This window comes from Dysgonomonas sp. PF1-14 (assembly GCF_029892965.1).
Classification (GTDB): domain Bacteria; phylum Bacteroidota; class Bacteroidia; order Bacteroidales; family Dysgonomonadaceae; genus Dysgonomonas.
This window is the reverse complement of the sequence record NZ_JARXWN010000011.1, coordinates 57,672-173,014: the sequence shown is the minus strand read 5'-3', so window position 1 is coordinate 173,014 and position 115,343 is coordinate 57,672. Positions and strand designations below refer to the sequence as shown.

At 40.6% G+C, this 115,343-nt stretch carries 76 protein-coding genes and 2 pseudogenes (2 of these 78 cut by a window edge); 42 read left to right on the top strand and 36 right to left on the bottom strand.

Going from position 1 to position 115,343, the window contains the following annotated elements:
* From M2448_RS13950 to M2448_RS13870, 17 genes and pseudogenes are all read left to right on the top strand, one after another.
* A protein-coding gene (locus M2448_RS13950) for a glycoside hydrolase family 95 protein (RefSeq protein ID WP_280646595.1) crosses the window boundary here: on the top strand, positions 1–1,267 show its 3' portion. The gene continues 1,163 nt to the left of window position 1, outside the view; 1,267 of the gene's 2,430 nt are visible here — the last part of the coding sequence; its start codon lies off the left edge, out of view; its stop codon occupies positions 1,265–1,267.
* 512 nt (positions 1,268–1,779) lie between these two features.
* Positions 1,780–4,956, top strand: a complete 3,177-nt coding sequence (locus M2448_RS13945; protein WP_280646594.1) for a TonB-dependent receptor — start codon at positions 1,780–1,782, stop codon at positions 4,954–4,956.
* Positions 4,957–4,967: 11 nt separating this feature from the next.
* Positions 4,968–6,848: a RagB/SusD family nutrient uptake outer membrane protein gene (locus M2448_RS13940; RefSeq protein WP_280646593.1), complete on the top strand. Its 1,881-nt coding sequence runs from the start codon at positions 4,968–4,970 to the stop codon at positions 6,846–6,848.
* Positions 6,849–6,888: 40 nt separating this feature from the next.
* Positions 6,889–9,921, top strand: a complete 3,033-nt coding sequence (locus M2448_RS13935; protein ID WP_280646592.1) for a SusC/RagA family TonB-linked outer membrane protein — start codon at positions 6,889–6,891, stop codon at positions 9,919–9,921.
* Positions 9,922–9,949: 28 nt separating this feature from the next.
* Positions 9,950–11,704: a RagB/SusD family nutrient uptake outer membrane protein gene (locus tag M2448_RS13930; protein WP_280646591.1), complete on the top strand. Its 1,755-nt coding sequence runs from the start codon at positions 9,950–9,952 to the stop codon at positions 11,702–11,704.
* A gap of 26 nt (positions 11,705–11,730) precedes the next feature.
* Positions 11,731–12,747 carry a DUF5627 domain-containing protein gene (locus tag M2448_RS13925; RefSeq protein WP_280646590.1) on the top strand — a complete coding sequence of 339 codons (1,017 nt, stop codon included), beginning with the start codon at positions 11,731–11,733 and terminating at the stop codon, positions 12,745–12,747.
* Between the two features lie 21 nt (positions 12,748–12,768).
* On the top strand, positions 12,769–14,982 hold the full coding sequence (locus M2448_RS13920) for an endo-1,4-beta-xylanase (RefSeq protein WP_280646589.1): 2,214 nt from the start codon (positions 12,769–12,771) through the stop codon (positions 14,980–14,982).
* Between the two features lie 124 nt (positions 14,983–15,106).
* Positions 15,107–16,837 (top strand): glycoside hydrolase family 43 protein, encoded by a 1,731-nt coding sequence (locus M2448_RS13915; RefSeq protein ID WP_280646588.1) that lies wholly within the window; start codon positions 15,107–15,109, stop codon positions 16,835–16,837.
* 57 nt (positions 16,838–16,894) lie between these two features.
* Positions 16,895–19,456 (top strand): glycoside hydrolase family 11 protein, encoded by a 2,562-nt coding sequence (locus M2448_RS13910; RefSeq protein WP_280646587.1) that lies wholly within the window; start codon positions 16,895–16,897, stop codon positions 19,454–19,456.
* A 23-nt stretch (positions 19,457–19,479) separates the two neighbouring features.
* Positions 19,480–20,895 carry an MFS transporter gene (locus M2448_RS13905; protein ID WP_280646586.1) on the top strand — a complete coding sequence of 472 codons (1,416 nt, stop codon included), beginning with the start codon at positions 19,480–19,482 and terminating at the stop codon, positions 20,893–20,895.
* Positions 20,896–20,924: 29 nt separating this feature from the next.
* The gene (locus tag M2448_RS13900) at positions 20,925–22,094 is read left to right on the top strand and encodes an endo-1,4-beta-xylanase (protein ID WP_280646585.1); all 1,170 of its coding nucleotides are present in this window, start codon (positions 20,925–20,927) and stop codon (positions 22,092–22,094) included.
* Between the two features lie 19 nt (positions 22,095–22,113).
* Positions 22,114–23,085, top strand: coding sequence for a glycoside hydrolase family 43 protein (locus tag M2448_RS13895; protein ID WP_280646584.1), 972 nt, complete (start codon positions 22,114–22,116; stop codon positions 23,083–23,085).
* Between the two features lie 108 nt (positions 23,086–23,193).
* Positions 23,194–24,831, top strand: coding sequence for a hypothetical protein (locus tag M2448_RS13890; RefSeq protein ID WP_280646583.1), 1,638 nt, complete (start codon positions 23,194–23,196; stop codon positions 24,829–24,831).
* Positions 24,832–25,129: 298 nt separating this feature from the next.
* Positions 25,130–27,076 carry a glycoside hydrolase family 97 protein gene (locus M2448_RS13885; RefSeq protein WP_280646582.1) on the top strand — a complete coding sequence of 649 codons (1,947 nt, stop codon included), beginning with the start codon at positions 25,130–25,132 and terminating at the stop codon, positions 27,074–27,076.
* A 76-nt stretch (positions 27,077–27,152) separates the two neighbouring features.
* Positions 27,153–27,959, top strand: a pseudogene (locus M2448_RS13880) (sialate O-acetylesterase); the annotation flags it as partial.
* 82 nt (positions 27,960–28,041) lie between these two features.
* On the top strand, positions 28,042–30,630 hold the full coding sequence (locus M2448_RS13875; RefSeq protein ID WP_280646580.1) for a TIM-barrel domain-containing protein: 2,589 nt from the start codon (positions 28,042–28,044) through the stop codon (positions 30,628–30,630).
* 41 nt (positions 30,631–30,671) lie between these two features.
* Positions 30,672–32,261, top strand: coding sequence for a glycoside hydrolase 43 family protein (locus tag M2448_RS13870; RefSeq protein ID WP_280646579.1), 1,590 nt, complete (start codon positions 30,672–30,674; stop codon positions 32,259–32,261).
* On the opposite strand, the gene M2448_RS13865 is transcribed toward M2448_RS13870, so the two are convergent.
* The 13 genes from M2448_RS13865 to proS all read right to left on the bottom strand — a co-directional run bounded on the left by M2448_RS13865 (position 32,236) and on the right by proS (position 52,835).
* On the bottom strand, positions 32,236–32,511 hold the full coding sequence (locus tag M2448_RS13865; RefSeq protein WP_280648028.1) for a hypothetical protein: 276 nt from the start codon (positions 32,509–32,511) through the stop codon (positions 32,236–32,238). The two genes, M2448_RS13870 and M2448_RS13865, sit on opposite strands and share 26 nt — an antisense overlap.
* A gap of 536 nt (positions 32,512–33,047) precedes the next feature.
* Positions 33,048–36,164: a glycoside hydrolase family 2 TIM barrel-domain containing protein gene (locus M2448_RS13860; RefSeq protein WP_280646578.1), complete on the bottom strand. Its 3,117-nt coding sequence runs from the start codon at positions 36,162–36,164 to the stop codon at positions 33,048–33,050.
* 228 nt (positions 36,165–36,392) lie between these two features.
* Positions 36,393–37,967 (bottom strand): RagB/SusD family nutrient uptake outer membrane protein, encoded by a 1,575-nt coding sequence (locus tag M2448_RS13855; RefSeq protein WP_280646577.1) that lies wholly within the window; start codon positions 37,965–37,967, stop codon positions 36,393–36,395.
* Positions 37,968–37,985: 18 nt separating this feature from the next.
* The gene (locus tag M2448_RS13850) at positions 37,986–41,294 is read right to left on the bottom strand and encodes a TonB-dependent receptor (RefSeq protein WP_280646576.1); all 3,309 of its coding nucleotides are present in this window, start codon (positions 41,292–41,294) and stop codon (positions 37,986–37,988) included.
* Positions 41,295–41,584: 290 nt separating this feature from the next.
* On the bottom strand, positions 41,585–42,742 hold the full coding sequence (locus M2448_RS13845) for a FecR family protein (protein ID WP_280646575.1): 1,158 nt from the start codon (positions 42,740–42,742) through the stop codon (positions 41,585–41,587).
* Between the two features lie 295 nt (positions 42,743–43,037).
* Complete coding sequence (locus tag M2448_RS13840) at positions 43,038–43,643, bottom strand: sigma-70 family RNA polymerase sigma factor (RefSeq protein ID WP_280646574.1); 606 nt, start codon at positions 43,641–43,643, stop codon at positions 43,038–43,040.
* 226 nt (positions 43,644–43,869) lie between these two features.
* Positions 43,870–45,432, bottom strand: coding sequence for a D-xylose transporter XylE (xylE, locus tag M2448_RS13835; RefSeq protein WP_280646573.1), 1,563 nt, complete (start codon positions 45,430–45,432; stop codon positions 43,870–43,872).
* A gap of 90 nt (positions 45,433–45,522) precedes the next feature.
* Entirely contained in the window at positions 45,523–46,851 is a 1,329-nt protein-coding gene (gene xylA / locus M2448_RS13830) for a xylose isomerase (protein WP_280646572.1), read from the bottom strand.
* Positions 46,852–46,913: 62 nt separating this feature from the next.
* A complete protein-coding gene (locus tag M2448_RS13825; protein ID WP_280646571.1) occupies positions 46,914–48,386 on the bottom strand; it encodes an FGGY family carbohydrate kinase in 1,473 nt (490 codons plus the stop codon).
* 98 nt (positions 48,387–48,484) lie between these two features.
* Positions 48,485–49,201 carry an NUDIX domain-containing protein gene (locus tag M2448_RS13820; RefSeq protein ID WP_280646570.1) on the bottom strand — a complete coding sequence of 239 codons (717 nt, stop codon included), beginning with the start codon at positions 49,199–49,201 and terminating at the stop codon, positions 48,485–48,487.
* 411 nt (positions 49,202–49,612) lie between these two features.
* A complete protein-coding gene (locus M2448_RS13815; protein WP_280646569.1) occupies positions 49,613–50,461 on the bottom strand; it encodes a patatin family protein in 849 nt (282 codons plus the stop codon).
* A 125-nt stretch (positions 50,462–50,586) separates the two neighbouring features.
* Positions 50,587–51,027 carry a DUF3836 domain-containing protein gene (locus M2448_RS13810; RefSeq protein ID WP_280646568.1) on the bottom strand — a complete coding sequence of 147 codons (441 nt, stop codon included), beginning with the start codon at positions 51,025–51,027 and terminating at the stop codon, positions 50,587–50,589.
* 326 nt (positions 51,028–51,353) lie between these two features.
* Positions 51,354–52,835, bottom strand: coding sequence for a proline--tRNA ligase (proS, locus tag M2448_RS13805; RefSeq protein ID WP_280646567.1), 1,482 nt, complete (start codon positions 52,833–52,835; stop codon positions 51,354–51,356).
* A gap of 1,330 nt (positions 52,836–54,165) precedes the next feature.
* Here proS and M2448_RS13800 point away from each other — a divergent pair.
* Positions 54,166–54,858 (top strand): YjjG family noncanonical pyrimidine nucleotidase, encoded by a 693-nt coding sequence (locus M2448_RS13800; RefSeq protein ID WP_280646566.1) that lies wholly within the window; start codon positions 54,166–54,168, stop codon positions 54,856–54,858.
* Here the strand turns inward: M2448_RS13800 and M2448_RS13795 are convergent.
* A complete protein-coding gene (locus tag M2448_RS13795) occupies positions 54,853–55,809 on the bottom strand; it encodes an acyltransferase (protein ID WP_280646565.1) in 957 nt (318 codons plus the stop codon). The two genes, M2448_RS13800 and M2448_RS13795, sit on opposite strands and share 6 nt — an antisense overlap.
* 183 nt (positions 55,810–55,992) lie before the next feature.
* On the opposite strand from M2448_RS13795, the gene M2448_RS13790 reads away from it, so the two are divergent.
* The 5 genes from M2448_RS13790 to thrA all read left to right on the top strand — a co-directional run bounded on the left by M2448_RS13790 (position 55,993) and on the right by thrA (position 62,645).
* Positions 55,993–56,868 (top strand): EamA family transporter, encoded by an 876-nt coding sequence (locus M2448_RS13790; RefSeq protein WP_280646564.1) that lies wholly within the window; start codon positions 55,993–55,995, stop codon positions 56,866–56,868.
* Between the two features lie 130 nt (positions 56,869–56,998).
* Entirely contained in the window at positions 56,999–57,817 is an 819-nt protein-coding gene (locus M2448_RS13785) for an SDR family oxidoreductase (protein WP_280646563.1), read from the top strand.
* Between the two features lie 126 nt (positions 57,818–57,943).
* On the top strand, positions 57,944–58,552 hold the full coding sequence (locus tag M2448_RS13780) for an L-threonylcarbamoyladenylate synthase (protein WP_280646562.1): 609 nt from the start codon (positions 57,944–57,946) through the stop codon (positions 58,550–58,552).
* An 89-nt stretch (positions 58,553–58,641) separates the two neighbouring features.
* Complete coding sequence (locus M2448_RS13775; protein WP_280646561.1) at positions 58,642–60,174, top strand: S41 family peptidase; 1,533 nt, start codon at positions 58,642–58,644, stop codon at positions 60,172–60,174.
* A gap of 17 nt (positions 60,175–60,191) precedes the next feature.
* Positions 60,192–62,645, top strand: coding sequence for a bifunctional aspartate kinase/homoserine dehydrogenase I (gene thrA, locus M2448_RS13770; RefSeq protein ID WP_280646560.1), 2,454 nt, complete (start codon positions 60,192–60,194; stop codon positions 62,643–62,645).
* Positions 62,646–62,887: 242 nt separating this feature from the next.
* Here the strand turns inward: thrA and M2448_RS13765 are convergent, their stop codons facing one another.
* Positions 62,888–63,616: a sulfite exporter TauE/SafE family protein gene (locus tag M2448_RS13765; RefSeq protein WP_280646559.1), complete on the bottom strand. Its 729-nt coding sequence runs from the start codon at positions 63,614–63,616 to the stop codon at positions 62,888–62,890.
* 178 nt (positions 63,617–63,794) lie between these two features.
* Between M2448_RS13765 and M2448_RS13760 the strand changes: the two genes are divergently transcribed.
* Positions 63,795–65,006, top strand: a complete 1,212-nt coding sequence (locus M2448_RS13760) for a cofactor-independent phosphoglycerate mutase (RefSeq protein WP_280646558.1) — start codon at positions 63,795–63,797, stop codon at positions 65,004–65,006.
* 54 nt (positions 65,007–65,060) lie between these two features.
* Here the strand turns inward: M2448_RS13760 and cdaA are convergent, their stop codons facing one another.
* The 5 genes from cdaA to M2448_RS13735 form a co-directional block, all read right to left on the bottom strand.
* Positions 65,061–65,855 carry a diadenylate cyclase CdaA gene (cdaA, locus tag M2448_RS13755; RefSeq protein ID WP_280646557.1) on the bottom strand — a complete coding sequence of 265 codons (795 nt, stop codon included), beginning with the start codon at positions 65,853–65,855 and terminating at the stop codon, positions 65,061–65,063.
* A gap of 71 nt (positions 65,856–65,926) precedes the next feature.
* Complete coding sequence (locus M2448_RS13750; protein ID WP_280646556.1) at positions 65,927–66,796, bottom strand: GNAT family N-acetyltransferase; 870 nt, start codon at positions 66,794–66,796, stop codon at positions 65,927–65,929.
* A 56-nt stretch (positions 66,797–66,852) separates the two neighbouring features.
* On the bottom strand, positions 66,853–67,752 hold the full coding sequence (locus tag M2448_RS13745) for a phosphatidylglycerol lysyltransferase domain-containing protein (RefSeq protein ID WP_280646555.1): 900 nt from the start codon (positions 67,750–67,752) through the stop codon (positions 66,853–66,855).
* A 563-nt stretch (positions 67,753–68,315) separates the two neighbouring features.
* Positions 68,316–68,813 (bottom strand): flavodoxin, encoded by a 498-nt coding sequence (locus tag M2448_RS13740; protein WP_280646554.1) that lies wholly within the window; start codon positions 68,811–68,813, stop codon positions 68,316–68,318.
* Between the two features lie 33 nt (positions 68,814–68,846).
* Complete coding sequence (locus tag M2448_RS13735) at positions 68,847–70,142, bottom strand: MATE family efflux transporter (protein ID WP_280646553.1); 1,296 nt, start codon at positions 70,140–70,142, stop codon at positions 68,847–68,849.
* Between the two features lie 128 nt (positions 70,143–70,270).
* Here M2448_RS13735 and ung point away from each other — a divergent pair, with 128 nt between their 5' ends.
* Positions 70,271–70,933, top strand: a complete 663-nt coding sequence (gene ung, locus M2448_RS13730; RefSeq protein WP_280646552.1) for a uracil-DNA glycosylase — start codon at positions 70,271–70,273, stop codon at positions 70,931–70,933.
* A 72-nt stretch (positions 70,934–71,005) separates the two neighbouring features.
* Here the strand turns inward: ung and M2448_RS13725 are convergent, their stop codons facing one another.
* From M2448_RS13725 to M2448_RS13715, 3 genes are all read right to left on the bottom strand, one after another.
* On the bottom strand, positions 71,006–72,025 hold the full coding sequence (locus M2448_RS13725) for a peptidoglycan DD-metalloendopeptidase family protein (protein WP_280646551.1): 1,020 nt from the start codon (positions 72,023–72,025) through the stop codon (positions 71,006–71,008).
* 8 nt (positions 72,026–72,033) lie between these two features.
* Positions 72,034–72,495: a nucleoside-diphosphate kinase gene (ndk, locus tag M2448_RS13720; RefSeq protein ID WP_280646550.1), complete on the bottom strand. Its 462-nt coding sequence runs from the start codon at positions 72,493–72,495 to the stop codon at positions 72,034–72,036.
* A 309-nt stretch (positions 72,496–72,804) separates the two neighbouring features.
* A complete protein-coding gene (locus tag M2448_RS13715) occupies positions 72,805–74,118 on the bottom strand; it encodes a solute carrier family 23 protein (RefSeq protein WP_280646549.1) in 1,314 nt (437 codons plus the stop codon).
* Between the two features lie 243 nt (positions 74,119–74,361).
* Between M2448_RS13715 and M2448_RS13710 the strand changes: the two genes are divergently transcribed.
* The 4 genes and pseudogenes from M2448_RS13710 to mazG all read left to right on the top strand — a co-directional run bounded on the left by M2448_RS13710 (position 74,362) and on the right by mazG (position 79,717).
* Positions 74,362–74,769 carry a hypothetical protein gene (locus tag M2448_RS13710; protein WP_280646548.1) on the top strand — a complete coding sequence of 136 codons (408 nt, stop codon included), beginning with the start codon at positions 74,362–74,364 and terminating at the stop codon, positions 74,767–74,769.
* Positions 74,770–75,277: 508 nt separating this feature from the next.
* Positions 75,278–75,490: pseudogene (locus M2448_RS13705) on the top strand (transposase); the annotation flags it as partial.
* 1,347 nt (positions 75,491–76,837) lie between these two features.
* Complete coding sequence (locus M2448_RS13700; RefSeq protein WP_280646547.1) at positions 76,838–78,874, top strand: cytochrome c biogenesis protein CcdA; 2,037 nt, start codon at positions 76,838–76,840, stop codon at positions 78,872–78,874.
* 60 nt (positions 78,875–78,934) lie between these two features.
* Positions 78,935–79,717 carry a nucleoside triphosphate pyrophosphohydrolase gene (gene mazG / locus M2448_RS13695; protein WP_280646546.1) on the top strand — a complete coding sequence of 261 codons (783 nt, stop codon included), beginning with the start codon at positions 78,935–78,937 and terminating at the stop codon, positions 79,715–79,717.
* Between the two features lie 81 nt (positions 79,718–79,798).
* Here mazG and M2448_RS13690 read toward each other — a convergent pair whose 3' ends face one another.
* Both M2448_RS13690 and M2448_RS13685 read right to left on the bottom strand, forming a co-directional pair.
* A complete protein-coding gene (locus M2448_RS13690; protein ID WP_280646545.1) occupies positions 79,799–80,911 on the bottom strand; it encodes a glycosyltransferase in 1,113 nt (370 codons plus the stop codon).
* A gap of 56 nt (positions 80,912–80,967) precedes the next feature.
* Positions 80,968–81,573, bottom strand: a complete 606-nt coding sequence (locus M2448_RS13685) for a hypothetical protein (protein ID WP_280646544.1) — start codon at positions 81,571–81,573, stop codon at positions 80,968–80,970.
* 251 nt (positions 81,574–81,824) lie between these two features.
* Between M2448_RS13685 and M2448_RS13680 the strand changes: the two genes are divergently transcribed.
* The 6 genes from M2448_RS13680 to M2448_RS13655 all read left to right on the top strand — a co-directional run bounded on the left by M2448_RS13680 (position 81,825) and on the right by M2448_RS13655 (position 90,214).
* Positions 81,825–84,023, top strand: a complete 2,199-nt coding sequence (locus M2448_RS13680) for a RelA/SpoT family protein (protein WP_280646543.1) — start codon at positions 81,825–81,827, stop codon at positions 84,021–84,023.
* 738 nt (positions 84,024–84,761) lie between these two features.
* Positions 84,762–86,750 (top strand): DNA primase, encoded by a 1,989-nt coding sequence (dnaG, locus tag M2448_RS13675; protein WP_280646542.1) that lies wholly within the window; start codon positions 84,762–84,764, stop codon positions 86,748–86,750.
* Positions 86,751–86,875: 125 nt separating this feature from the next.
* Positions 86,876–87,787, top strand: coding sequence for an ATP-binding cassette domain-containing protein (locus tag M2448_RS13670; RefSeq protein ID WP_280646541.1), 912 nt, complete (start codon positions 86,876–86,878; stop codon positions 87,785–87,787).
* Positions 87,784–89,103 carry an ABC transporter permease gene (locus M2448_RS13665; protein ID WP_280646540.1) on the top strand — a complete coding sequence of 440 codons (1,320 nt, stop codon included), beginning with the start codon at positions 87,784–87,786 and terminating at the stop codon, positions 89,101–89,103. The genes M2448_RS13670 and M2448_RS13665 overlap by 4 nt, the downstream gene beginning before the upstream one ends.
* A 152-nt stretch (positions 89,104–89,255) precedes the next feature.
* On the top strand, positions 89,256–89,720 hold the full coding sequence (locus tag M2448_RS13660; RefSeq protein WP_280646539.1) for an energy transducer TonB: 465 nt from the start codon (positions 89,256–89,258) through the stop codon (positions 89,718–89,720).
* 5 nt (positions 89,721–89,725) lie between these two features.
* Positions 89,726–90,214 carry a hypothetical protein gene (locus M2448_RS13655; protein ID WP_280646538.1) on the top strand — a complete coding sequence of 163 codons (489 nt, stop codon included), beginning with the start codon at positions 89,726–89,728 and terminating at the stop codon, positions 90,212–90,214.
* Positions 90,215–90,366: 152 nt separating this feature from the next.
* Here the strand turns inward: M2448_RS13655 and M2448_RS13650 are convergent, their stop codons facing one another.
* Both M2448_RS13650 and M2448_RS13645 read right to left on the bottom strand, forming a co-directional pair.
* A complete protein-coding gene (locus tag M2448_RS13650; RefSeq protein ID WP_280646537.1) occupies positions 90,367–91,479 on the bottom strand; it encodes a TlpA disulfide reductase family protein in 1,113 nt (370 codons plus the stop codon).
* Positions 91,480–91,572: 93 nt separating this feature from the next.
* Complete coding sequence (locus M2448_RS13645) at positions 91,573–92,685, bottom strand: TlpA disulfide reductase family protein (protein ID WP_280646536.1); 1,113 nt, start codon at positions 92,683–92,685, stop codon at positions 91,573–91,575.
* A 421-nt stretch (positions 92,686–93,106) separates the two neighbouring features.
* On the opposite strand from M2448_RS13645, the gene M2448_RS13640 reads away from it, so the two are divergent.
* The 3 genes from M2448_RS13640 (at position 93,107) to groL (ending at position 96,314) form a co-directional block, all read left to right on the top strand.
* Entirely contained in the window at positions 93,107–94,123 is a 1,017-nt protein-coding gene (locus M2448_RS13640; protein ID WP_280646535.1) for a L,D-transpeptidase, read from the top strand.
* Positions 94,124–94,298: 175 nt separating this feature from the next.
* Positions 94,299–94,568 (top strand): co-chaperone GroES, encoded by a 270-nt coding sequence (locus tag M2448_RS13635; protein ID WP_280646534.1) that lies wholly within the window; start codon positions 94,299–94,301, stop codon positions 94,566–94,568.
* 114 nt (positions 94,569–94,682) lie between these two features.
* Positions 94,683–96,314, top strand: coding sequence for a chaperonin GroEL (gene groL, locus M2448_RS13630; protein ID WP_280646533.1), 1,632 nt, complete (start codon positions 94,683–94,685; stop codon positions 96,312–96,314).
* 271 nt (positions 96,315–96,585) lie between these two features.
* Here groL and M2448_RS13625 read toward each other — a convergent pair whose 3' ends face one another.
* On the bottom strand, positions 96,586–100,920 hold the full coding sequence (locus M2448_RS13625; protein WP_280646532.1) for a hypothetical protein: 4,335 nt from the start codon (positions 100,918–100,920) through the stop codon (positions 96,586–96,588).
* Between the two features lie 59 nt (positions 100,921–100,979).
* Positions 100,980–101,621, bottom strand: coding sequence for a hypothetical protein (locus tag M2448_RS13620; RefSeq protein ID WP_280646531.1), 642 nt, complete (start codon positions 101,619–101,621; stop codon positions 100,980–100,982).
* 959 nt (positions 101,622–102,580) lie between these two features.
* Between M2448_RS13620 and M2448_RS13615 the strand changes: the two genes are divergently transcribed.
* Entirely contained in the window at positions 102,581–104,233 is a 1,653-nt protein-coding gene (locus tag M2448_RS13615) for an AarF/UbiB family protein (protein WP_280646530.1), read from the top strand.
* A 9-nt stretch (positions 104,234–104,242) separates the two neighbouring features.
* Here M2448_RS13615 and M2448_RS13610 read toward each other — a convergent pair whose 3' ends face one another.
* The 7 genes from M2448_RS13610 to M2448_RS13580 form a co-directional block, all read right to left on the bottom strand.
* Entirely contained in the window at positions 104,243–104,752 is a 510-nt protein-coding gene (locus M2448_RS13610; RefSeq protein WP_280646529.1) for a gliding motility lipoprotein GldH, read from the bottom strand.
* On the bottom strand, positions 104,718–106,229 hold the full coding sequence (gene ricT / locus M2448_RS13605) for a regulatory iron-sulfur-containing complex subunit RicT (RefSeq protein ID WP_280646528.1): 1,512 nt from the start codon (positions 106,227–106,229) through the stop codon (positions 104,718–104,720). The genes M2448_RS13610 and ricT overlap by 35 nt, the downstream gene beginning before the upstream one ends.
* 59 nt (positions 106,230–106,288) lie before the next feature.
* A complete protein-coding gene (gene holB, locus M2448_RS13600) occupies positions 106,289–107,416 on the bottom strand; it encodes a DNA polymerase III subunit delta' (RefSeq protein WP_280646527.1) in 1,128 nt (375 codons plus the stop codon).
* Between the two features lie 341 nt (positions 107,417–107,757).
* Positions 107,758–108,711 (bottom strand): methylenetetrahydrofolate reductase, encoded by a 954-nt coding sequence (locus M2448_RS13595; protein WP_280646526.1) that lies wholly within the window; start codon positions 108,709–108,711, stop codon positions 107,758–107,760.
* A gap of 22 nt (positions 108,712–108,733) precedes the next feature.
* Positions 108,734–110,077, bottom strand: coding sequence for an RIP metalloprotease RseP (rseP, locus tag M2448_RS13590; protein ID WP_280646525.1), 1,344 nt, complete (start codon positions 110,075–110,077; stop codon positions 108,734–108,736).
* Positions 110,078–110,095: 18 nt separating this feature from the next.
* Positions 110,096–111,244, bottom strand: coding sequence for a 1-deoxy-D-xylulose-5-phosphate reductoisomerase (locus M2448_RS13585; RefSeq protein WP_280646524.1), 1,149 nt, complete (start codon positions 111,242–111,244; stop codon positions 110,096–110,098).
* A 36-nt stretch (positions 111,245–111,280) separates the two neighbouring features.
* Positions 111,281–112,147, bottom strand: coding sequence for a M23 family metallopeptidase (locus M2448_RS13580; protein ID WP_280646523.1), 867 nt, complete (start codon positions 112,145–112,147; stop codon positions 111,281–111,283).
* A gap of 255 nt (positions 112,148–112,402) precedes the next feature.
* On the opposite strand from M2448_RS13580, the gene M2448_RS13575 reads away from it, so the two are divergent.
* The 3 genes from M2448_RS13575 to M2448_RS13565 all read left to right on the top strand — a co-directional run.
* Entirely contained in the window at positions 112,403–113,602 is a 1,200-nt protein-coding gene (locus M2448_RS13575) for an aminotransferase class I/II-fold pyridoxal phosphate-dependent enzyme (RefSeq protein ID WP_280646522.1), read from the top strand.
* Between the two features lie 100 nt (positions 113,603–113,702).
* The gene (locus M2448_RS13570; protein WP_280646521.1) at positions 113,703–114,371 is read left to right on the top strand and encodes a gliding motility-associated C-terminal domain-containing protein; all 669 of its coding nucleotides are present in this window, start codon (positions 113,703–113,705) and stop codon (positions 114,369–114,371) included.
* A 325-nt stretch (positions 114,372–114,696) separates the two neighbouring features.
* On the top strand, positions 114,697–115,343 hold the 5' portion of the coding sequence (locus tag M2448_RS13565; protein WP_280646520.1) for a hypothetical protein. It continues 121 nt past the right edge of the window; only the first 647 of its 768 coding nucleotides appear in the window; the start codon lies at positions 114,697–114,699; its stop codon lies beyond the right edge, outside the window.

Below are 115,343 nucleotides of genomic sequence, written 5' to 3'. Positions count from 1 at the left end.
CAATCTGTCCGAAACCCATTTCCCTCTATTCCAAATGTTGAAAGAACTGAGCGAAAGTGGTAAAGGAACAGCCAAGACTATGTATGGGGCTGATGGATGGGTAGCCCATCACAATACCGATATCTGGCGAATCACAGGAGTAGTAGATGGAGCTTACTGGGGAATGTGGCCGAATGGAGGAGCTTGGCTCTGCCAGCATTTATGGGAACATTATCTATTTACAGGAGATAAGGAGTTTCTTGCTGAATTTTATCCGGTAATGAAAGGTGCGTCCCAATTTTTCCTAAGCACTCTGGTGCCTCATCCAAAATACGGCTGGATGGTAACCTCTCCGTCTGTGTCTCCCGAGCATGGCCCATACGGAACCTCAATAACGGCCGGTTGTACTATGGACAATCAGATCGTTTACGATATTCTGACAAATACAATGAAGGCAAATGAGATACTGAACAAAGACAAGACATTCCGTCAGCAATTGCAAGACATGGTAAAGAAACTACCTCCTATGCAGGTAGGAAAGCATGGGCAGCTACAAGAATGGCTCGAAGACCTCGACAACCCAACAGATGAGCACAGGCATGTATCTCATCTATATGGTTTGTATCCAAGCAGCCAGATTTCACCGTATTCACACCCCGAACTTTTCGAAGCTGCCCGTAACTCGCTTACTTTTCGTGGCGACATGGCTACAGGTTGGTCTATTGGCTGGAAAGTGAATCTATGGGCGCGTTTATTCGATGGCAATCATGCTTATAAGATCATCAGCAATATGCTTACTCTGGCTGATAAAGATAATGAAGATGGAAGAACATATCCTAATATGTTTACTGCACACCCTCCATTCCAAATCGACGGTAACTTCGGGTTAACAGCAGGTGTGGCCGAGATGTTGCTGCAAAGTCATGACGGTGCCGTACACCTTCTGCCAGCATTGCCGGATAGATGGGCCGATGGTTCGGTCTCGGGGTTAGTTGCTCGCGGTGGTTTCGAAATTGCTATGAAATGGCAAAACGGAGAACTCCAGGAAACATCTGTCCACTCTAAAATTGGAGGAAATCTCCGTATCCGTTCCCATGTACCACTTACAGGCCATAATATTAAAAAGGCTGAGGGCAAAAACACAAATGTACTTTTAGAATCAGTACACATTGCCGATCCCATCGTTTCTGATGAAGCATTACTAAAAGGGATTGTCCTGAAAGAAACATATGAATATGACGTATCTACAGAGCCTGACAAAATTTATATATTCAAAAATTTAGATTAACAAACCAAACTTTTCAATACGATTAAGGGAGATGCCTGAGATAAATAGGCATCTCCTTTTGTTTTCTATGCTGTGAAGAATGAAAACATAAAGTTTTAACAACTTATTCCCGGCGTTAACTTATTGTATATAGCACAATTATGTTTGTGTATCTAATATTAGAAATAAAATATCTAAAATGGGAATAGCTTAATTTATGATTAATTTACATTTGTACTAAGAGGTCTAAACTAGCTTGTGGTTTCAAGAATAACCAGACTCAATTAACTATAAATCTCTTATGCAAAAGAAAAATTGTCTCTTATTTCTACTGTTTTTTTAAAGAGTAAATACTCTTTCTGTTTTGATGTTTAACCTTAAAATAAAAAATTATGAATAATTTCTACGACAACAGTTGATCTGTTTTTTAGATGGATTTGATCGAACTGAAAAATTACACAAGACTTCTCAGATAAATCCAGATTTCACCTCTCTAAAAAAATTAAAAACAAACAGTTTAACAAGTAAAAAGGATGAAGAAAAAAATAAAGAAGATGTATCAAACAATTTCCTCCGATAAAAACAGGAAGTTGTTTTTGATAGGATTTCTATTCTCATTATTAGTCCTGCCAGGGCCGGAAGTATTTGCTCAAAGCGGGCAAACGGTTACAGGTGTAGTGTTAGATGAGCAAAAAAATCCTATTGTAGGTGCTACAGTCGCTGTAAAAGGAAAAGCTCTAGGTACTTTTACCGAAGACGATGGTTCATTCTCTATTAAAGTCCCTACAGGAAGTCAAACTCTTGTAATCTCGTTTCTGGGAATGGGAACACAAGAGGTTTTGGTACAAAACAAGAATCATATTACTGTCACGCTTAAAGACGATAATATACAATTAACCGAAACTGTTATAGTCGGTTATGGCCAGCAGAAAAAAGCTAGTGTAGTAGGAGCTATTACACAAACTACAGGTAAAGTACTCGAACGCGCAGGAGGAGTTTCCAGTGTTGGTGCTGCTCTTACAGGAAATCTGCCGGGAGTTATTACAGAAGCCAGTACAGGTATGCCTGGAGAAGAAGATCCGCGCATCGTTATTCGAGGTAGAAGTTCATGGAATGGTAGCGATCCTCTGATATTGGTAGATGGAATAGAACGCCCTATGAACAGTGTAGACATTAGCTCAGTAGAGTCGATCTCAGTCTTGAAAGATGCATCGGCTACTGCTGTGTTTGGTGTTAAAGGTGCAAATGGGGTTATACTTATTACAACTAAAAGAGGAGTTGAAGGAAAAGCTTCAATCAGAGTAGGAGCAAATGCTACATTGAAAGCACCATCGAAGCTTCCGGGTAAATATGATGCTTATGACGCTTTGAGTATACGTAACTCTGTTATCGAATACGAACTGGGACTAAGACCGGATGCTTGGGCTAATATGACACCTGTAAGTATCATAAATAAATATCGTAATCCGGCAAATCTTGAAGAAAGCGAACGTTATCCGAATGTAGATTGGGCAGATGCATTATTTGAAGATTATGCTATGTCTTACAACGCTAATCTCAATGTAACAGGTGGTACGAGATTTGTTAAATATTATGCAGGAGTTGACTTTCTGCACGAGGGAGACCTCTTTAAACAATGGGATAATAACAGAGGATATAACACAGGGTACGGTTTCAACCGTTTGAACGTACGTAGTAACCTCGACTTCCAACTGACACGCACAACTGTCCTCAAAGTTAATCTATCCGGTTCTCATGGAGCAAAACGCAGCCCTTGGGGTGCATCCGGTAATGAGTACACAATGTGGCAGGGAGCATATAGTGTAGCTCCGGATGTTTTTCTTCCAAAGTATTCGGATGGCACATGGGGATATTATGAGCCTGCACCGGTCGCAGCAACCAACTCGGCTCAGAATCTTGCTATTGCAGGTAATATGTTGAAGACAACTACACGTATTAATACAGACTTTACACTGGATCAAGACTTGAGCATGTTAGTAAAAGGCCTTAATGTGAAAGGAACAATATCTTGGGACAATGTATTTGTCGAAACAGAAAGAGGAATTACCGACCTGAATAATGGAACTCAGGCAAAATGGATAAACCCGGAAACAGGCGAAGTACGCTGGAAAGAAAGTTATGATGGCGATAACCGGTTCGACTTCGACGAAGGTCGTAAATGGACAACGAGCCCGGGTGTAATGGAAAACTGGTCTACTCAACGTAAACTTTACTATCAACTTCAGCTTAACTATGGCATAAAACTAGGCAAACACGATATAACAGCAATGGGGCTTTTCTCTCGAGACGAACACGCAACAGGCAGCCAGATACCAAACTATCGTGAAGACTGGGTGTTCCGTGCTACATATGGCTTCAACGACAGGTATTTCTTCGATTACAGTGGAGCATATAACGGCTCTGAAAAGTTCAGCAAAGATCACCGTTTTGCATTCTTCTCATCAGGGGGTATCGGCTGGATGGTAAGCGAAGAAAAGTTTATGAAAGGGATAAAATTCCTGGACATGTTGAAACTGAAAGCATCATATGGTTCGATCGGTGATGATAATATCGGCCAACGCTGGCTCTATCTCACGCAGTGGGCTATTGGCGGTAGAGACGGATATAGAGGACAATCCTTAATGGGACCAAATATGGACGAATACAGTCCTTATACCTGGTACAGGGAAACTCAGATCGGCCGACCGGATGTTCACTGGGAGAAAGTTACAAAAACCAATTATGCAGCAGAATTCTCATTCCTTAATGGTTTGGTTTCCGGTGAATTGGACTTCTTTACAGATAAACGTACAGACATCTTAATCAATGGAAGCAATCAGGCTATACCTTCATATTTCGGGGCAACTCCTCCAACAGCAAATCTGGGTAGAGTGAAAACAAACGGATATGAATTGACATTGAAGCTGAATCATCAATTTAAAAATGGATTGCGACTATGGGGTAACTTCAATCTGACACATGCCAAAGACAAAGTTCTGTCTCAGGATGACCCTGAATTATTACCATACTATCAGAAAAAAGCAGGTAAACAGATTGGCCAGACAACGACTCACGTAGGTCATGGTTATTATAACTCTTGGGATGAAGTATATGGTAGTACAATACATGATAAAAATGACAATCAAAAATTGCCGGGCAACTACCATATTATAGATTACAACGGAGATGGAGTGATCGACACTTATGATGAAATACCATATGGTTATTCCTCGACTCCTCAAAACACATATAATGCAACTGTAGGCTTCGAATGGAAAGGATTTGCCGCATTCGTTCAGTTCTATGGGGTAAATAATGTGACTCGCCAGGTAGTGTTCGGCAGCTTTACCGGAGGACAGAATCTTGTATATGACGAAGGCTCATACTGGACTAAAGAGAATACCAATCCGGATGTTCCGATGCCACGCTGGCTTTCTACACCAAGTGAATATAGCAGAGGACACCGCTATATGTATGATGGGTCTTATATCCGCCTGAAAAATGCGGAAATATCTTATACTTTCGATTCAGGTTGGGTGAAAAAACTTGGTCTCCAATCATTGAGGCTTTATCTCAACGGTAACAACTTATGGGTATCGTCAAAAATGCCGGATGACCGCGAATCGAACTTTGCCGGTACAGGCTGGGCGTCACAAGGTGCTTATCCTACAGTGAAACGCTTCAATCTGGGTATTAACATTAATCTATAAAACTAGATAAAATGAAAAAATATATACAATCAATTCTGTGGGTAGGGATCATATCGCTGGCTTTTAGTTTCACAGCCTGCGACGACTATCTGGACAAGGAAGTCGACTCTTCAGTATCTCCCGAAGAAGCCTTTAAGAATTTTAACAATTTCCAGGGATATACAGAAGAACTCTACCATTGTATTCCCGATTTTGCCAAAGGATATTGGACAAATTCATTCAATTGGGGAGAAGACGAAATTACAACTACCAGCATCGACTACCATTTCATAAGCAAAATAGACAATGGTGACTTTTGGGGATGGCAATCCAGATATGATGGATGGAACTCGGGATGGCTGGACAGACGCAACTCTGAAGTGAACACAAATGCAGACCGTCTCAATAAAGCTCTATGGGCTTTCGGTTGGTATGGAATACGTAAAGCCAATATCGGACTCGAAAATCTGGATAAGCTTACTGAAGCAACTGATGAGGAAAAACGATTGATAAAAGGACAATTACTGTTTTTCAGAGGATGGTTCCATTTCCAATTTATGCAATATTTTGGAGGACTTCCTTATATCGACAAATCATTGTCTACAGAGAATAAATTAACACTGCCTCGTTTGAGCTATCAGGAAACGGCAGATCGTGCTGCACAGGATTTCCGCGAAGCTGCTGATTTGTTACCTATCGACTGGGACAATACTACTGCCGGAAAAAGAACGCTGGGTAAAAATCAGTTGCGTATCAATAAAATAATGGCATTAGGCTATCTGGGTAAAAACTACTTGTGGGCAGGCAGTCCATTAATGAACTCAGAGTCGACCGGAAATAAAACCTATAATCAGGAATATTGCAAAAAGGCTGCTACAGTATTCGCAGAATTGCTAACTCTTGTAGAAAGCGGGAAAACACAATATGCTCTAGTTGATTTCTCTAAATATTCTAATCTTTTCTACACAAACGGACAGAGTTGGAAAATGCCGGGTGAAACGGAAGCTATCTTCCGCGGGCCGTCATACGAACCGAACTCATCAAACTGGGGATTGTCTAAACAGTATCAGCCGGGTGGTATATTGGTAGATGAAAATGCAAAATTCGCACCTACAGCTAACTATGTGAACTACTATGGTATGGCTAACGGTTTGCCGCTTACCGATTCCGAAGCTGGATTCGATAAAGAACATCCTTGGCGTGGACGCGATCCTCGCTTCTATCATGACATAGTTTATGATGGAGTAAAATGTGTGGAAGGAACGATTAACCCTGCCGAAAATGAAAAAGATCGCTATGCAAATCTTTATACAGGAGGAAGTTATCGCGACATCAGATCTGGAAGCCGTACAGGTTATCTGCTTTATAAATTTATCCCGATAAGGGCGAATAAATATGACGATGGTTACGGTTGGGGTTCGAGCAATCATATACATATCAGTTGGATGCGTTTGGCAGACATATATCTGATGTATGCCGAAGCTGCTGCAAATGGTTACAACTCACCGCAAGGACAAGATGCAAATTTCGATAAGTCGGCTATCGATGCAGTTAATGTAATCCGTAAACGTGCCGGAGTAGATCCTGTGCATAGTAAATATTTAGGATCTGTGACTTCTTTCATGAAAGAGTTACAACGCGAACGTGCAGTAGAATTAGCTTATGAAGGACATCGTTTCAACGACCTACGCCGCTGGTTGCTATTGACAGAACAACCATACACACTGAAAACATCACAAGAGTTTGACAGAGCTCCCGGATTTAATGCGAATAAACCGGAAGATAATAGAGTCCTGAACTTTAAAGAAACAGTTATTCTTGAACGTCAGCTTTCATCAAAACATTATTGGTTGCCTCTCAAGAATGTGGATGTGCATATGTACTTGGAATTCCCTCAGAATCCGGGTTGGTAATATTTGAAAAAGGATTTATATAATTAAAAATTAGGAAGTAATGAACTATATAAAAATAGGAATAGCAATATGCATTATGCTTGCCTTTTTCACACTGAAGTCGGAAGCACAGACTTTGGGCAAGGTAAAAGTTGAAGCCGTAGTCTTAGGGGCGGATAATAAACCTTTGCCGGCAGCAGAAGTTATTTGTGAAGAAGAGGAGACAAGCATTGTTACCGATAACTTGGGTAAATTTTCATTAGATCTATACCCCAATTCATTGGTACTTATAAAAGCTCCGGGCTACAAGTCCAAATTTGTGGATGCTTCCCTCGCTCCAAAAGAAATTGTATTGGAAGCCGAAGATCTTGATTTTGTTCAGGTAGCTTTCCGTAAAGTAGAAAAGAAAGATCTGCTCGGAGGTATCTCAGTTGTAGATTTACCGGAGAAGATGGAAAAGAACTATACAACCTACAGTCTGGATGGTATGGAAGCTTATGTAGGTGGTTTTAACGGAAACCTGTGGGCTATGGGTGATTATTTATTGTTGATTGACGGTGTTCCCCGCGAAGCAACTAATGTATTACCCTCAGAAATAGAGCAGATAACGTTCCTGAAAGGGGCTTCTGCCGTAGCTTTATATGGCAGTCGTGCTGCTAAGGGAGCTATCTATATAAGTACTAAGAGAGGAAAAGCAAATACAAAGGATATAAATGTACGTGCTAATACCGGAATTCATGTACCTAAGAGTTATCCTGAATATCTGGGTTCGGCCGAATATATGACTCTGTATAATGAAGCTCGCAAAAATGACGGATTAGCGTCATTGTATAACGATGAAGCTATCTATCACCATGCTTCGGGATTAAATCCATATCGTTATCCGAACGTGAATTTTTATTCATCCGATTATGTTAGAAAAGTCTATAACCGTTCGGATGTAAATGCAGAGATAACAGGGGGAAATGAGCGTGCACGATTCTATACCAATGTAGGATTTGACTACACAAATTCCCTTCTGAACTTCGGAGAAGCGAAAGATGACAATACAAATCGTCTGAATATACGTGGTAATATCGACCTGAATATAAACAGCTTCATAAAAGGGAAAGTAGATGCTGCTGCGATATTTTACAATGCACGCGGTGCTCATGGCAATTACTGGGGACAAGCCGCGACATTGCGCCCTCATCGCCTTGCGCCATTTATACCGGTTGATATGATTGATTCGGAAGATGTTAACTCTCAGGGACTGATTAATAACACCAGTAACATTATCAATTTCGACGGACGCGATTATTTCTTGGGAGGTACACAGCTCGATCAGACAAATCCGTTTGCAGCTGTTGCAGCAGGAGGCTATAACAAGTACACCAGCAGACAGTTCTTTTTCAATACATCATTGGATATAGATATGGGAAGACTGCTTAAAGGTTTATCTTTTCATACACAGTTTGCTGTAGATTATTCGACCAACTACAATCAGGCTTATAATAATTCTTATGCAACTTTTGCCCCTAACTGGACAAATTTTGCAGGCTCGCAGACCGATATGATCGCCAGCTTAACCAAATATGGTGAAGACTCGAAAAGTGGTGTACAGAATATAAGCAACAGTACTTACAAACAAACAATTGCTTTTTCGGGACAATTTAATTACGAAACGGTACTGCAAGGCGACCACAAGATTTCTTCAATGCTGATTGCCAATGGATATCAGCAATCCCAGTCGGAAGTTTATCAGAAGGTAAACAATGTAAACCTTGCTCTCAATGTGGCATATAACTATAAGGATAAATACTATGCCGAATTTAGTGGGGCAGGCATACACTCAGGCAAGCTTGCCGAAGGTAACAGAATCGCATTCTCTCCGGCTATTTCGTTAGGGTGGAGATTGAAGAAAGAAGCATTCCTTGAAAATTCTTCAGTTGTCGACGATTTAAAATTAACAGCATCTGCCAGCATTTTAAATTCAGACCTCGACATTTCAGAATACTATCTGTATGAGACATATTATACTCAAATAAACGGAGCATGGTATAGTTGGCGGGATGGTACTCTCCAAAAAACGACCGATTCGCGGCGTGGTGGAAATAAAGACTTAGGCTTTATTAAAAGGAAAGAAATAAGCATAGGAGCAGAAGCTATCCTTTTCAATAAAATGCTTACTGTTAATACTTCTTTCTTTGCTAACAGAATGGAAGGATTGTTGGTTCAACCTTCAACCCAATACCCTATGTATTTTATGACCTACTGGCCTACTTCATCATTTATGCCGTATAAAAACTTCAATAACGACCAACGTATCGGATTTGACTTTAGTGCTACGCTGAATAAGCAAATTGGTGCGGTAGACTGGTCTCTTGGTGTTGCCGGAACAATAAATAAGACTAAAGCTGTAAAACGTGATGAAATGTTTGAAGACGACTATCAGAATCGTACAGGCAGACCATTAGACGCTCTGTGGGGACTGCAAAACGACGGATTCTTTACAGATGAAACTGATATAGCAGAATCTCCTTCCCATGCATTTGGAGAGGTTAAACCTGGAGATATCAAGTACGTTGATCAGAATGGTGATGGAATCATCGATACTAAAGACGAAATCTATCTGGGTCGTGCAGGCTGGAATGGAGCACCTTTTACCTTTGGCATTAACCTTACTGCCAAATGGAGAGACTTAACATTCTTTGTGTTAGGAACAGGGAATTTCGGTGCATATGCCTTCAAAAACAATTCTTACTACTGGGTACAGGGTGATGGAAAATACTCGGCAGTAGTACGCGATCGTTGGACAGAAGATACAAAAGACACCGCTACATACCCTCGCTTAACCAGCCTGACCAGCGACAATAATTTCCGGAATTCAGATTTCTGGTTGTACAAAACTGACCGATTCAATCTGGCAAAGGTACAGGTAACTTATGACCTGCCTAAGCATATTCTGGGTGATAGTTTTATCAGAGGGCTGTCCGTATATGTAAGCGGAGCTAATCTGCTGACTATAGCTAAAGAAAGAAAAGTTCTGGAATTGAATGTGGGAACAACTCCACAAACCCGATTCTATAATCTGGGAGTTAAGGCTGTATTTTAATAAAATAATGTCATAAAAAAATCAAGATATGAATAAATATTTATATATCCTTTTATTTGTCGCTGCATTGTTTACCAGTTGTGATGACTTGTTTTCGCCGGCAAATGAAAACATCAGAGATATAGATGCCGAAAATGATGATGCCGGTTTCATACAAGGTATTATTCTGAATGGATATACCCGTATACCAACCAATTCGTGGTCATTCAATGATGTAGCTACCGATGATGCTGTTACCAATGATAAGTATAACAACAATTATATGAAAATGGCAACAGGACAATGGACTGCAAATAACAACCCTATGGATCAATGGAGAAACTCCAAAGCTGCTATCCAATATCTGAATATTTTGTTGGCAGAATCCGACAAAGTGAAATGGGCAGATGACGAGACAGTAAGCCGCCTGTTCAATATGCGTATGAAAGGCGAAGCCTATGGCCTGCGTGCATTGTTTATGTATTACCTGTTGCAATCACATGGTGGATGGACTGCGGACGGTCAATTGCTGGGAGTTCCTATTATTTCTGAACCGGAAACTCCTGAATCGGACTTCAACCAACCTCGTGCGACATTCGATGCATGCATGAAACAAATCTATGCAGACCTTGATAAAGCCGAAGAACTACTTCCTCTCGATTATGAGAAAGTAAGTGAGATTCCGGCAAAATACGGAGATATTACGATGGATGACTATGAGCGGGTATTCTTTTATTACCCCCGATTGCGCATGACTGCGCGTATTGCCAAAGGAATACGAGCCAAAGCAGCTTTGCTAGCCGCAAGTCCGGCTTATGCATCAGGGACTACTACAACATGGGAAGATGCCGCCAAATATGCAGGAGAAGTTATAAACCTGAATGGTGGCCTAAGCTCTTTAGCTTCTGACGGATGGACATGGTATGCAAACCATTCCCAGATAAACAATCTACAGGCCGGGGTTAATCCTCCGGAGATTTTATGGAGAGGTGATTCTGGCAATTCTTTAGATTTGGAACAAGACAATTATCCACCATCTATTTACGGAAGAGGTCGCATCAATCCAACACAAAATCTGGTAGATGCATTCCCTATGGCAAACGGTTATCCGATAACTGATCTTGCAAATTCAGGATATGATAAAAATGATCCTTATGCAGGCCGCGATCCCCGCTTAGAAAAATATATCATAGTAAATGGCAGTAAAGCAGGCCCTTCGAGTAGTACTATATATACTGAAGAAAACAACACTATAGATGGGCTGAATGCCAATGAATCGGCTACACGCACAGGTTATTATATGCGGAAGCTGCTTAGAGAAGATGTAAACCTTAATCCGACATCTCAAAATCAGCAGAGACATTATAATCCTCGTATCCGTTACACCGAAATATTCCTGATATATGCAGAAGCTGCGAACGAGGCTTGGGGACCTACCAACAGCGGTTCTGTCGGATTCTCTGCTTACGATGTTGTCAAGGCTATCCGCTTGCGTGCAGGAGTAGGTAAAGATAGTGGAGATCCTTATCTGGAATCTATCAAAAATGATAAAGCAGCAATGCAAAAGCTTATCAGGAATGAGAGACGTCTCGAACTTTGTTTCGAAGGGTTCCGCTTCTGGGATCTGCGTCGCTGGGAAGCACCAATCAATGACGTAGCCAAAGGAATTCGCATATCCGGAGGTGCTTATGAGGAAATCTCCGTAGAGAACAGAGTATATAGGGATTATATGTATTATGGTCCGATACCTTATAGCGAGGTCCTGAAATGGGATGCTTTGGTACAAAACAAAGGATGGAAATAATTCTTTAATCTAAAAAATAAAAGAAAATGAAGAAATTGATTTTTATATTATTAGTTCTCACGACGTTATACTCTTGTGAAAATCAGGACTGGGAATTTGATGATTTCGATTATACAACTACATATTTTGCATATCAGTATCCTGTAAGGACAATAGTATTGGGTGAAGATATATTCGATACGTCTATGGATAACCAGCATAAATGCAAGATTATGGCAGCTATGGGAGGTGCGTATACCAATAATAATGATGTCATTATTGACTTTAAAGTCGATAATTCACTCGGAGAGAATCTGATATTCAAGGATAATAACGAGGAGATTATGGTTATGCCTTCAAACTACTACTCACTTGCTTCGAACCAGATAAAGATACCTAAAGGTGAAATATCAGGAGGAGTTGAAGTACAACTGGCCGATGCCTTTTTTGCCGATCCATTGAGCATAAAAAGGACTTATGTTATTCCGTTGGTAATGACAGGTGCTCAACGTGTAGATTCAATCCTGAGAGGAAGCTCAACTCTGAGCAATCCGAATAGACTGAATCCTGCTGACTGGAATGTTTCTCCTAAAGACTATACGCTGTACGCTGTTAAATTTATCAATACATGGCATGCAAATTATCTGCGTCGGGGAAAAGATATAATTAAAGGAAAAACTGATCCGTCATTCGACAAAACCATCATACGTCATAAGCAATTTGTAGAGAAAGACGAAGTATGCAATCTGCTTACCCGCTCGCTGAATATCGCAGAATTCCCTCTCGATATTCAGGACAAAAATGGCTACGATGTCGATTGTACACTTCTTCTTACATTTGATAATGCAGGAAAATGCACTATCACTTCCGAAGATTACCCAGTTACCGGAACCGGACAATTTGTCGAAAAAGGAGATAAGGATAGTTGGGGAGGAAAAGATCGTAACGTACTCTATTTGAGTTATGAAATAGATCTTAACGACATAAAATATACAACTACCGATACCCTTGTTGTACGCGACAGAGGAGTTTCATTGGAAACATACATACCGATATTGAAGTAATTACCTTAATATTTAGACAATATGAAACATTATAAGAAAATATTATTGGCCGTAACAGCATCATTGATGATGGCATCCTGTGCCGATAATGATATCTTCGATTATCAGGTTGACAGACCGGGAAGCCTTGATGTCTGGGAATATCTGAATCAATACGATGCATTGAAGACCTATGTAAACCGTTCCGAAAATCCGGACTTTAAGTTAGGAGCCGGAGCTAGTTTATCGGACTATATAAGCAGAGGAGTCGGATACAGATTGCTTAATGCCAATTTCGATGAAATAACCATGGGTTGGGAAATGAAGCATGGAGCTATCGTGCAGGGCGATGGCAGTCTGGCACTTGATAATATGAAAAAACTATTGCAGATAGCTAAAGAGTCCGGTATGTCTGTCTATGGGCATACTCTCTGCTGGCATGCTAATCAGAATGCATCTTATCTGAACGGGCTGATAGCTCCTATAAAAGGAGAGCCACGATGGGATGTAATTATGGAACAGAATTTTGAAACTGACGATGAATCAAATTATCAGTATAACAATAACGCTATAATGAGTTTTACGGCAGACGGAGAAGGAGCTTACGGAACTGGAAGAGCATTGAAAATAACAAACAGTGAAAACCGTCCTAACGACTGGGATTGTCAGCTCTATTTGAAATTCTCTCCCAAAACAGTAGCAGGCGACATATATGAACTTAGTATGGACGTGCGTGCCGATGCTCCTGCCACCTTCAGCGATCAGGCTCAGAGAGAACCAATGCAATATAAGCACTGGGTATTTTTCGGACCGGTCAGTGCTACCACTCAATGGCAGACCATCACTAGGCAGGTCACAATATCTCAAGATCAGGCAGAATGCGGAGCTATCGCTTTCAATCTGGGGTTGACCGGTACTAATTACTATTTTGACAATATTACCCTTAAAAAGTATGATGATGGTACAGGAGGAGGTTCTTCATTAGATCCTAGCATAATAAATAATGGAGACTTCGAAGCCGGAAGCATTGATGGTTGGGGATGTTGGGGTAGTAGTTCACCAACGATAGCAGTATCGGCAGCCGGAGAAGGCAATGGCGATACAGGATATGCTTTGGTTATAACAAACCCTACAGCTGTACAGGGTTGGCAAGCTCAGACTGCTTATGATTTTGCCACACCTTTGACAAAGGATTCTGATTACAAACTGAAATTTAATGTAAAAGGGACAGTCGCGGCTTCAATTACAGCCGGAATACAAAGTACATCTAATTATTCAGCTAATAGTTTTGGTCCTTTCAATATTACTACCGATTGGACGGAAGTAGAATTAGAAACTACTATTACAGAAAGTGACAGGAATCGCTTCCTTCTCGATATTGGCACCTATGTAGGATCTATATACATAGATAACATATCATTATGCCGGGTTAATCCGGAGGGAGGGAATGAGAGACCGGATGAAGAAAAACGTGAACTTATAGATAAGGCGCTCGAAACTTTCATTGCAGGAATGATGGAAGCCTGTGTTGGTTCTGTTAAAGCATGGGATGTAGTAAATGAACCTATGGATGATTGGCCGGATCCGTCAAAACTGAAAACCGGTATTGGTAAAGATAACCTTTCTGCAGATGAATTTTACTGGCAGGATTATCTGGGAGAATATTATGCTGCAAGAGCTATCGAATTGGCCCGTCATTATCACGAAAAGAGTGGCGGAAATCCGAATGAGTTGATTCTATTTATAAATGATTACGGATTAGAATCTCCGGATCAGAGAAAATGTAATGGCCTTATCGCATATATCGACAAGATAGAAAAAGATAAGGGCGTGAAAGTTGATGGTATCGGTACACAAATGCACGTGACCTGCAACGAAACATCGATGCAGGGAATCAGAGACATGTTTACCAATATGGCTGCAACCGGAAAACTGGTAAAAGTATCGGAACTGGATATGGGCTATAGAATACCGGGCACAACTGAGAACGTAAAAACCAGTGACCTGACCAGAGAGCAAGCAGAAGAAATGGGTGTGTTCTATGAAGAAATAGTGAAAGCATACTTCGAGCTTATCCCTGCCAATCAACGCTATGGAATCACTCACTGGAGCCCGCTGGATAGTCCGGAAAGTTCGTCATGGAGAGGTGGAGAGCCAATTGGCCTTTGGACACTCGGATATAACCGTAAACCTGCATACGGAGGATTTGCAAATGGTCTGGCTGGCAAAACAATTGCCACAGACACTAGTAAATAATTGTTTTAGGGTCAGTCCCCCCTACAAAAAGGGGGACTGTTTCCAAGCATTGGTTATTGAATCTGAGACTTTGCTAAAACCAGTAAAGTATTAGAGTTTTTTATAAAAAAAAAAATCATTTTTGATGAAAAGGACATGGATATTATTTGCTGCTATATTTACAGCAATAACGACTACACTATCAGTTTCTTGTACTAATGGCACAAATAGTCAGGAAGCTGGATCTGAATCGAAAGAAAAAACAGCACGATTCGATTACTACAAATACGAGGGAAAAGATGCATGGTTCGACAAAAAGATTGATCCTAAAAACCAATACAACAACCCTGTAGTAGCAGGTTTTTACCCCGACCCATCTATTTGTCGCAAAGGGGATACTTACTATCTTATCCACTCTTCATTTAGTTTCTTTCCGGGAGTTCCTATTTTTACCAGTAAAGACCTTGTCAATTGGGAACAGATAGGCCACGTTTTGGACAGGCCTTCACAGCTTAATGTAGAAAGTCAGGAAATCTCAGCGGGAATCTTTGCTCCGGCTATAGAATACAATCCCTATAATGATACTTTTTACATGATTACTACATTCTCTTGGGGAATCGGTAATTTTTATGTAAAAACAAAAGACCCGATGAAAGGATGGAGCGATCCTATCCTATTACCGGAAGTTCAAGGTATAGATCCGTCTTTCTATTTCGATGAAAACGGAAAAGGATATATCGTTCACAATGATGCTCCGGACGAAGGGAAAGCATTATATGAAGGACACAGGGTTATTAAGATATGGGAATTTGATGTGGAGAATGACAAAGTTGTTCCCAACTCGAGCAAAATTGTTGTTGACGGAGGTGTCGATATTTCTCAAAAACCAATATGGATAGAAGCTCCGCATCTTTACAAGATAAACGGATATTACTACCTGATGTGCGCAGAAGGAGGTACAGGAGGCTGGCATTCGGAAGTGATATTCCGCAGCAACAACCCGATGGGACCATTTAAACCGGCTGCACACAATCCAATCTTGACTCAGAGAGATCTGCCCGAAAACCGGGAAAATAAAATTACCTGTGCAGGACATGCTGACATGGTTCAGACTCCGGAAGGTGATTGGTGGGCAGTATTTCTGGCATCACGTCCTTATGAAGGAGGTCTGTTTAACACAGGTCGCGAGACATTCCTTCTTCCGGTTAAATGGGAAAACGAATTTCCAATCATTCTTCCAAAAGGTCAGCAGATTCCGACTGTAGCAGATAAGAAAGGTTTAACAGGCGAAGCTAAATACCTGACCGGCAATTTTGTTTACAATCAGGAGTTTAACGATGCTAAACTAGACTATTCCTGGATATTTATCCGCACTCCGAAACAAGATTTTTATACGATCAAAGACGGAAAGCTGAATATAACTCCATTAGCGATTAGTATAGAAGAGAAGAAATCGCCATCGGTAGTCCTACGTCGTCAACAGCATACAAACTTTGCTGCTGAAACACAATTGGAATATACTCCGAAAACATCAAATGATTTTGCAGGATTTACTCTATTTCAAAAAGAAGAAAATCAGTTCCTGTTTGGAAAAACAATCTTGGACGGAAAAGAATCTCTTGTTGTTTACCGTATGGAAAAAGATAAAAAAGTAATGGCTACTATTCCTATAGACAAGAAAGATCAGGCATCACCTGTAAAACTTAAAATAGAAGGAAAAGGGCGTTATTGTGACTTCCTGTATAGCTTCGACGGTGTCGACTGGAAAAAACTGGTATCTGATGCCGATGCTTCAAATCTGAGTACAGAGAAATCCGGAGGCTTTGTAGGGGTATGTATAGGATTATATGCTACTAGCAACCACGCAATGAAGTAAATATAATTGATAATTTCGGAGGGGTCACCCTCCGGAATTATTGATAAAATCAAATCCATGAAAAGCCATATGCAAAGACACAACAAGATATTAAAGCTTAGCTTAATAGCAATATTATTCTTGAGTTTCGCCTTACAATCGGAAGCAAAAGTAAGGTTGCCAAAATTGGTTTCTGACGGGATGATTCTCCAGCGCGACCAGCCAGTAAAAATATGGGGTTGGGCTGATGCCTCAGAAAACATAACTGTTACATTTCTTGGTAAAACATATAAGACCAAAGCCGACAAGACTGGTAATTGGTCGGTAACTTTACCTGCACAACAAGCAGGGGGTGGCACTTATGAAATACAAGTGAATAACATAACCATCAAAGACATCCTGTTCGGCGATATTTGGCTTTCTTCCGGACAATCTAATATGGAACTGCCCATCAGGCGCACACTAGACTTGTTTGCTGATGAAGTAAAAAATGCGAACAACCCGCATATCCGCTTTTTCAGAGTACCAATGCACTACAATTTCAACGAAGCAGAATCCGATTGTAAGAGCGGCGAATGGAAACCCGTTACTCCGGCAAATATCATGGAGTTTTCAGCGACAGCCTACTTCTTTGCAAAAGACCTGCATGATAAATATAAAGTTCCAATCGGTATTCTTAGTACAGCTATTGGGGGCACACCTGCCGAAGCTTGGATAAGTGCAGAAACACTAAAGAAATACCCTTCATTTGAAGCCGAAGCAAAAAGATGTGCAGATACGGGCTTTATAGAAGAAACACGCAAACAGGAACAAAAGAAAAACCATGAGTGGTATATGGGAATGCTACATGCAGATAAAGGTATCAGCAAATGGCATAAAGAAAACATTGACATATCCGGATGGAAAGATTATTACCTTCCCGGTATGTGGAAAGAAAAAGGAGTAGATATAAAAAGAGGTATCCTCTGGCTACGCAAAGAATTTAATGTATCAAAAGAAGATACAGGTAAGTCTGCAACCCTTCGCTTAGGCTATATCATCGATTCCGATTCAGCCTTTGTAAACGGAAAGTTTGTAGGCACAACAGGTTACCAATACCCTCCCCGCATATATAAAGTGCCTCAGGGAGTGCTGAAAGAAGGCAAGAATACTGTTGCTATTAGAATTGTTACTAACGAATGGGGAGGAATAAAAGAAGACAAACCCTATAAAATAATACTCGACAATAAAGAAATTGACCTGACAGGCATCTGGAAATACCGTGTAGGTGCAGAACTTCCCCCATCGCCGGCCGGCACAGCTTTCCAGTATAAACCGATGGGCTTGTACAATGGCATGATTGCACCCCTTACAAACTACAAAATAAAAGGAGTGATCTGGTATCAGGGAGAGTCTAACGCCGGAAGAGCAAAAGAATACACAAGATTGTTTCAGGATTTGATTCAAGACTGGAGAGCACAACGGAACGAACCGGAGTTGCCTTTCATATATGCACAACTTCCCGAACTAAATAAACCATCCAGATACCCGTCTGAAAGCGGTCTGGCTGAACTAAGAGAAGCTCAACGCTTGGCACTAAAGCTGCCATATACAGGTATGGCTGTAACACTCGGTTTAGGTGAGTGGAACGATATCCATCCGCAAAACAAGAAAGATGTCGGCCGTCTTTTGGCAATGGAAGCACAACGTGTGGCTTATGGAGATAAAGACATCGTTAGCACAGGCCCTCAGCTTGAAGGTGTAAAGATAGACGAGAATAGTATCGTCCTCACATTCGTGTCAGTCGGTTCAGGTCTGTACTCTAACGAAATACTTAATGGCTTCATGCTTGCAGGAGCTGACAAGAAATATGTGTGGGCTGATGCTGTAGTAATAGAACCGAATAAGGTAAAAGTCTGGAGTAACCGGATACAACAACCCCTATCAGTCCGATATGCGTGGGCTGACAACCCGCAGGGTGCAAATTTAAAAAATAAAGAAGGTCTGTTCGCTTCACCATTTCAGGCAGAATATTCCGACACCATTATAAGTAATAAATCCGGGATGCATGACGGCTTCGGCTACGAACTCTGGCATGATAAAGGAGATGTTAGCATGATTTTGAAGGAAGGTGGTGCATTTGAATGTAACTGGGATAATATCAACAATGCTTTGTTTCGTACAGGCAAAAAGTTTGACAGTACCAAAACCCATGACCAAATCGGCACTATTTTCCTCGATTATAGTTGCGATTATCAGCCGGATGGCAATTCATATCTATGTGTTTATGGCTGGTCGGTTGATCCGCTTGTAGAGTTTTATATCGTCGAGGCTTGGGGTAGTTGGCGTCCGCCCGGGGCTGAGCCTAAAGGTACTGTAGAGATTGGTGGCAGCATGTATGACATATACGAAACCACGCGTGTAGAACAGCCTTCCATAGAAGGTGACACCACTTTCCAGCAATATTGGAGCGTGCGCACCAATAAAAAAACGGAGGGAACTATTCCCGTTAGCGAACACTTTAAAGTCTGGGAAAAAATGGGTATGAAACTTGGAAAAATATATGAAGTAGCATTCTGTGTCGAAGGATATCAGAGTAAGGGTAAAGCCAATTTATATAAACACAGACTTACCGTTGGTGATACTGTAATTGGAAAATAATAATATAGCAAAAACAAAATACAATGGACTCAACATCACAAACAGCAACAGAATCAAAAGGTTTCTACAAACTGTCGGCAATACAGCGTATCGGTTTCGGTTCGGGCGATTTAGCCCAGAACCTTATTTATCAGACGGTATCGATGTATCTGCTTATATTCTACACCAATGTTTTCGGCATATCTGCCGCCGCCGCAGGAGTTATGTTCCTTATCGTGCGGATTGTAGATGTCATCTGGGATCCGATAGTCGGAGCATTTGTAGATAAACATAATCCTAAGCTAGGCAAATACCGCTCCTATCTCGTTTTGGGAGGTATCCCGCTTACAGGATTCGCTATCCTTTGTTTCTGGAATGGTTTCTCGGGTTCATTGGTTTATGCCTATATCACCTATGTGGGTTTGTCGATGTGCTATACGTTGATAAACGTTCCATACGGGGCACTCAATGCTTCGCTCACCCGCGACACAGACGAAATCACAAAACTTACGTCTACCCGAATGTTCCTTGCTAATCTGGGCGGTTTGGCTGTAGCTTATGGTATTCCAATTATCGTAAAGGCTCTTTCCCCCGATGGAAAGATCAATTCCCCTGAAGCCGGAAACGCGTGGTTCATTACTATGACGATCTATGCAATTGTAGGATTGGCTCTGCTTATTTTCTGCTATACCCAGACCAAAGAACGGGTAGTGATGGACGAAAAAGAAACCGAAGATGTAAAGGTATCCGACCTGTGGATGGAATTCAAACATAACCGTCCCCTGCGTATATTGGCATTCTTCTTTATCACTGCTTTTGCCATGATGGCAATAGGCAACTCGGCAGGGTCGTATTATATGATTTATAATGTGCAATCACCCGATATGCTGCCCTATTTTATGGCTCTAGGCTCTATCCCTGCATTTATCTTTATGCCGATGGTGCCAGCCATAAAACGCAAGATAGGCAAAAAGCGTATGTTCTATGTTTTCCTCTCCGTCGCTATTGCCGGAATGGCATTACTCTATGCAATCTCAGTGATACCGGCTCTCAAGACACAGGTCTGGCTGGTATTTGTAGCCCAGTTTATCAAGTCTACAGGTATAATTGTTGCTACTGGTTATATGTGGGCACTAGTTCCCGAAGTTATCTCTTACGGAGAACATACTACAGGAAAAAGAATCTCTGGTATTGTCAATGCCCTTACAGGTATTTTCTATAAAGCAGGTATGGCACTTGGTGGAGTTGTTCCCGGTCTGGTACTGGCTTTCGTGGGCTTCGACAAGGATAATCAGGTTACACAATCGGCCTTTGCCGAACAAGGCATCTTATGGCTGGTAGCTGTAATTCCGGCTATATTATTGGTCTTAGCTATGTTCATTATTTCCAGATATGAACTGGAGGATGATGTAATAGATAAAATAAATAAAGAAATTGAAGAAAGGCATATGAAAGGCTGATCTATAGATATAAATAACAAAATATAAACATGAAAAATCTAATTTATTTATCCCTTTTCTCTTTTTGCCTTATGGTAGCAATAGCCGGATGCTCACAGGCAAAAGCCGGCGATGAGAAGAAAGAACCTACTTTGACAGGTGCGTTAAATGGTAAGTTTTACATCGGGACAGCATTAAATCTGAACCAGATACATGGAAAAGATTCAGCTTCAATAGACATTGTAAAAAAACAATTTGATGCTATCGTTGCCGAGAACTGTATGAAAAGTATGTTCTTGCAACCTAAAGAAGGAGAGTTTTTCTTTGATGACGCTGATAAATTTGTTGAATTTGGGGAGAAAAACAACATGTTTATTACAGGGCACTGCCTGATATGGCATTCACAGGCTCCCGGATGGTTTTTCACAGACGACAAAGGGAAGAACGTATCACCGGAAATCCTTAAAGCTCGTATGAAAACCCATATAACGACAGTTGTATCCCGTTATAAAGGTCGCATAAAAGGTTGGGATGTAGTCAATGAAGCGATTATGGAAGACGGTTCTTACCGCAAGAGTAAGTTCTATGAAATACTGGGAGAAGAGTTTATACCTTTGGCTTTTCAGTATGCACATGAAGCTGATCCTGATACTGAATTGTATTACAACGACTATAATGAATGGCACGTCGGAAAACGTGAAACCATTGTTAAGATGGTGAAATCGTTAAAAGAAAGAGGGATACGTATCGACGGTGTAGGAATGCAGGGACATATTGCTATGGATGGTCCCAGTCTTGAAGAATATCAGGCAGCAGTAGATGCTTATGCTAATGCAGGAGTAAAAGCAATGATCACAGAATTCGAACTGAGCGCATTGCCTTCACCCCGTAAAAATGTAGGTGCTAATATCTCGGAGATTGAAACTTACCGCCAGGAAATGAATCCATATACAAATGGATTGCCGGACTCGGTAGCAACGGCATGGACGGAAAGGATGGCCAGCTTCTTCAAGCTGTTTCTGAAAAATAAAGAGAAGATCAGTCGAGTAACCTTATGGGGAGTAACTGATAAGGATTCCTGGAAAAATAATTTTCCTATGTATGGACGGACAGATTATCCTCTTTTATTTGACAGACAACACGAGGCAAAGCCAGTAGTACAGCAAATAATTGATCTGGCAAATAATATGGTAGAAACAGAGAATAGCAAAAAGAATTAACTTAAAAATATAAACATTCATGAAAAAATCAAGATATTTACTTCCAAAGGATTACATGGCCGACCCATCTGTTCACATATTCGATGGCAGGCTTTACATCTACCCTTCCCACGACTGGGAGAGCAGAGTACCTGAAAACGATAACGGAGACCATTTCAATATGAAAGACTACCACGTCCTTTCTTTAGATGACGTAGAAAACGGAGAAGTCACAGATCATGGGGTGGTATTGTCTGTAGAAGATATCCCTTGGGCTGGCCGCCAGTTATGGGATTGCGATGTCACTCACAAAAATGGTAAATATTATATGTACTTCCCTTTGAAAGACCGTAACGATATATTCCGTATCGGGGTTGCTATAAGCGATAAACCTTACGGGCCATTCATTCCCGAGAAGCATCCGATGCCGGGTAGCTATAGTATAGATACCTGCATATTTGAAGAAAACGGAGAATACTATATGTATTTTGGTGGCATTTGGGGTGGACAGCTTCAGCGCTACCGCAATAATAAAGCATTGGAATGTGCTGCTTTCCCTGCCGATAACGAGCCGGCTTTATGTGCAAAAATAGTCCGATTGAGCGATAATATGCTCGAATTTGCAGAAGAGCCGCGCGATGTGGTAATTCTGGATAAAGATGGGAAACCGTTGACACAGGGTGATACAGAAAAACGCTTTTTCGAAGCATCGTGGCTGCATAAATACAACGGTAAATACTATTTCTCATATTCCACAGGCGACACTCACAATATCTGTTATGCAATCGGTGACAATCCTTACGGACCATTCGTTTATCAGGGAGTGATACTTACCCCTGTAGTGGGCTGGACTACACACCATTCTATAGCTGAGTATAAAGGTAAATGGTATCTGTTTCATCACGACTGTGTCCCATCTGATGGCAAAACATGGCTTCGCAGCCTGAAAGTAACGGAATTGGAATATAACCCTGACGGAACGATTAAGACAATAGAAGGTTTAGATAAATAGATACTTACTTGGGTTTTAGGTAAAGGTTTCAGTTTTTTCAACAAGGGCGGAAACAGGTTCGCCCTTGTACTTATTATTGTTAATAATATTATGACTTTAAAACATACCATGAAAAAAATATTAAGCGTATTAACTCTTTTATCCTGCATGTTGATCAGTTGTAGCAGTGATGATGACAATAACTATGAAGTTGATTCTTTCTGCAAATTTACAGAATCGGACATTTCGGTGCCTAATGAATCGGGGCAGAAAGTTATAACTGCTGAATGGGCTTATTCTGAATGGGAGATAACAACCGCAGAAGATGGCTTTATTACAAATATAACTCCATCAAAAGGAGGTAAATCCGATTATAAGAACAAGACGAATATTACTATTAAATATTCAGCAAACCTGTTAGCGACCAGTCGTAGCCAGGATATTTTTATTACAGATAAAAAAAGAGGCAACCGAGAGAAAATTACAATAAAGCAAGGAGGTTCGGTTCCGGAAGAAATAACTGTAAATCCTCAGGTTCGCTATCAGCATGTGGTCGGCTTTGGAGGTATGTATAATCCTGTAATATGGCTCAGAGGTAATCTGATATCAGAAGAGGAGATCACTAAAATGTACAGCCCCGATGGCTTAGGGTATAATATACTCCGCCTGATGGTTTATCCAAACGAATCAGATTGGGCAGCAGACATTAAGGGTGCAAAACTGGCACAACAGTATGGAGCAACTATCTTTGCCTGTCCATGGGATTGTACAGATGCCTTATCGGAGACAATCATAGTGAATAACAAAGAATACAAGCATCTGAAAAAGGAAAATTATCAGGTCTACGCCGACCATCTGGTGAAGTATATCAACTACATGAAGAACAATGGAGTAAATATATACGCTATCTCTGTACAAAATGAGCCAGATATGGAATTTACATTCTGGTATCCGCAAGAGGTTGTAGACTTTGTAAAAGCATACGGAGACCAGATAAGAGCGACAGGGGTAAAACTTATGTCTCCCGAAGCCTGCGGCATGCAGTCGGAATATACAGATCCAATACTGAATGACGCTGAGGCTTTTGAAAAAACAGATATATTAGCAGGACATTTGTATCAGGGTTTTACCGATTTAACAAATGGCTATGTAAAGAACAGGCATGACTATATCTGCGGACTATATGATAAGAAACTAAAAAATTCCGGAAAAACATGGTGGATGACAGAACACCTGTTCAATGACGGAGAAAAAGAAACGAACCAATCCTTATGGAAATTCCGCCAATGGTCTTATAACCTGGAAACTCTGGGAAAAGAAATACACATGAGTATGGAAGGCTACTGTAGCGCATACGTTTACTGGTACCTGAAACGTTTCTATGGTATGATAGGTGATAATGACGACCGGAGCCTGAGTGAAAAAGGAGGTAAAACTCTCAAAAATGGCTATATAATGTCTCATTATGCTAAATATGTAAACGGGCGGCAGAGGATACAGGTGAGCAAGCTGGAAAACAACAGCGATATATTGATTACTGCATATTCAGGTCAGAACGATATAACTCTGGTTATCATTAATAATGGAAATACAACTGTAGGCGGACTGAAAATAAACATTCCGGTTGCAGCTAAGAGTTGCGGAGCAATAGAAACATATGAACATGAAAACATGGTGAAAAAAGATATCGCTTTTAGCTCTGATAAAAAATCTGCAACAGTAGCATTACCGGCAAAAAGTATCATTTCGGTTAAGTTTGATATATAGGCCGTTATTCATAAATTAGCAAAAACTTTATCTATAGGATAAATAATAAGCTGAAAATTGGCTATGGTAATGTGATAAATAAAAAAGACCTGTAATGTTTGTCAGGTTTTAGTTAAAATAGTTCTCACGCAAAGGCGCAAAGAAAAGCTCTTGTAACTCGTAACTGCCTGTAGGGCGAAGAAACAGCGTTCGGCGTTAGCCAATTGAAAATCGACGAAGCGAAGGCGAGTCAAATTTGTAACATTTGATTTAAAACTAATCTAACAGGTATTCTACAATAAACCAAATAAAAATCATTATGAGATTTCTTACATTATTAATTTTATCTTTTTGTTCTATAGCACCATTCCTCCCTATTTATTCGCAAGATGCCATAGTAATAAGTCCGGACAAACAACTGAGTTTAGAGTTATCCATTGAAGGTGGTAAATTACGATACACAGTAAATTATAAAGGAAAGGTAATGCTCGAAAAATCACCATTAGGATTACAAACAAATGAGGGTGATTTCAGTTCCGGTCTGTCATTTATTGAAAAGTCTGAAAATAAAACGAGTAGAGTCTATACACAAGATAAAATCAAACGTTCTCAGATAAATTACGAGGCAAATACATTAAAATATACATTTCAAAATACCGAAAAAAGACAAATGTCCATCCTTTTTCAGGTTAGTAACAATGATATTGCTTTCCGCTACGAACTTCCTGCATGGGGAGATCGTATGGCATGTGTGGTAGAAAAAGAGGCTACGGGCTATCGCTTCCCTTCGTATGCTACCGCCTTTCTGTCTTATATGATGGATCCAATGAAAGGTTTCGCCCGCACTTCTCCAAGCTATGAGTCGGGTTACCAGTCTGATGTACCGGTGAAAGATACCAAGTCAAATACCGGATATGTGTTTCCCGGACTTTTTCGTATAGGAGAGAATGGATGGATTTTACTATCCGAAACAGGGGTAAGAAGCTTGTACTGTAGTTCACATCTGAGTGCTTATAACGATGGCATATACACCGTTGAATATCCAAATCCGGGAGAGAATAATGGTTTCGGAAGTTCTGGTGCTCAGTTAAGCCTACCCGGAGCAACTCCTTGGCGGACAATCACTGTTGGCGAAAATTTAAAGCCGATAGTAGAAACCACCATTCCATTCGATGTTGTAGAGCCACTGTACGAACCATCGAAAAACTATAAATATGGAAAAGGGACATGGAGCTGGATTGTGTGGCAAGATGCAAGTATGAATTGGGACGATCAGGTGAAATATATCGATCTTGCCTCAGAAATGGGTTATGAATATATTTTGATCGATGCTTTGTGGGATGATAACATTGGTTATGACAAGATGAAGAAACTGATAGAATATGCAAATTCCAAGAATGTGGATGTATTCTTATGGTACAATTCCAATGGTAGTTTCAACGATGCTCCTCAAGGCCCTAGAAACAAGATGAACACATCTATAGCCCGAAAAAAAGAGATGAAATGGTTGAAAGAGGCCGGCGTTAAAGGATTGAAAGTAGATTTCTTCGGAGGTGATAAGCAGGAAACTATGCGCCTGTATGAGGATATCCTCTCCGATGCCAATGATTACGGACTGATGATTATTTTTCATGGATGTACCCTGCCTCGTGGTTGGGAGCGCATGTATCCGAATTATGTTGGAAGTGAAGCAGTATTGGCTTCCGAAATGTTGATCTTTTCGGAAGATGTGAGAAAGAATGAATCCTTCTTCGCATCTCTGCATCCGTTTATCCGCAATGCTGTAGGCTCTATGGAATTTGGTGGAGTTTTACTAAACAAATACCTGAACAAAGGAAATAAAGAAGGACAAGAACGTTTGACAACAGATGCCTTCCAATTGGCTACAGCTATACTGTTTCAGAATCCGGTACAGATGTTTGCCCTTACACCAAATAATATGACAGATGTTCCCAAGTTCGAAATAGACTTTATGCGTAAAGTACCTACTACGTGGGATGAGACCATTTTGATAGACGGTTATCCTGGCAAATATGCTGTCTTGGCTCGTCGCCATGCCGATAAGTGGTATATAGCAGGTGTAAATGCACAAAAAGAGCCTCTTCAACTTAAACTGAATGTTCCGATGCTGAAAGGGAAGAAAGTACAACTTATAGGTGATGATAAGAACAGAAATACTTATACTAAAGATATAAATATCGATAATAAGGGAATCACCGAAATTACATTACAACCTAATGGTGGATTTGTATTAAATGATCTATAATCTTATTTATTAAAACATTATGACAACAAAAATCTCTTCCACTATTTACGTTTTAATATTTTCCATCGTTTTTTCATTGGGAATCTTCTGCACAGGATGCTCTGAAAAAAAAGCAGAGGAAGAGTTACATATCTTCCTGTGCTTTGGACAATCGAACATGGAAGGAAATGCAAAAGCAGAAGCGCAGGACTCGATTGGTGTTGACGAACGTTTTATGGTTTTGCAGGCTGTTGATTGTGATTCAGCGCGGGTGAAGGGACAATGGCGTACAGCAATACCTCCGCTTGTACGTTGCCATACAGGCCTCTCTCCTGCCGATTATTTTGGACGGACAATGGTTGCAAATCTCCCTGAGAATATCAAAGTAGGGATAATCAATGTTTCTGTTGGCGGTTGCCGGATAGAGTTGTTCGATAAAGATAATTATGAGTCATATGTAGAAACTTCTCCGGACTGGTTGAAGAATATGGTAAAAGAATATGATGGCAATCCTTACCAGCGGTTAGTCGACTTGGCTAATCAGGCGCAGGCAGAAGGAGGAATCATAAAAGGAATATTATTGCATCAGGGTGAATCAAATTCAGGCGAACAGGACTGGCCTCAGAAAGTAAAGATCGTATATAACAATCTTCTGAAAGATATAAATCTTGAGGCGAACTCTATACCTTTACTGGCAGGCGAACTCGTTAACACAGACCAGAATGGAGCTTGTGCAGGGATGAATGAAATAATCAGGACATTGCCTGATGTTATACCAAATACATATGTTATCCCATCCGATAGCTGTAAGGGCATCGAAGACCGTCTGCATTTTAGCGCAGAAGGCTACAGAGAATTAGGCAAGCGTTATGCAAAACAGATGTTGTCCTTGTATAAAGTAGATAATACTAAATAAGTCTTAATCAGATAATAATATTGAATGTAAAGTCATGAAATCTATTTTTTATTTAATGATATTGGTTACAATGTCACTATCACTTTCATGTAACTCTGCTTATAACTATGATACAGGTAAGGGGATTACATTAGAATTAAGTGAAGGGAGTCTTTCCATCATTCCCTTAAACTCTTCCTCTGTCCGCGTTAAATACGCTAAGCCCGGAACTGCATTCCTGGAGGAATTGATTTACACAGAAGAATTACCTGTTCCTCCATATCAGGTAAAAGAAAGCTCGGATGAGATTGTGATGACGCTGGATAACATATCTGTCATATTCGATAAAAAAACGGAAGCACTTACATTCAAGGACAAAAATGGTCTTGTTATTTTACAGGAAAAAGCCGGAGGACGTCTGATTGAAAATACTACAATACAAGGAGAACCTACCTATAAAGCAGAACAATATTTCCTTTCCCCCGAAGACGAGTATTTGTATGGTACCGGACAATTTCAGGATGGTTATTTAAATATCAGAGGACTGACACGTCGTCTTACACAGGTAAATACCCAAATTTCTATACCTTTCATATTATCTAATAAAGGCTATGGCCTGTTGTGGAACAACTATGGCCTCACCGATTTCAATCCTGCTACTGATTTTGTAGAATTGAACCAGACCGCCGAAAAAGGAGAGACTGTGACTGTAGATGCTACAAGTACCACCGGAAACAAGAAGGAAACACGCAACATGAATACCTTTACTGCAAGCATGGATATTCCTTCTGCCGGACAATATTCATTATTGCTGGATGTAGGGCAGAAAATGGCGAGAAAGCATTTTCTTTCAATAGATGGCAAGAATGTCATCAATATAAATAATACATGGCTTCCACCTACAACGTCAGTTATTGTAGATTTGTCGGCAGGTAAACATAATATAGTTGTAGAAGGAGTAGACAATGATAAGCCTGTAATCTATTGGCGCCTCGTATCTGACGAAACAGTATTAAGTTCGCCTGTAGCACAGGCTCTGGATTATACTGTATTTGCAGGTACGGGAGACGAGGTCATTGCCAGTTATAGGGAATTGACAGGAGCAGCACCAATGATGCCACTATGGGCTTTAGGATATATCCATTGTCGGGAGCGTTACCATACACAAGACGAATTACTTGAAAATGCGCGGGAATTTCGCGAACGCGGATTACCTATTGATATGATTGTACAGGATTGGCAATATTGGGGTAAGCACGGTTGGAATGCGATGCGCTTTGACGAAGACCTCTACCCTGCCCCATCACAGATGGTAAACGAATTACATGACATGAATATCCGCCTGATGATATCAGTTTGGTCAAAAATAGATAAAAACTCGGAGGTTGGGAAACTAATGTCAGATAATGGCTACTATATTCCGGAAAGTGACTGGATTGATTTCTTTAATCCTGAAGCTGCTCAGTTTTATTGGAAAAACTTCAATGAAAAATTATTACAACCATACAAAATTGATGCCTGGTGGCAGGATGCTACCGAGCCGGAGAATGATGATTTACAGAATAAGCGGATAAATAATGGGCAGACTCCGGGTGAACTATTCCGTAATATTTATCCTCTCTATGTAAGCAAAACCATATACGAAGGATTACGCAAAGATGATCCTGAAAAACGTAGGGCAATGATATTTACTCGCAGTGGGTTTTCGGGCATGCAACGATATGCTGCTGCAACATGGTCAGGAGATGTTGGTCACGACTGGGAAACCCTGCGACGCCAAATTGCGGGAGGATTAGGGCAAATGGCTACAGGTCTGCCTTGGTGGACTTATGATGCAGGAGGCTTTTTCAGACCCGGTGACCAATACACCAACAAGGAATATCACGAGCAATTTATACGATGGCTACAGGCTGCAACTTTCTTCCCATTAATGCGTACTCATGGTTATATGAGTAATACAGAACTGTGGAGATATGGAAAAGATGTAGAGGACATAACTTCTCAGTACTTGAAGTTCCGTTATAGGATGTTACCTTATATATATTCTGTTTCGGCTAATGTTTCTTTTGACGGTTACACATTGATGCGCCCTTTGGTTATGGACTTCCCTTCCGATAAGAAAGCTTTGGAGCAACGCCATCAGTTTATGTTTGGTCCGTCATTACTTGTCGCCCCTGTTACAGAACCGGCAGTTAATAAATGGAATGTCTATCTACCGGAATACGAAGCCGGATGGTTCGATTTTTGGAATGGAAAAAAAATAAAGGGAGGACAAGTAATAGATACCGAAGTAGACATAAAAAAGACACCGCTATATGTAAAAGCCGGATCTATCATACCATTAGGCGATGAAAAGCAATATACATCAGAGAAGGCAGATGAGCCTTACGAAATCAGGATATATAGGGGGGCAGATGCCAGATTTACGATATATGAGGATGAAGGAGACAACTATAATTATGAAAAAGGTAAATTCAGTACTTTTAGCTTCATATGGAATGATGTTGAACAGAAGCTTGAAATAACAAAAAGAGAAGGGGAGTTTTCCGGAATGCAAAAAGATATGACATTTAATATCGTTATAGTTAAGCCTGAATCAGGAACAGGATTTACCAAGTCTTTGCCATCTAAGATTGTGAAATATTCGGGAGAGGCAATAGTAGTATTATGTAAAGAATAAGCCTTTAATTAATATCATTGATATAATATAAAACAATCATAATGAATACAATATTTAAAATACTCATAATCAGCATTTACATATGCTTGCCAGTGCATACATATGCACAGAAAGCACACAATCCGGTTATCTTCGCTGATGTGCCTGATATGTCGATGATAAGGGTAGGCGATACATATTATATGAGCAGCACCACGATGCACATGAATCCCGGTGTTCCTATCATGAGATCAAAAAACCTTATCGATTGGGAAATTGTCAGCTATGCTTATGAGACGTTGGGCGATATAGATGCTTTCAAATTGCTAAATGGTAAAAATGCTTATGGGGGTGGCACATGGGCAAGCAGTATCCGCTATCATAATGGTGTTTTCTATGTTTCCACTTTTTCTAACAACAGCAACCTCAACTATCTTTTCTATACGGATAATCCGGAAAAAACGCCATGGAAGAAAATATCATATCAACCTAAGATACACGACCATTCGCTTTTCTTCGATGATGATGGCAAAGCCTATATGATTAGCTGTGGCGGCAGGATCAGCATCAGAGAGATGAAAGAAGATTTAAACGGTATCAAGGAAGAAACTACGAGATTGCTTATTGAAAATGCCGATGCTATTACAGGAAAGGAAAGAGGGCTTCCCGCCGAAGGAGCCCAAATGTTCAAGGTAAATGGGAAATACTATATTTTCCTTATTTCGTGGCCGAAGAATAGTATGCGCACCGTTTTACTCTATCGAGCCGATAACATTATGGGACCATATGAAGGTAAAGTAGTCCTTGAGGACAAAGGTGTAGCCCAAGGTGGGTTCATTGATACTCCTGACGGGAAATGGTATGGTTATTTCTTTCGCGACTATGGTTCTGTAGGACGCATACCATACATTGTTCCGATGAAATGGGAAAATGGATGGCCTGTATTCGGTAATAATGGACGTGTCCCCGATGTTTTAGATATAGAAGCCAATCAGCCTTCTATTCCTCAGATTGTTGCGTCCGATGAATTTATCAGAAAATCGGGTGACCGGGATTTACCTTTAGTATGGCAATGGAATCACAATCCGGATAATAACCATTGGTCTGTAAAAGAACGCCCCGGCTACCTTCGCTTGAAAACATCCAGGTTAGACAAGAGTTTTACCCAGGCTAAGAATACATTAACGCAGCGTACATTCGGACCACAGTGTTCAGGAGAAATAGCAATAGACATAAACAAAATGAAAGACGGTGATTTTGCAGGATTGGGTCTTTTGCAAGAAAGGTATGGTGTTGTCGGCGTGAAAATGGAGAATGGTAAGAAATTCATTTTTGCCGGAAATGCTCAAAAGAGCAGTAAGGAGACAGAGAATTACGAAGAACTGGAAACTATTCCCCTAAAAGGCAAAAAGGTCTATTTCAAAGTCGAAGCTGATTTCAGAGATCTTACTGACAAAGCATATTTCTACTACAGCTTTGATGGAAAAAATTGGAAGCCTATAGGGACTCCACTGAAAATGGCATACACTCTATCCCACTTTATGGGTTACCGTTTTGCCTTATTCAATTATGCGACTAAACAAACCGGCGGATATGTAGACTTCGATTATTTCAGAGTCAAAAGTATCAAACATAAAGATGAACTGCAATAAACCTGTTCGTATGATAGACTGATGAATAAAGCCATTTTTTATGAGTAGCGCAAACAGTCTTATTATTCAGATAGATAGGATTTGGAGAAAAACTCCATACAGCAGTTTCTTCTACTTCGTCATATTTGGAATAAATCGTAATGGAAGTAATATTCAACGTAGAGAGGAAAAAGGAACTATTCTTATCCAAAAAGTCGTACATCATTGTATTCTTTCCCCAATCAATTATAGAAATCAGGCTTTCTTTCAATAATAGAAGATCCTCTTTTGATATTAATTTTCGCTCAAATTTAACAGTTACAAGTTACTAAATTTTCCTTTCTCTAGTATACTAGAACTCTATAATCTAGTGCACTAGTTTTTAGTCCACTGACTTGCTAGTTTAAAAGGCTCCGCCAATTGCGTCACAATTTCTCTTTTTTCTCTCGTAGGGGCAGACCTGTGTGCCTGCCCGCTTATATGATTTTCGGGTGAACACATGGATTCGCCCCTACGACATCACGACTGTTTTTTAACTAAAACCTGACAACTCTTACACATTTTACATCAAATTCAAAGATCACTATCATTGGCATATAAGCACATCACCTAATTAGCACATTGATATATTATAGATAAATCTATTCACTTTTCATCCTCTTATCGCAGAATCCTCTAATAAAGACAGAAGGACTGTGCCAACCGACACTAGATATGCTGCGGGGAAATGCCGTATCCACTCATCGTAAGCCGGGGGTGGCTCATAAGTTAGCCACCCCCTTCTCATTATAACTTCTCGATCTGTATCTATCTGATACGGCTTATCGTATAGCTGTATCTGTATTCTTTATCGTGAAAGCGATACTTATCCAGCGGCTTTGCACCCCATGAATCCCGTCCGGCAACACCACGTTGAAAGAGGTCGACACATAGTACAACCTCATTGCGTGGCATCACATCCGACCAATGCTGCTGCTTCTTGGTAGTTCCGGGATCTAAGTCTTCAGGACGAAGATTAGTGGCACTTACCGATAACGGTTGTGCCCCACTGACACGAATACCTTTTCCATCCTTGTTCTTCAAGGTAAGCCATCTTACATCTGTTTTGTTACCTGTCTCCTGTGGACGATAGTAAGCAAACGCCTGTTCTTCTACCTTACCCTGCCATATTCCCATAAAGGTGTCGGCATTGCGGTCTATATAGTTTTCGTGAGGGCCACGACCATACCACGTAAAGTCATTATAGCTTTTCGGCAAAGTCAGTGCCATACCAAAGCGCATTATCTCGGGCAGGTCGTCAGACAAGGCTTTGTAAGCAGCGTCTATAGTGAGGCTACCATCTTTGTTCACAGTATATGTCATCATTACTTTAGCCTCGATCCCCTGAAGTTTGCATTCATATTTAAACGAAATACCTCCGTTCTTCTCTTCATCGCCCAGATAGGTGTATTTGACGTGCATGTTAGCAACCGACCATAAGCGCATATTGTACTGATCCCACGATCCGAAATCGTTATCGGTAGGGGCACGCCAGAAGTTAAGATGCGGCAGATCGTTAAGTACATTCCTACCATCATCAGTATAACGTTCGAGTCCGCGCCGTTGGTTATTAACGGCAAATTCATAGACCAGTGTTCCCGATTTTACAACAACCTTATCGGCTGTCTTCGATATATCGAGTGAACCTGAACCATTATCAGTTATAAAATAGTTATTCGTTCCAAATGCAAACTCTTCACGTGCTACTTCAAAGTCTTTTTTCAGGAACGGAGTTTCTGCTTTATTATAGGCAAATACCTGTAGGTAATATTCCACCCCTGCCTGTTTTTTCATCTGTGGCAGATTCAGCTTCACATCTTTTTGTGATCCGGCAGGAGCCAGTACTGTGAAACTGCCTTTTCCTTCGGGCTCACCATTTCTGAGCAATACCCACATATACGAATAGTTATCATCAGTAAGGTCTGTAAACTGAAAATCGTTAACGACTGTGATAATTCCGTTATCCAGATCTTTGGCTTTGAACAGTATGTTCTGATATACTTTCTTCACTATATGTGTATGCGGCAAATAGTTCTGATCGGGACTTATAATTCCGTCCATACAGAAATTACCGTCATTTACCATATTGTAGCCGCCGAGATCACCTCCGTATGCCCAGAAAAAGCGTCCTTGATCGTCTTTTGCCGGATATCCATGATTGTACCACTCCCAGATGAAACCGCCCTGCATATTCTTACTGCTGCGCATCACATCCCAGTATTCCTGAAAGTTCCCCATACTGTTTCCCATAGCGTGTGCGTATTCGCACATGATGTATGGGCGCCCCAGATCTGTCTTTGCATTGGCTACCATTGATTCCCACGACGGATACATCGGAGCCAGAATATCGGTATTGCGAGCACTGTTCATTATATCCCAACTATTGTATGCCTGTTCATATTGGGTAGGGCGACTCTTGTCGCGCTCCTTAGCCCAATCGTACATATCGAAGAAAGCTTTTCCGTTACTGGCCTCGTTACCCAGCGACCAGAAGATAACTGACGGATGATTCTTGTCTCTCTCTACAACACTCTTTATCCTGTCGAGATGGGCAGCAAGCCACTGAGGAAAGTTAGAAACATTCTCAGCCCCATAGCCCAATCCATGCGATTCCAGATTTGCTTCGTCTACAAGGTATATTCCATATTCGTCACACAATTTATACCACAACGGTGGCTGAGGATAATGTGATGTTCTTACGGCATTTATATTCAACTCTTTCATCAGTTGCAGGTTACGCATCATCACTTCGCGGTCTACTACCTGTCCGGTCTTATAGTTGTATTCGTGAAGGTTTACACCTTTGAAATATACTTTCTTACCATTAACGAACAGTTGTCCGTCATTGATCTCTATCTTGCGGAAACCTACTTTGTGCGAAGTAACTTCCACAATTTTGTTCTTGTCATCTTTGAGTGCGATCAACATTGTGTACAAGTTCGGCGTTTCGGCTGTCCACTTCAATGGGTTAGACACTGTCCCATTCAGAACAATATCCTGCACACCGTTAGCCGGAATATCCAACTTCTGTGATTTAGAGAACACGCTCTTATTACTTTTATCCAACAGACTGACTTCTACCAACTGTGTTTTATTATTTCCTGTGTAATTCTTCAACTGTATGTCGACACTGAACAATCCGTTTTTATAGTTCTTATCCAAATCGGGATGTGCAAAGAAATCAGCTATACGCGTTTGAGCTGTACTGTATAGATATACACTCCTGTTGATACCACCCAGCCGCCACATATCCTGATCTTCGAGATAAGAGCCGTCTCCGTATTTATAGACCTGACATGCCAGTACATTCTTTCCTTTACGTATATACTTCGTAATATCGAACTCTGCCGGACTTTTGGCATTTTCGGTATAGCCTACCTTTTGCCCGTTCACCCAGACATACATTGCAGTAGTACCTCCATCGAAGTGGATGAAGACTTTGCGTCCATCCCAGTCGGCAGGTATATCGAAGTCTCTGCGGTAAGAACCTACCGGATTGTTTTCATTATCTACATAAGGCGGATTGACAGGAAAAGGATAAACAACATTTGTATAGAAAGGAATCCCGAATCCGTTAAATTCCCAGTTGCCCGGCACAGGCATATCCGCCCATTTACCGGTATCATAGTTTTCTTTATAAAAATCCGCCGGAGTATCTGCCGGTTTCGAAACCCAATGAAATTTCCATACGCCGTCTAATGACTGATAATAAGGTGAGGATGAGTAATTGTCATCTACAGCCAGTTCGTGATTGGGATACGGTATAGAAGTAGCTCGCGTATTCTCTTTATTAACGGCGAAAATCTCAGGATTCTCCCATTCAGGAGTCTGGGCAAGTAGCCCCGCACCGAAAAGTAACGAGCAAACAAGTAGTGAATACTTCATGATATTCTTTTTTGAATTAATTATAAAGGTTCTTAAAAAACGGGTCACAAACAACTGTGAACAAGAGTTCTAAGATAGCAAGAAAAGTTAATATAGCCAATGTTTTTCGGGCTGCAATTAACAATTATCTACGGTTAATCCATAAAAGAGATAAGTCCGCCATCTCAAAAGATAGTCGGACTTATCATAGAGGCCTAATACTCTATTTAACAAACATCTATATCAGTATCAATATCCAGGATTGTTTGGCAACAGGTTAGGATTCTTATCTATTGCAGTCTGAGGTATCGGGAATAAGTTATGTTTATCTTCAAATTTTCTTGATTCAACAAAGAAGTTTGCTCCATCCAGATTTACTTTATGGTCACCGTTCGGATATGTTTCGTCCAAAACTGTTCCCTGCCTGCAACCTAAGGCATCACCATTCATCACATCCTTTGCAATGCCCCAACGCACTATATCGAATCTCCTTAATCCCTCAAAAGCAAATTCGACACGGCGTTCGCGACGAATGAGTTCACGAAGTTTAGTCTGATTTGCATATTTCGTACGGTCTACAGCTGGCATTCCTGCTCTTGTACGCACTTTGTCTATAGCGTTATACATATCGTTATCTATCTGGTTCAGCTCTATCTTGGCTTCAGCCAATGACAGCAATACTTCAGCATAACGGAACATAAAAATGGTGCGGCTTGCATCCCATATATCATCGAATTCTTCACCGTTACCAAAATATTTACGGAAGTTATATCCAGTAGAAGTCGCATTGTTAGCACTCTTCGGATAGTCTGGGCTACTCTCCTCAACCGATCTGTAAACAATATTGTTCCAGTTCTGACCGGGATAAACAATAGTTGCTCTCAGACGCGGATCTCTATTGACATACGGATTTTTTTCATCATATTCGCCTGCTGCTTTAGCTTCTTCGATGGTTTTTCCATCCGCCATTTCATAGGCATCTACAAGCGATTGCAATGGAATAACAGAAGACCATCCGCCCGAGCTATTCGGATAAAATGCGCCCACAGAATTACCCAGATCGCCTTTAACATGCTGATAAGCATATATAACCTCATCTGTATCTTTGTTTTCCATGCGGAAAAGGTCTTCATAGCCGATAAGTGTACGTTCTCTGACCTGCCGGGCTGCACTGATAGCTTCGCTATACATTCCTTTGAACAGGTACATACGCGTAAGGAGAGCATAACCGGCATCTCTTGGAATCCGTCCTGTTTCAGGATTTTCGAGCAAGTCTAGAGTCAGTTCTTTGAGTTCGTTAACAATAAATTCCTCGACGGTTGCTCTCGGGTCTCTCGGCACTTTCGATTCGTCCGGAGTATTGAATGTCTGTGTTACCAAAGGGGTATCGCCATAGTACTGAGTCAAAAGGAAATAGCGGTAAGCTCTGAGAAAACGCACTTCGGCAACATAGCTTTTCTTCAGCCCATCGGTTGTAAATTCTACATTATCTATATTTTCCAAAAACTCGTTGCATCTGCGTATTGTTATGTACTCAAACACTTTCATTTTTCCCGGATTTCCCGGAGTCATCGTTCCGTTACCCAGTTCCATGTAGCCTTCATGCGAATGGTTATTGTAAGCATTATCAGTAGCACAATCTCTGTACCACAGCGCCCAGCTATCTTCAAAGCCGCGGTAACAGCCTGTCAGCGCTAGTTTGGCATCGGCTTCTGTTTTCCAGAATGTAGAAGGAGACAGGGCATCGCTTGGATTCCGGTCGAGAAAATCGGAACATGAAGTAAGTATAAGTGTCGAAATAAGTAAATATATATATTTTTTCATATAATAATCCTCCTTTAATTAGAATGTAACGTTAACACCGAAAGTATTTACCATAACCTGTGGATAATGGCTACCTCTTCCTACAGGAGCCTCAGGATCCCATCCTTTGAGGAAGCTTGTAAAGGTCAGCAAATTTTGTCCGCTATAGTAAATCCGGGCTTTGGTAATGCCTATTTTCTTAGTTATATCCATCGGTATAGTATATCCTACCTGTAGATTTTTCAAACGCAGATAGTTCGCATTCTGAACCCAGTATGATGAATATAATGCAGGAGAACTCGGTGCACTTGTACCTCTGGCACTGACACGAGGGACGCTTGTATTGGTATTCTCCGGAGTCCATCGGTCCCTCCAGTAAGTAGTTGGTTTACCAACGTCTCCTCTTATCTCTCCGATAGGTTCTGAGTTCAGATACCCATCGACTCCGGCTGCACCCTGGAAGAAGGCTAGAATATCAAAACCTCTGTATTCGGCTCCCAGATTGAAACCAAATGAATATTTCGGTTCCGAATTTCCTATTATGACCCTGTCTTCGGCATCTACTTTCCCGTCTTTATTTACATCTACATATTTTAGGTCACCAGGTTTCAGATTGTTCCTTATTGTCACATTCGGCCCATTATCTATCTCCTCTTGAGACTGATACAATCCATCAGCCAGATATCCGTACAGGCTCTTATACGAACTTCCAACCATTTTTATATAGTTGCCGTCGTCACCGAATATCACGTCCTGTCCGGCCAGTTCCAGTATTTTATTTTTGTTATACGAGAAGTTTCCTCCGAATGCGAATGATACCTGATCGATCTTTTTGTTGTAAGTCACCCCTACTTCAAAACCTTTATTAGACATTTTACCTACATTATCATAGAATTTCTCTAAAGCGAATGTCTCAGGACTAGGCACTTCCATAATGATATCAGTAGTCAGGCGGTCATAATAATCGAATGTAATATTCAGGTCGTTAATTATTCCCAGATCGAGGCCGATGCCCCACGAACGCGATTTTTCCCATTGCAGATTCGGATTTTTTGCATATTGGGTAGCACCACCCTGAACAATACCTCCATTAAACGGATAACCCATACCTTTCAATGTTATGGTCGGCACGGTAGGGTAATAGTCGCCGGCAATTGCGGCCTGATTACCGAGTTTACCCCACGACCCTCTCAGTTTCAGATTAGAGATCGTACCTCTCAGCGATTCCATAAAATCTTCTTCAGAAATTCTCCAACCGGCACTGAACGAAGGGAAAAGTCCCCAGCGGTTTCCTTCAGCGAAACGGGATGATCCATCGTAGCGGAAGTTGGCTTCTAGCAGATATCTGCCCATAAAGTCATAATTGGCACGTCCAAACCATGACAACATCGCTAATTCGCGGGTATATCCTTCATTTTTCATTCCGGCTTCACTACCTGCATTCATATCTCTGAGGTCGTTGCTCGGGAAGTTCTGACGATATGCTTTTATTTCTTTGAGGTGATAGTATTCGGAATGGAATCCGGCCATCAATGCCAAATTGTGTTTCTGTCCAAAGGTTTTGTCATAATTCAGCAACAGGTCGGTAGAAACAGTTTCGTCCGAATTATCTTTCTGATTCATCTTATTCGGTCCGTGATATTTGTTAGGATTGTATTGGATATCTTTTATAAATTCGAGTTCGTCCTGCGTATATGTCTTATACGACAAGATACCCTTAATAAACAGATTATCTACAATGTTATACTTCAACGATCCTATCCCTAAAAAGTAAGCTCTTTTTTTATCTATTGTCTGATCGAGGTCTATCCATGCTATCGGGTTACCATCACCGATAGTTCCATAGTCGCCATTCGATTTGCGATATGGTATCCAAGGAGATATAAGGTTAACCTGTCTGAAAATCTGGTCAACACCACCTCCTACATACGAATTGGTCGGTTCTTGCAAATCCATGCGCGTATATGACAGGTTTACTCCGAAATCTAACTTTGAAGTAACTTTTATATCCAGATTGGTACGCACATTGTATTGCTTTTTACTGGTGTGCTTAATAACACCCGCCTGATCGAGATAGCTGAGGGAAGCCATATACCTGATACGTTCTGTTCCTCCGCTGAAATTCACGTTATGACTAGTCTGGAAACCTGAGCCTTGATAAAGCAGATCTTGCCAGTCGGTATTAGGATAGTTATCCGGATCGGAACCGTTGCGCAATAGTTCTATCTGATCGGCTGTCCATCGTGGAGCATTGTTCGGATTGTCATTTTTCAATGCTTCGTTGTAAAGCTCGGCATATTCGGCAGAACTCATATAATCCGGTAATCTGGTAGGCGACTGCCATCCGAAGTTTCCGGCATAGTTAACAACTGTTTTTCCTACTTTGCCCCTTTTGGTAGTCACCAGAATAACGCCATTAGCGGCTTTCGATCCATAAATAGCCGAGCTGCCGGCATCTTTAAGTACAGATATGGATTCAATATCATTGGCATCTATATTGTCCATCGTAGCTTCTACCCCATCTACTATTACCATCGGGTTGACTCCGGCATTGAGTGTACCGGCACCCCTTATTCTAATAGTACCTTTATCATGTCCGGGCAATCCACTACTCTGTACTACCGAAACTCCGGGCAGCAATCCCGCCAACCCCGCCGACACGTTACTCATAGGTCTGTCGGCAAGCAACTTACTATCCACTGTGGCTACAGATCCGGTCAGGTTTACTTTCTTCTGTACCCCATAGCCGACAACAACAACATCGTCAAGCTCCGTAGATTCTTCTTCCAGTACGACCTGCATATCGGAGGCAGCTTTCAATTCCTTATTTTGAAAACCGATATAGCTAATGACTAGTGTAGCATTGGGGTTTACCCTGATGGAGAATTGGCCATCTACATCAGTCATCGTGCCATTAGTCGTACCTTTTTCTACCACTGATACTCCAGCCAGGGGAACCCCCGAAGCATCGGCAATCTTACCGGATGCCAGCAACGCTCGTTGCTGTTCGTCCTTTACACCTCGTGTTTCGACTTTTTCCGGTCTCTTCCTATTCTCTACTATAACAATTTGGTTTCCATTGATGTGATAAGTCAGATCTAAAGGAGGTAATACCTTGTTGAGAACACCTTCTACAGTCTCATTTTTAGTGTCTACCGAGACTGTTTTATTCTCTACAACTCCTTTTTTATACAAAATTACATAATCAGAGTTTTTTTCTATTTCGGTAAATAATTTTTCTATCTTGATATTCGAGAATTTCAAGGATAGCATTGCCTGCGAATACGTATCCACAGCCGATATTGTACTACCAAAACCCAGAATGAATAATATAAGATATACTTTCATAACTTTTAGGGAAAAACTTTTTTTAGGTTTTTCTAATTTAGTTTTAGACTTTTTTCTCATACATTTGAATTGTTTTGATTAACATTGGTTTTTGTTTTTTAAAATGACTCTAAAGCGTGTAATAGGCCAATATTGCACGCTTTTCTTTTTTAGAAATAAGGTTTTCTTTTCATAACATTCTTTTTAATTTATAAAACACTGTTTAAAACAGTATTCCCTAAACTCTTAAAACGGAATAGAACACGTTCTATCTAACACTTCCTATATTCTCTACAATTATCTACAGATAATTATTTAATTACGATAACACTACCTTCTTTTGTATAATTCATTTCGGTAGACAATGACAGGTTATATAATACTGTTTCTATGGTCTCTTGCAGATCTAATTTTCCTTTGTATTTTTCTAATGCGAATCTATTATCATAGCGGATGTCTATTCCGTAATGACGCGACAGCCTGTCGAAAATGATATCGAGCGATTCTCCGTTGAGTTTCATCACATCATCCTTCCAGCAGATATACGTATAGGTATCTACATGCTTTATATTGTGAATACCCTCTTTAGTGAAGAATCCCTGATCGGGTTCCAATTTACCCTTCGAAGTACTGGTAACAACTTCAACTGAGCCTTCTACCAAGACTACCGAATTGGTAGCATCGGCGCTATAGGCATTCACATTGAAGCGTGTTCCCAGCACCTGTACCGAAAATCCGTTGGTATGTACAATAAAGGGTTTAGCAGCGTCTTTAGCTACATCGAGGAATATTTCGCCATCAACTATAATTTCTCTGCTTTTCTTACTGAATGTTTTCGGATAAACCAGTTTTGTTCCTGAATTTACCCACGCGGTAGTTCCATCACTAAAACGGATAGTTGTACGCCTGCCTTTAGGCACAACCACAGTCAAGAATTCTGATCCGATGCGTGACGACTCCATCTTGGTATCATTTCCGACAATAAGATTACCTTCTTCTGTCTGAGTGATTGTTTCGTTATTATCTATGTTGGCTTGTTCTTTTCCGGCAATAATCTGTATTTCGCTTACATTCGTGTCAGTTCCTTCTATCAGAGATTGCAGGCGGTCTTTATCTGATATGCTCACCGGATTGAAGTATAGCCCGAAGGCAATAGCAGCACAGGAAGCTACGGAAGCTACGGCCGTCCACAGATAGAACCGTTTGTTCTTTCTCTCCTGTTTTCGTCCGGCAATGGCGCCTCTTAGTTTTATATAATCGCCTTCTATTTGGGATTCGGAGACATCTGGCATTTCTATTTTCAGATATTGCAATAACGCAATTGCATCATCTATCAACTTTTCCTTGTCGGGATAAAGCTGAAGTAATTCTTTCATTTCATCCGGATCGTTCCTCTCCGATAATTCTACAAAATCATTATCGAAGATGAAATCCTCTATTTTGTTGTATTTTTGATATGAGTACTTCATAAAAGATTATCTATTTTATAACATCTTTTATAACAATACAAAGGCAGCTCGATTTTGTAATCAGATATTTTCGAAATTTTTTAATGTATTTTCGAAAACTTCATTTAATAACTGTTTAAATTTGACCGAAAATATTTCATATAGCTGTTTCTGATTATTCTTCGGCTCTTGTTTTTATTCTTTCTTCTCTATTTTCTACTTTTCATTCTTGGGTTAGCCCGCTAAACCTGCGAATAAAAAGAAAAAAATATATTTGAAATAATATAAAATAAAAGTACCAATCAAATTTAAACAGTTACTTACAGTAGTAAACAATGAGTATAAGGAAAATACCAAGATCGTAATCAGAGCTATTTTTCCTTATTTTACTAAATGCCCTGTAAGTAAGGTTGCGGGCGGCCTGCTCCGAGAGATTCATAACTCTGGATATTTCTTCATAATCCATCTGGTGCAGGAATCGCAGATAAATTATTTCTTTCTGACGTACAGTCAGCTGTGACAAGACTTTTGTTACAAGAGTATTAATTCGATCTTGTTCTTCTTTTTGTTCAACTCGATTCTCATCGACAGTAAAATTAAGTTCGAAACTCTCGATCTTCTCCAACCCCGAATATTTTTTATTTGCCTTTATCGTATTTATACATGCATTACGCATCGACGCCAGTAGAAATGGTTTTATGGTGGCGAAATTTTTTATCAGATCGGGTTTTGTATATAATTTTACGAATAAGTCCTGAATAATGTCTCTTACCAACTCCTCCGTTATCTGAAAACTCAGCCCATAGGAATATAGCATTTTGTAACTTAGTTTGTACAGATCGGAAAAGGCGTTATCATCACCATCCGTGAACATTACCCACAGGTTATTGTACTTTTCGTTATCAATCAAAAATCTAGACATCTGAATATCTATAGTCCTTTTTAACCTTCGCAAAGATAATAATAAATTCCTGTTTCGAGCCGATATTCTATTACGCATTACCTGTTAAAGGTACTTCAAGACGTATTGCAATTGAATGACAACCATTAAACAAGAATGACCGATAAATATATTTTATCGGTCACTCTTTTTATCTATAAACTCCTTCTTATTGTTTATTGCAACAATTTCAGAGACAGTACATATGTCATTTTTTCTTCCAGAGTTTCTCCATATCTTCCAATGTCTTACCTTTTGTTTCAGGGAGACGTTTCCAAACGAACACTGCTGCAAGGATAGCCAATACACCGTAAACCCAGTATGAGAATCCGTGATTGAACATACCAACCAATGTATCATTTTTGTCCATGATAGGGAATGTCCATGAGATAAGGAAATTGGACACCCACTGCGCGGCAACGGCTATAGACATCACGCTAGAACGTACCGAGTTAGGAAATATCTCGGCTAACATTACCCAACATACAGGGCCCCACGACATAGCGAATCCGGCCGTATAGGTAAGCATGAATACGAGTTTAAGCCCTCCCGGAAGACCTTGCGAGAATGATGTACCCAGTCCGAGCATAGATACTGCCATCACTAAAGCCCCTGTTATAAGCAAGGGTTTACGCCCGAATTTATCGACGGTCATAATAGCCAGTACGGTGAATGACAGATTGATAATACCTACAATAATCGTTTGCAGTAATGCAGAGTCTGTTCCCGACCCCATGCTCTTAAAGATTTCGGGTGCATAGTACAACACTACGTTTATACCTACAAACTGCTGGAATGCCGACAGTAAAACTCCTGTGATAATGATAAGGAATCCGTAAGATTTTATCGGAACATACAGTGCGATTAGAAAACTCACGATCATAGCTATCTCCAGCGCGCTGGATACTCCTGCCAGTGAAAGGGAAATAATACCTACAACAAACAGGATGAGCCATGTCATCATAAAGCGATAATATGGTTTCAGCGACACCGGTTCTTCACTATCGAAGCTATGCCTGATATCGTTAATTTCTTGTTTGGCCATAGCGCTGCCTACCAGTTTGTTGAGTATGCCCTCGGCCTGTGCCACACGCCCTTTCATTACCAGCCATCTAGGTGTTTCAGGAGCCATAAACAACAGCAGGAAGAATATCAGGGAAGGGATTCCCAGAGAGGCAAACATCCATCTCCAGCCGGTAGTATGCAACCACTCGGTATCTCCCTGTTTTGCTATAAAGTAGTTTACAAAGTACACAACCAGCATACCGAAGATAATGGCAAACTGATTGAGTCCTACAAGACTTCCCCGCTTATCGGGTGGCGCTATTTCTGCTATATACATAGGCGATACCATAGAGGCAATACCTACTCCTATTCCGCCGATTATTCTGTAGAATACAAAGTGATAAACAAAAGAGTGATCGCTTTCGCTCGGCATACGGAAACCTATTTCCGGCCATGCAGAACCGACGGCAGCCAACAGGAAAAGTATCGCTGCTGCAAACAAGGCTTTTTTGCGCCCGAATGTCTGACTTACCCAGCCGGCCATAGCTGCACCGAATATACATCCTATCAGAGCACTGCTTATCACAAACCCTTCCATTGCGTTAGCTTCGTTAAGCGGCAATCCCATCGGTTCGATGAAGAAATGCCTTAAAGACTCCACCGTTCCGGAAATTACTGCTGTATCGTATCCGAAGAGCAGCCCTCCCAATGTCGCAATCAGGGTTAATTTAATGGTATATGATTTACTTGCTTCGTTGTTATTCATTGGTAAAGGTTCTTTTAAAGTTATGAGTTATAAATTATGAATCATGAATGTATTAAATCATAACCCATAATTCATAACTCATAATTATTTTTAGATATACATATTCACAATAGCTTCGTAAAGCTCTTGTTTACCGCTTATCTGTTTTGGTTCGCCCACTTTGTGTGCGATTGTACGCAAATCTTCAAGAGTCAGTTTACCATCTTCAAATGCTTTACCATCGCCACCGTCGAATGATGCATAACGTGTCTGACGCATTTTCTTATAATCAGAGTTTTCAAGAATATCAGCAGCTACTAACAAACCGCGGGCAAATACATCCATACCCGAGATATGAGCGATGAACAAATCATCCATATCTGTTGAGTTACGACGAATTTTAGCATCGAAGTTTACTCCTCCGTTACCCACTCCTCCGGCAGGAAGCATTACAAGCCATGCATGAGCGAAGTCATAGATATCAAGAGGGAACTGGTCTGTATCCCATCCGTTCTGATAGTCACCACGATTAGCATCGATGCTACCCAGCATACCAGCATCTACTGCTGCTTGCAGCTCATGTTCGAATGTATGTCCGGCAAGAGTAGCATGGTTTACTTCTATATTTACTTTGAAGTCTTTATCCAAACCATAATTGCGAAGGAAACCGATTACAGTTTCAGTATCATAATCATACTGATGCTTAGTTGGTTCCATTGGTTTAGGCTCGATAAGGAATGTTCCTGTAAAACCATTTTTGCGTGCATAGTCGCGAGCCATAGAAAGGAATTGAGCCAAATGGTCTTTTTCGCGTTTCATATCTGTGTTCAAAAGGCTCATATAGCCTTCGCGTCCTCCCCAGAATACATAGTTAGAACCACCTAGAGCGATAGTTGCATCGATGGCGTTCTTCACCTGAGTACCTGCACAAGCCACAACATTGAAATCAGGGTTTGTAGAAGCTCCGTTCATATAACGTTCGTGACTAAATACATTGGCTGTACCCCAAAGAAGTTTCACGCCAGAAGCTGCTTGTTTTTCTTTAGCATAGTCAACTATTGCTTGCAGGTTTTTTTCATATTCTACCCAATTGCTACCTGAATCAACCAAATCCACATCGTGGAAGCAATAGAACGGAATGCCCATTTTTGTCATAAATTCAAATGCAGCATCCATTTTATATTTAGCCTGGCTGATAGCATCGTTGCCTATTTTCCATGGATGATGTATCGTACTTCCTCCGAACGGATCGCCTCCTTCAGCGCATAGCGTATGCCAGTATGCCATAGAAAAACGCATCCAGTCTTTCATTGTTTTACCCATTACCACACGATTCTCGTCATAGAAACGATAAGCCATCGGGTTTTTACTTTCTTTTCCTTCAAATTTGATTTTTCCTATTCCCGGAAAAAATTCTTTTGTTCCTTTTAAAATTTCCATGATTCTAATAATTTTTTAGATTGATTTATACAATTGATTATTTTGTCTCTTATTATTTATTTTTACAGTAAATTTCTCCATTGCCTATAAGCTTCTCTGTACTCTGCTTTTTTGCCATGTTCAGGTTCTATTACTGCCAGTTTCTCTAATGAAGCAAAGGCTTCTTGAGGAGTAGCATAAAGCCCTATACCTATCCCAGCTCCTTTAGCTGCACCTGCGGCACCATCAGTATTGTACAGTTCGATGGTTACATCACTTACGCTTGCCAGAGTCTGTGCGAAAATCGGACTAAGGAACATATTGGCATAACCAGCCTTTACAGTATTGATATTCATTCCCATCTCGCGCATGATCTCCATCCCGTATTCGTAGGAGAATACAATACCTTCCTGTGCAGCACGCAGGATATCTTTTTTGTCATGTATATTAAAATTGATACCATGCATGGAACAATTCACATCCTTGTTACCTAGCACGCGCTCTGCTCCGTTACCGAACGGAATGATACTGATCCCTTTAGAGCCGACAGGCGACTGTGCCGCCAGATTGTTCATATCGCTGTACGACAGGCCTTCGAGTGCCAGATTGCGTTTAAGCCACGAATTAAGGATTCCCGTACCATTGATACAGAGAAGTACTCCGAGACGTACCAGTTCGGGGGTATAATTGACGTGAGCAAAAGTATTTACACGAGATAATTTATCATAATTCAACTGATCCAGAACACCATACACAACTCCCGAAGTTCCGGCTGTAGAGGCTATTTCTCCCGGCTCGAATACATTGAGTGATAAAGCATTATTCGGCTGATCTCCGGCACGGTACGAAACAGGCGTACCTTCTTTCAGACCAAGCTCTTTCGCCGCTTCTGACGAGACATAGCCCTGTATGCCGAATATCGGTTTAATCTCAGGAAAGAAACTTTTCGGTATGCCGTAGTAATTCAATACATCTTCCGACAGGGTGTTGGTCTTGAAGTCCCAGAAAATACCTTCCGACATGCCTTCTATGGTAACTACTATATCTCCGGTCAGTTTCATGCCGATATAGTCGCCCGGAAGCATGAGTTTATCTATCTTATCATATACATGTGGCTCGTTTTCTTTTACCCATGCCAGTTTGGAAGCGGTAAAGTTGCCCGGTGAATTTAGTAAATGGCTTAGGCATTTTTCTTCGCCTATAGCCTGAAATGCTTTCTCGCCATAAGGCACAGCGCGGCTATCACACCAGATGATGGAATCGCGCAGCACATTCTTATCTTTATCTACCAGTACCAGACCGTGCATCTGCCAAGTAATACCGATTGCCTGTATATCTTCTCCTTTTGCTCCCGACTTCTGCATCACAGACTGGTGAGCCAGTTTAAGGTTTGTCCACCAATCGGCAGGGTCTTGTTCTGCCCAACCAGATTTTACGGCTTTTATGGCCATCTCTTCTTTCGGAAAAAAGTCTGAGGCTACTATCTTCCCTGTATCGGCATGCACCAGACATACCTTAACTGACGAACTACCTATATCGTACCCTAATAAATACATACTTTTTTGAATTATAAATTATAAATTATGAGTTATAAGTTTTAAATTATGAATTATGAGGTTCACTTATAATTTACAACTCATAATCCATAATTTCCTTAAATACTTGTTTTCAGTTTATTATAAGCTTTCTTATCGAACTTATAATAGCGTGCTGCCCTGTGCGACACATCCTTTTGCTTTTCTTCCAGTGCAATAACATACGACATGGCGGCAACTTTTTTATGGAAATTGCGGATATCTATCGACTTGTTATAGATAGCTTCATAAAGCTTATGCAACTGGCTGATCGTAAATTTTTGTGGCAATAATTCGAACACAATAGAAGGACTGTGTTCTATCCATCTGCGAATTTCTATCAATGATTCTTTCACAATCTGGTTATGATCGAAAGGCAATTGTGGAACATCGTCAATCGGACACCATTCAGTCTGTTTGTATTTCGATATATTATTCAATTTCCTGTCTACTTTACACAACGACAAATAGGCAACAGTTATCAGCCTGTTAATATTTGGCTGGTAAGCCACATCAAGCCACTTTACATCTCCCGGATCGTTAGCCCTGTCAGGTGATGCAAAGCAGCGAAACTGTTTCAGCGACATCCTCCTTATTCCTGTAAGTTCGAACAGCACTCTGTGAGCGGCATCGTCCACATCTTCTTCATTATATATAAGGCTACCAGGTAGTTTCAGGTCCTTCAACCCCTTTCGGTCAACATTCCTTTGTACCAACAGAATATTGAGCTTATCATCTTCGAAACCAAAGACAACACAGTCAACTGATACATAGGTATGGATAAAACTCGTTTTCATGGTATAATGCTATAGGTACTTATTGTAATTAGTACAAATATAAAATTTCATTTCGACAAGCAAAAGCATTTGAGAAATATATTTATGTTAAATAATTGTATAACAATATATTACATATAGTACTATTTACAATATGAATGCAGCTCCATATTGTAAATACGACATCAAGCATTCCGCATAAACAAAGGGATTAGAAAGAAACAAATTAACACACCGCAGAACAAGGTAGTATGTTAATTTTTACAATAAGCTTTGGCTATAAATCGAATAGATTTTTTAGTTCACTGATACCTGTATTATTGAGTGACGCGGCTTACCGGCATTGTGCAGCCTCGTCTGCCGATATAAAACCTCAGTTACGGTAAGTGTGAGATGGGGACATGGTCTTTATGCGCATCACTGTTTCTGTAACTATCTGAAGAATGCCCCTTTAATCATTTGTCCGCATTCATATCCTTGTTGATAAAGATCGGTAAGCTTATCCACATCTTTTTCTATACGATCGACAATAATTGGCTCTTGCGGACGAATCACAAATATATCACCCTCAGCCTCGAGCTTCTCCACCAATTCCAGTTGGGCATTATATACACTGTTGCGGTGACTGAGAGCATCACGCATGGCCGGATATTTCCTGTAGATGAAACCCGGAATTTTCACATCTTTACTTTCTTTTCTATATCCCTCGTTGCGGGTAAGCACCACAACATTTTTCTTATATCCCTGCTCCATAGCCCGCACAACGGGAATAGAATCACAAATCCCTCCATCGAGCATTGGTACATCGTCTACATAAGTTACAGGGCAGAGGATAGGCAGACTGCTCGAAGCTTTTACAATATCTATCACCCTGTCTTTATTGCTCCTTTCTTCAAAATATTCAGCTTTACCCGTCAGACAGTTTGATGTAACCATCTCAAAACGGTTGGGATTAGAAAAATAAGCGTCATAATCATAAGGTATAATGTTCTCGGGAAATTCATGGAACAAGAGGTCGAAATCCATGATATTACGTTTTCTGATATAATGCTTTATCCCGATATATTTATACTTCTCCAACAGGTCTATATTGCTGTATTTAGCCCTTCCTCTTTGATGGGACATATACGACAGCCCGTTGCATGCACCTGCCGAAACACCTATCGTATATGGAAAACGAATACCGTTGTCCATAAAGTAATCGAGTACACCACAGGTAAATACCCCCCGCATACCGCCACCTTCGAGTACCAAACCTATATCTGCCAGATTTTGCTCCATATCATTTATCTTAACCGATCGAGATGTAAAAATACATATATTTTTTAATTAATATAAAAGGAAAAGTCCTGCTGCCCTTTCGGACAGACAGAACTTTCAAATCAATATATAGAATGATGTACTGCTTACTTTGTCTGAGCCATCAAGTTAGTACGGGTATTATTTACCTTGAAGCTTTTCATTGCAAGAGCTTTTCCGTTATTATCATAAACCGGATAAAAATGCTCTGATCTATCCGACCATGTTCTGGTCTTTTTATCCCAAAGTGTATAAGTGAAGCTGGCTCCTCCCAACGTATTATAGTCGTATTCATACTTTTTGGCACTAACCCATCCGCCCCGATCATTCCATTTATATACAACTTTCATTTTCAGGTCTCCTGCAACATCAAAGTAATAAAGAGCCTTGTGCAGAGGAGTTGAATTATCCTCTTCGAAAGAGATAACTTCTTTTACACTTCCCGACTCGGTAGCTGTTGTATTACTCAGCACTTTTACCGGATCACTTGCATAGGCATTTACGATAAGTAGAGATGCCATTAATACTGATATAATTATTGATTTCATAACTGGCTGTTTTTAATGTAATTATTAATTCCCTTTTTCTAAAAATCGAACTAGAAGCGCTTTCTATTAAATATGACGGGAATAATTCAGAATAGTTACAAAAAATCCAAGATATTTTCAATTCCGCAAAACAAACAACACATAAAACATTATATTACAACACATTAACCTACACCACAAACAGAATAAGAAAATTGATTGTATAAACACCAAAGCCGGAAGTTGAACCGGACAGTAGCTTGTAATATCTCATGATGGTTAAGGCCTTAAAGACAGAAGAGACATCTGGCATAGCCAAACATCTCTTCTTGTATGTTTCTTTAATATTAATATGCCCGTGCAAAAATAACGCGTTGGGCAGATGGTTTACCTGTTACCATGCACTTGCCGGGAGTCTTGTCTCCTTCAAGCGGAATACAACGGATCGTGGCTTTTGTTTCGGCTTTTACCTTTTCTTCCGTTTCGGGAGTTCCATCCCAGTGAGCAAGGATAAATCCGCCTTCTTCAATCTTTACTTTAAATTCATCGTATGAATCTACAATAATAGTGTGCTGCACTCTATGATCAAATGCTTTCTGATAGATATTCGTCTGAATCTCATCCAACAGCTTTTTGATATATATATCCAGATTATCACACGAAACGGTTTCTTTGGTCAATGTATCGCGGCGGGCTACCTCTACAGTATTGTTCTCCATATCGCGTGCTCCGATAGCGATACGCACCGGAACACCTTTCAGTTCGTACTCAGAAAATTTCCAGCCCGGCTTTTTATTGTCGGCATTATCATATTTCACACTTATACCAAGTGCTTTGAATGCTTTCACCATTCCTTCTACCTTTTCATTTATTGCAGCCAGTTGCTCGTCTCCTTTATAGATAGGGACGATCACTACTTGGAAAGGAGCCAGTTTAGGCGGCAGTACAAGTCCGTTATCATCCGAATGCGCCATAATCAATGCCCCGATCAGGCGGGTAGACAGCCCCCATGATGTAGCCCATACATAATCCATCTTGCCTTCCTTATCGGCAAATTTCACATCGAATGCCTTAGCAAAGTTTTGCCCTAAGAAATGAGAAGTACCCGATTGGAGGGCTTTTCCGTCCTGCATCATACCTTCGATGGTATAAGTTTCTACCGCTCCGGCAAATCGCTCTGATGCTGTTTTCACCCCTTTAACCACAGGCATAGCCATATGCTCTTCGGCAAATGTGGCATATACATCCAGCATCTTACGTGCCTCTTCTTCTGCCTCATCTCTAGTTGCATGAGCGGTATGACCTTCCTGCCACAGAAATTCCGCTGTACGCAGGAACAGGCGCGTGCGCATTTCCCAGCGAACTACGTTAGCCCATTGATTGACCAGAATAGGCAGATCGCGATACGACTGAATCCAGTTGCGGTATGTATTCCATATAATGGTTTCGGAGGTAGGACGAACGATTAGTTCTTCCTCCAGCTTTGCCTCCGGATCTACAATGACACCTTTCCCATCCGGATCATTTTTTAAACGATAGTGTGTTACAACAGCACATTCTTTAGCAAAGCCCTCCACATGGTCTGCTTCCTTGCTCAAGAAGGATTTGGGAATAAAAAGCGGAAAGTAAGCATTCACATGTCCTGTCTCTTTAAACATATCGTCCAGTTGACGCTGCATTTTTTCCCAGATAGCATATCCATAAGGTTTTATAACCATACATCCACGCACTGCCGAATTTTCGGCCATATCTGCTTTAAGTACCAGATCCTGATACCATTGATTGTAATCCTGACTTCTCGACGTCAGTTCTTTCAGTTCTTTTGCCATACTTTCGTTTATCTATAATGATCAATACAGATGGTTATACATTCATTGAAGCGCAAAGGTAACATTTTTTCAGTTAGCAGTTAACTGTTGCAAGTCAACAATTATCAAAAAGAGAATCATCTGTTATCAGAGAAAAGGTAACAAAGGTTACACATCTGCATTATTTTTTATCTCTGTTCCTTTCTCGCCTCTCTGTCACGCTGACCGCAGGGAAGAATCTCTTCACATATTACCCCGTATTATTAACTAAAAACTGACAACCAACGGTCACAGGAGCGAAGCGTATGTAAAGCAGACAAGTTTATCAGTTTTTAGCCCACTGGCTTACTCGTTTTAAAAGGCTCCGCCAATTGCGTCACAATTTCTTTTTTTCTCTCGTAGGGGCAGACCGGTGTGTCTGTTCGCTTATATAATTTTCAGGCGAACACATGGATTCGCCCCTACGACATCACGACTGATATTTTAACTAAAACCTTACAAAGATTACACTTCTTCATCAATTAGTTCCAATTCATTTTCAGCTTTTAACTTCTATATTCTATAGATAAAATACCAGAAAAAGAATAACATCAGGCTTTATATATAATGCCTGTGTGTATTTGATATTGTATTGAAGAAAGGTTGAATTACATTGAGCATAACTACTATCTATTTCTGGTTTTTAAAATATGGCTCATGTCTAACGCGCACTCCTGTGCTTGTTTTTCATTTTACATACGCTTTGCTCCTGTGACCGTTGATTGGCATTGCCCAAAACGAAACAAAAGGCTAGTGCTCCGCTCCTCAGCGACCTGTCAACGGCTTGCCGGCTGAAGGGGACAAACGGGCTATCGCCCCATCCCCTTCTACGCCGCCTGCACCGGACAGGTGCCCGCTTGCGGAGCTAATGCACAGAGTCGCGATGCGCTGACAAGGCAGGGTAATCGTCTCCAAATCATGCGTCAGCTCGCGCCGTTAGCTTTATGGACGGGGTACCCGTAGGGAGAGAAAGGCGTGAAACGAAAACGTGTTTGAGCTTATTAACAGATTCGTATTGCACAAAGCTATGAGCGAGTTTTTTCGTTTAGCCTTTGAGCCCTTTTACGGGTCGTCCTATGAAGCGGGGCGCTAAAGACTTTTTGATTCCTTTTGGGGCTTAGGCTAAAAGGAATGCAAGCAATCTGTGATTGCGCGCAGTAGAAAATAATAGAACATATAACTTCAACTACTGATTCGCATATACAATAAAAGCACAAGGTATTCAGATATATCATCACCACACCTTTAAGGATAAAGGTTAACTCAAAAATATTATTTTATATCTTTGCTTTCTAAAAATCATACGAGCTATATGAAATATACTGATATCTTACTCGATCTGGACGATACGCTTATCGACACTGTAGAGAATACCCGCCTGACGCTGATAGAAATATATGACGACTACGGGCTGGGCAATTACTTTCCGTCCTTCGATGACTTCTATGCTGTTTATAAGGCTAATGTAACTCAATTGTGGACATTGTACAGCAGCGGAAAAATTTCGAAAAAGACTTTGCAGTACGAACGTTTTGTCGCCCCCCTCACTCCCGTAGAAAGTATCAGCACAGAACAGGCACTTGCCATGAACGATGATTTCATAGCACGCATCATGCTGAAAAAAACACTGATAGATGGCGCTAAGGAGTTTTTAGATTATCTGTATCCAAAATATAAAATACACATCTTGTCTAACGGATTTACCGAAATGCAGTTCAAAAAGATTACCAGCGCAGGACTAGACGGATATTTTGATAAGGTAATCCTCTCTGATAAGGTCGGTGTAAACAAACCCCATCCCGATATTTTTAGTTTTGCGCTGAACGAAACAGGCAAAACGAATAAGGAAGTAATCATGATTGGTGATAATCTGCATACTGATATCAGTGGAGCCCGAAACAGTAATATAGATCAGATATGGTTCAACCCACAGAATCAGCACTCGTCTGAATTCACCCCTACATACACTATCACCAGATTGGCCGAAATAGAGAATATCTTATAAAAAGATTCTGAATCGTTTATTAAGTTCAAGAATAACAGCCGACATCAGTACGGACAGAAAGAAATAGATAGGGAACATAACTATCTCTGCTTTATACGGAGATCCGGTTATTATAAATATTGCCAGAATATGAACGAAATAAATGGATGAAACCATCTTCGACATATAGCCATCACCTCCTACTTCGTATTTTGAATACTTCAGCACTGTAAGGAATAGAAGAGGACAAAGAAATGGAACAACAAAGTAGATCTCGTCCTTAGCCGGATTCACCTCATTCAGCTTAAAGTAGTATACGAAAGTAGATTCTACCAGCAGAAGTACCATCAGTACCGCAGCCAGCACCACCATTCCCGTACTTTTAAAGAAAGCCTTTTCTTCCAGATTGTTTTTCTTTATATAATAACCCGCAAACATGAACGGGAATCCCATGAACAAGAATGTACGGACAATAGTAGGATACATATATATATGTACATCGAGAAGATAGATCTTCTGAATCACATACCCGATAAGGAATAAGACATAAGCTGTTATAAGCATTACTTTCATATTGCACTTATGCGTCAGATAGATAAGAAGTGCTGCCCCTATCAGACTGGCAATATACCAGAGATGATAGTATCCGGTAAAGAGATTTATAAGTATCAGCTTCTTCCCTCCTCCGGTCATATACCAGACAAACGGGAAATAGATGACTGTCCATGTAACATAGATTATCAGGAGCCGCGACAGATATTTCTTCACCTTAGCTTTATCATGCGCAATATCGGCAAAATAATAACCATTGACTATAAGAAACAATGGGACAGTTACACGTGCAAAACCGTCAGAAAAAAACCAACCAAACAGTCCATAGTCCGATATATCACTGTGTCCGCTTATAATAAGCATTATCAGAGCCAGTTTGGTATAATCGAGGGTAATATTTCTGCCTGCAGTGTGTGCCATCTAAAAAGTGCAATTATAAAATGGAAAATCTATATTAAAACTCGTGTTACGCGCACAAAGATAAAACATTAATCAGTTTATTGAAAGAAAAACAAATAAACCATAAATTTATTTTCATCTGTTTGCCATGATACAAATCAGGCAGATTAACGTACATTTGTACGCTTTTATTTCCATGCTATTATGAACAAAACAAAAGGTATTGCCCTAGCCCTGATCTCGTCCGGTACATTCGGACTTATTGCCCTCTTCTCAATCCCGCTGCTGAAAGTGGGTATGCATGCTCCATCTATTTTGTTTTACAGGTGCGTATTTGCCACCGTTGTATTGGGAGTAATATGCCTTGTCAGGAAAAAGGAGTTCCGCATATCGCCAAAAGCGGCTACACTTCTTTTCTTTCTTGGTATGCTATATACCATAACTGCTATGGGCTTGATCTATTCATACAATTTTATTTCCAGCGGAGTTTCCACTACTATTCATTTTCTCTATCCGGTGTCGGTAGCCTGTATGATGATCATTTTCTATAAAGAAAAATTGTCACGCAACCTGCTTTTTGCAGCCGTTCTGTCTTTAACGGGAGTAGCATTACTTTGTTGGAGCGATACAGGTTTCATCAGTACTAAGGGGCTTTTGGCTGTGCTGATGACAGTCTTCACCTATTCCGTTTATATCGTAGAGTTGAATAAACCCGAATTGAAAAAGTTGGAACCTGAGATAATCACATTCTATGTGATGCTTTTCGGAGGATTTATATTCTCTGTATTTTCCTATTCTACAACAGGTATAGAGCTAATTCCCGATACGAGCTCACTTCTCAATCTTATCGGTCTGGCTTTGTTTGCAACTGTATTGTCCAACCTCACCCTTGTAGCCGCCGTTAAGCATGCAGGTTCTACCATTACATCCATACTCGGCTCCCTGGAACCTGTTGTGGCTACAATGATAGGAGTATTTCATTTCAGTGAGCCGTTCGGATGGAATAGCCTGATCGGATTACTATTGATTATCGGGGCGGTTACACTGGTTATTCTTACCAATAAGGAGCAGGCGAAGTAGGCGTTTATATAATTTTTAAACTGATTTTATATTAACTATTGCACATTTTTACTATTTTTGTGCGATAAATTAATTATAAACAGCTATCGCATATATTAAGTAGCTAATAAATCATTAAACGAATATAAAGATGAGTAACAATTTATTAAAAGGCAAGAGAGGTATTGTTTTCGGTGCGCTGAATGACAAATCTATTGCCTGGAAGGTAGCGGAAAAAGCGGTGGAACAAGGAGCAACTATCACCTTGTCGAATACACCTGTTGCCGTAAGAATGGGCGAAACAAACGCTTTAGGAGAAAAGTTGAATGCTAAGATTATAGCTGCCGATGCTACAAATCTCGAAGATCTGGAGAAAGTATTTGTAGAATCGATGGAAGCTCTTGGCGGAAAAATTGACTTTGTACTTCATTCTATCGGTATGTCTCCGAACCTGCGAAAAGGCAGACAATACGACGACCTTGACTATGGATTGTTAGATAAGACATTAGATATTTCTGCTGTTTCATTCCACAAGATGATGCAGGTTGCTAAAAAACTGGATGCTATTGCAGAAGGCGGTTCTGTTCTTGCACTTACACACATTGCAGCACAACGTACATTTACAGGATACAACGATATGGCAGATGCTAAAGCGCTGCTTGAATCGTTTGGCCGCAGTTTCGGTTACATCTATGGCCGCGACAAGAAAGTACGCGTGAATACAATCTCTCAATCGCCTACACTTACTACTGCCGGACAAGGTATCGGTGGTATGGACGCATTCTTCGACTTTGCTGAGAAGATGTCTCCTCTGGGCAATGCTAGTGCAGAGTCTTGTGCAGACTACTGTATCGTCATGTTCTCAGACCTGACGCGTATGGTAACCATGCAAAACCTGTTCCACGATGGAGGTTTCTCAACGATGGGGCTGACTCAGGCTATTGTAGAAGATTATATCGAAAAGAAATAAGCAAACAACAATATTTTGAAGAACGGCTCATAAATAACAAATTATGAGCCGTTTTCTCATATAAATCTACTACTTTTGGGTTCAGGTACTGTTATTATGCGTACCTCATTGTTATACCCGGTAAATATGCTTATAAAGTTATACGAAGAAAACCCAAACCAGAAAGAAATAGACAAGATAGTCTCTGTCCTACAAGACGGCGGACTGATTATCTATCCTACCGATACGGTATATGCCATCGGTTGCGACGCGCTCAATGTGCGGGCTGTGGAGGAGATATGTAAGATGAAGAATATCAATCCGGCAAAAAGCAATCTCTCCATTATTTGCTACGATCTGAGTAATATCAGTGAATATGCACGAGTGGATAATGCAACTTTTAAGCTGATGAAGAAAAATTTGCCGGGAGCCTTTACGTTTATATTGAATACTACGTCCTCTCTTCCAAAGATATACAAGAATAAGAAGACCGTAGGTATACGTGTGCCTGACAATAATATTATCAGGCAGCTGGTACATGAACTGGGAAATCCTATTCTTACCACATCAATAAAAGATGATGATGAGGTTGTAGAATATACCACAGATCCCGAACTGATATACGAAAAGTATCAGGACATGATAGATGTTGTCATTGACGGTGGTTATGGAGGAATAGAAGGCTCTACAGTGGTCGATTGTACGGGAGATGAACCGGAGATTATACGACAAGGTAGTGGAGAATTAATTTTGTAGAAGCGTATTAAATCAATATATTTGCAATCTTCTTTCCGGGAGGGTGAATTGCAATCAAAATAACAAAATTGCTAATTAAATAAAACCTTATGAAAGCAAAACTTACATTTCTGTTAATATTTACTTTTGCTTTATTATCGTTCAACGCTTGTAAGGACAGCAAAGATGACGATGATTTGGGCAAGGAAATGACTGATGATGAATATACAAACAGATGGATATATAATAAGATGAAAAGCCTCTATCTGTGGAATACCGATCTGCCGGCGTCTCCAGACTTCACGCAGGAATCCAAGCCTTTCTTCCGAAGTATTCTTTTCAGATATGGCAATGTAAATGGAGACCGCTTCTCGTGGATAGAAGAAGACAAGTCGAAAGAAACAAAATCCCTGTTTGCCGAACCTAATCTGGGATTCGAATATATCCCGATGTCGTACTTTGCTACAGGCGTAGAGAAAGAGAGCTCCTCTCTCGGCTTCTTTGTAGTGTATGTGCATAAAGGTTCAGATGCAGAATCGAAAGAACTGAAAAGAGGACAGGTAATTTACAAGGTTAATGGTACTGATGTAGATTACGATAATTATAAAGACATATTCGATGGTAAAACCTCTCTTACTTTGTCGGTGTACGACAATGACGGAGCGAAGACAACTTTAAGAACAATACAGGCATCAGAAAAAAAGAAATCACCTGTATTCATCAGCAAAGTTATCCCGAATACAAAAATAGGATATCTCATGTATAATGGCTTCGAAAGAGGGCCTGATGAAGAAGATGAAAATAATTTTGAATACGACATCCAACTGATGCAAAGCATCCAAAGTTTGTATAGTCAGGGAATTACTGATCTTGTACTCGACTTGCGTTACAATCCGGGAGGATATCTTACTTCGGCTATCGACTTGGCAAGTGCCCTATATCCCGGCAGGACAGGTAAGATTTTTGCAAGAGAAAAGTATAATAAGCACTTCGAAGATTCATTATTAGCAAAATATAACAATGACAAGTCTATTTTTGATGACTATTTTCTTGAAAAAGCATATAATACAGATGTAACGATTCCTAAATCGAAGCTTACCCGTTTGTACATCATTGCTGCCGAATATTCTGCCTCTGCGAGTGAGTTGGTGCTACACAATCTGAGACCCTACATGACAGTATATCATATTGGAGAAACCACAGTAGGGAAAGATAAGGCTTCTATGACTGTAGATTCGAAAGATAGCCGGATAAAATGGCAAATACAGCCGCTTATATCCCGACTGTCGGATGTGGACGGCAACGGAAATTATATAAATGGTCTGACCCCTGATAAAAGAGTCTCGGAATGGGCAGAAGGTTATACGATGCAAAGGGCAATTTATTCAGATGGTAGCGAAACAGAAATACCTTCATTGTCGATGTGGATAGGTGGGCTTGCCGAACTAGGAGAGCCTTCAGAGCCGTTGCTTGCCGAAGCTATCTATCATATACAAACAGGTAGCTTCAGACCAAATGTCAAATCAACGACCCTTCCGTCGAAAACATCGGTGCGGGTGCCGCGCATACAACATAATAACGAATCACGTCAGCGGATAATTATAGACGCAGATAGATTCTCGGATTCAAGAAAGAATAAATAAAAACAGATAATATACTGATGAAAGTAATGAAATTTGGCGGAACATCCGTAGGTTCCGCTGCTAATATTGCGAATGTAAAAAAGATTGTAAGCAGGGAAGAAGGCCCCATAGTTATAGTTGTTTCAGCTTTCAAAAGTATAACGGATAAATTGTTACTCACCTCAGAACTTGCTGCTATAGGGGATTACTCCTACGAACGCGAGTTCAGGGAAATTGTAGAACAACACACGACTGTTATCAGTAAGCTCGATATTCCGGAAGAGCAACGTCCAAAACTTGAGGCGGAAGTTAATCAGTTGCTTGAAGAATTGAGCAATATTTTTAAAGGAGTATTCTTAATAAATGATCTTTCCCCTAAAACTTCGGATAAAATAGTCAGTTACGGAGAACGCTTGTCTTCTCTGATTATCAGCTATGCCTTTTCCGATTATGAGTTACTCGATGCCACAAAACTGGTCAAGACAGATTCGGCTTTCGGTAAGCATACACCTGATATTGAGTTATCCGGTAAGCTCATTCAAAATGCATTCGAAATATCATCGAAGAGAATTTTGGTAGCCGGATTCATCTCTACATGCAAAACCACAGGCGAGATAACAAATCTGGGACGTGGCGGTTCCGACTATACTGCTGCTATATTTGCTTCGGCACTCAATGCCAATATACTCGAAATATGGTCGGATGTTGACGGGTTCATGTCTGCCGACCCGAAGGTAATAAATGGAGCACATGTAATCGAAAATCTGTCGTTTACAGAAGCCACCGAACTTTGCAACTTTGGAGCAAAGATTATCTATCCACCGACAATATTCCCTGTTTATCACAAAAATATACCCATCAGGATAAAGAATACCTTTAAGCCCGATGCATCCGGCACATATATTTCGCATGATGGGGGCAACGGGGAACAGAACAGGAAGAATAAGGCAATGATAAAGGGGATATCTTCCATTTCCGATTCGTGCCTCATTACTGTTCAGGGACTTGGCATGGTAGGTATTATCGGAGTCAATTTCCGCATATTCCGCGCACTGGCAAAAAACGGTATCAGTGTATTCCTTGTATCACAAGCCTCGTCAGAAAACAGTACATCGATAGGTGTGCGTTCTGTCGACGCAGAACTAGCTGTGCACGTACTCGAAGAAGAGTTTGAAAAAGAAATTGCTCTGGGTAGTATAAACCGCGTTCTGCTCGAAACAGATTTGGCAACTGTAGCTATTGTTGGCGAGAACATGAAATATACACCCGGTATTGCCGGAAAGCTTTTCGAAACACTGGGCAAGAGTGGCATCAGTGTCATCGCTTGCGCGCAGGGAGCTTCGGAGGTAAATATCTCATTCGTTATCAAGAATAAATATCTGCGCAAAGCGCTGAACTCTATACACGATTCATTCTTCCTGTCCGACTACAAAGTACAGAACCTGTTCATTGTGGGTATCGGCACAGTAGGCGGCAACCTGATAGAACAGATCAGGCACCAGCAACCTAAATTGATGGAGCAATACGGACTAAAACTGAATGTTGTAGGTATTGCACGTGGAAGTAAAGCGCTGTTTTGCAGGGAAGGGATCAGCCTTGACAACTACAGGCAGGAACTTGAAGAAAAGGGCATCCCCAGCAATCCCGAAATACTCAGGGATGGCATCATAAATATGAATATATTCAACGCTGTATTTGTAGATTGTACAGCCAGTGATAAGGTAGCGCAGATATATGGTGACCTGATGTCGAATAATATTTCGGTGGTTACAGCCAATAAAGTGGCAGCGTCATCCGCTTACGATAATTACATCAGTCTGAAAAACACAGCACGTGAACGTAATATCAAGTTTCTTTTCGAAACGAATGTAGGAGCCGGACTGCCGATTATAAACACAATGAACTCGCTTGTCAATTCGGGAGACCGTATCGTAAAGATAGAGGCTGTATTGTCGGGCACTCTCAATTTCATCTTCAATGCCATAAGTAAAGAAGTACCGTTCAGCAAGGCTATCTATCTGGCCAAAGAGCATGGATATTCCGAGCCCGACCCGCGTATCGACCTTAGCGGGATGGATGTTGTGCGCAAGCTTGTTATCCTTACGCGTGAGGCAGGATACAGGGTAGAGCAGTCCGATGTAAAGAAAAACCTCTTTATTCCGGCCAAGTATTTCGATGGCACAATAGAAGAATTCTGGGCTGATATCCGTCAGATGGATGCTGAGTTCGAAGCTAGAAGGAAAGAACTGGAAAGTGAGCATAAACACCTCCGTTTTGTTGCAAAATACGAAGATGGAAAGTGCGAAGTAGGGCTACAAGAGGTAGGACAAAACCATCCGTTCTACGAGCTGGAGGGTAGTAACAATATCATACAGATCACTACAGAACGCTATAATGAATATCCGATGATAATAAAAGGATACGGAGCAGGAGCAAGTGTTACGGCTGCCGGAGTGTTCTCCGATATTATCAGTATTGCAAATGTGAGGTAAAGCCCCTGTATTCATTTTCCGGCTTATGTTGAAGCCATCTCACCAGAAAGTGAAGATGGTTTCAGTAACTGTTTAAATTTGATTGGCAATCTTATTTTGTGTTATTTCAAATATATTTTCTTCTTTTTATTCGCAGGTTTAGCGGGCTAAACCAAGAGTGAAAAGTAGAAAATAGAGAAGAAAGAATAATCTGAAACAGTTATATGAAATATTTTCGGTCAAATTTAAACAGTTACTCAGTATTACCCTACAAATGAACCTGCAATAAAAGCAAGACCGATTAAGATCAGCCCTCCATAAACATACTTATAGAAAGAGTTTCCACTTAGCTTTTTGTTCAGATACCGCCCTAGAAAGATAGCCGGAAATATGACCACTAAAGAGTAGGCAAAATTATGAAAGACTTCGGTCGTAACCATTCCTTTATAGATATATCCTACTAATCCCAGTAAGTTTGCAGCCAGAAAATAAGCCTGTAAAGTTGCACGAAAATACTGTGCATCCCACTTTCTCATATTGCCGTAGACAACAAGAGGAGGTCCGTTTGCACCATAAGCCCCTCCAAAGACACCTGATAAAAAACCACAGATAAAAAGCCAGAACTTGTTATCCTCCTTGAGTGTAAGCACATTTTTGGCAAACAATGAATAGAGTGAATACAATATTATTAAAATACCGAGCCCAGTTTTGACATATAGCTCATTACCATAAAAAAGAATCAGTAAGCCGAATGGAATACCCGGCATGGCAAATAATATAAGCCATTTTGCACTTGAAAGGTGTATCTGTTTATAATCCTGGATAACCACAGTCAGAGCAACAGTTATCGACATTAGTACCGTCAGAGGAACGGCAACTTCTATCGGGAGTAAAAAGCTAAGGAGAGGAACGGCAATTAAGGCCTCCCCAAAACCAAATGTGGAACGGAATGTTGTTGCAATAAAAGCAATAAGTAGTATGTAAATAATCATTGTTATGCTTTACATCGGTCTGTATCTCAATCTCTGCTAAGGTACGAAAAAATAGGAAATATCTCTTCCTGACAGAAGTGTCAATTTGCATACCAGCGACTATTGAACATTACCAAAAGTTGTTTTTTAAATATATTATAACGAATTTTGTGCTTCAAAACGAATTAATACTGTAAAAATGAAAACAATTATAATTCTGGCCGATGGCGCTGCTGATGAGCCGATAGCCGCACTCGGAAATAAAACGCCACTGCAAGCTGCAAAAAAACCATATATAGATATGCTCGCCGCCAAAGGGAAAAGCGGAGAACTGGACACAATACCTCCGGGCTTTAAACCGGGCAGCGAGATTGCCAATCTTTCCGTACTTGGTTACGATGTACCGAAAGTATTTGAAGGGCGTGGTTCGCTTGAAGCAGCCAGTATGGGAATAGATATATTGCCCGGTGAGATGGCTATGCGCTGCAACCTTATCTGTATAGAAGATGGCAAGATAAAGAACCATTCGGCAGGACATATATCAAGCGAAGAGGCTGCCGAGCTGATCTGCTTCCTCGATAAAGAACTAAACGATGGAAAGGCAAGCTTCTATCCGGGAGTATCGTACCGCCATTTACTGAAACTAAAAGGTGGAAATAAGCACCTCGATTGTACAGCACCTCATGATGTTACAGGTACACCGTTCAAAGATGTACTTATAAAAGCGGAAGTACCCCAAGCACAGGAAACAGCCGACTATCTGAACAGCCTGATACTCAAATCGCAGGAATTACTGAAAGACCATCCTGTGAACCTCAAACGTATAGCCGAAGGTAAAGATCCGGCAAATAGTATATGGCCTTGGTCGCCGGGCTATCGCCCACAAATGCAGACTTTGCAGGAACTGTTCGGTATAAAGAGCGGCTCTGTTATCTCAGCTGTCGATCTGATAATGGGTATCGGTGTTTATGCCGGTCTCAAACTAATTCATGTAGAAGGAGCAACCGGACTATGGAATACCAACTATGAAGGAAAAGCGCAGGCAGCAATAGATGCGCTGAAAAATGACGACTTTGTATATCTTCATATCGAGGCTAGCGACGAAGCAGGACATGAGGGTGACTATGAGTTGAAAACAAGGACAATAGAGGATCTCGATAGTCGTGTAGTAAAAACGATATACGAAGCTACTAAGGATTGGGACGAAGCTGTAACGATTGCTATTCTGCCTGATCATCCGACCCCATGCGCTATAAAGACACATACTAACAAACCGATTCCGTTTCTGATCTATCGTTCGAATGGACAAGCCGATGATGTAAAAGTCTATGATGAGTTCGAATCACCTAAAGGAGCTTACGGACTGATACGTGGTAAAGAGTTTATGGAAACACTGTTCGGTGAAAAATAGAAAGCATATAGAAATGTAAGGGGCTTGATTCTGGGAATCAAGCCTCTTACTGTTTTATGATTTGGCTTTCCCTTTTTTCTTTTTCCGCATAGTGCCTATCAGCAACTCCTGTAGCTTTTCGGGAGTAATGTTGGCTTCTATCTTACCTTCACTGGCAAATGATATCTTTCCTCTTTCTTCCGAGATAACAATCACTTTGGCATCCGTCTCCTGAGAGATTCCCAGAGCAGCCCTGTGGCGTAATCCGAAAGCTTTTGGTATATCCTGATTCTGTGATACAGGAAGGATGCATCCGGCAGCTTTTATCTTATTTCCGGCAATGATCATCGCCCCATCATGCAGAGGAGTATTTTTGAAGAATATATTCTCTATCAGGCGGGTACTGATGTCTGCTTCAAGGATTTCCCCTGTTTCTTCATAATTGCCGAGCCTTATCTCTTGTTCTATAACAATCAGTGCTCCGGTATAGGTCTTAGCCAGATTCATACATGCCAGTACCAGCGATGTGACGACCGAATCGTTCAACTCACCCGAATCTTTCGACCTGAACAATCGTGTGAAGAACCGGAATGTCCTGTTTGAACCTAAGGAGATAAGGAAACGCCTGATTTCGTCCTGAAAAATGATAATGATAACGAACAACCCGATATTGACAAATTTATCGAGAATGGCACCCATTAGCCTCATTTGCAGCACCTGAGAAACGAGTATCCAGATAACAATAAAAGCCAGTACCCCGTTGAAGATAACGCCTGTACCCGATTTGGATACAATCCGGTATAACTGATACATCACTGTTGCTACCAACAGGATATCTATTATATCTTTTATTCCGAAATTTTCTAACATAAGGGCGAAACGGGATTATCAATTTCCAAAGATAACGGATTTCTTTTATTTTTTACCACTTAACGGGCTTCTTATTCCAGCATCAGGTTTATAATCGGGTGATGCGACTCAAAGAACGGGTGATATATTTCACCTGTCTCTTCCGGTCGGAATCCGAACAGAAGTTTACACAACAGACGTATATCCACCTCTATATCATAATCGCCGTCAGGGCTGAGAACAAGCTCTACACTCCCCTTGTCGATCACGTAAACAGATGCCTTTTGTAAAAAACTGTCGTTGACCTTTATTCTGAACTTTTGAGACAAGTTGGCTTTGGCATACATACTCAGTGCAGACCATACATCGATGATACGTGCCATAGCCGACAGGTTGGTCTTAGGCGGATATCCGTCCAGCCTGTACTCTTTCCTTATCGCCTCAAAGTCCTCCTCACTCTTTTGCACACAGAAATCTAACGGACGAAACATTGAGTCGAGCACCCTGTATCCTTCCTGCGGATCAGCGTATGTATCCATTATTTCTTTCAGCGGGATGAAATCGTCACCTTTTTCGAACACCTGTTCGTAGCCAAATTTTTCATAAAACCCATATAGCCAGTCTTCGGCAGGGATAAGGATTGCCAGCACAATACTTCGTTCTGCTATGATGCGGTGTGCCTCGTAGATCAGTTTTGCCATATAACCCCTTTGACGATGTTCCGGCAGTGTGCACAATCCTGCCAGATATGCAAAAGGAATCTCCTGCCCATAGAAAGTTATAGTGTACGGCAGCATCTGCAATGAAGCAACGGCTATGTCTCCTTCAAAATAGATGAGTGTATTTTCGTCCTTGTACTTGTAAGTAAAGAAAATATCAAGAAACTCCTCTGTATCTTCAAAGCAGGTCTTCCACATCTGGCGGACTATCGGGGCGGTATGTTCGTTGGCAAATCGTATCATAATCCGAAAATACAATTTTCCGGTGATTCCGTCTTTACGTTTTTGTTATTAAATACTTATTTAAGCGGAATTAATATAGCTTCTTCAAGTAAAATGTCCGGATAGTAAGACATTTTGGCTTTACGCAGATTTTCAAGTCCCATATCTTCCTCTCTGTTGATATATGTAAACTCTGATGCTTCGTGTTCTATAAACTGCTGATTGATAATCGTGTATGCACCGTTCACTTCTCCGAAAGCTTTTTCTACATGCACTACAAAAGAATCTCCAGTAAGTGGCTCGCCTATGGTGAATGCCACTATTCTGCCGTTTACCCTTACTGCACCTCCGCGTAGTTGCAGCGCATCGAAGTCGCGCAATAATATCTTAGTCGCTATATAATCGAAGCGTTGCGAAAAGTCGATCTTGGACACATTCACTTCCTCCCACTCATCCAGCATCTCGGCACATTCGTCCAACTCTTCGCGCGAAGTCAGTGGGAAATATTGCCAGTCGGGATTGTCCGCCTTGAAGCGATTGATATGGTTCCGCTTGCTTTGCAGCTTTTTCCCCGACAGTTTAATCAGCTTTTCAGAAAGATAAATGTACTCATCATTGTTCCTGTCCGGAATATAACGGAATTTATAAGGCACTTCTTTCTGTATTTTCTCCCACATACGTGTGGTAATTCCCTTCATCTGAAAAGGTATCTTATTCTCTTCCGCATCTTTTATTATCAGCTCGAAGGCATCTGCCAACGGCATTTTCCCGATAGGCATCATATAATAAAGCTGCCCGTCAGAGTCCTGAAAACGGAGAAATATAGTCCGGTGCTCTATGGCAAATACAGTTTTAAACTTGGCATTCCATGCATAGAGATTGGCAAAGCAGAAGTCGCATGCACGATATATATTGCCCGCAAAGCAAGCATCAATGTCTTTTTTGTCAGACAATGTAATTTGTTTAAAGTTGATCATAAAATGAATATAAAATTCTATCCATAAAACAAAGCCAGTACAAATATTGTTCCAAAATCATTTTATGGATATAACGTTCCAAAGCAAACATACAAAATATTTTAACTAAAACCTGATAAAACCCAGCTATCAATCGTTGATTTATTAAACCTTAAATTCTTTTAAATCTAATAATTACTCAAAGTATGCCAATCGGCATTTGAAACTGTATTTAGCAAACGCTCGATTCCCTGCTGTGCGTCCTTACAAAATTGCTTGCATTCCTTTTGCGGCAACAACAACCAAGCGGCACAGAGGCAAGGCGTATGTAAAAGCAAACAGGCAGAATGACTATTACATCACACTACCTGTCTAACTATCTAATAGAAGTATATACTTTTAGAGTCTGTTTAAATTTTATTCATTCAGATTTTTAGAGCCATTTTGGGAATAATTTATTCTTTTTTGAGGTGATAATAGCGGGCTATTTAAGCCGATAAAATGGATAAATTAAACCAAAAGAGCCTAAAAATGAATGAAAAAGAATCTGTAATAAAATATTTTGGTAAAATTTAAACAGACTCTTAATTCAAATATTTTTTCAGTTCCTGCACCCATGCAGCAATACGGGACTCGGTTTCGTTGTATTCATTATCTTCGTCCAGAGCTAAACCTACAAAACGGTCGTTAACAATAGCTTCCGAATCATCAAATGTATATCCGTCAGTTGATACAGAACCCACTATCTCTACTTTATTTTTCAACGCTTTATAGATAATATACATTCCTCCTGCAAAACTGGTAGAGAAAGAGGCACTGTCTCCCAAGCCAAAAATAGCCACTTTTTTACCGGAGAAATCCATTTTCTCGATTTTAGGCAATAGTATTTCCCAATCGTCCTGCAAATCGCCGACACCTGTTGTCGATGCGCCGAGGATCAGAAAATCATATGGTTTCAGGTCGTCGATGGTTACGCTTTCTGCATTGAACAAAGCAGCCTGATCGAACGATGCTTGAATTTTTTCCGCTACCGACTCTGTGGCTCCGGTAGATGAGCCGTAAACTATTGCAATTTTACTCATAACTATTTTTTAATTTATTTTACTAACTATCAATCATCTGGAACCACGCAAGATAGCAGGAGCCATAAAACTCTGAACTATCCCCCTTAATGCCAGATACATGATAAACGCAAACCACAGGATATTGTTCGCCGAAACATCTGAAAAGGCGAAATATATAAGAAAAAAAGCAGAGACCGCTATCAGCATCGAATTTCGCATCTGATGCGATGCTGTAGCCCCTACAAATACCCCGTCCCAGAGGAAAGCCGCAAAGCCGGCTACAGGGATCAGCAACACCCAAAACTGATACTGCTTTGCCAGTTCTATAATATTCTGCTTGTCAGTGAGTATAGCCAGTATCTGATCGAGAAACAGTGCATAGACAAGTGTAAACAAGGAGACAATAATAATACCCCATAAAAACAGTTTCTTTACCAGAAGCTTTAGTTGTCCCCTGTCATTTGCTCCGATAAACTTTCCGGTCAGCGCCTCTGCTGCATAAGCAAAGCCATCCATCATATACGAGAACAGGATAAACATCTGCATCAGGAGAGCATTTACCGCAAGTATATCTTTTCCCGATTTGGCCGAAGCAGACATAAAAAATGTAGTAACGGCAACCAAAGCCATTGTACGGATAAAAATATCGCTGTTGACTTTGAAAAAAGGTATATATGACCTTAGATTGCGCAACACCTCGAAATTGAAATATTGCTTCAAATAACCATATTTTACATTCCATATAAACAAAGATGCCAGAAAGCCCGAGTACTGTGCACAAAGCGTAGCTATAGCTACTCCGCCGATCTTCATGCCGAATCCATATACAAGTAGGAAACTCAGTCCGATATTCACTATATTAACTCCGATAGCTATAACCATCGGAATCTTTGCGTTCTGCATACCTACATACCAGCCGTTGAATGTGTACATTCCCAACACTGCCGGCGCAGCCCAGACATATATATAAAAATATTCCTGTGCGTATCCCCTCACAGACGGTCCTGCATCCAGAAAATAGAAACCGACAAGGGCTATGAAATATTGTAGCAGGATGATAAGAATACCCCCGATCATTGCCACAGTCAGCGAACGAAGTAGAATGTTTGTCTGTTCGGCAGTATTGTCAGCTCCATAAGCCTGTGCTGTAAATCCACTCGTACCCATCCGTAAGAACGAAAAGCTCCAGTATATAAAATTGAAAAGCATCGTAGCCAGAGCAATAGCCCCGATGTAGTCTTCCGAATCGAGATGCCCGACGATAAACATATCTACCATTCCCAATAGCGGAACGGTGATATTAGATATTATATTGGGAATTGCCAGACGGAATATACTTCTATTCATATCGTTTGCAAAATTACGATAGTAAAAGGAGAAGTACAAATGTTAAATAACAATCGCGGTTCTTTTCAAATTATTGTATCTTTATACGCTAATACCGGATATGAAATATGAAACAAAACGAATATACTATGGATGTAAAAATTGAGGAAAGCTGGAAAGAGCAGTTAAAAGGCGAGTTTGAAAAAGATTATTTCATAAAACTGACCGATTTTGTAAGAGACGAATACCGTACAAGAAAGACTTTTCCACCTGCAAAACTGATCTTCAACGCTTTTGAACATACTCCGTTCGATAAGGTAAAAGTTGTGATACTCGGACAAGACCCCTACCACAACGACGGACAGGCACATGGCCTGTGTTTTTCCGTTCCGGAAGGCATTCAGCCTCCCCCATCGCTTGTAAATATCTTTAAAGAGATAGACCGAGACTTGGGTATTCCCGTACCGCCATCGGGTGATCTTACCCGTTGGGCTAACCAAGGTGTGCTGCTACTAAATGCAACACTAACTGTAGAAGCACACAAAGCTGGCTCGCATCAGAAAAAAGGGTGGGAAGAGTTTACCGATGCAGCCATTCACAGGCTGGCAGACAATCGTGAAAATCTTGTTTTCATCTTGTGGGGATCGTATGCACAAAAGAAAGCATCATTTATCGACACTACCAGACATCTGGTATTAAAATCGGTGCATCCGTCACCATTATCGGCTTATAACGGATTTTTCGGCAACAATCACTTCAGTGAAACAAACAAGTATCTGCAATCAAAAGGGATTACTCCTATAGAGTGGTGAAAAAATAATAGCAAAAGAAAAAGCCTGGAAATTCGGAATTTCCAGGCTTTTATTATATTGTTCTATTATATCTTACGATGTTCTTATCGACTTACCTTCACGCAATATAGTTTTAGAACTTATGCCATTCAGTGAGCAAAGTTTGCTAACTGTTGTTTTGTATTTTCTGGCAATAGCTCCGAGTGTATCACCTTTCTTCACACGATGATATTTTACATTACCCGATGCATATTTATTTTTCACATTGGCTTTAGAACGTGTAGGTGATGATGCCAGTGTATTTATATTTACCCCTTTTGAGCTTCTGTCATAGCTTCTGGCTGTAACCAGATAAGTATCTTTATGGCAAACTTTATTATTAAAGTCTACAATAAATGAAGGGTTGATAGGATTTCCTAAAAAACGGAATTCGAGATGCAGATGCGATCCTGTAGAACGTCCTGTATTTCCTCCTAAGGCGATAGGTTCGCCCGATTTTACGACTTGATCTTCATCTACCAGAAATTTAGACAAGTGTCCATAAACTGTTTCCAATCCATTCGTATGGCGAAGTGTCAGATAATAGCCATATCCGCGGCGCTCGTATTGTTTTACGCGCACTTTTCCGTCAAATGCGGCATAGATAGTATCTCCCACCTGTACTTTCAGGTCGATACCGTAATGCATCCTGCGACGGCGGGGGCCGTAGTTCGAAGTCACATGTCCCATAGTAGGCATTGTGTAATTCGACAAATCTACCCAGAACGTATCTGGTGCATTTTCTATAGAGCGATATGCATTTACATATCTGTTGTTCCATATACCTCCATACAGATCGTCCGCAGGTATTTCGCCTTCAGCCAAGATACGTTCTTCCTGTATTTCTTTCAATAAGGAAAGGTCTCTCTTTATTTTTATACCATCTGCATATAGATTATTCGAATTGGAACGGCTATGGCGCTGCTTGTACTTTAGTTCTGCTCTCTCTGTATTAGATTCCTGATTTTTGCTGCTTTGGGCAAACCCGCTCATCGGTATTAAAAACATTGCCGCTAGTGGCAGGTATTTAAGCCTCTTGAAGCTATCGGTCAAAGTATGTTTTCTTCCTTGCATAATATAAGTTAAATCTCATCACTTGCGTACAAGTTGGCAAGTGTAGATAGTTTATAATCAAAAATTTCGTCGTCTCTAAAAAATCTTTTCAATTCTATTTTAGCCGATTCGGTTGAATCTGACGCATGAACGATATTCTCCTGTGTACTTACCGAAAAATCGCCACGTATAGTACCTGCTGCTGCATCGCGTCCGTTAGTAACACCTATCAGTGCACGTACAACCTTAGCAGCATCTATTCCCTCCCAGCATTGCACTATGACGGGGCATACCTGCATAGAGTCTTTCACACGCTGAAAAAACGGCCTGTCTTTAAGATGTGCGTAATGTTCACTCAAGATAGTGTCGTTCAATAGTACCATTTTCATTCCGGCTAACCGTAAACCTTTTTTTTCAAAGCGAGAAACAACCTCTCCGACAAGCGCCCGTTGGACACAAGATGGCTTCAGAATAACGAGGGTTTTCTCCATAATTTTTTGCTTTTAATAAATAAGATTTAGTATATATAACCGTCAAATATAGAACTTATTTCATTGTTCCGCAAAATTATAAACGTCAAAAAAGGACAATTTAACAGCAAACCGGATATGTTTTAAAGCACGTTTTAGAATAAATATCCCGAAAACAGAAGGATAAGAGCCATGCCCTCAACCTTTTCGATTAACTATTTATAACAGGCTCCACTCCTGTGTTTTTTAACGTTCACTATCTCGGAAGGCTCATCTGAAAACAAAAAAGTATGAGTCTCTCTCATACTTTTTCATATCATTCTTTAGATGTTACTCTTTGAACATTTCATCAAAATCAACGACTTGTTTTCCGGGCAATACCTGATTGAGGACAACTCCGATAATAGATGCCAAGGCCATACCTTCGAGTGAAAACACTTTACCTATATGAATAGCAGCACCTCCAATACCGATTACCAGTATAACGGATGAAATAATGAGATTACGCTTACGGCTGAAATCTACTTTATTTTCGACCAGCATGCGTAGTCCGCTGGATGCAATAATACCAAACAGCAATATGGATACCCCCCCCATTACAGGAGAAGGAATGGTGGTGAGTAAAGCAGCTATTTTTCCACAGAAGCCAAAAAGTATAGCAAAGATAGCTGCACCTACAAAGAGGTATATACTGAATGCGCGGGTAATAGCCAGCACACCGATATTCTCACCGTATGTAGTATTCGGAGGGCCTCCGATAGTAGCTGCGATCATAGTAGCAACTCCATCACCAAGCATAGAACGGTCGAGACCGGGATCTTTGATCAGGTCTTTCCCCACCACTTTACTCAATACCAACTGATGACCGATATGTTCGGCAATAGGGACTATCGCAACAGGCACCATCAACAAAAACACACGCCATGTAAAGGTTGGTATATAATCGACAAATGGTATAGTGAACGGCGGCAGTTGTATCCAATTAGCGTCTATTACAGGTTGCAGATCTACAATACCGAGGCATATAGAAAATATATATCCGCCGATGATGCCAACTAATACCGGTATAACACTTAAGAAGCCTCGTGTAAAGATTGCTGTCAGGATAGTTATGGTCAGTGTCACCAGGCCTACCAGCACATAAGTAAGATCGTATTCTCCGGCCGGATTGTTTGTAGCCATCCGTATAGCTGTTGCTGACAACCCCAGTCCGATCACCATTATCACAGGCCCTACTACCACAGGCGGCAATAGCTTCATCAGCCATTTTGTACCCGACTTGGCTATGATCAGCGCCACTATTGCATAGGTAACTCCGACAAGAAAGCTGCCGACAAGAAAACTACCGACACCGACACCCGATGCAGGGTCAAGTTCGAGCCCCTTTACTGCAATGATGGGATTTATAAAAGCGAATGAAGAACCCAGATATGAAGGTACTTTACCTTTAGTTATGGCAATAAACACAAGTGTACCTATACCACTGGAAACAAGAGCTACCGCCGGACTCATACCCGTAAGGGCAGGGACTAGTACCGTAGCCCCAAACATAGCGAAGAGGTGCTGGATACTTAAAAGAAGCCATTGTGCCGGTTTAGGTTTTTCCTGGATACCCAGAACTATCTTTTTTTCGTCATTCTTCATATCAAATTCATGTAATTAGTTAAGTTAAAGCCGAAAAAGAATATGTCCGGCAAAATTCCGATACAAAAATAGTATTTATTGAAAAACATACAATATTATTCCTCTCTCAAAGAGGCTTCCAATTCCACAGCACAACATAAACAATTCATTATAAACAGAATAACACACTTCGAATTTTAATTTTAAACATAGTAAATATTCTTTTGCAATAATTATACTTACACACTCCAATTTTTACCGAGAATGAAAAAACAAAGTGAGGCAAGCGAATGTTTTATACCAGAATTGAAACAATTCACAAACGCTAAAATTAAAAAGATTACGATTATGAAAAAGATTATTCTATCAGGTGTTGTAGCAGTTGCTCTTTTCGCCTCTGCAAATATTATGGCTCAGGATGCTCTCACTAAAACCAAGCAAAGTGTAAAAACAGAAACAAAAAAAGTGGATGCTAAACTTGGCGAAGCAAAACACGATGCAAGCCTTCATATAAAAGATGCTAAAAAATCAGCCGACTCTGATGTAAAAGGCATCAAACAAAAGGCTGACAACAAACTGAGCGAGGAAAAAAAAGAAACAAAAGCCGATGTAAAAAAAGCGGAAAAGAGAGTCAAGGCTGACGTACAAAATGTAAAACAAAAACTGAAATAAGAGTAAAGACAGATAAGAAGAAGACATGTAGTGAACAGAAGCGATCCTGAGAAGAAGATGACCCCGAAAGTCATCTTTTTTTGTTTGATGAATATAACCTGTGTAAGGGGTTATAATATTATCGTGAATTTATTTGTCAATTAACTTTTATTTCGTTAATTCGCACCCAAAACTTATTTATCAAAAACCTACCATTTAAAGATGAACTCTACAAACTCACTCTTTCCTGTCGAAATACAGGATTATACAATACAAACTCATTGGATAAAGAGACATACAAGGTCTAAAATGATATATCTTAACCCGTGGTGCATTTAGCTAAGAACCTGTTTAAATTTTACCAAAACATTTTGTTATCGTTCTTTTTTCGTTCATTTTCAGTCTCTTTTTGTCCGATTTTCCCCTTTCTTCAGCTTGAATAGCCCGCTATTCGCGCTTCAGATAAGAAAAAATCATTCCAAAAATAGTTCTGAAAACCTAAACGAATAAAATTTAAACAGGCTCTAAACCTCAGACTTATATTTTTAGAAAGTCAAGAAAGCGAATCGAAACTTTATTCTCACAATTATGCGACCAATATATGATTCGAAGAAATTATGCTAAGTCATTTGATGGGTTCAAGAATAGGATACTATCTAAAACAATGGCTCTGATCGTCATACAACTCATTAATAAATTAAACAACCGAAATATTAATAACCTAAAAACCGAAATCGCTTAAATGCACCATGGGTTAATGAGTCTTATAATAATTAAGATATATAGATTTTTTTGGAGGCTAAAATTTCTGGTCTCCATTCTACTTTTATTCATTTTATTTTATCTATTTCCAGCATTAATACTAATACCTGTAAATATTTTCTCTAATGCATCTCAGCTTATTACTCCATCTATTTTAGAAAAGCTTTCTTTTTGGAGAACTTGTATAATATCACCATTCATAGAAACACTCCTATTTCAATTCTCATTGTATATATTATTAAGAAAAATATTCGAAATAAAGTCTGTCTTTTTAATAATAATACTCTCTAGTATTATATTTAGTTTGTTTCACTATTTTAGTATAGCCTATATATTATATACTTTCTGTGCCGGAATAATCTTAAATTTCACATATATTTTCAGTATCAAAAAACTAAAAAATACATATTTTGCCTTCCTTATTGTTTGGGGAATACATATTTTTAAAAACCTGATTGCATTTTTCGTTAATACAATGTTATGAAAAATTACATCTTAAAGAACTGTCTACTATATACTGTGGTCGGTATTATTGTCTTTATTCTGAAATATTATATTTTTCAGAACAGAAATATTCAGGAGATTCTGATAAGTATTGTAGTTATAAATGCAATTCTATTAGTTTGGGATTTACTAAACTATAAAAGAAAAAGAAAAACGTAAGGCTGTCTTATCACAAGACAGCCTTTTTGGATGTATTAAAAAAGTAATTGTTATTTAGAGCCTGTTTAAATTTTACCAAAATATTTTATTATAGATTCTTTTTCATTCATTTTTAGGCTCTTTTGGTTTAATTTATCCCTTTTATCGGCTTAAATAGCCCGCTATTATCACCTCAAAAAAGAATAAATTATTCCCAAAATGGCTCTAAAAATCTGAATGAATAAAATTTAAACAGACTCTTAGTCTTCTTTCTCCCTCTATTTCTCCGATTGTTCTTTTACAGCTTTTTCATAACTTTCGTATTGTTTCAGCTTCTCCAGATTGCCGGCGGCTTCCGGCGATTCTCGTTCTTTGAAAACCGCTCATTTTCGAATAAACATAATGTCATTTATTTTTGTTCATATAAAACAAATAGAACTTCTAAAAATACACGATAAGAAAATTATATGGTCTAATAATAAAGCCCTGACAGGTTTCAATAAAATTCAGTTTTCACAAATGACAGAAAGCAAGAAAGAGGGATATAGATTATAACTATCACCATTAGACAGTTATAAAGAATCAATAATAGAAAAATAGAACTGTCATTTTGATATTATAGGCGCTTTTTTCTTATATTTGTCGGTTCAGTCCAATATAGTAGCATTCTTAAAAAATATTATACATGAAGAGATTATTATTACTGATCATATCCTTAATTACCATAATCGGTGCTTACTCGCAGGAACCGGCCAAATGGACGATAAAACTGGAAGATAAAGGCAATGGAGAAATCGAACTTGTTACAAATTTCAAGATAGATCCTACATGGCATCTCTATGATATACATATACCCGAAGGCGGTCCTATGCCCACGAGTTTATCTGTAGACAAACTGAAAGGAGCTACTAAAGTCGGCACATTCAAACCAGTCAACTCCAAGCTTAAGAAAAGCTATGACGAGATATTCCAAATGCAGGTAGGTTATTACGAAGGACAAGCAACCTTCGTTCAGCGCTTCAAGGTAACCGACAAAGCAGCCTTTGTACTCGAAGGTGACCTACGCTCGCAGGTATGTAGCGAAGTCGACGGACAATGTATCCCTATTAAGATAGACTATAGCTATACAGCAAAAGACCTGCCCGCAACATTGGTTGTTGCCACAGGAGAAACAGATAAACCAACAGAGGAAAAACCTGAAATAAATGCATCAGACAGTATCAGTACCGACTCTTTATCTCAGGCTGTTCCGGCTCCGGTAGCAGCCAATGATTTATGGGCACCTGTAGTAGATGAATTAAAAGCATATGGAGCTGCGGGAGACTTGTCACAAGAATCGTTATTAGGTATCTTGTTCTGGGGATTCATCGGTGGGCTCATTGCTTTGGTTACTCCTTGTGTGTGGCCAATAATTCCTATGACTGTCAGCTTTTTTCTGAAGAGAAATAAGAAAAGTAAGGCAAAAGCAGTGAAAGACGCTTTGACATATGGTATAGCTATAATAATAATATATCTGACTCTTGGCTTGCTTATCACATTGCTGTTCGGAGCAAGTGCGCTGAATGATTTATCTACAAATAAGATATTCAACCTATTTCTATTTGCCCTGCTTATCGTCTTTGCTGCTTCATTTTTCGGAGCATTTGAAATTGTATTACCATCATCATGGACAAATAAAATAGATAGCAAAGCTGATTCTACAACCGGCTTTATAAGCATATTCTTCATGGCATTTACTCTGGCCTTAGTCTCGTTTTCATGCACAGGGCCTATCATTGGCACACTGCTCGTAGAAACAGCAACATCCGGAGAAATTTTAGGTCCGGCAATAGGAATGTTCGGTTTCGCCTTAGCATTATCCATACCTTTTACTCTTTTCGCCATATTCCCTTCCTGGCTCAACAATATGCCAAAATCCGGAGGATGGCTCAACTCGGTAAAAGTCGTACTTGGATTTTTAGAACTGGCACTAGCCCTAAAATTCCTGTCAGTTGCTGACATGACTAATAAATGGGGAATCTTAGACCGCGAAGTATTCCTTGTTTTGTGGATTGTGATCTTTGCATTGTTGGGAATCTATTTGTTAGGCAAACTACGTTTCCCGCACGACAGTGAATCCAACCATGTGGGAGTATTCCGGTTATTTTTAGCTATCATATCATTAAGCTTTGCTGTATATATGGTTCCTGGGCTATGGGGAGCGCCGTTACGTGCGATCAGCGCTTTCGCCCCATTGCCAAAAACCCAAGACTTCAATCTTTATGAGGGTGCAGTACATGCTAAATTTGAAGACTATGAATCCGGAATGGAATATGCCCGCAAAAACAACAAGCCCGTCATGATAGACTTCTCCGGATATGGTTGTGTCAATTGCAGGGACATGGAAACTTCTGTATGGATAAACCCTACCGTAAAACATATGCTTGAAAATGAATATGTACTGATAACACTTATGGTAGATGACAAAGAGAGTCTACCACAAACAATAGAAGTTCAAGAAAATGGAAAAACCACGAAACTGAAAACTATCGGAGATAAGTGGAGCTATCTGCAACGCCACAAGTTCGGCACTAATTCGCAGCCATATTATGTACTGTTGAGTCCGGAAGGGAAACCGATAGGGCCTTCATATGCCTATAATACAGATGTAGAAAAGTATATACAATTTCTGAATACGGGATTGGATAACTTCAAGAAGATAAAAGACCTGAAAACAGAATAAACAATACGGAAAAGCAGATTTCATGGAAAGTCTGCTTTTCCTTTAAAATATTAAGGCACAATGCACACAAAAGAACAAAAGACAGAGGCTTTCGGCAGACTCCTCGACATTATGGACGAACTGCGGGTAAAATGCCCCTGGGATGCCAAACAAACAAACGAAAGCCTACGCACAAATACGATAGAAGAGGTGTATGAACTGTGCGAAGCCATCATCAGAAATGACGACAACGAGATAAAGAAAGAACTAGGCGATGTACTCCTTCATGTAGTTTTCTATGCTAAGATAGGCGAAGAGAAAGGCACATACGACATAGCCGATGTATGCAATGCACTCTGCGATAAGCTTATTTTCCGCCATCCGCATGTATTTGGTGACGAAGCTGCTAACACTGCCGGCGAAGTAGAAAAATCATGGGAGCAGATCAAGCTGAAAGAAAAGGGAGGCAATAAAACAATCCTCGAAGGCGTACCCGCCTCGCTCCCATCCATAGCTAAAGCACATCGCATACAGGACAAAGCCCGCAACGCCGGATTCGACTGGAACAAGAAAGAAGATGTATGGGATAAAGTCGCGGAAGAACTGACCGAACTGAAAAATGAGGTAGCCCACATGAACGAAGATAAGACGGAAGCCGAATTCGGCGACCTGTTCTTCAGCCTCATCAATGCAGCCCGCTTATATAAGGTGAATCCGGATAATGCACTGGAGCGTACTAACCAGAAATTCATTCATAGATTTAATTATATAGAGCAGGAAGCCAAAAGGCAAGGACAAAACATTAAAGACATGACACTAAGCGAAATGGACGCCCTGTGGGACAAGGCAAAACAATCAGAATAAGGGCTAAAAAAAGATACAAAGGAGCAACCCGATCGTGGAAGCTCCTTTTGCTTGTTGTCATTCAATATTTGTCTTCTTGCACTACTGTCTATTACCTTCTTTATTCCAAAAGTTAATATATTTTTTAGCTACTGTTATATAGTCATGATTTTTCTCGACAAAGAAACGGCTTTTTCTTGAAATTTCAGGAATTTCTTCCTTGTTTAACACTAACCACTCCAATTTATCGAATACATCATCCTCATTGGGATGAACATTTATGATTGGTTGATTCTCCTTATCATCATACAATTCGTAGATATAAGGCTCCCCGCCTCCGACCAGAACTTTACCCTGAGCCATTGCCAAAAGGGCATTCATGGCAGGAGTATGTGAATACAACTGATCGAGCACCACATGTGCCTGCGACATCAGCTGTTGATATACATCATAACTAACGGACTCCACTCTGGTTACAATTATATCATCAGGATATTTTTCTTTCAGACGAGCAAGGGAACGCTCCATAACGTCAGTACCCTTAAACTTCTCCCTCACCTTGTTGATACCGATAAAGAAGTTCACCTTCTCGGGCACTTCTTTTATTTCCTGAAATTCTATCTCGGAGGTATTCAACGGCAGTGGGATATACTCCAGTTTATCTGCAAAGTATGGCTCGTATGATTTATAATACTCAAACAGACAGGCAGAAATACCGTCTACAGACTCGGCAAGCTCCCTGTTAAACGCTTCGAGCGGCGTACCTATCCATTTATCGATAAACCGCTGATTGAAATCCACATTTATCGGCTTACCATCAACAAAGAACTCGGAGTAATCAAATATCTTATTTCCCAGACAGGCCTCAACCCAAAAAGAATCGTCACCAAAAGCACCCATAAAGACCTTTTGATTATTCTTTCTCAACTTCTTATACAGGTATCTGTTTACCTTTACATTCTGGGTAGTAAAACAAGGATTGATCAACTGTACAACATCGTAGCCCTTAAAGTCTTTGAACTTGTTGTTGACAGACATCATACTGCTCAATGTATCGATCAAGCCCGAACTTTTACGGGTAAGATCGACATCGCGCGGATAATTTTTAAAACCATCTCCATCCGAAGCCGTTAACACTTCGTGTCCCATCGAGCGTAGTCCTTCAGCTAAGGTCAGATGAGCGCGGCTGTATTCGCCAACTAAAAGAATCTTCATATGTTCTCGTCAAATGCAGTACAAATATAATACAATTATTGTATAATGTATTTATCTCAGCCGATCAAATCTTTCTTTTTGATTATAAGCGTATTGTTATCATCGATATAAAGTAAGGGGATAATCTCATCCGTCAGAGCATCTTTATTGCATTTTTCTACATCTTTTGTCTTATAAGCCACAACGTAGTAGCTCTCATTATTCTCAGAATTTTGCACCGATACCTGCTTCTTTTTTACAGAGTCAGTATATTTCTCCGACAAATCAGCAAAATCAATATCTTTCGCTAATGTCTTCACATAATATTTGTTGTGACGATGAGAATCGTTTGCATATACCAGATAGGTATATCCGCCTTTCTCCCCCACAGGTGAAGCCAGGCATACACGAAAAGCACCGTCAACTTCCATTTTCGTCTTCTGTATATGCTTTTTTATCGCTTTCAGCCAGACGGTACCTATAACAAACAATATAAGATAAGGGGTAATATACCACGAAATCAGCAAATCCTGCTTGTACAGATAGAGTATCCCGACCAAGCCAACAAACAAGAAACAAACAGGAGGTACCATAAGTACACTCTTCCACCACATTGTCCTATTCAGATAATCTTTCTTAAATTGCTGATCTTTCTCAAGCTTTGCATAATCGTCCTGTTTCATAAACTACGGATTGAAATATTTGTTAAAAACACAAAATTAAACTGCTTTGCCAACTTACCTGCCTCAAAAAGCATAAAGTTTCTAAAAACGGAAAAATATAAACATCTATTATCAAAAAAGCGTTATACTGGCAGAAAAAAATTAATTTTACATCCGGTTACTACCAATGTCAGCAATTTATAGTATAGATAAATGTCTCGGATTTTGATGAAACAGAATTTGTAGCCCGACTCAACATATATGCAACAAAGATGAACTACCCGACTTACAATGCAGCAGGACTGACCCTTTCTAAGTTTAAAAGACTGATGAACGGGTTGAAAAACAACCTCACTACTGACGAACTATCTAAACTCCGCACAGTAGTGAAGAAGGCTATGTCTGATGGCGTCTACCGCAAAGATGAGAAAATAGGCAGTATCACAGACCTCACTGTCAGCACAAGTATAATCCTTATAGAAGAACTCGGGCTGAAAAGCGCATCTATCATTGCCCTTATCCTCTACAGGCCGGTTATGCACAAATGTGTATCATCTGACGAAATAAGGAAACTATTCGGCAATGATGTGGCAGATATTGTAGCCGGATTGATCAAGGTAAATGCACTCGATGTAAATGAGTCGACAATGGCATCCGACAACTACATCAAACTGCTGATAACCCTCGCCGAAGATATGCGGGTAATCCTTATTAAGATAGCTAGCCGCCTGCACAAAATAAGATGTGCCGAAAGCTATCCCGAAAAGTATCGCCTGCAACTGGCTGTAGAAGTATCATACCTGTACACGCCGTTGGCACATAAACTGGGTTTGTATAATATAAAAACCGAGTTGGAAGACCTTTACCTGAAATATACCGACAGAGAGGCTTATGATTTCATTTTGGAGAAGATAAGTGAGAGCAAAGCATCCCGCGATAAATATATTGCAGAATTCATAACACCGATAGACAATAAACTGAAAGAAACAGGACTGAAATACGATGTTAAAGGACGCGTCAAGTCCATTTCTTCGATCAACAATAAGCTAAAGAAACAGAAGATAGACTTTGAGTCTATCTACGACCTGTTTGCCATACGTATCATACTCGAATCGCCACTCGATAAAGAGAAAGCCGAATGCTGGCAGGCATATTCTATCGTTACCGACCTGTACACCCCGAACCCGAAAAGGCTGAAAGACTGGCTGTCTATTCCCAAAAGCAATGGATACGAATCGTTGCATACAACAGTAATGGGACCCGAATCGCGCTGGGTAGAAGTACAGATACGTACCCGTCGCATGGATGAAATAGCCGAACGCGGACTTGCTGCACACTGGAAGTATAAAGGCGTAAAAAGCCAGTCGAGAATGGATGACTGGCTGACCGGCCTGCGCGAAATGCTCGAGAACAAAGATATGGCATCGGGAGAAAAGCTCGAAAACTTCAAACTCGACCTCTACGATGACGAAATATATGTCTTTACGCCAAAAGGAGATTTACACAAGCTACCGAAAGGTGCGACCGTACTCGATTTCGCTTTTGCCATACACTCGCGCGTAGGTTCTACCTGTGTGTCGGGAAAGATTAATGGCAAGAACGTTTCTATACGGCACAAACTAAAAAACGGAGACCAGATAGAAGTAGTAACTTCTCCGAATCAGTCTCCTAAACAGGACTGGCTGAACTTTGTAACCACCTCGAAGGCAAAAAACAAGATACGCCAAAGCCTCAAAGAGGAAGCCAACAAGCAGGTAGAGATAGCCAAAGAAATGATGAAGCGCCGCGTAAAAAACCGCAAGATGGAGATCAACGATTCCATCATGATGCGCCTTATCAAAAAACTGGGCTTTAAGACCGTTACCGACTTCTATATCAAGATAGCGGAAGAAGCCCTCGATGTAAATACCGTAATAGACCAGTATCTGGAACTGGAGAAAGGCGAGCAACACGAAAAGCACGAAGCCATTAGTGCCGAGAACTATGTTGTACACCAGACCGAGAATATAAAAGAGCTGACCAGTAAGGAAGAACTTGTTATAGACCACAACCTGACAGGGGTAGACTACAAACTCGCCAAATGCTGTAACCCGATATACGGGGATGAAATATTCGGCTTCGTATCTTCGCAGGGGATAAAGATACACCGTAAAAACTGTCCTAATGCAAACGATATGATATCGCGGTTTGCCTACAGGGTGATCCCTGCCCGATGGACAGGCAAATCGGGTTCGCTCTACACCGTTACATTACGGGTTATCGGTCACGACGACATCGGCATCATCAACAATCTGACTTCGATCATAGCCAAAGAATCGGGCATAAATATGCGTTCGATCAGCATAGATAGCAACGACGGATTGTTTCATGGCAGTATCTCGGTCATGCTCAACAACACCGATATGCTCAACGGGCTGATAAAGAAGCTAAAAACCGTAAAAGGTGTAAAAGAAGTCAGCCGATTAAGTTAGCAAGTAAGCTTCGATTTTAACTAAAAGCTTACAAAAACTACTCAAGTATGTAAAGCTTACTTGTATTGTTTTTATCTTGTTGGGCTTATTTAAGTAATGGATAATAAATATTGTCGTATTTTCTTAGGTAGTAGTAGGGGCGAAATATCTTTCGCCCGATATAGTTGCAGGCGAAAGATATTTCGCCCCTACAGCATTGAACACGACAATAAATATTATGTATTACTTAATTGCCACGACTTTCAAGTCGTGGATTAATTGATCTACCCGAGAACAGACTTTAGCCAAACTTAATTTGGCTAAAGCCTTTTATATACCGATTTTGCTGTCCTCCAACTAAAGCAGGGGGCAATTAAATTGCATATGTACTCTTCTCGTCTTTACCGCGCTTTCGCATCAGTGATTGCTAATTCAATTGTGTGAGACTCATTTTTAACTAAAAGCTGACATCAGTTACAAGTTACCTCGCCCTATCGGGCAGTTACAAGTTACAAGTATTTTTCTTTGGGGCTTGCAACTCCCTCTCCCTTTGGAGAGGGCTGGGGTGAGGTGAATTTTAACTAAAACCTGACATTTCTGACAAATTTACCAACTCTTTCAAAGATCGCTTTTTATTGTTAACTGTTGACTGTTAACTGACATATAGATAAACCTTCAAACAAAAAACACACCACTCCCCTATTCACATTATTTAAATAGCTATGTCACGATATTTTTATTACTTTCGTAACTGCAAAAATGATCGATCAAGGAACCATAGACCGGATAATAGACACAGCACAAATAGTAGATGTGGTGTCGCAGTTTGTCACACTCAAACGACGTGGGATTAACTATGTGGGACTGTGCCCTTTCCACGAGGACAGAAGCCCGTCTTTCTACGTTTCTCCTGCAAAAAACATCTGTAAATGCTTTGCCTGTGGCGAAGGTGGTACGGCTGTACACTTCATTATGAAGCACGAACAGCTGTCGTACTTCGACTCACTACGCTTCCTTGCCAAGAAGTATAACATCGAAATACAGGAACGGGAACTCACCGACGAGCAAAAACAGGCATACAACGAGCGTGAAAGCCTTTTTATACTCAACGACTATGCCCGCGATTACTTTAAGAACACACTTCACGAACATATAGAAGGTAAATCGGTAGGACTTAGCTACTTCAAAGAGCGTGGGTTCAGGGAAGACATTGTCGAAAAATTTCAGCTCGGCTACAGTCTCGAACAGAGAGACGCATTCACACAGGAAGCCCTGAAAAACGGTTATAAAAAAGAATATCTTGTAAAGACAGGGCTTACGATAGAGAATGAAAACAACAATGCACTTATCGACCGTTTTCGCGGACGTGTGATGTTCCCTGTGCATACCCTTTCGGGTAAAGTTATCGCATTCGGCGGACGCATACTCCGAAAAGCTGAGAATACAGGTAAATACATTAATTCGCCCGAAAGTGAAATTTATCATAAAGGGAACGAACTGTACGGAATCTACTTTGCCAAGCAGGCTATAACCAAAGCCGATTGCTGTTTCCTTGTAGAAGGCTACACCGATGTAATATCCATGCATCAGGCAGGAGTAGAAAATGTAGTATCCTCGTCGGGTACTGCCCTCACACATGGACAGATACGGCTCATACATCGGTTTACAAATAATGTGACTGTTATATATGACGGTGATGCCGCCGGCATAAAAGCCGCCCTGCGAGGAATAGACTTGTTGCTCGAAGACGGCATGAACATCAAAGTTGTGCTTCTGCCCGATGGCGAAGATCCCGATTCTTTTGCCCGTAAACAGAATGCAGGATCGTTTAACGACTACATAAAACAACATGAAGTAGACTTCATCCGCTTCAAGACCAAGCTATTGATCGATGAAGCCGGAAACGACCCGATAAAACGTGCGACACTGATTTCAGATATCGTAAGCAGTATATCTGTTATCCCCGATAATATTATACGTACTGTATATATTAAAGATTGCAGTATTCTGCTCGATATAGACGAACGTATATTAGTACAGGAAGTCACTAAGAAAAGGCTTGCTTATCTGGAACGCACCGCACCCCAGAAAGCTGCGACCGAAATGCTGGCTGTCAATAATGACCTGTCACAACCTGTTATACACAGTAAAGTAGAGCCTAAAAGCACACCGATAGATAAGTTCGAGCTGGCAATACTATATTATATTGTACGCTTCGGTATGGAAATGCTGACAGAAGAAGGAGAGCCGGATAATAGCATACCGATGAATGTAATCGACTATGTAAAATTCGACCTCGAACGCGACGAACTCTGGTTCACCAATCCGCTATATGCCAAAATACTGGATGATGCTGTAGAAAGAAGGGAGAATCCTGATTTTGTTCCGAGCCGTTATTTCCTCGCTCATCAAGATCCGGAGGTGAGTAAAATTGCGGCCGAACTGCTCAATGACAGATATCAGCTGAGTAAGGTACATATAAAACAATTCGGCGAAAATCTCAAAGAAGAAGACACACCTCTGGCCGAAGATAAACATCTGACAAAGAATGTTCCTCGTGTCCTCACCGAACTGAAAGATGCATATATCTCGAAACGAATCAGATACATAAAAGACCAAATGGCCGAAAAGCAAAAAGATGGTAACCTGGATGAAGCTATTGCCCTGATGCAACAAATAAAGGAATTGGAAGAAATCAAAAAAGCCCTTGCCAAAGTTTTAGGCGAACGCATTATATTGAGGTGGTAAATGCCATCTCTATTATTTGCTTACACAAAGCACTAATATCTTCATATTTTTTATCTCTTTGTGATTTTCTAAACTATACAACGACTAATAAGTAAAACATCAAAAAAATCAAAATAACAAACACTATGTTTTATCTCGAAACACAGGACATTGTAAAACAATACGGAGACTATACGGCTCTGAGCGGAGTGAGCGTTCAGGTGCCGCGCGGCTGCGTCTACGGACTGCTGGGGCCTAACGGTGCCGGCAAGTCGTCACTTATCCGCATCATCAATAGAATTACCGCCCCCGATGAAGGTAAGGTACTGATCAACGGAAGGGAATCGGTAGCCGACGATGTATTCAACATCGGTTACCTGCCCGAAGAACGCGGATTGTACAAAAAGATGAAGGTCGGAGAACACATTATATTTCTCGCCCGCCTGCGTGGACTATCCACTCAGGAAGCACACGAGAAGATGCACCTCTGGCTTAAGAAATTCGATATAGAATCGTGGATAGACAAGAAGGTGGAAGAACTATCGAAGGGGATGCAGCAAAAAATCCAGTTCATAGCCACAATTATACACGAACCCGATCTCTACATTCTCGACGAACCGTTCAGCGGTTTCGACCCGGTGAATGCAGAACTGCTGAGAAACGAGTTACTGGAACTGAAAGCGAAAGGAAAAACCATTATCCTATCCACTCACAACATGGAATCGGTAGAAGCACTCTGTGACGAAATCACCTTGATCAACAAATCGAAAGTCGTACTGCAAGGCAATGTAAAAGAGATACGTGCCCGTTACAGGAAGCATATTTTCAAACTGGACGTATCGGGTGACAGCTTCGACATGGAATCATCGCATTTCAGCATACTGTCACAATCTACTACCAATAATGTGACCGAAGTACGCATACAAAGACACGACAATGCTTCAAACTCGGAACTGCTACAGGAAGTAACACGCAAGTACGAGGTACTCACCTTTGAGGAAGAGCTGCCGTCAATGAATGATATTTTTATACAAATCGTATCCCAGACAGAAAAATGAACGCATTAGGACTAATCATACAGAGAGAATTCTCATCCAGAGTAAAAACAAAGACTTTTATTCTGACTACGTTGCTCACCCCGCTCCTCTTCGCAGCCATGACCTTCCTGCCGGCTATACTGATGATGGTAAGCGACAACGACGACATCAGGAAAGTATATGTCATAGACCAGACCGGAATGTATGCTGGCCTGTTCCAGAACTCGAAAGACTATGAGTTTATTACACTGGCTGCGGATGACACTACAAAAAAAGAAAAAACAACGGCACTGTTACAGATCGTAGGCGACTTGGGGGTAAATCCTAACGCCGCTACATTCTTTTCCGAGAAACAGCAACCACCGCGTGAACTGACAGCCTATATCAACAATACCTTGTCGGAAGCAGTAAAAAACAAAAAGATAGACGATTTTACCACCAGCAGCAATATAGACGTGCAACTGGCTACTGATCTGCAAAATCTGCTGAAATCGAAAGATAAGATAAGTGTATCCACCATCCGCTGGGATGAAACGGGAAAAGAAACCGAAACACTGGGAGAAGTAGCTTCCATGGTAGGGATGGTACTTACTATCTGTATGTTCTTCTTCATTATGATGTACGGACAGATGGTCGTACAAAGCGTGGTGGAAGAAAAGAGTAACCGCATTATAGAAGTTATTATATCTTCGGTAAAACCTTTCGACCTGATGATGGGGAAAATCATCGGTGTAGGTCTTGTAGGCCTGCTTCAGCTGATGGTCTGGCTCATATTGGGAGGCGGCATAATGGTAGCCATACAGATGTATTTTGGTATAGATCCGAACAGTATGACCTCAACGATGGAAACACAACAAGCTATGGCCATGATGGATAATGTAGAGATCAGCAAATCGCTGAACGAAGTATTCAGTATCAACTGGGTACAGGTAGCTGTATGTATGATCCTTTACTTTATCGGAGGCTATCTGTTATTCTCATCACTATATGCCATGTTTGGCTCGGCTGCCAACGATTCGCAGGAAGCACAGCAACTGATGATGCCACTCAGCGTGATCCTGATTCTGGCTTTCTATACCGGATTTGCAGCTGCCCGAAACCCCGAAGGAGCGATGGCATTCTGGTGCTCGCTAATACCGTTTACCTCGCCTGTAGTAATGATGGTACGTGCACCGTTCGAAGTGCCGATATGGGAACTGGTAGTATCTGTCGTATTACTTTTCATTACAGCCATACTAATGGTAAAACTGGCGGCAAAAATATACCGCGTGGGAATACTGATGTACGGTAAGAAAGTAACCTTTGCCGAGATGTTTAAATGGCTGAGATATAAATAATGTGAGTCCGATATAATAACATTTAAATTTGTGATACAAGTACCGGAAAAGGCAATGTCAATTTTCATGGTTTGCTCTGCTTTTTGCTTCCATAAATAGGTCTCATCATTATTTATCTGTTATATTTGCAGAGACACAAATATACGAGCCTTATGTATCTGCGCTTTTACATATTATCTATATTACTTTGCACTACAGCCTTTGCTGCTTCGCAAACTAAAAAGCCGGAACCGTTCAGGCCGGACACGACAATTTCAATATCTGAAAACGTTAAACAAGTGGAAGCTGCCGATACGATAAAAGCATTCGTTATTGTAGAACAGATGCCCATGTTTCCGGGAGGGGAAGCGGAGATGTACAAATTTATAGCCCAGAATCTCAGAGTTCCTACATCTTATATTGAGGAGACCGGCATACAGGGACGTGCTACCGTTCGCTTTATTGTCACAAAAACAGGAGAGATTAAGAATGTGAAAGCTATCAGAGGATATAGTGCTATGTGTGATTCTCTTGTGAGTGTAATAAAACGTATGCCGCACTGGATACCCGGCAAACAAAATGGAGAAACTGTAAATGTATATTACACATTACCAATGAACATTAACCTTAGACGCTAATTAATATGAAAAGTAAATACCTTATACTAATCGCCACCGTATTACTTATCTCGTGCAAAACGAATAAGAATACAGATACACATATCACTCCGGTAGAAGAAACAGCCACCGAAGCAGGACATCTTATTCAGCCTATTATAAACAATGCAGCTGATGTAGACACCACAAAAGTATATGTTACAGCAGAGGTTATGCCTTCTTTTCCGGGAGGAGAAGCAGAGATGCACAGATTCATAAGTGAGAACATCAAATATCCTGTTATTCCTGATGATAAAATAATGGAGAACATTCGTACTGCTGTAAGATTTACCGTTACACGAACAGGAGAAATAAAGGATATAGAACCTGCAAAAGACCAATACAAAGGCACAATATTGACAGACTCACTAACAAGTGTTATAAAACGTATGCCCCGATGGATACCGGGAAAAGAAAAAGGTGTACCTGTCAACGTATATTTTACAATGCCGTTACATGTAAATCTAAAAAGATAAGATCACAAACAACGTCAATATATTCATCTAAAAAAAACAGGAGTTTATATCAAAAACGACGATGGTATGGTAAAGATAAGGCTTTCTTGCTTTAGCGAATAAAAAAAAGCCAGTTCAACGAAGGACTGGCTTTTTTTATAATTATAAGCGAATTATTCTTTCAGCAATTCAGCGATTTTTTCGACTGTCTTTTTGGCATCGAGACCTCTGGCTATAATTTTACCGTCTTTGTCGAGCAATACCAAATGAGGAATTGAAGATATACCATAAGCACTTGCCAGTTCACTATCCCAGAACTTGAGGTCGGAAATCTGAGGCCATGTAATGTTCAATGCCTTTATACCATTCTTCCATGCTTCTCCTTCTTTATCGAGAGAGATACCTACTATTTCAAGCCCTTTGCCTCCGTACAGTTTATAAGCTTCAACCAGTTTAGGAGTCTCGGCACGACATGGCCCACACCACGAAGCCCAAAAGTCTACCAGCACATAGTTACCCTTGCCTACATAGTCAGACAAAGCTGCATCTTTTCCGTCAGGTGTTTTTCCTTTCAGATCGGTGTACATTTTGCCTTCGGCTGTAGCATCCAAAGCTGCTGCTGTAGCCTCTATCTTTTGTATTCTCGGAATAGTTTTAAATTTCGGATCGATAGCCGCGGTCAGTTCCTTCAGTTGATCAACCGAGAAACGATAATAATTGCGGGATAAGATATAAGCGCCAACCTGATTTTTCACGTTCGACTTGACAAAGTCATATGTCCCGCTTGTTATCAGATTATTCTTTTCGTCATATTCCTTCTCTAAAGAAGCAAGTAATTCAGAGTTCGCTGTATCTTTTCTGGCTTTTTCTGCAATCACCCGCATTTCGGCACTGATATCATCCGCTTTCAGCATGAGTGCCTGATAAGCATTATTTATAGGTGTTCCGCGTACCGTAGATATAGTATCCAGTGTGACTTCTATTTCGCCCGGTTCTACAACAACCGATACCGGCCTGTTCATTTTTTCTGAATCGTCGTTCAGCACCACATAGTGCATGATAGGGCCTTCTTTAGCCAATCCTTTAAATATAAAGGTACCATCTACAATATTCGCTGTATCTATATTTACACGGTCTTTCCACTCTCCATCCAGTGTTTGCAGATAGACTTGTTGTCCGTCCCATTCTCCACCCGGTAGTGTACCCTTAATGGTAAATGCATCCTTCTCGCCACACGATGTTGCTAATATCGCAATAGCTGATAGAAATAATATTATTTTTTTCATCTGAACAATATAATAAATTGGTTAATATATAAGTTTCCTGTTATCTCTTGTTTTAAAACAAAAAATATTTACCTATTGTTTATTCCGCTCTATTTATTTCAATACTTCGGCTATTTTAGCATCCAGTTCTTTTCCTCTTAATTCTTTTGCTACTATAATACCGTTCCGATCGATTACGACAGTATGAGGGATCATAGATATACCATATACTTTCGATGCCTGTTTTACATCGTCGGCCAACTGAACCCAGACCATCTTATGTGTCATAACGGCGTTTACCCATGCCGATCTGTCGTCATCTACAGATATACCGACTATCTCCAGTCCTTTAGATTTGTATGTCTTATATGTGTTTATAAGATTAGGCATCTCCTGAATGCATGGCCCGCACCACGAAGCCCAGAAGTCAAGAACCACACACTTATTTTTGCCTGCATAGTCGGATAGTTTCACTCGCTTACCTTCTACATCCACCAATTCTACATCGGCAAACGGCTGTCCTACTTCCGGTATCACCCTGTTAAGTTCTTCTGCAAGATCCTTTATTTCACGAGTATTACGGAAAGTACTGTCAGACAAAGAAATCAGTTCTTTTATTTCATCTTTTGTAAATGAATTGAAAGAAGAATAGAACATAAACTGTCCGGCCTTATTAGTCATATTCGCTTTAACAAAATCGTAGCTTACTTTTTTCATTTCTTCCTGATGCTTATCCATTCTCGTTTTCACGTCCTGTCCGTTGGCATCGAGTGGTACGGCATCTACATTTCCGGCTTTGTTCACTTCTTCTATCAAACCGCCTATTTGATTCATTACAACAAGCAGCTTATTAAATTCTTCATTTTTCGGAGTTCCGGCTAATAATACATCTTTCTTGTCGAAATTGACTTTAATTGTACCCGGTTCGAGGATAAGTGTGGCTACAGGCGATTCCGGTTCCGGCTGTTCGAGCTTTCCTACTGAGAGGAATCCCATAATAATATTTCCATCGCCGATTCCTTTCAGCGTGAATTTACTATCTTTTATAACAGCAGAGTCCAATACTGTAGCCGACTGGGCGTTCATACTGTCTATCTTTTGCAGATATATAGTTTTGCCCTCAAAGGTAATTTCCGAAAAATTACCCTCGATCGTATAAGCGTTTTTATCCTGACAAGAATAGAATACTGCTGTCAGAACTAATAAAAACAATGTGATTTTTTTCATTATTATAGTTTATTTTAAATGGTAAAGTGCAAAGATAGTAAATAGTTACAACGGGCAGTCAAAAAGAAGGCACGATTAGTTTCATTACAAACCGTTTTTTTCAGAAGGAGCGACATGCCTAATTAGCCGATATTACATCATAAAGTAAAAACTTTATCTATACGTCAGACAACAGCCGGGTGTCCAAACCTCCCAAATAAAGCCCGGATAGGGCAGCAAAAAAATGTAAGCTTTACATACGCTGTGCTCCTGTAACCACTGCCTGTAAGCTTTTAGTTAAAATATTATCGTGGAAAGGTCAGAAACACAAAAGAAAAAATATGTTACCTTTGTTACTTTTACATATAGTCCGCCTCTGTGGCTGTCAGTTGTCATTTTTCGGACAGCTATTTATTTTATGAACTAATATTAAATCGCGTTAATGAAGAGAGAAAAAGCGGTACTTCCATTCTTATTCGCAGGACTACTTATATTATTATACTCATGTTCGGAAGAAACAAGCAAAACCGAAAGATACATTGGTACCCGGATTTCGAACACTCTGCAAATGCTGAAAGAAAGGAAAGTAACAGCGGAGGAGATAATAATAGAAAAAGAACTGTTATACGAGCAATATACACTCGAAGACAAATATCCGTACAAAGATACAGTACGCCGTTTCCAATGGGATAAAATCAAAGAGAAGCTGGCACATCTGGAGACTACCCAACTGGTACACGGCAAATGGGGTATCCTGCAAAACTACCGCAACGGAAACGGAGAAGCACCCCTTGTACGCAGCTATAAACGAAACGAATACAAGCGGGTAGCCGACACCATTGGCGTAGAGCGGTTTCAGGGAATCCCCCTTTACCTGACAAATGATACAGTGACACCGGAAAGATATGGCAGAGACGGTGCACTGATAAAGATATGGCACAACAGTACATCCAATTTTATCAGGATAGAAACGACCGATTTCGATGGAGAATGGCTTGTACCGAAAAGGTATGTAAAAGTAGTCTCCGACACTGTCACATTCAGGCATGCCATCATTGTAGACCGCTACAACGAAAATATCGCCACACTGGAAAAGGTAGGTAAGAAATGGTTGGTCAGAAGTATGAATCCGGCTACTACCGGACTACACAAACCGCCTTATCAGCAAGAGACGCCTTTGGGAATGTTTGTCATTCAGGAGAAAAAGTACAAAATGTTTTTTCTGGTGGACGGAACTACACGCACAGGAGGTTTCGCGCCTTATGCAAACCGCTTCATAAATGGAGGATATATACATGGAATACCGGTAAACGCCCCACGTACAACCTTCATCGAATACAGTGCATCGCTGGGTACGACTCCGCGCTCGCATATGTGTGTACGTAATGCCACTTCGCATGCCAAGTTTGTGTATGATAATTTCCCTGCATTGGAGACTATTGTTTTTGTAATAGAATAGAGGTAAGCCCCACAAGAAGGAAAGGCTTCTCAAAATGACGACTTGTCAGTTCCCTGTAAATACAATTCTGCTGTTTTGACAGAAAATGATTTTGGCACACATTTCGCTTATCCTTACACAGAAATAGATAATGAAATAATATATAATATAACAAATTTAAAAATTTAACAGAATTATGAGTATTAAACCATTAGCAGACAGAGTGCTTGTGAAGCCGGCTGCCGCAGAAGAAAAAAGTGTGGGAGGTATCATTATTCCTGATACAGCAAAGGAAAAACCACTTAAAGGAGAAGTTATTGCAGTAGGAAACGGAACCAAAGACGAGGAAATGGTAGTAAAACCAAACGACAATGTTCTATATGGCAAATATGCAGGAACAGAGATCGAACTCGATGGTGAAGTGTATCTGATCATGCGCCAATCCGACATTCTTGCAATTATCTAAGTAGTGTACTAGCTATAAGTTTACTAGTGTACCAGACTAAAATATATTAGTGGTACTAACTAACAATTAACTAGCAAACTAGAAGTCTTTAAAACTCAAAAACTTAAAAATACAATGGCAAAAGAAATCAAATTTAATATTGATGCTCGCGATGAGCTAAAAAAAGGTGTTGATGCATTGGCTAATGCAGTGAAAGTAACACTTGGCCCTAAAGGCCGTAACGTAATCGTCGAAAAGAAATTCGGTGCACCTCACATCACCAAGGACGGTGTTACAGTTGCTAAAGAAATAGAATTGGAAGAAGCATTCCAAAATATGGGTGCACAACTTGTAAAAGAAGTTGCTTCTAAAACAAACGACGATGCCGGAGACGGTACAACTACAGCTACAGTATTGGCTCAGTCTATCGTTAGCGTAGGTCTTAAGAACGTTACTGCCGGTGCAAATCCGATGGATCTGAAACGCGGTATCGACAAAGCCGTTGCTAAGGTTGTAGAAAACATCAAATCTCAGTCGGTAGCAGTAGGTGACGACCTGCAAAAAATAGAACACGTAGCAAAAATATCTGCAAACGGTGACGAAACTATCGGAAAGCTGATTGCTGAAGCTATGGGTAAAGTAAAAAAAGAGGGTGTTATCACCGTAGAAGAAGCCAAAGGCACTGAAACTTACGTAGATGTAGTAGAAGGTATGCAATTCGACAGAGGTTATATTTCTCCATATTTTGTAACTGATACGGAAAAAATGGAGGCTGACCTTGAAAACCCATACATCCTGATCCACGATAAGAAGATCTCTGTATTGAAAGATATTCTTCCTATCCTTGAGGCATCTCTCAAATCGGGACGTTCGTTGCTTATCATAGCAGAAGATATTGACTCCGAAGCGCTGACTACTCTGGTAGTGAACCGCCTTCGTGCAGGTCTGAAAATATGTGCTGTAAAAGCTCCGGGATTCGGTGACCGCCGCAAAGAAATGCTTGAAGACATTGCTATCCTTACAGGTGGTATCGTAATATCGGAAGAAAGAGGTATCAAACTGGAAGCAGCTACTATAGATATGCTTGGTACGGCCGATAAAGTAACCATCAATAAAGACAATACAACAATCGTAAACGGAGCCGGCGCTAAAGATGCTATTTCTGCACGCGTTTCTCAGATCAGAGCTCAGATGGAAAAAACAACTTCTGACTATGATCGTGAAAAACTACAGGAACGTCTTGCTAAACTTGCCGGAGGTGTTGCTGTTCTTTATGTTGGTGCACCATCGGAAGTGGAAATGAAAGAAAAGAAAGACCGCGTAGACGATGCTCTTTCTGCAACCCGCGCTGCTATCGAAGAAGGTACAGTACCGGGAGGTGGTATAGCTTACATTCGTGCTATCGACGCCCTTGACAACATGAAGGGTGAAAACGAAGACGAAACTACAGGTATCGAAATCGTTAAGCGTGCTATCGAAGAGCCTCTTCGCCAAATAGTAGCCAACAGCGGTAAAGAAGGTGCTGTAGTGGTACAGAAAGTACGCGAAGGCAAAGCCGATTTCGGTTACAATGCCCGTACAGACGTTTACGAAAACCTGAACGCATCGGGTGTTATAGACCCTGCTAAAGTTGCCCGCGTAGCTCTTGAGAATGCTGCTTCTATTGCAGGTATGTTCCTGACAACAGAGTGTATCATTGCTGACAAGAAAGAAGACAATCCTGCTCCAATGCCTCCGATGGGTGGCGGAATGGGTGGAATGATGTAATCTTTCCTGCATTCGGGACTTGTCTTTACTAAACCTAAGTTTATAAGACAAAATAAAAGATGGTTTCCAGGCTTAGTCCGGAAACCTTCTTTGTTTTTATATTACACTTAAAACAAGCATGTGTTAATTTATAATTCATATCGCATTATTATTGCATATGACCTTACAATATGAGAAGAAGTCCCGACACTTCTCATTAAAAAAACAAAAGAGACTGTCCCTTATACTTTGGGGACAGTCTCTTCAACATGAAAGATAGTTCTAATAGATTTTATCTCTTGATGACAGGCGTAACATTTTTATTACTAATTACACAATCTTTAGTTGAACAGTATGGAAGCTCTTTAGCTCCATTTGCCTCTATAAATATTGCATCCTGACAAATATCCGAAGATTCATTTGAGAAATCGAAGTCAACGTCCAGAGATACCCAAACCGGGTCTCCATTTTGGTCAACCAGAAGATTACCATCGATATCGGTAGCCTGCACTAAAGCGGTTTTAGCCGGTGATTTGATCTCGAACGTGAATGTGCTCTGTCCCGAAGGAACACTGAACCCTTCCACAAATAATAATCCTTCCATACTAGCGTCTATCGTAGCTCCGGAAAGCACCGTTCCCGGTGTCGATTTCAGGCTATTGTTCACATAAGTAAACTCTTCATTGAAGCCAATATCAAGTAGACTATTTACGATTGCATCATCGTTAGGGTTGTTGAGCGTAATAGTCACTGTATATGTTTTATCTTCTTTATAGCAACTATTATCAACTTTAAACTCTTTTACCTCAACACGCTTCGGACGGTTCGATACCGGTAGTGCATTGACTTTTGTCTTTTCACAACCCGCAGTCAACCTGTCGCAGCTATACAGAGGATCAGCATCGACTTCTCCACTATCAACAATTCGCTTATACTCCAGCACTGCCTGATTTTCGTACACTTTAGGAGCAACCGCATCATCTTTGAATACGGCTGTGGCTCTGAATGACAACATTGACGAACCCGGAACCATAAGGTTATCTATCTTCAGTTCTCTAGCACCGGCATATTCATTTATTGTCGCACTGCTTATCGCAGCATCATCTACAGACAATCCTCCCGATACCCAAATCATGCCATCATCCAGTATATCTGAGAAATTAACAGGTTTAGGGCTACAGTTTGTATTGTGTATATTGAATGTATAGGTAACTTCTTGACAAACCAGAACTTCTGATGGAGCTTCTTTTGTAAATATAAGACCATCTTCGTTAACAGGAGGTAATGGCTGAGGGCAGGTAAACTGCATAGGGCCTATACCTAATCGTTTATTTCCTGTGACTCTTCCTGTGGCAGTATGCTCTACAATAACTTCCTGTACCGGATAATCAAATTCGACATGCAGTTTACCTCTTGTTGCCGTATAAGACGATGTAGGACGACGTTTAGCAATGGCATAGCTGCCCCTTATTTCATAGGAACTTCTGTTAGCTGCCGCAACATAGCTTAAGCGTGCCGGGACCTCTTCTCCGTCACATTTTCCATATACTCTTACCTTATCGTATTTCCCACTACGGTAATCTATTTCAAATACATCGAATTTAGCCGCAGCAGCTTGTTTTACAGTCGGAGCCGCTGTCTCGGTAAAGCTAATTGATGTCTTCATCAGAGCCTGAGCATTTGTTCTGCGGTATTCTCTTAATGATCTTTGCGAGGAGGCTCTCGGATATCTGCTTACCCACTGACCCGGAGAAGCTATACTAGCTGCTACTGTAGCTGTAAAATTATCACCCAAGTCGTAAACTTTCGACAAGCCACCACGAGTCCATGTTGAGAAATCCAGGTTCTTAGTACCTTCAAAGTCACAGCCCTCACATGTCCCAGGTAAGGCCTTCACACCAATAGAGAAGTAAGTGAACTCGTCGGTGAATGTATAGTTTATCACCTGCTGACCATTCACATATGTACTAGGAACAGCTTTATCCCAAGCATTGGCTACTAATTTATCCTCAGAATCGGCAACCAAAAGAAACAGTTGATACCCAGCTCCCGAATAAGGGAAATCTTCTCCGTCAGGGGTTATCATTACTGCTTGTTTTTCGATCCCGGTTTTCTGTACCAGCCAGACACGACTGATTTTTTTATCTATAGCTCCACAAATCTCCTCGTTACCGGTGAAATCAACTTCCTGCGTCAGAGTAGTATTGTCATGTCCCCATACTATTGCCGCTTTATCTACATCTGCCGGGAATCCGGTAAGGTCGGGATCACAACCCAACTTGGTTCCTATACCCATATGTATTATTTGCCCAAGGTCGGTAGAATGAGCCTGCATATTGTTCAGGTTCATATAATCGTCTTTAACCAGTGCAGCTACATTGTTGTGATATTTCTGATGAGATGTCGCATTACCGTTCCATACAATAGTACCATCCGATAACTCGTAATCGTAGTTGACAGCACTTGAGCTTTTATTTAAGTCCAGTGTAATACCATACTTAAGTCCCAGATAGGAGTACACTTTATTCTTTTCAGGCTGGCTGAGTTCTCTTTCATAAGCAAAGATTTCACCCATAACCCCTATCATATTCCGGGCACGCTCAGAACCGACTCCAACCATACTCGTCCCATTCAATAAGGAACCGCCACCAAGATCATCACTGTCGTTTATAATGTTTTCATATCCATCAAATTCATAACGTATAAATGCCTGTGGACGAATAGCCGTCTGTCTAGCTATCTGATGGTAAGCGATAGTTGTAGCATTTTTCTTAAACAAGATCTTATTACCCTGATTAGAGCCAGTACCACCATATTCATAGAAACGCCCGATACCCCCATTTACTCCTCCGATAGTCTCATCCCTGACTCCAAATGCAGGGCGTCTAGAGCTTCCTCCTCCGGGACGTATGTTACCAAATCCCATAAAGTATGAACGGTCTGATCTACCAAAGTTATTATTTATTACACTAAAGAATGTATAGTTATCAGGTGATGCCTCATCCATAACACCATCATAAGAAGACAGATATTCTCCTTCTTGTCTGAATTTTACAGCCGGATGGAAGTTCATCTGAGGATCACATCCATATCCGGGACGTTTATTATAAGTGGATGCAGCCATGTACTGATATGTTTTTCCGGCATGTCGATCGACCCATTTAGAAACGTCTCCATTCGAATCGGTAGTTATGTTATTACTTGCATTTAGCCACATTCGCAATCCGTTCACCACCCCTCCGGGTGCAATGGCATAAGTTGCAAAGCCAATATACTCACCATTATTTATCAGTACATCTTTTGCTTCGCCATCCAGAACATGGTAGATACGCGTAGTAGCCGGATCGAAAGCCGGATTATCTGAAACGAGAATATACCTTGCACTTACATGCGGTTTGAGGTTTACGGTAAAGCTTGGTTGTCCGGTTGTTTGTGCTTTCAATATCTGATTTTGCCGGAAATTTACATCTTCTATAGTTATATCATTCTGAAACTGAGTATCTTTATTATAAAAATACTCTGTCATTTCATTTGCATCGTTAGACCCGAACATCAGAAAATGCCCCTCGTCAATAGAACCTGTATTCATCGAGTTGAGATCTTTCAGTTCATCTACAAAAACAGTCATTGCTCTGCGGTCGAAACTATATGCCTGTTTTTGGTTTAGTCCCGAACCGGAGTCCTTACCAATACCGAACACATTGTCTTTATATCCGTTATTCGTACTCCCTGTACCATCCCAAACAACTGTTGTTCCGTCCGATGCCACCAGATCCTGTCCTTCCAATGTTATCCCATATTTAATAGCCAGATATGAATGTACCTTTTTCAGTTCGGCTGCGCTAATATATGTTCCTGCTGTAGCTGACAAGACTACAATTTCAAGGACTTCTCCAAAGAAATAGTTATTGTAGGAAGTATTTCCATTACCTATGATCGGGTAATTTGAACCCTGGCTCAATCGCCCACGACCTGTAGCAACAGTACCTGCTTTTCCATTATGATATAAAACTACAGGATTAGCAGCAAGATAATCATTTGGCCTTATAGAAGTACCTATACCATATAGTTTATCTATGCCTGTAGTATGATAATAAGAACCTCCGCTTGAATTCTCCATCCAGATATTCTTATTTGCTGTAGCATTTCTCCATCCATCATTATCTCCGGTACTGCCCCCATAGTTGAAAACTGTAGCAGAAGAGTAAGATTGCCCCGGTTCCAAAACAGATACCCAGAAAGTATAATAGGATTTCGTATTAGATATCTGCATGGCTGCCTCAGCTATCAGCTTCCTCGTTCTTTCAGCAGTGGAAGCACTTCCTTCTTCGACATCAGTATAGAACTCGAGTGAAGGATGATAGTTCATCCCTGCATACTTTATTCTCGGTACAAGCTGGGCAGCGTTCTGCTTGAAGTTAATCCCGTTAGTAGACCGATCCAGCCACTGAGTGATATCACTCCCATCTGCCGGAATCGTATTCTGTACTTTATCTGACTGAAGCCATAGTTCTACAGTCAACCCTGTACCTCCCGGTGTCTGAGCAGTCAGATTAAGCCCAAAGAGAGAAACAAGCACCAGTATCACAAACGGACGCAGTACTTTATTATTTATATATATATTCATTTTGTGTTCTTTTAGCTGGTGAGAACAACACCTTTACAGGCTCGTTCACTATCATATAATTACTTCAAAACAAAGACAATATTAATATAAGAGCAATCTGTAGCCGCTGCTTTTACATCATAATTCATAAGACCGGCATTGCTGATACTATTAATAGTAAAGACTGACGGATCAGCATCTGTTATATAATAGTACAAGTCTGTAGCAGCAGGTATATATGGTATTGCAGCAGGAGCTCCGGCACTGGTTTTCACCGGTACTGAAAATTGAGCTTTATACAAATCATATAGATTAACTTCCACACCCGACGCATCGAGAGTAGTATCAAAAGATATGGAAGGCATATAAAACCAATTGGAAGCACCTAAATGCAATCTTTCCCATTTCGTTCCGTCATTGTAATAAAGCCCCGGAGACACATAATATTCAGCATTTACAGCAGCAGGAGATACAGCTGTGTTATATACAGTCATTCCCTCTGTATGTTCTGTTAGTGGCTTAGCCAGATTAGTCGCTTCCAATTCCACGCGTGGCAATAACAGCCCTTTTTCTGATTTTCCGGTACTATACTCCTGTAAATCCAATAATGCATTTTTATTCGGAGGAGTGTTAGACCCTATTGTTACCTGAGCATAAATCTCATTGAGTCCTCCTATTATCAAGAATGTACTTAATAACAAGACCATCAGTTTTGTTTTCATCTTCTTACTAGTTTAGTTAAGTATTAAAAATTATATATTTGTTAATAAATCTTACAATTAAAAAAATTCAATGCACTGAAGTTCCCGACTTCGGTTTTCCCAAACAGAAGGTAGGTCAATGAAGGAAAGACAAATATTGAAGACAATAAACTATACTTCGGTAATAAGTAGAGTAATATAAAACCTTCATATCTCTTCAGGCATTGAATTTGTATCTTGACAACAAGGCACACCCAACCACGACATATCCAATGATATATGGCAAGAAGGCTCTTGTTTAATTTTTTCTCTACAAAAATCAAACGGCTTTTGTTTGTTTGAAAATTATTAGTTACACTTATGCGTGCACGCACACAATGATGCGTGTACACGTAATAGTACGTGAGTAAAACCCTAAGACTTTTCAAATTGAAAAGTGCTAAGCCGTTAAAAAAAAATGTTTGTCTTTGTGATTGGTTATTGGAACGCTGTCTTTGCGTTTTACTTATTCTCTCTCTCTCTCTCTCTCTCTCTCTCTCTCTCTCTCTCTCTCTCTCTCTCTCTCTCTCTCTAACAAAATAGAACTAACTGCCAAATTATCAAGCATGAAATCTGGAGAAACAGCCGCAATATTTTGTAAAAAAATGAACATTGTCTTATCTTCGAATTAATCTTGGCTGTAAAAGTACAAGCATTTTTTCTATTTCGCAAATTTTAGAGAAATTTATTATTACAAAGGACTTACCCTTCGAATCAAACGACCAGACACATCGTCTCTGACTCTGAAGGCTTATAAAAGAAAAACAATCAATTTGCTATTTAACTACTAACTACTCAATATAACATATGAATAAAAATGCAGAGCGATTTAATGTGTTATTTATTAACAAATAAAACAAGTTAGCATTAAGATATTCCATCTATATATAATACTATATACAACAATAATTCTTTACATTTACTATCTGATTTACTATAATATGGATAACCTGAAGAAAATAAAGAGAACGGCACAGCTAGCCGCTGTACTCACCAAATATGGTTTTGAGGCATTAGTTACCGAAACGAATATAAAGAAACTGATACCCGACAGCTATATAGAAAAGAGCGAGAAACGCAAGGAAATATTCGCAATGAATATCTATGAGCGTATCAGGATGGTGCTGGAAGAGCTGGGTCCTGCATATATAAAACTGGGCCAACTGTTGAGCAATCGTGACGACCTCTTACCCGAAGAACTCACCGTCGAGTTACAGAAGCTACAAGACAATGTTACCATAAAAGACATAAACATATATGAGACTGTAGCGGAAGAGCTGCTGGTAGATACAGATGAGATCTTCGAATATATAGATCAGGAACCCATTGCTGCTGCGTCACTGTCTCAGGTCTATACAGGAAGGCTGCGCACAGGACAGAAGGTGATTATAAAAGTGAAGAAAAAAGGCATACGCGAAATATTCGAAGCAGATGTACTCATTATGAAAGATTTTGCCCATCTGCTCGAAAAATATTATGAATTGGCGCGCAAGGTCGGGATGAGCCGTATTGTCAGTACCTTCGAGAAATCGGTGACAGCCGAATTATCCTTCACACAGGAACTGGCTAACATAGAGCGGTTCCGGTCAAACTTTGAGGGTGACGACACCATATACATCCCCACCACATACAAAGAACTATCCAACAGCAATATACTTTGTATGGAATTCATAGACGGGATAAAGATATCTGACAGAGACAAGATACAGGAAGCAGGGCTCGATACTAAAAATATAGCATCGTCTGTAGTAAACCTTTACCTCAAGCAGATTATCGACTTTGGACTGTTTCATGCTGATCCGCATTCGGGCAATCTATTTGTACTGACAACGGGACAGATCGCGTTCATCGACTACGGTTCGGTAGGTAAGATGCTACCCCATGACAAGGAAAATCTCGGCGACTTCATTATATATGGATTGCGAAAGGATGTAAAAAGACTGGTACGCATCATCAAGAAGGTCGCCGTAAAATGCAATATATCCAACGAAGAACAGTTTCAGCGTGACCTATATGATTTTCTCGACATATTGGAAAGTACCTCTATCAAGGAGCTGGATTTGAACGACATTACAAAAAAATTCAGTAAAATGCTGAATGAGAATGAGGTCGTACTACCCGACTATATCTATCTGCTGATAAGGGGTATTGTCCTTCTGGAAGGAACTGGAAGAGAACTGGGACTGGAAGAGGATATTATAGAGAATATAAGGCCTTATGGAATAAAGCTAATAAAGAGCAGGCTTAACCCAAAACACCTGACAAACAAGGTTATAGACAAGCTATACAATCTGGGTGATAAACTGGAAGAGCTACCCGAAGATGCGCATGCTCTGATACAGAAAATGAACAACAACGAGCTGGAAGTAAATCACAACCTGAAAGGTTTGCATGACATCAGAAATACAATAAACCTTCTGGTCATAGCCCTTATCATATCATCACTTGCCATTGGATCGTCCATTTTAGTTCTTGCCGACATGCCGCCTAAGCTATGGGGTGTGTCAGTCTTTGGATTTCTGGGTTTTACGATATCGGGTATCATGGCTATCATTATTATATTGATAATAATAAAGAATAAGATGATCGATTAACGATCTTAACTAGGGTATTACCTTTTCTATTTTAAGGCCTATCTTTTCAATTCCGGTCAGCGATTCGTCACGCATGCCATGTCCTATCTTTATACAATAATTGCGTTTCTGTGTAAAGATAAGGTTTTCGTTGAGAGGAAATGACACCTGAAACAATGTACCGAACCCCGAACCATTCCATTTTCCGAACTCATCCGCCAACTGAAACTCTATCGAAGATTTTTCAAAGATGGTATCGTTGCTCTGATTGTCATGTACAAAGAACCATATATTCTTGTATGGGTAGTTCGTATTATTGGTGACCTCTACACTCAACCGGTAGGGAGTGTACAAATCGAATAGCGTAGAGTCTACATCGAATACCATCGTATCGGTTTGCGTCCATCGGGCATCCTTCAATTCATGGAAACGGTAATATATCTCCTGTTTTTCACAGGAGATATTCACCATTGTAAGTAATGCAAAAAGCAGTACAAATACGACTTTATGCCTCAGGTTTTTTCTGATCGGGCTTTCCATTTCTGTCCGGTCTGTTTCTGTTGTTCCTGTTATTCCTATGATTGTTATTCCTCTTCTGATTTTGATTAGAACCGGCTTCTCTGTTCTGATTCTGGTTATTATTAGCCTGTTGAGGCCTGTTATTATGATCAGCGCGGTTATTCACAGGTTTATTATTATTCCCCTGATTGCTTCCTCCCTGATCATTATTTCCCTTATTCTTTACAAACTTCTTCTTTTTATTCCTGTTGTTGTTATCGAAACGATTGATATTCTCCTGCAATATATCGTGCGACACAGGTTTATCATCCTGTTCCTGAGTATCAACAACCAAATGAGCCGGTCTGTCGCCACGCTTATTGATACGCTGTACTTCGTACACGCGTTCTTTAGGCAGGGTAACAAGATTGGCTGCAAAATTCCTGTCGGTAGAATAAGTCATCATACCCGACAATATATCGGTCTTGAAATGATAGTAAGTCGCATCTTTTGTCTCCAATGTAGCTTCTCGGGAAGGTAGCTTACGCTGTGCCTCTACATACGTATCCACTTCAAAGTTGAGACAACATTTCAGTTTACCACACTGCCCCGCCAGTTTTTGCGGATTCAGCGGGATATCCTGCAACCGCGCAGCAGAAGTAGACACAGACACAAAGTTAGACATGGAACTGGAGCAACACAATTCGCGTCCGCATGGACCGATACCTCCTACCCTTCCGGCTTCCTGACGAGCTCCTATCTGTTTCATTTCTATCTTTACACGAAACTCGGATGCGTAAACTTTAATAAGCTGGCGGAAGTCGACACGCTCATCGGCTATATAATAAAATATCGCCTTGTTGCCATCGCCCTGAAATTCTACGTCGCTTATCTTCATCCCCAGTTTCAGTTCTTCGGCTATCTCGCGCGCCCTGAGCATTGTTTTATGCTCTTTCTTCTTAGCCTCTCCCCATTTCTCTATATCAGTTTGTTTCGCTATGCGATATACTCGCTTGGTTTCGCCCCTGTAGTTATTTTTCAGCATTTGCAGCTGCACCAGTTTTCCGGTGAGGGTTACTTCGCCAATATCGTGTCCGGGAGTGGCTTCTACGGCAACAATATCACCTTTAAACAATTCCAGATCATTACTATTCAGATAGTAACCTTTTCGGGTATTTTTGAACTGTACCTCCACCATCTGAGACTCTCCTTCTACTTCGGGTAAGTCCTGCAACCAGTTATAAACTTCCAGTTTGTGGGTACCACTGCAACAACCGCCGCCTTTGGAACAACCACCACCGGATTTACATGAACAACTGCCACCTGACTTGCAAGAGCAGCTTCCACCTGAACTGCAACCGCCGCCTGAACCGCAACCACAGGTCTTTGTGGTGGTTTCAGCCACACCGGAAGACGGATCTAATGCCTTTTTGTTTGCCCGCGCACATGTACACCCGATAGGCGTTTTGCATGTCCCCTGACAATCGTTCGGAATAAATGTATTTTGATTTAAACTCATTATATATTGTATTAAATTAAGTAAAACAAAGCCCCTTTTACAGCTTTGTGGGTTTATATTTATTGTTTTATCAACATTGTAATTTTCAGGCACAGGTCGAAAAATACCATCTTGGCATTTACATTCTGTTCGATATGCCTTTCGGCCAAAGCCAGTTCGTCCATGAAGCCTATAATATTGCGCTCGTTGATGAACGGAGCGAAACGTGTACCGAAGTTTGTTTCATCCTGTGCCAGATATACCATTTCGGGCTGACTCAGATTGCTTACAAAATATTCGCGTATCATGCGCTGGCTGTAGATAAGAAAACTTTTCTGGTTTTCGCGACCTATAGCGCCCAGTTCGTTTCCTATCGCCTTTATTTCTTTTATGTTGCGTGCATACGAAGCCCGCATCATTTGCACAAACAGATTGAAGAAGAATTTATGCTCTTCGTTCAGGCTGATTGTCTCAGTCGCTTTCAGATAACTACCCTTCGACAAATGGGCGACATTGGCTGCATCATCCGGCGTTATATTATATTCCGATTCCAAAGCCTGCATTATATCGGCTTCCTTTACGCCATGTATATTGATGCGCTGGCAACGCGACTGTATTGTTGTAATAATGTTATCGGGAGTATCCGACACCAACAGGAAAACAGTATTATCGGTTGGCTCTTCTATTATTTTCAATAATTTGTTAGCACACGACTCGTGCATCTTCTCAGGCAGCCAGATAATCATCACCTTGTATTTCGCCTCATATATCCTCAGGCTCAGCTTACGCAGTATTTCTTCGCTTTCCTTTGCATAAATAAGCCCCTGTGAGTTTTCTGCTTCTATATATTCGAGCCACTGATTGAGGTTGAAGTAGTAACTGCGCTGTTTTACAAACTCTCTCCAGTCGGCTATGTAATCATCACAGACTTCTTTCTTTTTAGCTGCTTTTTTTACGATAGGGAAAACAAAATGCAGATCGGGATGTGCCATGTTGTTGTACTTGACACAAGACAGACATTTTCCGCACGAATCGGTTTCCGACGGATTTTCGCAATTAAGATATTGGGCATAAGCCAGCGCCAGAGGGAATTTACCTATTCCTTCCGGTCCGCAAAAGAGTTGGGCATGGGGTATAAACCCCTCCCGTACGGTTCTGGTCAGCCGCTCTTTCACTTCGCCTTGTCCTACAATATCTTTAAAAAGCATTGTTACTCCTATTTTTTAACTAAAACCTGACAAACCTGACAAGTTTACTAGTTGATAGTCTACTAGCTTGCTAGTATTATTTTTTGTTTTTCGTAGGGGCTAAACCGCGTGTCTGCCCGTTTATTTGATCTTCAGGCGAACACATGGGTTCGCCCCTACAAGCTCGTTCCCTTTTGGGGCTTTGCAACCCCCTCTCACTTTGGAGAAGGTCGGGGTGAGGTGAATTTTAACTAAAATCTTACAATCCTTACAGTTTTCACAATTCTTTTTCTTATTAACTGCTAACTGTTGACTGTTAACGGATATATAGATAAATTTCCTGTTATTTATCAACAATCAAATCAATATATCTCCTTAGCTATTTTCCTTATACTATCGGTAGCCATCAATGAATAGAAATGAATACTCGGCACGCCGTAGGTAATCAATTCCTTACATTGTTTTATACCCCATTCCACACCTACTTCTTTTGCTTCTTCATCAGTCTTACACTTACGAAGTTCCGATGCCAGTTCTTCCGGTATGCTCGAACGGAATATACGGGGCAATACTTCCAGCTGATTCATCAAAACAATCGGCTTTACTCCGGGAATAATAGGCTGTGTGATTCCTTCTTTACGGCATTTCTCTACAAACGAAAAATATTTCTGATTATCGAAAAACATCTGCGTCACAAAATATTCAGCCCCATTATCTGCCTTTTGTTTCATATACTGAATATCCGACTCGGCACTTACAGCATCTTCATGTACCTCGGGATAGCACGCCATACCATAAGCAAACGGAGTAGCATTTCTCTCAAATTCACTGCCATCGGCAGCAATACCCATATTGAAATTATTTACCTGCGTTTGCAAATCAGTTGCATACTCATTTATGTTAGGGTATATCTGCTCCGGTGCAAGCCGTTTGGTATCACCCCTCAAAAGGAGCAGATTGCATACATGCAAAAAGTTCAGATCCATCAGGGCATATTCGGTTTCCTCTCGGGAAAACCCCTTACATATCATATGGGGAATAGCCATAACATCATACTTGTGCTGAATAGAAGCAGCTATAGCCACCGAACCGGGACGTTTTCTTATATTCACACGTTTGACCGTACCATCCGGCATCTCTTTATCCATGTATTCGCTGTGATGCGTCGTGATATTTATATACTTCGGATCGAACTCGATCAGTTTATCTATTATATTATACACCTTCTCGATGTTATTACCTTTAAGAGGAGGTAATATTTCGAACGAGAAAGCTGTTTTATCACTTTTATTTATTAAATCTACTACAGTATCCATTTATATATTATTCTGTCAGTTTCTACTTGAAAAGGAATCTTATCACATCGTTTCCGTTAGCTACAAGAAGTAGTAGCAACAGGAACAGCATACCTGCCATCTGTGCATATTCCATAAATTTCTCATTCGGAGTACGTCTTGTGATCACTTCATACAGCAGGAACATAATATGCCCTCCATCGAGTGCCGGAATAGGCAGAATGTTCATAAATGCCAGTATGATGGACAAGAAAGCCGTCATCGACCAGAAAGCGTGCCAGTCCCACGATGCAGGAAACAGGCTCCCGATAGCTGCAAATCCACCAAGGCTCTGCACTCCTGTTTTGGTAAAGACGAAACGTATTTGCGACACATAGGCCTTCAGGGTTTCCACTCCCATTTTAGCTCCTGCCGGAATAGCAGCGAAGAAGCCGTATGTATTCTTTTCCCATTTAGATTGAGGAACTTTAACCTGTATTCCCATTTTACCCTTACCGTCGATATGTATTTTACCGGAATAGATAACCCCTTTGCGGCTAACAACTAACGGCACAAGTTTATTCCAATTTTCTTCTTTTCCGGCTTCCATTACCACATCCATAAAAGATGCTACCTGTACACCATTCAGAGACAATATGCTGTCACCGGGGCGCACATCGGCGATCTTAGCCCACGAGAATACACTGTCTACCTTGCAAGGCATCCACATATCGTAAGGCATCCGCTTCTCTTCCTTTATGGCAGCAGCTATCTTATTTCCGAAATCATCGGGCATATGCAGCGTTACTAGTTCTCCGCCACGTTCTACTACTACCTCTTTTGCATCGAGGAATTGCATGAATGTATTGTTGCGTAACACACCGCTACGCTCTGCCATATCCTTACCGTCTACGCTGATTATGACATCTTTGTCCTGATAGCCTCCCAGTGCTTTAGCTGTCGGAGAAAACACAAACCCGGTCTTTATATTACGCGTAGGCAAGAAACTATCTCCCCATGCAAACAGTATCATTCCATAAATGATGATAGCCAGTATAAAATTGAATAGCACACCACCCACCATTACCAGCAAGCGTTGCCATGCAGGTTTAGAACGGAATTCCCAAGGTTGGGCAGGCTGCGCCATTTGCTCCTTGTCCATCGACTCGTCTATCATCCCCGATATTTTTACGTATCCGCCCAATGGCAACCAGCCTATACCGTATTCGGTATCGCTGTTCTTTGGCTTATACTTGAATAGGGAAAAACCGGGATTGAAAAACAGATAGAACTTTTCAACTCTTATCTTGAAGAGTCGCGCAAATAGAAAATGCCCGAACTCGTGAATGACAACCAGTATGGATAAACTCAGTATTAATTGTAATGCTTTGATTAAAAATGTTTCCATTAAAAGTTTTATATAGTTTTATTTTATAAACTCCATTGCTATATGACGTGCTTCCATGTCGGTGCTCACATAGTCTTCGTAAGACGGTGCAGCTACAAAGCTCGTTTTCTGCATTGCCTTTTCTATCACATGGCTCATTTCGAGGAATCCGACTTTGTCCTGAAGAAATGCCGCAACAGCTATCTCATTAGCCGCATTCATTATACAGGCCATATTCCCTTTGATGCGCGCTGCCTCGAATGCGAACGTAAGGTTACGAAAGCGGTCAGTATCCGGTTTTTCGAAAGTCATAGTCTTCAGTTTGAAGAAATCCAGCCTTTCGAAGTTCGATTTCAATCGCATAGGATAAGCCAGTGCATATTGTATCGGCAGGTGCATATCCGGCAACCCAAGTTGTGCTATGATAGACGAATCCTCGAATTGCACCATCGAGTGTATAATAGACTGCGGATGCACCACCACTTCTATCTGGTCGGGAGTAACATCGAACAGCCATTTGGCTTCGATCATTTCCAGCCCTTTGTTCATCAGAGATGCAGAATCGATCGTTACCTTCGCCCCCATATCCCAGTTAGGGTGTTTCAGGGCTTCAGCTTTAGTTACCTTTGCCAACTGCTCTTTGGTATGATTACGGAATGGCCCGCCCGATGCGGTGAGTATGATTTTCTCAATTGGTGCACGCTCTCCTGTCAGGCACTGAAAAATAGCCGAATGCTCCGAATCTACCGGCAATATCGGCACCTTGTTTTCCACAGCTAATGCTGTTATCAGCTCTCCGGCAACTACCAGTGTTTCTTTATTAGCCAGAGCAATCGCTTTTCCGGCCTTTATTGCATTTATCGTAGGTTTCAGTCCCGAATAACCTACCATAGCCGTAAGCACCATATCCACAGGACTACTCTCCACCACCTGTGCGATAGATTCGCTTCCCGCCCACACCTTTACAGGCATGTCTCTTAATGCTTCCTTTAACTGATCGTATTTGTTTTCGTTGGCAATAACGACAACTTCGGGTGAGAATTCTCTGGCTTGTTTTATCAGCAAGTCTACATTTTCGTTAGCGGTAAGGGCATACACCTCAAAATTGTCGGGATGCTCGCGTACGATATCCAGTGCCTGTGTACCGATAGAACCTGTAGAACCTAAGATAATAATATTTCGTTTCATATAATATTCTCTTTTTGCTGCAAACCTACTCTAATGTCAGAAGGTTATGTAATTTTCGGGATTCATAGCATTTCCTTTATACCACAATTCAAATTCGAATGAGGTCTCCTTTGCTGTTCCATTTGCCTCAACTACTGCAATAGCCTCACCGGTTCGCACCTTGTCTCCTGTCTTTTTCAGAAGCATCGTATTATTCTTGTAGGTAGATATAAATCCATTCTTATGCTGTATCTGTATCGTATAACCTGTTTTCAGGTCGTATCCGGCAAACATCACCACGCCTTCGAGTGAGGCCGACACTGTTTCTTTTGAAGCAATTTTCACCGTCACGCCAAAGTTTTCGTTATTCGGATTAAATTTATTTACGATCGCTCCTTTGACGGGTTTGAAAAAGACCAGCCCCTCCATCGGATTGGTTGCAGTAGACGAAAGAACAGACAGATTGTAGCGTTCTTCTTCCTCATATCGTTTTGTATATTCCCTTTCCAACTCTGACTTTTGCAGGGAAGGATCATTCTCTGATACGGATATGGTATCTATTATCTTTATAGAATCGAGTTGACGTACACCTGCAAAGACATCACGCAGATTGTCGATATATGCTTCCTGATATCTCAGCCTTCGTTCGAGGGAATCGGTTTTGATAGCTGATCGTAAAGCTTTTTCGCGTACTTCGGAATCGAGATATCCCGGCAGATAGTAACGTATAGGCGTGGCAATAATGATAACGGACGTAATCGTCACCAGAAAAAACGCGAAAACGAGCAGCAGCATAGCACCGGAAAATATAGAAGCTTTTATCTTCCATATTTCCTCCAGTGTATTCTCATTCATTACAGAAAGCCTGTATTTGAAATGCAGACGTTTCCAGAAATTATGTTTGTTCTTTTTATTCTTTGCCATGTAACTCAAGCCACTAAGTGGCTATCAAACTTTTACATATCTTGGTACATATAACGACCAAGTCGCAAATTTAAGAAAAAAGCACTATACTTTAGAAGATGTGTGACAAGAAAACATTAAAATATCCTTTTTTTAAATATTTATTCCAAAAGCTCTTCATTGTGGTTTTTTTTAGCTATTTTTGCATCCTGCAATTTGTAGGATACAGAAGTATCATGTGCAGTTATAATAATCAACATTTGTTGTAAATTGAATATGAGTTTATTAACTGATAAGTTATATCGGTACGACGCAGCAAGAAACACCCGCGCTGCCGGCATTTACCCATACTTTAGAGAAATCCAAAGCGATCAGGATACCGAGGTCGTTATCAACGGAAAAAAAGTGTTAATGTTCGGATCAAATGCCTATCTGGGACTAACCAATCACCCGAAAGTGAAAGAAGCAGCCATCGATGCCGTAAAAAAATATGGTACAGGTATGGCGGGTTCTCGCTTTTTGAATGGTACACTAGATATACACGTCGAACTAGAGAAAAAGCTGGCAAAATTTGTAGGCAAAGAAGATGCAATCGTCTATTCTACAGGTTTTGGCGTTAACGAAGGTGTTCTCTCCTGCGTGACAGGGCGCGAAGACTATATCCTTTGGGATGAGTTGGATCATGCGTCTATTATCGAAGGTGCAAGAGTTTCATACTCTACCAAACTGAAGTTTCGCCACAACGACATGGAGTCTCTCGAAAAACAACTATTGAGATGCGAGCCGGATAAGGTGAAGCTCATTGTTGTAGACGGCGTATTCAGCATGGAAGGCGATGTGACAAACCTACCGGAAATAGTAAGACTTTCGAAGAAATACAATGCCAGTGTTATGGTCGACGAAGCCCACAGCCTGGGCGTATTCGGAAAAGACTTTAGCGGCAAAGGACTGGTAGACCAATGCGGACTGGTAGACGATGTAGAGCTTATAATGGGTACATTCAGCAAATCACTGGCTTCTATCGGCGGATTCATTGCCGGAAGCGAAACAATACTCGATTATCTGCGTCACAATTCACGAGCATACATATTCACAGCCAGTGCTACGCCGGCAGCAACTGCGGCAGCCAGTGCAGCTCTGGACATCATAACTCAAGAACCGGAAAGGATTAAGGCCCTGTGGGATATCACCCACTATTCACTCGATGGTTTCCGGCAAAGAGGATTCGAGATAGGACATACTTCGACTCCTATCATTCCATTGTTTATCAGAGATAACGAAAAAACATTCATGATTACCAAAATGCTTTTCGAAGAAGGCGTTTTCGTAAATCCGGTTGTATCTCCGGCAGTTGCTCCGGCTGATACACTTATTCGCTTCTCCCTGATGGCAACCCATACAAAAGAGCAGGTTGATATTGCTCTGGAGAAAATAGAGAAAATATTCAAACAGGTAGGTGTTGTTCTGCATCCCTGAATAAACAGGACAGAGTGACATAACACTGTTTGCCTTATAATAAGATAGCCCTCTTTCCGTTAAAAGATAGAGGGTTTACTTTTTTAGAAAAACATCATTTATGAAAAAATCGTTTCTTTTACTATTGATGCTAACCGCATATATATACGCCTTTTCTCAGGATACAGGTGGAGGTATAAAGGCACAGATAGAAGCCGAACTGGAAAGAAGGGATGCCCTGAATGAAAAGATAACCGAAACAGAAATCGAAGACAGAATATTTTCTGCCCCTGCTGTTATCCATTTTTACGGTACAGGAGGCGAAGATGCTGTTTATTACACATGGTACATCTACCGAAAAAGTGATACTGACAATGCTATTGCACGTTATACCGACGAAAATATATACTATACATTTGAGCAAAGCGGCGAATACGTTGTTGTACTCGAAGTAGCCGACAAAGATGAGAATGTGGACCAAGCCCAATATTCATTTACCATTACAGAGTCGTTTCTCGATGTACCCAACTATTTTTCACCGGGCGATTCACCCGGCTCGAATGATGAATTCAGAGTGGCGTATAAGTCGATTGTCAAATTCCGGATGGCAATCGTCAACCGATGGGGTGTAAAAATGTACGAATCTACCGATCCGGCAAAAGGCTGGGACGGACGCCACAAAGGCAAATATGTAAATACCGGAGTATATTTCTATGTAATAGAAGCTCAGGGCTCTGACGGAGTAAAATACAGGAAACGGGGAGATATAAATATACTGCGGAGCAGGTAAGCCTGTCAAAAAATAATTTTATTCTAAATATTTGTTAATTCAAAAACTCATATTATCTTTGCTGCCGTAAAAAGAGTATTAACCCTTTAAAAACATAGAGAAAGGGTACAATTATGTTTGAACGAAAATAAAATCAAAAACTAGGACTAAGTTGGCTTATCGGGACGAAAAGCCTTTACAACTTATATAGTCAAATGCCAAAAACTGCTGTTGGCAGACGTTGATTAGTCCTGCAATCACAATTTATCGAATTTTTTACTGCTGATATATCGGCATCATGGCCTGTTGTGCCTTTTGTCGCGCTGTATCGGATAAACTAATTGTCATGGGCAATTTTGCGAATGAACAGGAACTCATTGTGCAAAATAACCTGCCGTCGCGACGTTGGAAAACAAGGCGTATCCGCACCGCTAGGGACAAAGAAATACTTTGGCTCAACAAAGAGTACAGGCGTGTGGAATGCCAGATAAGGGATCTGGGATATGAGTATCTGAATCCACCTATACAACGAGGCTACAAAAGGTTATTTGTACTGACTGAGGAAACCAAATACAGTAAATGCGCCGACTTTTATCAGACGATACTGGATAAGATAAATACAGTATGGTATAGTCCGCACAAAACATTTAAACAAAAGAAAAGAAGAATCGGAAAATGGAAGTTCAGAATTCGTAACGAACAGACATTGCAGGAGATAGACAGCTACGTATTCGACAAAGTAAAGAACTTTACGGAAGAAGAAAGGAAATATTTCTATCCGGTAGAATACTACCACTATCCGAGTAAATTACATAAGATCAAATACATATTTATAGAACAATGGCGTTTTGTGTTGCAGACAAAGCCGCACATGATAACCAAAGTTCAGATCAAAGATTCGGAACTGGAACAATATCGTGACGAACTGGGCGACTACCTCGACAAGCATAAAAATCGAGGACGATTGATTAAATTACAAGGTGGCAACACGTA

What these genes read in the sequence shown, in the direction of transcription:
- M2448_RS13945 (WP_280646594.1), top strand. Translation starts at nt 1,780, where the DNA reads ATGAAGAAAAAAATAAAGAAGATGTATCAAACAATTTCCTCCGATAAA.
- M2448_RS13940 (WP_280646593.1), top strand. Translation starts at nt 4,968, where the DNA reads ATGAAAAAATATATACAATCAATTCTGTGGGTAGGGATCATATCGCTG.
- M2448_RS13935 (WP_280646592.1), top strand. Translation starts at nt 6,889, where the DNA reads ATGAACTATATAAAAATAGGAATAGCAATATGCATTATGCTTGCCTTT.
- M2448_RS13930 (WP_280646591.1), top strand. Translation starts at nt 9,950, where the DNA reads ATGAATAAATATTTATATATCCTTTTATTTGTCGCTGCATTGTTTACC.
- M2448_RS13925 (WP_280646590.1), top strand. Translation starts at nt 11,731, where the DNA reads ATGAAGAAATTGATTTTTATATTATTAGTTCTCACGACGTTATACTCT.
- M2448_RS13920 (WP_280646589.1), top strand. Translation starts at nt 12,769, where the DNA reads ATGAAACATTATAAGAAAATATTATTGGCCGTAACAGCATCATTGATG.
- M2448_RS13915 (WP_280646588.1), top strand. Translation starts at nt 15,107, where the DNA reads ATGAAAAGGACATGGATATTATTTGCTGCTATATTTACAGCAATAACG.
- M2448_RS13910 (WP_280646587.1), top strand. Translation starts at nt 16,895, where the DNA reads ATGAAAAGCCATATGCAAAGACACAACAAGATATTAAAGCTTAGCTTA.
- M2448_RS13905 (WP_280646586.1), top strand. Translation starts at nt 19,480, where the DNA reads ATGGACTCAACATCACAAACAGCAACAGAATCAAAAGGTTTCTACAAA.
- M2448_RS13900 (WP_280646585.1), top strand. Translation starts at nt 20,925, where the DNA reads ATGAAAAATCTAATTTATTTATCCCTTTTCTCTTTTTGCCTTATGGTA.
- M2448_RS13895 (WP_280646584.1), top strand. Translation starts at nt 22,114, where the DNA reads ATGAAAAAATCAAGATATTTACTTCCAAAGGATTACATGGCCGACCCA.
- M2448_RS13890 (WP_280646583.1), top strand. Translation starts at nt 23,194, where the DNA reads ATGAAAAAAATATTAAGCGTATTAACTCTTTTATCCTGCATGTTGATC.
- M2448_RS13885 (WP_280646582.1), top strand. Translation starts at nt 25,130, where the DNA reads ATGAGATTTCTTACATTATTAATTTTATCTTTTTGTTCTATAGCACCA.
- M2448_RS13875 (WP_280646580.1), top strand. Translation starts at nt 28,042, where the DNA reads ATGTCACTATCACTTTCATGTAACTCTGCTTATAACTATGATACAGGT.
- M2448_RS13870 (WP_280646579.1), top strand. Translation starts at nt 30,672, where the DNA reads ATGAATACAATATTTAAAATACTCATAATCAGCATTTACATATGCTTG.
- M2448_RS13860 (WP_280646578.1), bottom strand. Translation starts at nt 36,164, where the DNA reads ATGAAGTATTCACTACTTGTTTGCTCGTTACTTTTCGGTGCGGGGCTA.
- M2448_RS13855 (WP_280646577.1), bottom strand. Translation starts at nt 37,967, where the DNA reads ATGAAAAAATATATATATTTACTTATTTCGACACTTATACTTACTTCA.
- M2448_RS13850 (WP_280646576.1), bottom strand. Translation starts at nt 41,294, where the DNA reads ATGAAAGTATATCTTATATTATTCATTCTGGGTTTTGGTAGTACAATA.
- M2448_RS13845 (WP_280646575.1), bottom strand. Translation starts at nt 42,742, where the DNA reads ATGAAGTACTCATATCAAAAATACAACAAAATAGAGGATTTCATCTTC.
- M2448_RS13840 (WP_280646574.1), bottom strand. Translation starts at nt 43,643, where the DNA reads ATGTCTAGATTTTTGATTGATAACGAAAAGTACAATAACCTGTGGGTA.
- xylE (WP_280646573.1), bottom strand. Translation starts at nt 45,432, where the DNA reads ATGAATAACAACGAAGCAAGTAAATCATATACCATTAAATTAACCCTG.
- xylA (WP_280646572.1), bottom strand. Translation starts at nt 46,851, where the DNA reads ATGGAAATTTTAAAAGGAACAAAAGAATTTTTTCCGGGAATAGGAAAA.
- M2448_RS13825 (WP_280646571.1), bottom strand. Translation starts at nt 48,386, where the DNA reads ATGTATTTATTAGGGTACGATATAGGTAGTTCGTCAGTTAAGGTATGT.
- M2448_RS13820 (WP_280646570.1), bottom strand. Translation starts at nt 49,201, where the DNA reads ATGAAAACGAGTTTTATCCATACCTATGTATCAGTTGACTGTGTTGTC.
- M2448_RS13815 (WP_280646569.1), bottom strand. Translation starts at nt 50,461, where the DNA reads ATGGAGCAAAATCTGGCAGATATAGGTTTGGTACTCGAAGGTGGCGGT.
- M2448_RS13810 (WP_280646568.1), bottom strand. Translation starts at nt 51,027, where the DNA reads ATGAAATCAATAATTATATCAGTATTAATGGCATCTCTACTTATCGTA.
- proS (WP_280646567.1), bottom strand. Translation starts at nt 52,835, where the DNA reads ATGGCAAAAGAACTGAAAGAACTGACGTCGAGAAGTCAGGATTACAAT.
- M2448_RS13800 (WP_280646566.1), top strand. Translation starts at nt 54,166, where the DNA reads ATGAAATATACTGATATCTTACTCGATCTGGACGATACGCTTATCGAC.
- M2448_RS13795 (WP_280646565.1), bottom strand. Translation starts at nt 55,809, where the DNA reads ATGGCACACACTGCAGGCAGAAATATTACCCTCGATTATACCAAACTG.
- M2448_RS13790 (WP_280646564.1), top strand. Translation starts at nt 55,993, where the DNA reads ATGAACAAAACAAAAGGTATTGCCCTAGCCCTGATCTCGTCCGGTACA.
- M2448_RS13785 (WP_280646563.1), top strand. Translation starts at nt 56,999, where the DNA reads ATGAGTAACAATTTATTAAAAGGCAAGAGAGGTATTGTTTTCGGTGCG.
- M2448_RS13780 (WP_280646562.1), top strand. Translation starts at nt 57,944, where the DNA reads ATGCTTATAAAGTTATACGAAGAAAACCCAAACCAGAAAGAAATAGAC.
- M2448_RS13775 (WP_280646561.1), top strand. Translation starts at nt 58,642, where the DNA reads ATGAAAGCAAAACTTACATTTCTGTTAATATTTACTTTTGCTTTATTA.
- thrA (WP_280646560.1), top strand. Translation starts at nt 60,192, where the DNA reads ATGAAAGTAATGAAATTTGGCGGAACATCCGTAGGTTCCGCTGCTAAT.
- M2448_RS13765 (WP_280646559.1), bottom strand. Translation starts at nt 63,616, where the DNA reads ATGATTATTTACATACTACTTATTGCTTTTATTGCAACAACATTCCGT.
- M2448_RS13760 (WP_280646558.1), top strand. Translation starts at nt 63,795, where the DNA reads ATGAAAACAATTATAATTCTGGCCGATGGCGCTGCTGATGAGCCGATA.
- cdaA (WP_280646557.1), bottom strand. Translation starts at nt 65,855, where the DNA reads ATGTTAGAAAATTTCGGAATAAAAGATATAATAGATATCCTGTTGGTA.
- M2448_RS13750 (WP_280646556.1), bottom strand. Translation starts at nt 66,796, where the DNA reads ATGATACGATTTGCCAACGAACATACCGCCCCGATAGTCCGCCAGATG.
- M2448_RS13745 (WP_280646555.1), bottom strand. Translation starts at nt 67,752, where the DNA reads ATGATCAACTTTAAACAAATTACATTGTCTGACAAAAAAGACATTGAT.
- M2448_RS13740 (WP_280646554.1), bottom strand. Translation starts at nt 68,813, where the DNA reads ATGAGTAAAATTGCAATAGTTTACGGCTCATCTACCGGAGCCACAGAG.
- M2448_RS13735 (WP_280646553.1), bottom strand. Translation starts at nt 70,142, where the DNA reads ATGAATAGAAGTATATTCCGTCTGGCAATTCCCAATATAATATCTAAT.
- ung (WP_280646552.1), top strand. Translation starts at nt 70,271, where the DNA reads ATGGATGTAAAAATTGAGGAAAGCTGGAAAGAGCAGTTAAAAGGCGAG.
- M2448_RS13725 (WP_280646551.1), bottom strand. Translation starts at nt 72,025, where the DNA reads ATGCAAGGAAGAAAACATACTTTGACCGATAGCTTCAAGAGGCTTAAA.
- ndk (WP_280646550.1), bottom strand. Translation starts at nt 72,495, where the DNA reads ATGGAGAAAACCCTCGTTATTCTGAAGCCATCTTGTGTCCAACGGGCG.
- M2448_RS13715 (WP_280646549.1), bottom strand. Translation starts at nt 74,118, where the DNA reads ATGAAGAATGACGAAAAAAAGATAGTTCTGGGTATCCAGGAAAAACCT.
- M2448_RS13710 (WP_280646548.1), top strand. Translation starts at nt 74,362, where the DNA reads ATGAAAAAACAAAGTGAGGCAAGCGAATGTTTTATACCAGAATTGAAA.
- M2448_RS13700 (WP_280646547.1), top strand. Translation starts at nt 76,838, where the DNA reads ATGAAGAGATTATTATTACTGATCATATCCTTAATTACCATAATCGGT.
- mazG (WP_280646546.1), top strand. Translation starts at nt 78,935, where the DNA reads ATGCACACAAAAGAACAAAAGACAGAGGCTTTCGGCAGACTCCTCGAC.
- M2448_RS13690 (WP_280646545.1), bottom strand. Translation starts at nt 80,911, where the DNA reads ATGAAGATTCTTTTAGTTGGCGAATACAGCCGCGCTCATCTGACCTTA.
- M2448_RS13685 (WP_280646544.1), bottom strand. Translation starts at nt 81,573, where the DNA reads ATGAAACAGGACGATTATGCAAAGCTTGAGAAAGATCAGCAATTTAAG.
- M2448_RS13680 (WP_280646543.1), top strand. Translation starts at nt 81,825, where the DNA reads ATGAACTACCCGACTTACAATGCAGCAGGACTGACCCTTTCTAAGTTT.
- dnaG (WP_280646542.1), top strand. Translation starts at nt 84,762, where the DNA reads ATGATCGATCAAGGAACCATAGACCGGATAATAGACACAGCACAAATA.
- M2448_RS13670 (WP_280646541.1), top strand. Translation starts at nt 86,876, where the DNA reads ATGTTTTATCTCGAAACACAGGACATTGTAAAACAATACGGAGACTAT.
- M2448_RS13665 (WP_280646540.1), top strand. Translation starts at nt 87,784, where the DNA reads ATGAACGCATTAGGACTAATCATACAGAGAGAATTCTCATCCAGAGTA.
- M2448_RS13660 (WP_280646539.1), top strand. Translation starts at nt 89,256, where the DNA reads ATGTATCTGCGCTTTTACATATTATCTATATTACTTTGCACTACAGCC.
- M2448_RS13655 (WP_280646538.1), top strand. Translation starts at nt 89,726, where the DNA reads ATGAAAAGTAAATACCTTATACTAATCGCCACCGTATTACTTATCTCG.
- M2448_RS13650 (WP_280646537.1), bottom strand. Translation starts at nt 91,479, where the DNA reads ATGAAAAAAATAATATTATTTCTATCAGCTATTGCGATATTAGCAACA.
- M2448_RS13645 (WP_280646536.1), bottom strand. Translation starts at nt 92,685, where the DNA reads ATGAAAAAAATCACATTGTTTTTATTAGTTCTGACAGCAGTATTCTAT.
- M2448_RS13640 (WP_280646535.1), top strand. Translation starts at nt 93,107, where the DNA reads ATGAAGAGAGAAAAAGCGGTACTTCCATTCTTATTCGCAGGACTACTT.
- M2448_RS13635 (WP_280646534.1), top strand. Translation starts at nt 94,299, where the DNA reads ATGAGTATTAAACCATTAGCAGACAGAGTGCTTGTGAAGCCGGCTGCC.
- groL (WP_280646533.1), top strand. Translation starts at nt 94,683, where the DNA reads ATGGCAAAAGAAATCAAATTTAATATTGATGCTCGCGATGAGCTAAAA.
- M2448_RS13625 (WP_280646532.1), bottom strand. Translation starts at nt 100,920, where the DNA reads ATGAATATATATATAAATAATAAAGTACTGCGTCCGTTTGTGATACTG.
- M2448_RS13620 (WP_280646531.1), bottom strand. Translation starts at nt 101,621, where the DNA reads ATGAAAACAAAACTGATGGTCTTGTTATTAAGTACATTCTTGATAATA.
- M2448_RS13615 (WP_280646530.1), top strand. Translation starts at nt 102,581, where the DNA reads ATGGATAACCTGAAGAAAATAAAGAGAACGGCACAGCTAGCCGCTGTA.
- M2448_RS13610 (WP_280646529.1), bottom strand. Translation starts at nt 104,752, where the DNA reads ATGGAAAGCCCGATCAGAAAAAACCTGAGGCATAAAGTCGTATTTGTA.
- ricT (WP_280646528.1), bottom strand. Translation starts at nt 106,229, where the DNA reads ATGAGTTTAAATCAAAATACATTTATTCCGAACGATTGTCAGGGGACA.
- holB (WP_280646527.1), bottom strand. Translation starts at nt 107,416, where the DNA reads ATGCTTTTTAAAGATATTGTAGGACAAGGCGAAGTGAAAGAGCGGCTG.
- M2448_RS13595 (WP_280646526.1), bottom strand. Translation starts at nt 108,711, where the DNA reads ATGGATACTGTAGTAGATTTAATAAATAAAAGTGATAAAACAGCTTTC.
- rseP (WP_280646525.1), bottom strand. Translation starts at nt 110,077, where the DNA reads ATGGAAACATTTTTAATCAAAGCATTACAATTAATACTGAGTTTATCC.
- M2448_RS13585 (WP_280646524.1), bottom strand. Translation starts at nt 111,244, where the DNA reads ATGAAACGAAATATTATTATCTTAGGTTCTACAGGTTCTATCGGTACA.
- M2448_RS13580 (WP_280646523.1), bottom strand. Translation starts at nt 112,147, where the DNA reads ATGGCAAAGAATAAAAAGAACAAACATAATTTCTGGAAACGTCTGCAT.
- M2448_RS13575 (WP_280646522.1), top strand. Translation starts at nt 112,403, where the DNA reads ATGAGTTTATTAACTGATAAGTTATATCGGTACGACGCAGCAAGAAAC.
- M2448_RS13570 (WP_280646521.1), top strand. Translation starts at nt 113,703, where the DNA reads ATGAAAAAATCGTTTCTTTTACTATTGATGCTAACCGCATATATATAC.